Raw genomic sequence first — 115,343 nt, 5'->3', positions numbered from 1 at the left:
AAAAAGCCTACAATAATCCAGTGATTTAGAGTAAACTCCCGATCTCCACGATTTGATCTGATTTCTTCTCTCTGTAATCTGCGTAAAGCAGCACGCCATTGAAAAGACTTTCGAACATTAATTGTTTAGTGTTGAGTTTACCTTAATGTGTTAGAATTACTGTAGGCAGCTTTTTGTGGAAAAATTTATTTTCCAACTTCATTCAACGTCTGATTAATTTTGGCTAATCTTTCGTTGGTAGAATTTATATTTCTTTCGTAGTTCATAGATACCACTTCTGCATTGGTTCCCAATTTAAGGGCACACATTGCCAAAGCATCCTGTTTATCTCTTACATCGAAATTCTGTTCAAAATCTTTAATCATATTTTCAATCTGCTTCCCCACTTTGCGCAAAGTTTCTTCCTCTGCTGCGGGTACATTCAGCGGATATACTCTTCCTGCAATGTTGATGGTTATTCTTCTTACCTCCATTATAGTCCACTGTTTTGAAGCTGTGCAATACAAAAGTCTACTTCTTTTACCAATCTGTTGATATGGCTTTTCATGAGTCTGTTGTGTTCAGGATTTCCTGATATTGCTGAATACAATTTTATATTTTTCTGTTCTTCTGCTAATACCTGATTTTTCTTTCGCTCTTCATCGTACTTCATCTTCAGCTCTTCATGCTCTTTATTTAATTCTGATAACTTTTCAGAAAGATTTTGATGACTTTTATGAAGATTCAAAATCTTTTTTTCCAGTTCAGAAAAATTGTTTTCTAATTCTTGAAGCATTTCAGGTTTCTAAATATTCTAACTAAAAGCAAAAATATGAAAATAAAAAGACCCACAAAAATAAAAGTCTCTATATTTTGACTAAAAACAAAAAGGAGATGCCAAAGCATCTCCTTTCTACATTAATTTTTTATTATATTATTCAAATTTCAATACAAACATTACGGCTCTTGTCTGTAAAGTAGAAACTGCTGCAGACCAGTAAGGCGGCGTAGTTGCATTATCAGCAACCATTTCGTTGTTCATAAAGAACGTTCCTCTGATGGCAGGAGTCAATTTAAATTTATTGAAATAAAACTGGATTCCCATCTCTGCAGAATACGCAAAATTGTGCGTTGTAGATCTGAAAACCTGTTGTTGATTATCATCTGCCGAATCCGAATTTGACTGTAAGTTTACAATATAATTCACACCAGCTGCAATATAAGGTCTTGAATTGTACCATCTTTCACCATGAAGTTCCAATAAAACAGGAACGTCAACCAAAGTTGATTTAATTTCTCTTACTCTATCTTTTTCAGTTAAGGCAATAGGAGTAAATGGAGGGTTCTGAGGATTCCCGTTTTGATAAATATCGTTTGATTGTGTATTAAAGATCAATTGTCTCTGTGCAAACTGCAAACCTGGTTCTACTCTTACGTCTAAATAATCATTTAGTCTGAATTTTGTGATAAGACCTGCACCAAAACTGTAACTCTCTTTTGAAGTAACAAGATTTGTGTTTCCGCTCATCCCATATCTTGGGTTAAGAACGATGCGGTAGTCTAGTCTATTTCCGTTTAAAAAGAATCCCCAGCTGAATTTCTGCTGGTCAAAATCTTCCAGCTTATCCATCCTGTTACGAGTTCTAAATTGCGCATCTGCAAAAGTTGCAATGCTAACTGATGCTAAAACCAGAGCTTTTAATAGAAATTTATTCATAGGTTATTTTGTTGCTTTATAAATTGTGGCTATACCTAAACTTAATTTTTTATATTCTACTTTTTTGAATCCTGTATCCAAAAGTATTTGTCTCATTTTTTCTCCAAACGGAAAAGCATTTACAGAATCCGGAAGATATGTGTAAGCTCTGTTGTCTTTTGAAACCAATCTTCCGATTGCCGGTAATATATTTTTGAAATAAAACATATAAAACGGTCCTAAAAAACCTTCCACTTTTGAAAACTCAAGAATATAAACGCTCTTGTTTTCTTTCACTACTCTTCTCAGCTCTGCCAAACCTTTTGTAAGGTTTTCAAAGTTCCTCACTCCAAATGCAACGGAAACAGCATCGAATCTATTGTCCTCGAAAGGTAAATTTTCTGCATCGCCTTTCTGCATAGAAATTTTGCCGTCTAATTTAAGTTTTTTTATTTTAATAACGCCAACATTTAACATTTGTTGCGATAAATCCAAACCAACCACTTTTGCATTGGTACCTTTTTCCACAGCAATTGCCAAATCTCCTGTTCCTGTAGCAACATCAAGTACTTCTTGCGGAGCATCTTCCTTCATCATACGAACAAGTTTGTTTCTCCATAAAACATCTATTTTCATAGACAAAGCATGGTTTAGCAAGTCGTATTTCGGCGCTATATTGTCGAACATATCCTCTACCTGGCTTTTTTTCGTAGCCTCAGAGTTGTAGGGAGTTACTTTATTGATATCGTTTGTCAAAACTTGTAATATTCTTTATAATAGTTAAGGTAATCTTGTTTTCTAAAGATCTTTGAGCGGGATTCTACTTTATCAATGTTCTTTATCAGCTTATCATAATCTTCATCTACATTATAATAAAAGTCTTCTGTATAAAGCTTATTGAATCGTTTAGCCCCCCCAAAATATGGTTTCCCGTCTATAATCGTTTTATCCAACGCCAAAAGTAATGAATCTTTTTTAAGATTGTACCCATAATATTGACGATTAACATAATAATCCTTATGCGCAATGTTAATTAGACCTCTGATCTTATTCACTTCAAAGGCAGAATCGTACAACAATTTCTTATTCTGATCAAAAACTTTAATCGAATTTTTCCCTTTTTTAAGGTTTACATTTACATATTGTCCGGCAGAAATTATCCCTTCAGAACCATTGTTGATTTTATAGTAATAGGTATAAGGAGTCGGGTTATCTACCAGATAATAATTTTTCTTGGCAAGAAAGAAGAAGTAAACTCCAAAAGCAAGTATAAAAACCACAGAGGCGATGAGTAACCCTTTTAAAGACGGATTGTTTTTCATAGATTGTAAAGCACAATTTTTGCAAATTTAATAATATTTTTAATTCTTTCTTATTAATATTAATTATTAACTTTGCATCTTTATAAAATCATTTAAACGAATGCCGAATACGATCATTATTGGTTCTGGATCTTACATTCCTAACAGAGTTATTGGTAGAGATTATTTTCTAAATTCTGAATTCTATACCGATGAAGGCGAAAAAATAGACAAGCCAACAGAAGAAATCATCTCAAAATTTGTAGAAATTACAGAAATTGAAAACAGAAGATATATTGAAGATGACACTTCAAATTCAAAAATCGGCTACGAAGCTGCGAAAGTTGCTCTTGAAGATGCAAAAGTTGACGGTGAAGATTTAGATTACATCATTTACGCAAGTAATTTCGGAGAAGTAGGAACCAATGGTGCTGCGAGTTTTATGCCGAATATGGCGGGACGAGTAAAAAATCATTTAGGCATCAAAAATAGAAAATGTATCACTTATGATATGATTTTCGGTTGTCCTGGTTGGGTTGAAGCGATGATTTTGGCAAACAATCTTATCAAAGCAGGTGTAGCAAAAACTATTTTGGTAGTTGGCTCAGAAACTTTGAGCCGCGTTACCGATCCTTACGACAGAAATAAAATGATTTTTGCTGACGGAGCCGGTGCAGTTGTCGTAACAGCAACTGATGAAGAAAATGTCGGAATTATTTCTCATAATACAATTTGCGACAACGGTCCTGAATTAGAATATCTAAGAAACGGCCCTTCTATCAATAAAGATTTTGACGATCAGAAACTGTACATCAGAATGATGGGTAGAAAAATATACGAATATGCTTTAAAAAATGTTCCTACAGCAATAAAAGAAACGATTGATAATGCAGGACTTTCCATTGAAGACATTGACAAAATCCTGATTCATCAAGCCAATGCGAAGATGGATTATGCGATGATAGAAAGACTTCATAAGCTTTACGATGTGAAAGATTACGATCACGCAATTTCACCAATGACGATTCAGGAGTTTGGCAATTCTTCTGTGGCAACTATTCCTACCATGTTTGATTTAATAATTAAAGGAAAAATGGATGGTCATTCGTTTAAAGATAAAGGGAACATTGTGATGACTTCGGTAGGTGCCGGAATGAACATCAATGCGATCGTTTATAAATTTCCTTAAGACTTAAATTAATTTAAAAAATATTAAAAAGCACAGAGGAATTTTCTTTGTGCTTTTTTAAAACTCCATTATGCAAAGAAATTTTTTATTTATAGCTGCCATCTTCTTGTTTCTTGAAGTCTATATTTATCAGGCAATCAGAACTCTAACTGATAATTCATGGATCAAACTCGGCTATTGCGTTTTGTCTTTGGCTGTTTACGGATTCTTCGCTTACGAAGTTTCCCATTTTCAAAGATCAGACAGAAGTACAATGAGAGCGCAAATCATGATTTCGTTGTTTTTGGTCTTCATATTACCTAAAATTTTCATTGTCATAGGTTTACTGTTTGAAGATTTTATAAGAATACCAACAGAATTTTATAGAAAATTTATTTTTCACGAAATTTCTATGATGCAAATTATAGCAATAATATCATACATCTTATTTTTAGCATTAGCACCACTTTCATTGTCAACCAAGGGAAAAATATCACTTGCTTTGTTGGTAATTGTTTCAATATATTATTACAAAGATTTCTTTATCAATGAACGACCATATTTACCAGAGAGAAGAAAATTTGTAAGCTTGGTTGGTTTAGGTCTTGGCGGTGTACTTTCAGCTTTATTCATTGACGGAATTACCTTTGGAAAATACCGTCATAAAGTAAGACAGGTAAAAGTAAAAATTAAAAATCTTCCAAATAGTTTCAAAGGATATAAAATCATTCAGATTTCAGATGTTCACAGCGGAAGTTTCTCTGATCCGAGTAAACTTGAACATGCAATTGATCTGATTAATGAACAAAACCCTGATTTAGTATTATTTACCGGAGATATGGTGAATAATGTTTCAGAAGAATTCAAACCTTTCATTCCTCTTTTTTCTAAAATTAAAGCAAAAGACGGCAAGTTTGCAGTTTTAGGAAACCATGATTACGGCGACTACGTAACATGGGATTCTCCAAATGCTAAAAAAGTAAATCTTGACACCTTGATAGAATACGAAAAACAGGCTGGTTTCGATATGTTGATGAACGAAAACCGTGTAATCGATAGAAACGGAGAAAAACTATACATTTTAGGCGTAGAAAACTGGGGACTAAAACCTTTCCCTCAATTCGGAAAAATCGACAAAGCATTAGAAAACGTGCCGCAAAATGCTGCAAAAATATTAATGAGCCACGATCCTACCCATTTTGATTATGTGGTTAAAAAACATCCTGCAGATATCAGTTTGACACTTTCCGGTCACACTCACGGAATGCAGTTTGGCTTAGATTTAAAAAATATCAAATGGTCACCTGTACAATATCGATATCCAAAATGGGCAGATTTGTATGAAAGCGAAGGAAAACTGCTTTATGTGAACCGTGGTTTCGGGGTTTTAGGTTATCCTGGAAGAGTTGGAGTTTTACCTGAGATTACGCTATTGGAGCTTTCTTAAACTCTAATCAACATTTCTGAATTAAAGATATTTTTTGAAAAATATTCCAATGAGTTCATGTGAATCAACCACATTTTCATTAGAATGCTTTAAAGATTCTCTAACTTTGGGAAATTCATCAATAAATTCAAGATTGTCAACTTCAGCAATTCCAAAATCATTTAATATCTTTCGAAATGACTCTTCGTCATTTCCCCAATATTTTATATACTTACTTTCATCAACAAAGATCTCAATCAAAATATCATCATCATTGTAAATCAGTCCAAAATTAATAAAAGCATCCTGTGTTATTTCAGTTTTATACTTTTCTAAAAATTCCAATACAATGCTTTTCTTTTTATAAAAGCCATATTTGAGATCAGAATCTATATGACCAAACAATACTGACACTTCTTCGGGAAGTGTTTTAGATAAAGCTAAAATAACATTCCACAGATTAGAATTATTAATATTTATTTCAGAATAAAAATTGAATCCTTGTAGATCTGCATCTTTATGATTGTTATAATTCAAAGTGTAACCTTGAACTATATTTGCAGTTTTACTTGCCTCAAATCTCTCTGCAACTGCAGAATTACTCATTGGAATTTCATCCTGATTTGGAAATCTTATAGTTTGTGGTAATTGCAAAGTTGGTTTCATAATCAAAATATATAATCCTTCATTCTTGAGGTTGCCATTTCTTTTTCATTAATCCAAACTAGGAAAGCTTCAAGCTTATCTTCCATCTTTTTCCCGCAGTTAAAGCTTCTGTGAAATGGAACTTTAAAGTTATATTTTTTTACATCGGTGAATTGCCAAACATCAAGATAAACCAAAACAAAATCATCGTTTTTTAAAGTCTCAAAAACCATATTCTGATAGTACTTCATTGGCAAAGCTTGAAACACAAAATCATTATAAGGAAGCTGACTGTAAGGTGATATACTTTCCGGAACAATACTGATTCCATTTTCTTCAGTAATCTCAGAATTCCTATTCAATCGTTTAAATGGAAACAAAATATCTGCATGATCAATATTCGAGATATAATTGAAGCCCATCATTTTCAAATCATTTTCGTCTATTTTAAATTCCTTTTGACGAATACCTTTGATCTGTTTTTCAAGAAATTCTTCTGTAATTTTTTTAGTTACTTCGATTTGTGAGGCAGAAGAATCTTTATTATAAAAAGCAATTTCATGCCCTTGAGCAGAAATTGCTTTTATCAGATTTTTAAGTTTTTCTATGATTGAAATTTCGATAAAAAAACTTGCTTTAACTTCATGAATATCTAAAATTCTCAGAACCGATTTTGTATTGGCATCAGTGATTTCCAACCTTTCATCATTAGAAATCTGAAACCCTTTTTGGGTTTCGGAGTCAATATTCACAATGTTGAAAGTCAATAAAACCATTTAAATTAAAATTTAGATAAATTACATAAACTGCTATTTATCAGTAGTTAAAACTATTTTCAATTAAAGTAAATTTAATATTCTAATTCTTATTTAATTTTACTTTTAAATTCTTGATCATATCTTTAGACATTTCAGAAATCCCATAATCATAAGAAAGATTCCAATCCTTTTTTGCAATAGAATCATCAATTGATGACGGCCACGAATCTGCAATTGCCTGTCTGAAATCCGGCTTATAATCGATCTCAAATTCCGGAATTTCTTTCTTGATTTCTGCTGCCAATTCTTTTGGCGTAAAAGACATTCCACCTAGATTGTAAGATGAACGAACCGTCAAACTTTCCTTCGGAGCTTCCATTAATTTCAATGTTGCGTTGATTGCATCATCCATATACAACATCGGCATCGCTGTGTCTTCAGATATAAAACTTGTGTATTTCCCCTCTTCTACTGCTTCGTAAAAAATCTCAACTGCATAATCTGTAGTTCCTCCACCTGCAGGAGTTTTCCACGAAATCAATCCGGGATATCTTATACTTCTTACATCAACTCCATATTTATCAAAATAATATTCACACCATTTTTCACCTGCCATTTTTGAAATTCCGTAAACCGTAGTCGGATTCAAAACAACATCCTGAGCAACATCATTTTTAGGAATTCCTTTCCCGAAAACAGCAATCGAACTAGGCCAGAAAATCTTTTTAAGCAAACCTTCCTTTGCCATTTCACAAAAATGAAGAAGTGGTTCAAGATTCAGTTTCCATGCAAAAACCGGTTGCTTTTCAGAAGTTCCCGACAACAATGAAGCCAAATGATAAACGGTTGTGATATCGTAATCTTTAATGACTTGTCTCACCAATTGCGTATTGGTAACATCCATTCTTTCATAATATCCTGCAGAAGTAAGGTCTTTTTGCCATCTGTCGAGTCCGGAAGCAACTACATTTTCAGCTCCGTGAATTTCTACAAGTCTGTTGGTAAGCTCTGTGCCTATCTGACCTAAAGCTCCTGTGATGAGAATTTTTTCCGTGAAGGATTCCATTTTTATATTTTATTAGATGAGTAAAAGCAAAAATAGAGATTTTGGCTACTATAAGAAAACAAAATTGTAAATTCGGATATAATTTTTGTCATCAAAAATTTAATTTTGAAATAAAAACAATTTAACATAACATTTTACACAACTAAAAACACAGATTAAAATGAAAAAGTTGTTATTAACAATCGCATTAGCTTCATCATTCATCAATGCTCAATATACCGACATCAATATTGTAAAAGAAGTCAAAGTCAAAAACAAAGGAGTTGTGGTTTCTGCACATCCTCTTGCAAGCGAAGCAGGTGCTAAAATTTTAAAAATGGGAGGAAATGCTTATGACGCAATTGTAGCCACACAATACGCTTTAGCAGTAGTTTATCCTCAAGCCGGAAACATCGGTGGTGGCGGATTTTTAGTCGGAGTTAAAAATAATGGAGAAAGATTCACAATCGATTATCGCGAAACGGCTCCCAAAAAAGCTTCAAGAGATATGTATCTGGACCAAAAAGGCAACGCAAATACAGATTTATCCCAAAACGGACGATTAGCAGTAGGAATTCCGGGAAGTGTGGCAGGATTTTTCGCTACTTTAAAATATTGTAAACTCCCTATGAATCAAATCATTCAGCCCGCAATTGATCTGGCTGAAAAAGGATTTGCCATTACCGAACAGGAAGCCGGATTATTAAATTCAAGCAAAGAATATTTTAAGAGATATAATAAAACGTCAAGTGCTTTTGTGAAAATTGAGGGTTGGAAATCCGGAGACATTTTGGTTCAGAAAGAATTGGCACAAACTTTAAAATTAATTCAAAAATCAGGTTTGAAAGGATTTTATGAAGGGAAAACTGCAGAACTTCTGGTTGCCGAAATGAAAAAGGGAAACGGAATCATCACTTTGGAAGATCTTAAAAATTATAAAGTTGCAGAAAGAAAAGCTCTGGAGTTTGATTATAAAGGAAACCAGATCGTATCAATGCCATTGCCATCAAGCGGCGGAATTCTTTTAGCTCAAATGCTAAAAATGTCAGGTTTTGAAAATTTAGAAAAATATCAGCAAAATTCAACTCAAGCCGTTCAGATTATGGTGGAAGCCGAAAGAAGAGCTTTCGCAGACAGAGCAGAATATATGGGAGATCCGGATTTCATTCAGGATAAAACTGCTTATTTGATTTCCGACGAATATTTGAAAAACAGATGGAAAAGTTTTAGTTTTAATAAAGCTACTCTAAGTTCAGAAGTCGGAAAAAAGATCAATCAACCAAAAGAATCAACAGAAACCACGCATATTTCAGTAATTGATAAAGAAGGAAATGCAGCTGCGGTAACAACTACTTTAAATGGTTTATACGGAAGTAAAGTTGTCGTTTCAGGAGCAGGATTTTTCCTAAACAACGAAATGGATGATTTCTCTGTAAAACCAGGTGTTCCCAATATGTTTGGAGCCGTTGGTGGAGAAGCCAATTCTATTCAACCGAATAAAAGAATGCTTTCCTCAATGACTCCGACCATCGTTTTAAAAAATGGAAAACCTTACATGATTGTCGGAACTCCGGGCGGAACTACGATTCCAACGTCAGTTTACCAGTCGATTGTAGATGTTGTTGATTTTAAACTGAATGCTAATATTTCTGTAAATTCTCCAAAATTCCATCACCAATGGTTACCTGAAATGGTTGCTTTTGAGAAAAATTTCCCAGAAACTACCATCAAAGATCTCGAAAAACTAGGTTATAAAGGCGAAAGATGGGGACAACTCGGAAGAACAGAAATGATTTTGATTGATGATAATGGAAATATTCATGCCGTTGCAGATGGTCGTGGCGATGATTCTGTGGCGGTAGAATAATTTTCTTTGTAACGAAAGAGTTACAAAACCTTCAAAATTTTAAAAAGCTTGAAGATTTATTGAAATAATATTTTTGCTTCCAAAATCAATATTTTCGGTTCCTAAAGTAATATTCTTGCTTCCTGAACCAATACTTTCGCATCATGAATAAATATTCTTGCACCCCAAAAGGATATTTTTGTCTCCAAAAACTATATTCTTGCAGCCCAAATCAATATTCTGACATGCGAAAAGAATATTTTTCTCATATCATCCATCCTATTTCCCAAGTAATTTTCTTACTTTTCAAATTATAAATACATAAGCTTTGAAAGCCAAAAAAATCTATCAGCAACTTTACTTTCAGGTTATTGTTGCGATCATTGCAGGAATTCTTTTAGGAAAATTTTATCCAGAACTAGGTGAGAAAATGAAACCTTTAGGTGACGGTTTCATCAAATTGGTGAAAATGATTATCGCGCCGGTGATTTTTATCACCCTGACTTTAGGAATTGCACACATGACCGACCTGAAAAAAGTAGGAAGAATTGCCGTCAAAGCAATGATTTACTTTTTCACGTTTTCCACACTGGCTTTAATCATAGGATTAATTGTGGGAAATCTTTTACATCCCGGTTCCGGATTAAATATTGATCCGGCAACACTTTCAGGCGATGTTTCACAATATCAACAAAAAGCTCATGATACGACATTGACTGGCTTTATGATGAATATTATTCCTGAAACTTTATTCAGTCCATTGGTGGGTGATAATATTCTTCAGGTACTTTTGGTAGCGATTTTAATGGGAATTGCATTGGTTTTAACAAAAGAAAAAAGCCAAAGAGTAACAGATTTCTTACAGGATTTGGCGACACCGATTTTCAAAATTGTGCATATGCTGATGAAACTGGCTCCGATTGGCGCATTTGGAGCGATGGCTTTTACCATAGGAAAATACGGATTGGGTTCTGTGTTAAATTTAATTTTTCTGGTAGGTACATTTTACATTACTTCTGCCCTGTTTGTTGTATTGGTTTTAGGAGCAGTTGCATGGTACAATGGTTTTAATATTTTTAAACTGATGTATTATCTGAAAGAAGAACTTCTTTTGGTTTTGGGAACAAGCTCATCAGAATCCGCACTTCCGGGGATCATGGAAAAGCTTGAAAAAGCAGGTTGCTCAAAGGCGATTGTAGGATTGGTGGTACCGACAGGATATTCTTTTAATCTTGACGGAACCAATATTTACATGACTTTAGCCTCACTTTTTATTGCGCAGGCTTTGAATATTGATCTTTCTATCGAAAAACAATTGATGCTTCTTCTGGTTGCCATGTTAAGTTCAAAAGGTGCTGCAGGAGTTACTGGAGCCGGATTTGTAACTTTAGCGGCAACTCTCGCTGTGGTTCCTGAAATTCCGATTGCGGGAATGACTTTGATTTTGGGAATAGATAAATTTATGAGTGAATGCCGCGCTTTGACCAATGTTATAGGGAATTCTGTAGCAACAGTAGTGGTTGCAAACTGGGAAAAACAGTTAGATAAAGGTCAGTTACAATATGCTTTAGATCATCCGAATGAGGTGGAGAAGAAGTTGGAAGTTTGATCTTTGTTTAATTCAAATTGTCATTCCACAGGAATCTCTGCAAAGTTTTTATTTACGATGTTTAGATTCCTACGGAATGACAAACTTCACGCAAAATGCTGTACAATCATCAGTAAAATAATTCTTGTAATAAAATTGATAAGTTTTCTAACGAAGAAGAAAATCCTAGCCCCGATTGAAGTGGAAATCCTTTTTTGAAAAAAAAGATTGCAACGGAAAGCGGGAAATAGCTCCTAAAAAAATCACATTAAATCAGAATCGTAAGACTCGCAGGCTGAACTTTAATGTGAATCGGTGATTTTATCTTGTTGAATTCACCATCGAGATGCCAATTTTTAGTATTGACTTTGAATTCGACTTCTGAAACCGGTAAATACGTGATATAATCGTCTTCTTTGAGTTTTTTGGTAAACATTCTGAAAGCAAAAAGCGGTGAATAGGTCAATGGAAATTTTTTAACCAAAACCATATCAACCAAACCGTCACTTTTACTCGCCATTGGAGCGATAAATGCGTTATTACCAAATTGACGGGTGTTTGCGATGTTAACCATCAGATATTTTCCGTTGTATTGTTGGTATTTTTCGTCTAAGAATTTCAGCTTAATGGGTTTATAATTAAAAAAGGTCTTTAGTGAAACTTTAATATAATTTTTAAATCCACGGTCGGTTTTTTCAAATTCTTTCACCACTTTTCCGTCAAATCCGGTTCCCGAAACATTGATGGATAATCTTCCGTTAACGGTGAAAGTGTCTATTTTTCTGGATTTTCTCTGATTTAGTTTCTCTAAAAGTTCATCTAAATTTTTACTGAATTGTGTTTCGTTTGAAAAACCATTACCCGAACCAGCAGGAAAGATAGCGAGAACTTTTTCGGTATTAATCAGATTTTTCGCCACTGTAGAAATTGTACCGTCGCCGCCAATCGCCACAAAAATATCTGTATCCGGAAAATGCTTCAGAATAAATTCATCAGTTCCCAAAATAGATTCTGAAATGTAGTATAAAGGATTACCTACTTTCTTCTTCAGCTCATTGAGAAATGGCTGATAATTCTTTTTTGCCGAAAAAGGATTGATGATAAAAGCTACTTTTTCCATTGCCACAAAAGTAAAAAATGCTTCCTGATTTGGAAGCATTAATATCAGTTAATTTTCATTCTTTCTTTAAATTTTGGAGTCAACGTTCCTTTCAGTTCTTCCCAAGAAACAGGAATTACAATGTTTCCAGCCGCAAAAGCTGCAATCTCGTAAGGACTGTAATGGAAATACAGGTTTTTTTCATCAAAATAGAAATTATCATTTGCCGGAATTGCTTCAAGTAAAAGCATATCTGAATTTTTTACCACTCCCTGAGAATCAGTGGTCCCACTTGGAATGTTGTTGATGTTTTTTAATAAAATCGCTTCTAATCTTGCTTTCGGCATTGTTGTAATATCTTTCAAAACAACTCTTTTCTTATTTTTCAAATCAAAAATCCGTTCAGCAAAGCCATAATTTTCATGTGCTCCACCTTCGTAAGAGGAGTACATATATTCAATCTGAAGAAAATCATTTGTATTTGATTTCAGTTTCATGAAAGATCCTGTATTCCAGGTTTGCTGATAGCTCACATCGGCAATCCAATCTTTATTTTTATCTTTTACAGATGCAAAATAGTCATTTTTATCTTTATCTAAAAAAGTCTGTAAACCTTGTTTTGAAAAGTCTGTAATTCCTTTTTTATCATAATAAATACTGTCTAAAAGTGCTTTGTCGTTGATGGTCGGAAAAACAAGCACTTTAGCTTCATACTTTAGGGAAAGTAAATTATTGATTTTTGTGGAATCATTTAATTTAACAGAATCTACTACAAATTTCTCCGGCGCTTTCACTTCTTTTTTTGTATTGATCTTGGCATTTTGAGAATCTGTTTTTTTACAGGCTACTATCGTAAAAATTGCAGATAGTGCCAGAACTGCGATTGTATTTTTCATAATTAATTATTTCGCTTACCAATACAAAAACCATTCAAAAGATGAATGGTTTTTAATTTATTTCGTTTGTAATTTTAACAAGTTATTTTTTAATCAGACTCATCACCTGATTTTCGCTGTCTGAGATTACTTTCCAAATTTGCTTGAATGCCGGGTAATATTCTTTCGGGTAATCTGCACTTGCAATTTCAAATTTGGCAACCGTAAGAATCTTATTATCTTTCTTTTCTACGATATAAGAATAGCTTATTTCTTTATCTTCTGTTACGATTTTTTTACTTTTCGGTAAATCTGCAACTTCATAACCTTCAGGAATTTCTATTTCTACAATTTTTGTTTTACTGATCGGCGAAATAAAATCAATCATGTATTTTCTTTCTTCCTGCTGATCAAAATCGTTGCTTGTCTGATGCAAAAATAATAGAGGATTGATGATTTTTCTTTTTCCAAGATCATCCATCAAATTACTAGAAGCAAAGTTCATTGTAGATCTGAATTCTCCGGTATCTAAAACTCTTGAACTGATATTTGAAAAGTCGACAGAAAAACTTTCTTTATACTGTTTTGTATATTTATCCGGGTTTTCGTCAAAATTTTCCTTTGCATTTAAGGCCAGCAAACCTTCATCCTGATCTTGATATTGTCCCGTTACAGTGCCATCAGGATTTATTTTCGCTTTTGTTGTGTGCGTAGAATAACTGGTTTTGATGTTATTCAATGAAATTACTTCCGCTTTTTCGTCTCTTAGCAAAAGTCCGTTACTATTCCATACTCTGCCGGGAAGAATACCTTCTTTTGATTGTTTGGAAGTTGCATCAAAAAGATAAATATTTTTATCAATTTCGACTGCTGCGATTACGTAATTAAAATTTCCGATGTTTGGGAATGTAAGGTTTACGTATCCGTTTTTTACCGTAGAGATCAAAATTGGAAAGGCTTTTAGTTTTTCAGCTCTCAACATATTGATCAGCATCAGATTAAGATCGCCGGTATTTCCTGTTTTCGTTTTTGCCAATTCTTTAATACCATTTTCTGTGTAGAAACCGTACGTTTGATTCCAGGTGTAAGAATTTTTAACAAAATCAAAAATAGAATTAGCTTTCCTCAATTCATCTTTTTCTTCAGAAATACTTTTGGGAATCAAGTCTTTTACCAATTTTTCTCTTTTGTATTGCAAACCAAATTCTTCATTTTCCCAAAGGCTTTTTCTAATATCTTCCCAAGTAGATGTGTACGTCTTCAGACCATTATTGAAAAACGTTGAATGCAACTCCGCACGAATTTTGGTTCTGTAATTGTCACTATTTTTTACATATTTTTCTTCTTTAAAAGCTTTTACATTTTCGTAGGCAAATCTGTATGTTTTAGAATCTGCTCCGTATAAAAACTCTTCGCCCACCTTTTGATGTTTTGGTTTTAAACTTCCTGTAAAATCAATATGATAAGACATATTGGTAGGTGCGTCTAATACATATTCAGAATACATTGATGGAGTATCCAATTCCATATAAATCACAGGTATTTCATATAAAAATGGCGAAATAATTTCATATTGATACTCAATCACCGAACCGTTCCTGATATTGGGAAACGCGAATTTGTTTACGGTCGTATATTTATTCTCCTTCGATTTAAATTTTGAACTTTTATCAACTTTGGTTTCCTCTATTTTATCATTTTCAAGATTGTAAACATAAGCTTTTATAGAATTGAGTGTCTCTCGGCTTCCTGAAGTACTCTCACGCAATGGGATTTCGAGATTCAACCAATCTTCAGATTTATCTTTATCGTAAACCTTAACTCTGTACGCATATTTTTTAATCAATTGCCCGTTGTAAGGATCTACACGGTAATGTATAGAACGGTAAAGTATTTCTGCGGGAGCCTTTTCATCAATGTTTGACTTTGATTTTTTTAAATCTTCAATCATAAACTTAGGCATTTTGACGAACTCATGATTCTGTGCAAAAACACCCGAACTAACCAGACTTATAAAAACAACTAAGAGTATTTTTCTCATTTTTATGATTTTTTGGATATTAGGATTTTCGAATTATCGGCGTTCATTATTTTCTTTCTGAAATTGATATAATCGTTATATTTTTCTTTAGAGTAAATGCCTTTTTTAATATTTACATTTCTTTTAACGATAATTTTATCTTCCTTTTTCTCAAATGAAAGAAGATAAGTTCCGAAATCTGAAGTTAAAAGTCCGTTTGAAGGCATTTCTTCAACGGTGTAATTTGCTGGAATTTGGTATACAATTTCATACTCATCTTCGTACGAAAATCGGTTTTCGAAAGGCAGTTGACGGTTTTCATCAGTATGATAAAAACCTGTGGTATAAATCGGTACAGCCCTGAAAATAAAACTGTCGCCCATCATTTTAGAATAATTGGAAGCTTTAAAATTTAAATCAAAATCAATAGAAGCCACATCTTTATTGTTAATAAAATTATTCATCTCCACATTTTCAAAGTTCAGACTTGAAAATTTAGATTTTACCGCTTCATTTTTATCTTTTTGAGAAAGTGAAACGTAAGCCAAATTAAAATCATACTGGTTTCCGGTATAGGTAAATTTTCCCTTTCCTGAAATCGTTTTATCAGGATTGATCTGAATATTCAGCATTTGTTTCTCCTTACTTTGCTGAGAAGTGTAAGATGGAGTTTCCATAATATCAATTCCTGTGGATTTCACTGCCAAAACATTTCTGTCTGTTGTACTGTAACTCAAATGATTGAAAGCAATATCCTGCGAAGTATTTTCCAGCCAGATATTTCCTTTTTCTGTAGGAATGACCAAAATCACATGATTTCCAGCCATTTTAGGAAAATCTACATCAAAACTTATCGGTGAAGAATTGGAATTGATAATTGCATAATAAGATGGGATTTTTGCCTCGTCAAGAAGAGTTTTCATGTAATTTGAAAGTCCTTTACAATCACCATAACCTTTTTTCTGAACTTCATCCGGCATCATCGGTTGCCAACCGCCAATTCCCAAAGCAACAAAAATATATCTTGTTTTACTCTGCATATACTGAAAGATTTTTTTCACTTTATCTTCCGTACTTCCTGACAAATTTAAAGCTGCAATTTCAGATTTGATCTGAGGTGTAGAAACAGAGACGGGCGTCAAAAGATTGTTGTAGTACCACAGTCCGAAGTCTTTCCACGAAGTAATATTTCCTTTTTTGCCAACTAAACTAAATTGATCTAAAGAAAAACTCACTTTTGGTAAAATTTTCTGCGGATTAGGAACCAATTCTGCATTTTCTATTGCAGGAATATTCTGATAAGTATATGTTTTTTCATTTCCGTTATCCTGAAATTCGGCAGAGGCATATTTAAATGGTGAATCGTAAGTTTTTGATCGAAGATTGATTCCTGATTTATTGATAATTTTAAAACTACTTTTCTGAAGAGAAATATTGTAGGAATTAAATGGTACAAAATCAGGAATAAAAATGGTATTCTGATCTTTCTGATCATAGCTGAACTCAACTGTATAAGGAAAAGAGGTTGGCGTATAAGGCAAAACAAGCGCTCTGCTTTCCGAATAAAAAGTTCCTTGAGAATTGGCTGCCACATCAGAGAAATCACTTTTTGAGAAGCTTTTTATTTTAGTTCCTTTATCATCAAAAACCGTAACTTTTACATTCGAGACAACGTCTCCTTTTTCATAATAAATCTTTGGAACAGAATAGCTTACTGCATCTTTATTTAAAATCGTCACTACAGAAAGATTTCTGTAGACAATTTCGTCAATTTTATTGATCTCTACAATTGTACTCTCATTACGAATAACGACACTTGCATTTTTCTTCAGATTTTCACTGATTTCGGAGACCGGATAACTTTGCGAATAATACATTGATGCTAAAGAAAAAGCACCTAAGCAAAGAATTTTCATCATGGTTATTTAATTTCCCCAAAAATATAAAAATTCTTAATAAAATGTTAAATAATTATCATTAATATGAGAAATAAAAATATTAAAGTTCAAAAAAAAGACTCCATAAAAAATGGAGTCTTTAAAATATTATTTAGAAAGGATGATTAAACATCAATTTTCGCATATTTTGCATTCTTTTCAATGAATTCTCTTCTTGGCGGAACCTCATCACCCATCAACATTGAGAAAACTGAGTCTGCTTCTACAGCATTATCAATTGTAACCTGCTTCAGAATTCTGTGTTCAGGATTTAATGTAGTTTCCCAAAGTTGCTCAGGATTCATTTCCCCAAGACCTTTATAACGTTGAACCTCAACACCTTTTCCGTCTGGAGCCATTTCTAGAGTAAACTCTTCACGCTCTTTTTCGTTGTAAGCATATATTTTTTTGTTTCCTTTCTTTAATAAATACAAAGGAGGTTGAGCAATATAAATATATCCGTTCTCAATCATTTCTTTCATGAAACGGAAGAAGAAGGTAAGAATCAAAGTAGAAATGTGAGAACCATCAATATCGGCATCGGTCATGATTACAACTTTATGATATCTTAACTTCGCCATATTCAGAGCTTTACTGTCTTCTTCTGTACCTACAGAAACTCCTAAAGCTGTATAAATATTTTTGATTTCCTCGTTATCATAAACTTTATGAAGCATTGATTTCTCAACATTCAAAATTTTACCTCTCAACGGAAGGATTGCCTGAAAATGTCTGTCTCTACCCTGCTTTGCAGTTCCACCTGCCGAATCTCCCTCGACTAAGAATAATTCAGATTCTGCAGGATCTTTTGATGAACAGTCAGATAATTTTCCCGGTAAACCAGAACCTCCCATCGGAGATTTTCTCTGAACCATTTCACGGGCTTTTTTCGCAGCCTGTCTTGCTTTTGCAGCTAAAACAACCTTCTGAACGATTATTTTAGCCTCGTTTGGATTTTCTTCTAAGAAGTTGGTCAACATTTCACCAACGATCTTATCAACAGCACCGGAAACTTCAGAGTTACCTAATTTTGTCTTAGTCTGTCCTTCAAACTGAGGTTCCATTACTTTTACAGAAATCACAGCCGTCAAACCTTCGCGGAAATCGTCTCCGGTAATTTCAACTTTTTCTTTTGCCGGAATTCCTAAATCATCCGCATATTTTTTAAGTGTTCTCGTCAAAGCACGTCTGAAACCTGCTAAGTGAGTTCCACCTTCATGAGTATTAATATTATTTACATAAGAATGTAAGTTTTCACTGAAAGAAGTATTGTAACGCATCGCAACTTCAACAGGAATGTCATCTCTTTCACCTTCCATGAAAATTACGTTTTCCATAATCGCTTCACGGTTTCCGTCGATGAATTCTACAAACTCTCTCAAACCACCTTCAGAATGGAAAACTTCGAAAGCGAAAGATCCGTCTTCATTCGGTTCTCTCTCGTCAACCAAAGTGATTGTGATTCCTCTGTTAAGAAAAGAAAGCTCACGCATTCTTGCTGCAAGAGTATCATAATTATAAACCAATTCCTGGAAAATAGTACCATCCGGCTGGAAAAAAACTTCAGTTCCTCTGTCATCTGTTGTACCAATTTCAGCAACGTCTGCTAAAGCTTTTCCTTCAGAATATTTTTGTTGGTATAATTTACCGTCGCGGCTTACAGTTGCTACCAATAAAGTAGAAAGTGCATTCACACAAGAAACCCCAACACCGTGAAGACCACCGGAAACTTTGTAAGAATCTTTATCAAATTTTCCACCCGCTCCGATCTTGGTCATTACAACCTCCAAAGCAGATTTTTGCTCTTTCTCGTGGAAATCTACAGGAATACCTCTACCATTATCTTTTACAGAGATACTTTCTCCTTTATGAATTGTTACTAAAATTGTATCACAGTATCCTGCAAGAGCTTCGTCAATAGAGTTATCTACTACTTCATAAACCAAATGATGAAGACCTCTTACTCCTACATCACCAATGTACATAGATGGTCTTAGACGAACGTGCTCCATGCCTTCTAATGCCTGGATACTACTAGCTGTATATTGTTTTTGACTCATATTAAAATTGAAATATTTGCTTAATGCAAAGACCTACAAATATCGTGATTTTTTTCGACTTATCAAAGCTAAAAAGTATCAAAAATACGTTTGATTTCTTATTGCTGACAAGCTATTTTTTCAGATAAAAAACTATCAAAGTTAAGACGAAAATCCTGAAACTTCCGAATGTTTTAAATCATATTTCAGCTCAGAAATTTATCCTTAACTTTAAAGTGAAAAATAAATTTTATGGACGATTTCATTGCAGCACGCGCTCAAATGGCACTTTCACTTGGCTTTCATATTATCTTTGCCTGCGTTGGAATGGTAATGCCATTTTTGATGGCTTTTGCACACTGGAAATATCTGAAAACCGGAAACGAAATTTACAAAGGTCTCACAAAAGCCTGGAGTAAAGGAGTTGCGATTCTATTTGCAACAGGAGCTGTTTCGGGAACGATGCTTTCTTTTGAATTGGGACTACTTTGGCCAGGATTCATGAAACACGCAGGTCCCATTTTCGGAATGCCATTTTCTCTTGAAGGAACGGCATTTTTTATTGAAGCAATCGCCATCGGATTTTTCCTTTACGGTTGGGATAAATTTAATAAATGGTTTCATTGGTTTTGCGGATTTTTGGTCGGGTTAAGTGGTTTAGCTTCAGGAATTTTAGTTGTTGCAGCCAATGCGTGGATGAATTCACCTACGGGTTTTGATTATATCAATGGACAATACGTAAATATCGATCCTATTAAAGCGATGTTCAATGAAGCTTGGTTTCCACAAGCTTTGCATATGACAGTTGCTGCTTTTTGTGCGACAGGTTTTGCCGTTGCAGGAGTTCATGCATTTTTAATTATGAGAAAGAAAAATGTTGAATTTCATACTAAAGCTTTTAAAATCGCAGCAGCTTTTGCACTTGTAGGTGCTTTCGGGGCTCCATTGAGCGGTGATGTTGCCGCAAAATCTGTTGCAGAAAGACAACCAATAAAATTAGCAGCAATGGAAGCACATTTTGAAACTGAAAAAGGCGCAGCTTTCGTTATCGGCGGAGTTCCTGATGAAGAAAAAGGTGAAATTAATTATGCTTTAAAAATTCCAAAAGTTTTAAGTTTTCTGGCAACAAATGATTTTAATGCCGAAGTAACAGGTTTAAACGATTTTCCAAAAGACGAATGGCCTCCTGTTGCCGTTGTACATTACGCTTTCCAGATCATGATTTTTTTTGGAGTTGTGATGATTTGCATCGGAAGTCTTTATTTGTATTCTTTATTCTTTAAAAAAGACTGGCTGAATAAAAACTGGTTGTTAAAAACTTTTCTTTTCGCAACACCTTTCGGATATATTGCTTTGGAAGCAGGATGGACTGTCACAGAAGTCGGGCGACAACCCTGGATTATTTACGGAATTATGAGAACTGCCGATGCAGTCACGCCGATGCCGGGAATTCAATATTCATTTTACTTTTTCACGGCTATTTTTATTTCATTATCATTAATTATTATTTTCCTTTTAAAAAGACAAATACAAATGGTTCCAAGACTTTACGATCATACAGATCCTCAGTTTAACTCTAAAAACAAAAAATCATGATCTACGTTGTAATAGGTTTTCTATGGCTTTCGGTATGTCTGTACATGATTCTGGGCGGTGCAGATTTCGGAGCCGGAATTGTTGAATTGATGACCAAAGAAAAAAACAGAAAGTACACAGAAAAAATAATGTACGAATCGATTGCCCCAGTTTGGGAAGCCAATCACATGTGGCTGATTATTGCAATTGTGATTCTCTTTGTCGGTTTTCCTGAAATCTATACAACGATGTCTACTTACCTTCATATCCCTTTGGTTTTAATGCTTGTAGGAATTATCGCAAGAGGAACGGCATTTACTTTCAGACATTATGATGCGGTTGAAGATCGATGGCAAATTATTTATACACAAATTTTCTATTATGCAAGTTTAATTACTCCCTTTTTCTTAGGCTTGATTGCAGCAGCGACCGTCTCACAATCGATCAATCCTGATGCAGATAATTTTTTAGATCTTTATATTTTCAGTTGGCTAAACTGGTTCGGAGTTGCTGTAGGATTATTTACCGTATCACTTTGTGCATATCTTGCTTCAATTTTTTCATTAAGAGAAACAACCGATAGATTAGAATTGGGTTTGATGATTAAAAAATCACACCAAACAATGATTTTTGTAGTTGTAACGGGATTACTGGTCTTTTCTGCCGCTCATTTTTCTGATATTCCGTTAGCAAAATGGATTTTTTCAAAGCCTTTGGGAATTATGTCCATATCATTTGCAACTGTTTCTTTAGGTTTAATTTTAAGAGCGATGCACAAACGAAAATTACTTCCGGTAAGAGCATTGGCAGGCTTTCAAATCATAATGATTTTGGTTGCAGCAACTTATCAGCACAATCCAGATATTATCTTGTTAGGTAACGGCGAACATCTTTCTTTACTGAAACATATTGCGGCTCCGAAAACGATCACAGCATTGGGTTGGGCTTTGATTTTGGGTTCTTTATTTATCTTACCTTTTTTATTTTATTTAATGTTTTCGTTTACAAAAGCATCCAACAAAAAAATTTAAGCTACTTTTTTAATAAAACCAATTCTACCCTTCTATTTTTAACTCGGTCTGCTTCTGTAATTTCAGGATATATAACCGGGTTAAGATGTCCCAATCCATTGACCTTTATTCTTGTAGATTCTATGCCTTGTTTTAAAAGATATTCTTTAATGGCATTTGCTCTTGTCCACGATAAATTAAAAGTTCCTAAATCTGAATCTTCACCATCAAAATTATCATAATCACAACAAATGTGACCTTGCAATTCTACTTCTAATGAAGGATTTTCTTTTAAAATTTTCCATAATCTCATGAGATTTGAATTACCACTTGAGAGCCAGACATGACGACCACCAATAAAATTGACATCTGGTAAAGAAAAAGTATCTTTTACTTTCATTTGAGCCACTTTTGTACTCAAAAAGCTCGGTAACATTTTACGTGAAATTTTTTCTCCCTGAGCAAAATATTTTTCAATAAAAATATCGACTCTCCTGTTTTTGCTGCGTAGTTTCTCAGTACTGTTATCGTTGATTTGTTTTTCGACCCCTAAACCAACTGCACTTTTCAATTTTATATTGTTTCCGATTTTTGTTTTTAAATATTCATTGACATTATTTGCACGATTTTCTGACAATTTTTTATTGAGTTCAGCATTTCCTGAAAGATCACAATTTCCAAAAATTCTGAATGTAAGATTGCTTTTTAATTGAGATAAACTATCAAGTTTCGCTTTCGATTCCTGATTAAGTTCGTAACTATTATTTTTGAAATATAGTGAAGTCATCATTTGTGAATTCACCATTATAGAAAAGAAAATTAAGATCAAAATTGCTTTCATCGTACTTGTTTGTTAGTAAACGTGAAATTGTGAAAAATAATTTATAATTTGTTATAAATATGACCTGTAATTTTGAAATTTAAAATTCTATTTCTCTAATTTTACTGTTTAGTTATTAATATTTAAAACAAAATGATGAAGGCAAAATACTATTTATTAATTATCACTTTACTGATTTCTGTTTCTTATTCTTCTCAAAATATAGATAACCATTACAAACAAATTGAAGGAATCTGGAAAGGTAATTTTGAAGAAAAAAGTAAAAAATATGTTGTTAGTTTAAACGTTTCAAATAGCCCTAGATTTAAAGACTCGTATAATTTCACTTTAACAAACTTCACAAATGACAGATTTTATGTGACAAAAAGTAAAATAATGGAAAGCACAGAAAAAACATTTACCATTGTTGTTGAGGAAGCAGGACTTTCTTCTTGTGAAAATTGCAAATTTACCAAAGGTACAATTACTATAAAAACTCTTGACAATAACACTATAGAACTTTCTGTAACTTCTGTTGGACCAAGTTATTGGCGAACATATGATGTAGAACAAGGAATGACTGATATTTCCAATTTAATATTAATTAGAGATCATTCAACTAAATAAAATTTAATTTTTAATCCCTTTTTTAGAAATTACTTGATTTGATTCTGTATTTATTTTGATGAAATAAATCCCCTTTTGCAAATTTGATGTGTCAATATTTTTTGTAGTATTATCTTTTAAAACCAATCTTCCCGATTCATCATAGATCTCAGTAGACTTTATTTTTTCATCAGTTTTCAGATTCAATTCATCTTTGAAGGGGTTGCTAAAATTTATTGAATCTTCATTTTTCATAACTGTATTTATTGATAATGTAGACTGATTAAAAATATATCTTGAAATTTTATTTCCATAGAAAATGTACAAATAATTATCTTTAATTAATGTGTGAAAAGTATCCGCTGAATTTATTTCTTGTAATATATGATGAACATTTCCATTAATTGAAATTTGATTTCCAGATTGATCATATCCCCTAAATGCTATTTTTGTTGGATTAGCAGTTCCATTTAAGTCGTATGAAGCAGAAAGTAAGAAAATATAATTACCGTATAAAAGCGGTTTATTTTCTGCACTGCTATAATTATCCCCATTAAATACATATGAATCAGCATAATCAATCTTACCATTAATTCCAAAATTATTATCCAAATTACCGGTAGAATTGGTTTTTGTTAATTGACCGCTATCTCCATTTTTATAATTATGAATAAAAGATGTATTATTTTGAGGAACAGACGAACTTCCCCAATGTGCCAGAGAAGTATTAAAAGTATTTAAAGATTGTGAATAACCGTTTTGACCATACAAAGTATCTAAATTTCCCGTATTGTAGTTGATTTTTCTTATGTAGCGCTGTTCACCTGAAGCAATTACAACTTCGTATAAAAATTCATTATCATAATAAATAAGATCTCCAAAACTAGTATTAGTATTTTCCAAAGGTGAAATAAGTGCTTGAACTCCGTTATTTCCAAAAGCGGGATCAGGTAAACCTGTAGGATAATATTTGCTGATACTTTGTTGATTTCTTGAAATTATTTTTCCATCAGGTAACACAATTTTATAATGATGATAAGGTGTAGTCAGTGCCGAATTAATATTTCCAAATCCAGCATCTGCTTGTCCGTTAGAAAGATATTTTTCTCCAGAATTCAAATAAAACTTATTGAAGTCTGAATAAAAACTATCTGACTCATAATTGGAGGATAGGATACTAATTTCTCCACTGGTTCCAAACGTAAAGTCTGGTGTTCCATTATTATTAAGTCTGAAAAATTTCCTCCCGATAAAACTATTGGAGCTATTGTAGATCGGTTGATTTAAAAACAATTTATCCCCTTGAAATGTTGGTGTATTGTAAGGAAAAAGCTGTGACATCGAATTGGTCATTGTACCAATTTCTGCAACTCCACTATTTCCGAAACTTAAATCTTTTGTAAGAGTGATCTGCGCGGAAGAATACGCAAAATGCAGTGCGAGAACTGCCGTCATTATTTTTTTCATTAAATGTGTTTTTTATTGCGGTAAATTTAATAAATATTATCACACCACAATGAAAAAAGCGAACTTTTAGTTCGCTTTTTTATTTTTATTTGATTCTAAGTGGTTTTAAACCAGCTTCATCAAAACATTTTCATCAATCTTCTCCACCTTCACCAAATTATGTTTCGTCAAAGTTTTAGAAGCTTTATCCCATTTTTTACCTGACAACTGACTTCTTTCTTTTACTTCAGCTAAAGAAAATTCTTCTTCACGGGAGTTTAAAATCTCAAGAATCACTTTTTCGTCTTCTCCCAATTCTACCTGAGGAACGGTTTTTTCCGGTTTCATTTGTGGGAAGAATAATACTTCCTGAATAGATGCATTATTCGTTAAGAACATAATCAATCTGTCCATTCCGATTCCCATTCCTGAAGTTGGTGGCATTCCGTATTCCAGAGCTCGCAGGAAATCTTCGTCAATGAACTGTCCTGCTTCATCATCTCCTTTTTCAGCTAATTTTAACTGATCCTCAAAACGCTCTCTCTGGTCAATCGGGTCATTTAATTCTGAATATGCATTGGCTATTTCTTTACCGCAAACCATCAGTTCAAAACGCTCGGTAAGACCTTCCTGACTTCTGTGTTTCTTGGTTAAAGGCGACATCTCAACAGGATAATCGGTAATAAAAGTCGGCTGAATAAAGTTTCCTTCACATTTTTCACCAAAAATTTCGTCGATTAATTTCCCTTTACCCATCGTTTCGTTTACTTCGATTCCGATAGATTTGGCAAAATCAAACAATTCCTGTTCAGTTTTTCCGGTAATGTCGAAGCCTGTATATTTTTGGATTGCTTCCGTCATTGAAACTCGTGCATAAGGTGCTTTGAAGTCAATTTCCTGATCACCAAATTGAGCTTTCGTCGTTCCATTTACAGCAATTGCACAATGTTCTATCATTTTTTCGGTGAAATCCATCATCCAGTAATAGTCTTTGTAAGCAACATAGATTTCCATTACTGTAAATTCCGGGTTGTGCGTTCTGTCCATTCCTTCATTTCTGAAGTTTTTCGAGAATTCGTATACTCCATCAAAACCACCAACGATCAGTCTTTTAAGATACAGTTCGTTAGCAATTCTCATATATAAAGGAATATCCAAAGCATTGTGATGCGTGATGAACGGTCTTGCGGCTGCTCCACCAGGAATAGCCTGTAAAACCGGAGTTTCTACCTCAATATAACCTGCATCATTGAAAAACTGACGCATTGCCGTATACATTTTTGTTCTCTTCACGAAAGTTTCCTTTACCTGAGGATTTACAATTAAATCTACATAACGCTGTCTGTATCTTAATTCCGGATCGTTGAAAGCATCGTGTACTACTCCATTTTCATCAGTTTTTGCCTGAGGAAGTGGTCTTAAAGTTTTCGTTAAAAGCGTAAAGTTTTTTACCAAAACCGTCATTTCTCCAACCTGAGTTGTGAAAAGTTCTCCTTCGATACCGATGATATCGCCGATGTCTAAAAGGTGTTTGTAAACATCGTTGTATAAAGTTTTGTCTTCTCCTGTACAGATCTCGTCTTTGTTGAAGTACACCTGAATTTTTCCTTTAGAATCCTGCAATTCAGCAAAAGAAGCCTTCCCCTGAATACGGCGAGACATCAATCTGCCCGCAATCTTCACCTGTTTACTCTCAGAAAAATCCTGTTTTATAGATTCTGTAGTATCTGTAACCGTGTATTCTTCTGCCGGGAATGCGTTGATTCCCATTTCAACAAGCTTAGTCAGCTTTTCTCTTCTAATGATTTCCTGTTCTGATAATTGCATTATAATTCAATTTTTTCGAATTGCAAAAATAGTGAATTTTAAACGTTTATGAAACTGGAATTTTATTTAAACCATAAAGTGACAAAAGTTTTTTATTTTACTTAAAGTTGATTAGGATTTTCAACTTTAAATTTTGATGAACACTTAAATCTTTTTAAACCACCCCGTCAAAATTCTTTCGAATTTTCGCCATCTCTCCAAAGGTATAGAATTTTGACAATGAATCACTTGCAGCCCGACTTGAACGGAGCTCTTTTTTTGGCGTTGACTGAACGTAGTCGCAGGCAATGACAGAAAAAAGCGGGAGTGGAAGGCGGATTAAGCTGCCCAAATAAAAAAATTAGAACTCACTATTCCTTTTTTCTTTATTAACAAAAGTCCACGCTAAAATTCTGCTTACTTTCTGACCTTGAGCCATATCAATCGTTTTTACTTCCAAAGCGTGAACCTTTTTAAGAAGTGAATTTAATTTAAACAAATTTTCCTTTTTTGAAACCAAACACGTAAACCATAGAATTTGAGTCGAATATAAAGCACTTTCCTGAATCATTTTAGAGAGAAAAGCCAGTTCACCACCTTCGCACCACAGTTCAGATTGTTGTCCGCTGAAATTGAGATTGGGTTTTTGAACTTTCGAATTTTTAAGATTTTTTGTCTTTCTAAGATTACCTTTCATCGCAGATTCTTCAGAATCATGAAATGGCGGATTGCACATGGAAAAAGTAAATTTATCTTCAGAGTTGAAAATATTTTTAAAGATAAAATTTGAATCCGGCTGGAATTTCAACTGAATATTTTCTGCTATTTCAGGATTTTCATCTAAAATCTTCTGAGCATTACCTAAAGATTTTTGATTGATATCTGTTCCTATCATTTTCCAACCATAAGACTGATGAGCAATCAACGGATACACTAAATTGGCTCCGGTTCCAATATCTAGACCTTTTACAGATAAACCTTTCGGGACTTCTTTAGAATTTCCTGCCAGTAAATCAGCAATGTAATGAATATAATCTGCACGTCCCGGAATTGGTGGACAAAGATTTCCATCGGGAATATCCCAGTTTTTCACCTGATAATAATGTTGTAATAAAGCTTTATTAAGCAATTTCACCGCTTTTGGAATGCTAAAATTGATGGTTAAATTCCCATAAGCATTGTTGAAAACATAATGTTTCAGTTCCGGCACACAGGAAATCAGTTGTTCAAAATCATAAGAATTTCGGTGTAAATTTCTTGTGTGCAGTCCTGATTTTTCGGTGGTCATGAATTATTTTTTCTGACTTAAAATATATTCCACCATTTTTTTGGCATCTGCTTTCGACACTTGCGGATGAGGCTGCATCGGAACACTTCCCCAAACTCCACTTCCGCCTTCAATAATTTTTGAAGCCAAAATTTCGATATCCTTTTCAGAATATTTTGCTGCAATTTCTTTATAAGAAGGTCCGATCAAACGTTCATCTGCATTATGACACGCCATACAGTCAGATCCTTCTACTAAACTCTGTCCCGAAACATGAGTCGCGATAGGTGTAGAAGCATCTGATGAAGGTTGTATCTCTGAATTTTCTTTCTTTGAACAGGAAATAATAAGCAAACTTACCAGTCCCGTTAAAAACAGTTTTTTCATTATTTTTTTGATGCCGTAGAATCTGTAGACGGTGACGGAGCAGGAATTGCAGTTGCCGGAGCAGTTTCAGTTTTTGCTGTTGAATCAGCTGGTACAGTAGGAGCTGCAGGCTCTTCTAACATTGTGTTACTGTCTTGTAAAGATTTGTCTGTTTTTTTTGAACAGCTAACTGCGAATAAACTTCCGATCAATGCGATTGCTAATACTTTTTTCATATATAAATATTTATTTTTCTAATTATTAAAATGAAACCGAATCACGATTTCATCGCTTTTCAATTGCTGACAAAAATATAAAAATAAACTTTCAAATAAGAGAATTCAAGCCTTTTTTAAATCATAATTAAATTTTCTCCGATTTTTGTTTTTGATATAAAAAAATTATCTACATTTGTCATATGTTAGATACAAGCAACAATTTTTGGTGGTGGCAATCAAACTCTTCGTCGGGTCTGAAGCTATTGTCTTGTTGCTAAATACAACAGGAATATTATAGAACATATATAGACTTTGACGATTGCGTTGAAGTCTTTTTTTTGTCAATTATTTAAAAAAATCGAAATGTTTAGCAACAAAATTCACATAAAAACCACATCCAGAAAGTCATTGGGCGATCTTCAGACACCGATGAATATATATCTTCAGATCCGCGACAAGTTCAGAGACACTATCTTACTCGAAAGTTCGGACATCAAAAGCACTGATAACAATTTCTCATTTATTGCCATCAATGCCATTGCCGGAATTGAGATTAGGAATCATCACGAATTTGAAATAAAATTTCCAAATGAAAATCCGGAGAAAAGAACTTTAGAAGATATCAAAGTGACAGATTTGCTTAATGATTTTTCAAAAGTCTTTGTTTGTGAAAAAACCAATGAGAAAATAGAAGAAACCGCTCAGAGTCTTTTTGGCTACACAAGTTTTGATGCCGTTCCGCTTTTTGAGAAAATTGATTTTAAACCACAAAGTGAAGAAGTTGAAATCCCGATTCTCCGTTATAGATTGTATCAGTACGTCATTGCAATCAATCATTACAATGACGAAATGCATTTGATAGAAAATGAAATTGAAGGCGTAAAATCTGAAGCCTACACGTTGGAAAATTTAATTAAAAATAAAAATTCCGTCGTTTTTCCTTTTGAAAAAATTGATGAAGAAACATCAAATCTTAGTGACGAAGAGTATCTTGAATTGGTCAAGCTTGCCCAAAAACATTGTATGAGAGGTGATGTTTTCCAGCTTGTTTTAAGCAGAAGATTTGAACAGAAATTTAAAGGTGATGAATTCAATGTTTACCGTGCTTTGAGAAATATCAATCCTTCACCTTATCTTTTCTTTTTCGATTACGGGAATTATAAATTATTTGGTTCAAGTCCTGAAAGTCAACTGATTATTAAAAACAACAAAGCAATCATTCATCCCATTGCAGGAACATTTAAAAGAACCAACGATTTTGAAACCGATCTGCTTTCCGCTGAAGCGTTAAAAAAAGATCCCAAAGAAAATGCCGAACACACCATGTTGGTAGATTTAGCAAGAAACGATCTCGGAAAACTTGGAAAAAATGTTACTGTTACAAAACTGAAAGAAATTCAGCTCTTTTCTCACGTAATTCATATGGTAAGTGAAGTGACTGCAGATTTGGAAGAGAATACAAATCCGTTTGAAATTGTTTCCGCAACTTTTCCACAGGGAACTTTGAGCGGAGCACCAAAATATAAAGCGCTTGAACTGATCAATGAATACGAAAAAGATTCGAGAGGTTATTACGGTGGCTGCATCGGGATGATTGGTTTAAACGGAGATTGCAATCAGGCGATTATGATCAGAACTTTTTTAAGCAAAAACAATACTTTGTTTTATCAGGCCGGAGCTGGTTTGGTGGCAAAATCAATCCCTCAAAATGAGTTGGAAGAAGTTAATAATAAACTGAATGCATTGAAAAAAGCAGTTGAGAAAGCAGAGAAATTGGTTGCTAATTAATTATTAAAGAAAATAAAATGACAAATACTATAAAACCATCAACTAAAGTTCTTGTCTTCGACAACTACGACAGTTTCACATATAACTTAGTTCAGATGATCGAAAAAATCACCAATGAGAAAGTTGATGTTTATCGAAACGATGAAATTTCACTCGAAGAAATAGAAAAATACGACAAAATAATCCTTTCTCCGGGTCCCGGAATTCCTGAAGAAGCCGGAATTTTATTGGATTTAATTAAAAAATATGCTCCAACGAAAAGCATTCTTGGAGTTTGCCTTGGTCAACAGGCAATTGCAGAGGCTTTTGGTGGAAATCTGATCAATCTTTCAGAGATTTTTCATGGTGTGGCGACAACTTCAAAAACGATAAAAGAAGATGTAAAGCTTTTCAAAAATTTACCCGAAGAAATTGAAGTTGGAAGATATCACAGTTGGGCGGTGAATAATGAAAACTTTCCTGACGAATTAGAAATTACCGCAATCGACAACGACGGAATGATCATGGCTTTGCAACATAAAACCTACGATGTCCACGGAGTTCAGTTTCATCCTGAAAGTATTTTGACACCCGAAGGAGAAGTGATTATCAGAAATTTTCTTTTGAATTAATTTTAAATTTTCGAACTCATGAAAGAAATCTTAGAATATCTATTCACTCATCACACTTTGTCAAAATCTGAGGCAAAAGCGATTATGATTGAGATTGCTCAAAATAAATTCAATACAGCAGAAGTTACAGCATTTATCACTGTTTTTCTGATGCGAAATATCACTCTCAACGAACTTGAAGGTTTCCGACAGGCTTTGCTCCAAATGGCGGTTCCTGTAAACATCGATGCTAGCGATGCTTTGGATATTGTCGGAACAGGCGGTGACGGGAAAAACACCATCAATATTTCTACTTTAGCAAGTTTTGTCATTGCAGGATCCGGACAAAAAGTGACCAAACACGGTAATTACGGTGCATCAACGATTACAGGCTCTTCAAATGTTTTGGAAGAACTTGGTTATCAGTTTCATAATGATTCAGAAAGTCTGAATAAAGATTTAGAAAAAGCAAACATCTGTTTTTTGCATGCACCCTATTTTCATCCCGCTTTGCAATCAGTGGGAGCTTTACGAAGATCATTAGGTTTACGTACTTTTTTCAATTTACTAGGACCTTTGGTGAATCCTGCAAAACCACAATTTTCGGTGATCGGAGTTTACAATTTAGAAATCGCAAGGATTTATCAATATCTACTTCAAAAAGACAATCGAGAGTTCACAATCGTTCATGGATTAGATGGTTATGACGAAATAAGTTTAACGAGCGACAGCAAAATCATCACTAAAAACAGCGAAGAAATTTACTCCACGAAAGATTTAGGTTTTAATACGTTAGATCCTAAAAGTATCATTGCCGGAGAAACTCCTTACGAATCTGCAAAAATTTTCAGAAATATTTTAGAAGGAAACGGAACGTTTGAGCAAAATGCGGTGGTTCTTGCCAATGCTGCAGTTGCACTCCATCATACCAACAAATTTGGAAATTACGAAGATTGTCTTCTTCTTGCTCAGGAAAGTCTGGTAAGCGGAAAAGCATTGAGAAGTTTGAATAATTTAATTCATTAATTTTTTTTATGGCGACAATTTGACTTCATCGAAAGTCAATTAAATATATTTTTTAGGGCGACAAATTCCGTCTTCCGTTCCCGCTTTTTACAACAATGGCTTCGGCTCCGCTCAGCCATCGTTGTAAAAGAGCTCCACTCAAGCCGGGTCGCAATGTGTAAGAATTAGAAACCTATTACCGGAAATGAATATTTTAGATATAATTATAGAGAGAAAAAGACAGGAAATTAAAGAATCAAAATCTAAAATTACCTTACAGCAATTGAAAGATTCAGAATTTTTCAACAGAAATACTTTATCATTAAAAGAAACATTACAATCAAAATCCGGAATTATTGCCGAGTTTAAAAGACAGTCTCCGTCAAAGGGAATAATTAATGATACGGTTTCTCCTATAGAAGTTGTTTCTGCTTATGAAAACTTCGGAGCGAGTGCGGTTTCCATTTTAACTGATAAAGATTTTTTTGGAGGAAATTTTAATGATATTTTAAAAGTAAGAAGAGAAATCAATATTCCGATTCTTCGAAAAGATTTTATGATTGATGAATATCAATTTTACGAAGCAAAAAGTATCGGAGCAGATGTTATTTTGCTGATCGCTGTTTGTCTTTCAACTTCTCAGGTTCTTGAGTTCACAGAATTATCCCATCAATTGGGTCTTGAAGTTTTATTGGAAATTCATACAGAAGAAGAACTTCAACATATCAACAAAAACATTGATTTTGTAGGCATCAACAATAGAAATTTAAAAGATTTCAAAGTTGATTTACAACATTCTGTCAATCTGAAAAATCAGCTTCCAAAAAACGTTTTATCAATTGCAGAAAGCGGAATTTATAATACTGAAGATTTTAATTACCTAAAAGAAAAAGGCTTTGACGGTTTTTTGATGGGAGAATATTTTATGAAAAGTGAAAATCCTGCTAAAGCTTTTGAAGAATTTATAAATAAAATATCATGAAACTCAAAGTTTGCGGCTTAACAAAATTGGATCAGATTCATGAATTGATTTCTATGAATGTGAATTTTCTGGGCTTTATTTTTTATGAAAAATCACCAAGATATGTTTTGGATCATTTAAATTTAGAACAAATTTCAAAAATAAATCATTCTGGAAAAGTCGGTGTTTTTGTGAATGAAAATTTAGATCAAATAATAGAAATTGCAGAAAAGGCAAATCTGAATTTCATCCAGCTTCATGGAGATGAAAATGAAAATTTCATTGTAAGATTAAGACAAAATTTAAGTGAAAATATAAAAATTATAAAAGTAATCAGACTTGGAAACCAATCTTCCGATGAACTGCAAAAAACCATCAACAGACAACGATCAACCAACAATCATTTACTTTTCGACACAGATTCAAAAGCTTTCGGTGGCACAGGAAAAACCTTCGATTGGAATATTTTAAACAAAATTGAAATCCCAATTCCTTATTTTTTAAGCGGCGGAGTTTCTTTGGAAAATATCGAAAACATTGAACTATTAAATAAAAAACCTTTTGCATTAGACATCAATTCAAAATTTGAAACCGAACCGGGAAATAAGGATGTTGAGAAAATAAAAAAACTTATCAACCTTGTCAAGGTTTAAAACCTTGACAAGGCTTAAAAAAATACTACTTATGAGCTATAAAAACCCAGACCAAAACGGCTATTACGGAGAATTCGGTGGTGCATTCATCCCAGAAATGTTATATCCAAATGTTGAAGAACTTCAAAATAATTATTTAAAAATCATTGAATCCGAAGAATTTCAAAATGAATATCAGGATTTATTAAAAAATTATGTCGGTCGTGCTACTCCACTTTATTTTGCGAAAAATTTAAGTGAAAAATACAATACCAAGATTTATCTGAAAAGAGAAGACCTCAATCACACCGGAGCACATAAAATCAACAATGCTCTGGGTCAGGTTTTATTGGCGAGACGTCTTGGAAAGCAAAGAATTATCGCTGAAACAGGAGCCGGACAACATGGCGTTGCAACTGCCACAGCTTGCGCATTATTGGGTTTGGAATGCATCGTGTACATGGGCGAAGTCGACATTGCAAGACAGGCTCCGAATGTTGGGAGAATGAAAATGTTGGGAGCAACGGTTATTCCTGCGACTTCAGGATCAAAAACTTTGAAAGATGCAGTAAATGAAGCTTTACGAGATTGGATTAACAACTCTACCACAACACATTATGTGATTGGAAGCGTTGTTGGACCACATCCATTTCCTGATTTGGTGGCGAGATTTCAAAGTTTAATTTCAAAAGAAATTAAAGAACAGCTTCACGAACAAATCGGAAGAGAAAATCCTGATTACATAATTGCCTGTGTCGGTGGCGGAAGTAATGCTGCAGGAACTTTCTATCATTTTGTAGATGAAGAAAATGTAAAAATCATTGCTGCTGAAGCAGGAGGTTTTGGAGTTGAATCTGGAAAATCTGCTGCGACTACTTTTCTGGGAACTTTAGGCGTTCTTCACGGAAGTAAAAGTCTGGTGATGCAGACAGATGACGGACAGGTTATTGAGCCCCATTCTATTTCTGCAGGTTTGGATTATCCCGGAATCGGGCCTTTTCATGCGCATTTGTTTAAAGAAAACCGTGCAGAATTTTTCAGTATCAATGATGATGAAGCGTTGGAATCTGCGTTTGAACTGACGAAACTGGAAGGAATTATTCCCGCTTTGGAAAGTGCTCATGCTTTGTCAGTTTTAAATAAGAAAAAGTTTAACGAAAATGATATTGTTGTCATCTGTTTAAGCGGCCGCGGTGATAAGGATATGGAAACGTATTTGAAGAATCTGTAAAATTATTTTGGCGGTAAATTCCGTCTTCCACTCCCGCTTTTTTTGTTGGCTTCGGCTTCGCTCAGCCAACAAAAAAGAGCTCCGTTCAAGCCGGATCGCAAATTTGTTATAAAAACAAACCTTTGTCATTCAACAAAATCTCTCAATCAATTAATTTTTAAAATGAAAAAACTCAATATATATTTCACAGCAGGAATTCCACAATTGGAAGATACTGCTGAAATCATACAACTCATTCAGGATTCCGGAGCCGATATGATGGAAATCGGTATGCCTTATTCCGATCCTGTCGCAGACGGACCAGTTATTCAAAAAGCACATGAATTGGCTTTGAAAAATGGAATGACCATTGAAAAACTTTTTTCTCAATTGAAATCCATTAAAAACGAAATTAAAATTCCGATTATTTTAATGGGATATATTAATCCGGTATTAAGTTTCGGATTTGAAAATTTCTGCAGAGAATGTTCAGAAAGTGGAATTTCAGGTTTAATTATTCCAGATCTTCCACCCATCGAATTCGAAAAAAATTATCATAAAATTTTAGAAACATACAATTTGAATTTTACTTTCCTGATCACCCCTGAAACTTCCGTTGACAGAATTTTATATCTGGATTCTCTAAGTTCAGGCTTTTTGTATGCGGTAAGTTCATCTTCCACAACGGGAAGTGAGAATACAGTTTTGAAAAATGAGGATTATCTGTCAAGAATCGCTTCTCTTCCCTTAAAAAATCCAGTAATGATAGGCTTTGGAATTAAGTCTAAAGAAGATTTTGAAAATGTCACAGAAAAAGCAGACGGCGGAATCATAGGAACTGCCTTCGTCAATATTCTGCTGAACGATAAAGATTGGAAGATAAATGCCATAGATTTTATTCATTCAATAAAAAATTAAAAATCACTAAATTTGTCTGTTAATAAAAGGCATGAACACACATCAAAATAAAGTCGTAGCATTTGAAGATCTGGGCGTAAAAGATTATCAGTCTTCCTGGGATTATCAGGAAAGTCTGATGAAGGAAATCATCGATACCAAAATCAAAAACCGCGACTTGCCCGCTGAAGAACGTCTTACAACTTCCAACCATTTTCTTTTGGTGGAGCATCCTCACGTTTACACTTTGGGAAAAAGCGGTCATGAAGAAAATATGCTTGCCGGAATTGATAAATTAAAGGAAATCGAAGCTACCTTCGTCAAAGTAAATCGTGGCGGAGACATTACCTATCATGGTTTCGGACAGATTGTGGGTTACCCGATTTTAGATCTTGAAAATTTCTTTACCGATATTCATTTATACATGCGAAATCTCGAAGAAGTAATTATCAGAACGATGGCTGAATTTGGTTTAAAAGGTGAACGTTCACCGGGAGAAACCGGAGTTTGGCTGGATGTCGGAAAACCTTATGCCAGAAAAATCTGTGCAATGGGTGTAAAAGCTTCCCGTTGGGTGACTTTGCATGGTTTTGCGTTTAATGTCAATACAGATATGCGTTATTTTGAATACATTATTCCATGCGGAATTAAAGATAAACAGGTGACTTCTTTAAAAAGAGAATTGGAAAGAGAATTGACAGTTGAAGAAGTTGAAGATATTAAGTTGAAGATGAGAAAGCATTTTGCGGATGTTTTTGGAGCGGAACTGGTTGGGAATACTTAGAATTTGTTTAATTATATTGATCTGTTTCTTTTGAGGCAGATTTTTTTTTCAAAATATTTTATCAAGTAGTATTGAAATGATTTTATCTAATAAATTAGTACTCAAAAATGTTATTTATTGATTTCTCTATGACCATAAAAATAGCTATAAATAGTTATTTTTTATGATTCGTCTATGATATAATTTTATTGTAAAAATAAACCATATCATGGAATCAGAACAATTGAAATTTCTTAAAGAACAAATTGACAGAAGAATAACACGTATAAATAGCAGTAGATTATATTACAGGAGAGTTGCTTTTTGGACTTATTTAAGTATAACAATTTTAGCAGCAATGTCAACAATTGTTTTAGGACTAAATTTCGAAATAATAAAAGATATACTTAGAATTATTGCATTAGTAATTTCAGGCTGTATCACAGTAATAAGTGCTTATAATACTTTTTTCGACAACAAGGGAATGTGGATAGCTTATAATGATGCCTTGAATGAAATTTATAAATTAAAATTTGCAATTGAATTTAGAGAAAAACAAGATTATGAAATTGATCAGATTACAATCGAGCAATTTAAATTACAATATCAAAATATTCTTGATGAATTAAATGACGTCTGGACAAGATCTAAATCTATATAATAAATATTAGATACCTTAGATCTCATCTAAAACACATTTCCTAAAATTAAATTGCACACAATTTAATTGTTCACTACCTTTGCTTTGTTAATTTGATAAGATAATTATTCTAATCAAAGATTTTAAACAAATAAAAAAATAACAAAACAATGTCGTTAATAGAAGATTTAAACTGGAGACATGCCGTAAAAGCGTATGACTCAACAAAAAAAGTATCACAAGAAGATTTAAATAAAATTTTAGAAGCTGCGAGATTAGCTCCTACTTCATCAGGATTACAACCTTTCCGTGTTATAGTAGTAGAAAATCAGGAATTAAAAGAGAAAATGGTGAGTGGTGCATTTAATCCTGAAGTGATGAGAGATTCTTCTCACGTTTTGGTTTTTGCAGCGTGGGACAGCTATTCAAATGAGAAAATTGATAAAGTATACGATCATCATACGGACGTGAGAGATTTACCACAGGGACGTTTCAGCAGTTATACCGATATGATCAAAGATCTGTACAACGCTCAAACTCCCGAACAGCATTTTGCTCACACAGCAAGACAAACGTATATCGCTTTAAGTTTGGCAATGGCTCAGGCGGCTGAATTGAAAATCGATTCTACCCCTGCAGAAGGTTTTAATAATCAAGTTGTTGACGAAATTCTTGGTCTTAAAGAATTAGGTTTAAAAAGTGTTACGCTTTTATATCTTGGCTATAGAGATACCGAAAATGACTGGCTATCCAACATGAAAAAAGTAAGAATTCCGATGGAGGAATTTATCATCAGAAAATAGTATTTTCGCCTCAAATTCATCTCTGAATTATGGAAAATCACGACACACCCAAATTAGGAAATCAGCTATGCTTTCCGTTTTACGTTATCGCAAAGGAAATGACCGGACTTTACCGTCCGTTTCTTGACGAATTGGGCATTACCTATTCGCAATATCTTGTGATGATGATACTTTGGGAAAAAGACGGATTAACCGTAAATCAAATCGGTGAAAAACTGTATCTCGACAGCGGAACTTTAACACCTCTTCTCAAAAGATTGGAATCTAAAGGTTTTATCATCAGAAAAAGAAAAAAAGAAGATGAAAGAGTGGTAGAAGTTTTTCTGGATGATGCAGGAAGAAATTTACAAGAAAAAGCTTGTGAAATTCCGCGGAAAATGCAGGAAAAACTGAATCTTTCGACTGAAGATCTTTTGGAATTGAAAGAAACCGTTCAGAAAATTTTAAATAAAATTCAAAAATAAATGAAAACATTATATACAACCAACGTTACCGCAAAAGGCGGAAGAAACGGACAGGTAAAAAGCGATAACGGAGTTTTGGATCTTGAAGTGAGAATGCCAAAAGGATTAGGCGGAGCCAATGACGACTTCACCAATCCTGAAATGCTTTTCGCAGCAGGATATGCCGCTTGCTTTGACAGCGCATTGAATTTGATCATCAGCAAATCTAAAATTGAAACTGGAGAAACTTCGGTAGCTGCAAAAGTGAGCATCGGACAGAATGAAGACGGTGGTTTTGGTTTGGCTGCAGAATTGGATGTGAATATTCCTGGAGTTTCTCTTGAAGAAGCTCAGGAACTAACAGAGAAAGCTCATCAGATTTGTCCCTATTCTAATGCGACAAGAAATAATATTGAGGTGAAACTTTCGGTGACGAATAACTAAGATTTTTTTCTTTAATTATATGAATCTGCTTCCTTTGGAGGTGGATTTTTTTGTTTGCAGTTTTGACAATTAAATTAGTATTTTTATAAAAAACATTTATGAAGCTATACATTCAAATTCTAGTTATTTTTTCAGTAATTAATTGTAAACCGAAAGATAATTTTGAGAGAGTAAGAATTCAAAATACATCTATAGAACTTGAACAAATTAAATTTTCAGACATTTCGAATATTGAAAATAAAAATAATGGAATTGAATACACAAAACCATTCAATATTGCACTTTCGAAAGAATATTTTCCGGAAATTGAAAAGTATCAGTTTGAACAACCAAAGATTTATCGTAGAGACACCACTAATTTAAATACTGAAATTTCATATTTTTTCACTAAGAACGACAGTATTGTTCGCTTGATTGAATATAGCTGGAATCAAGATGATTTAAAAGAACATTTTATTGATAATCTTTACCAGTCAAATAAAGATATGATTTCAAAAAGCTTATCTCAAAAAGGTATTGAGAAAAGTGAAAAAATTGATTATTGGTGGCAAAAGATTGTAAGATGGGATAATGACTCAACTCACATTTATAGTTTCATCTTTGGAATTGATGAAGGTCAAAGAACAAGAATAATTGTAAGATTCAAATAACTAAAATTTATTAAAATTATTTTGATGGATTTCTATCTGAAAATGATGTAGAAAAACTTTACCTCTTCACCGAATCACTCTTCTTATAAGCATCTACTTCTATATACTCATCATTCAGTTCCTTTTCTTTTTTATCTGAAATTAAAATTCCAAAGAGATGGTCGATTTCGTGCTGGAAAATCACTGCCGTAAATCCTTCAACAATTTCTGAATATTTTTGTCCTTTTAAATCTACATATTGCAGCTGAATCACTTTGCTTCTGTAAAACTGTCCACGGAATTCTGGAATCGACAGATCACCTTCCGGACCGAGATTCTGTAGTTCAGATTTCCAGGTGATGACAGGATTGATGAAATATTCTAATGGCTCTCCCGTTTTATCAAAACGCTGAACCCAGATTACTTTTCTGTTGATTCCTACTTGTGGTGCGGCGATTCCTACTCCACCGTCGGTTGATAACAGAGATTCTTTCATTCTTAAAACCAATGTTGCGGTATTCGGATCAGTCGGATCAATTTCTTTTGACTGATCTAATAAGGTAGTTTGCTGATGAGAATCTGTGGTTTGAAAAATGGGTAATGCGGTTTTTGCATCACCTTGATTGATTATAGAAACTTCTGCTGACGTCAGTTTTTGTGCATTAATGAAACTGATGATAAATATGAGGAGTAAAGAGAGTTTTTTCATTGTTTTGGGAATGTTTAACAAATATAATGATGTTTATATGTTTTGGCTAAAGCCAACTGAATTTATTTTCATTAAAAAACGGGCTAAAGCCCGTTCCTATTGATTTATTATTGATCTGTTGTTTTTTATTACTCACACAGATTTTGCTGATTGAGCAGATTTTTCAGGATTTTTTTCAGTAAAAACATCTGTGAAAATCTGTGAAATCTGCGGGAATAAAATTAATACGTTTTCGTCATATCCGCAGGAATAATCAGATTAAAATTTGTCGGGATATACTCTTTTGCAGGGATTTTTAGTTCAGGATCTTCAGATTCGAAAACGGAGATGACTGCCATTTTCAGGTTCGGATTTTTCTGTTTGATGTACCAGTAAATTCCGCCAAATTCTTTGGTGTGGAAATTTCCGTTGTAGTGGATGAATGTTTTTCCGGATTCAAAATTTTTCAGGATAGATTCTGCCATTGTCGCATCTTTTATTGCCTGTGCAGAAATGAAATTCATCACCTTTGTACCTTCTGCATGTTCTCCCATCATGGTTTTCATTTCGGGATAACCGGGAGTGTCTAAGGTTACTTTGATGGGAAGTTGAGCAATGTATGTTTTTTCCTTTTCGCTTAATTTATTCAATGATTCCAGACCTTCTTTTGCGGTTTGAGACGCGTGCTTTCTCGGAATGTTAGTGGCTATGAACTTCAGTTTTTTATCTTTTGCAAAATCAACCAAAGGTTTGTAATCTGTTGTATAATTATTCCAGAGACGGGCTGAATCTTTCAACATTTTAGCATCAAATTTCCCGCTTAAATAATTATCCAGCTGGGATTGATTATCTCTTTCAAACATTTCGGCTCCCAAAATGATCTGTCCGTTTTTCTTTGCAAATAATGCTTCGGTGATTTTCAGCTGCAGCCAGTGATTGATCGAGCTGTTGTGGTTTTCACCAATAAAAACTATATCATAACCAGCAAGTTCTTTTACTAATTTATCGGTTTTTATTTCTTTACCCTTTTGAGTATAAAACTGAAAAGCTTTCAGGTTTTGTGCATTTGAAAAACAAAAAGCCATCATCAAAATCGCTGCGAATATATTTTTCATTATTATTTTTTATTGTTTTAATTTACTAAAAATTTTTAACACTCATTTCAGCTGGTCATCCATTTATTTAGAACGGCTTTCTGTTTATTTCAGACAATGCCTTGTTGACCCGAGCCAAGGTCTATTTGATTTTGTCCAAAGCCTAGTTGACTTTAGACTAAGACTATTTGATTTTGACCGGAGCCTGTTTTACTTCAGCCAATGTCTAGTTGATTCCGTCCTAAGCTTATTCGATTTTATCCAAAGCTTAGTTGACTTTTGACTAAACCTTCTTGATTCAGGACTAAGGTTATTCCATTTTTGATCTGGCTTTATTTATTTTTGTAAAAGCCTATTCTATTATGATATTATTAAAAAAGCCGCCTTGAAAAAACAAAACGGCCTTTAACAAATCAATTATCAATTATTTTTCTAAATCTGCTACAAGGTCTTTCCATTCTTGCAATTCAGGGATTCCCGGTTTTCTTTTTCCGAAAAACTGAACGATGAAATCACCTTCTTTGTTGAATACTTCGATAGCAGTTACTTCACCGTCTTCAGTCGGTTTTTTCACGATCCAAGCTTCAGCGATTTTGGTAACATCTAAGTGTAAGTTGAAATCAGGATCCATCACGTTGAACCATTGCTGATGCCACATTGTTTTTTTCACCTCACCTGTATGAATCTGAATAATTCCTCTGTTCCCCACGAAAATCATGATCGGAAGATTTTTTTCAGAAGCATCTTCAAGAACGTTAACTACTTTAGAAGTATCGATCTTTTTAGCATATCCTTCAGGAGCCAGTCTCAAAGCCTGAGTTCTTGAAACTCCGAATTTTCTGGTCATCATAAAGAAATCGTGAGTATCTTTCAATTCAGTCCAAGCTTTTTTAAAACCTTCAGCATCAATTTCTGAATCGTCCTTTTCCGGAGCTTTGGGAGCTGCTGTTTCGAACTCAAAAGTTTCAGCTTGATTTTCAGCTTTAAACTGAGCCACGATAGGATCGAAAGCTTCAACGTTGCTGTCTTTCGTCAAATATATTTTGTGAAGCGCCAAACCGTCTTTTCCGAAGAACTGAAGGCTTTTTCTGTCACCTTCGACTACTGCAAAAGCAAATTTCCAGTGATTCATAAAGATTCTCAGGTCAATATCTTCACCTACGAAAAGCTGTGCGTGAGGACTGCTGAAATCACCATTCAGATAAGTTCCTTTTCTCTCGTGTACACACTCATCGTTTCTGGTAAGTGCCATTACTTTTCCTAATTTTTCAACTTCTGTTAAGATGTTGGCAAATTCAGGTTTCAGAACGGTAACTTCTTCACCTACGTTAGTTAATAATAATTCTGCTTCGCTTACACCTAACTGTTCTGCGGCATTTCTTATTCTCAAATGTGGATTTTCTGCTTTCAGAGCTTCCCATTTTTCTTTCAGTTCGTTAACTAATGTGCTCATTATTTTATTTTTTTATGGTTAAAACTGTGTAAATTCTTTTGATTAATTCGTCTCCGGTTTTGCTTTTTATTTCTTCTTCCTTTTCGGAGATTTTCATTCTTTTAAAATGACTTTTTGAAATCAATTCTTCCATCTCGTCATTATTGTAAAGCTTAAAATTGTATTCTGTGAAAGGCAATTTTTCCATAAAATCACGCTGTCCGAATGTGAGAACGAAGGTTCCGGTATCTTTCAAAACCCTGTAAATTTCATTTAAATATTCAACAGGTTCTTTCCAGAAATAAACGGTGTTGACTGTAAATATTTTATCAAAAACCTCATCTTCGAAAGGAAATTTTTCGCCTTCATACAACACAAAATCTGCCTGATCTTTAAAATCTGAATTTAATTTTTGAGCTTCATTGTGCATGGTTTCGGAAATATCAATGCCTGTGTATTTTAAATCTTTAGCAATCTTTAAAAAACTTTTCAGATGACCGGCGTTTCCGTGACCGATCTCGAGAATGTATTCGTTGTCTTCTATCAACAAAGCATGAATACTTTCGAGCGTCATCCCGATATTGGTGGCATTCATCATTTCGCCAATTTCGATACCTTTTTCACCTTGCGGATTGGCAAGATTTTCGGCTAATATTTTAAGTTGATCTTTTTCCATATTTATCCAAAAATAATCATCGGGTTATTGGTGATCGGATGGTCACAAATCGTGCAGGGAAAATTGTATGCTTCACTGATATTTTCAGCAGTGAAAACCTCTTGCGGAGTTCCGTAAGCAGCTACTTTTCCAGATTTCATCAGCAAAATTTTGTCTGCATACTGAGCAGCAAGGTTGAGATCATGAAGAACTACAACCGCAGAATTTTCTTTTTTTGTGAAATTCTTAATGATTTCTAAAGCTTTGTATTGATGTTTTACATCCAGATTGTTCAGAGGCTCATCTAAAAAAAGCAATTTTTGAGTGATTTCGTTCTGCAACTGTGCCAAAACTCTTGACAAATGCACGCGTTGTTTTTCGCCACCCGACAATGTATTGTATTCTCTGTCTTTCAGGTGATAAACATCAGTCTCAAACATCATTTCGTTTGTTGCCTGCAGATCTTCGGCTTTTGGCTGAGCATCAAAATAAGGATAACGCCCCATCATCACAATATCTTTCACTTCAAGAGGAATATCATTGGAGTTATGCTGTGAAAATTTCGCTTTATGTTTGGAAATTTCAGTCATTTTCCAGTCGCTGATATTTTTATCTTTAAATAAAATCTGCTGCCTGGTTTTCACTTCATTTGCCAAAATACTTAGCAGACTTGATTTTCCCGCTCCATTAGGACCAACGATGGCTAAAAATTCGCCAAAGCCAAGTGTGACATCCACTTCGTTAAGGATGAAAAATTCTTTATGCCTGTAATTGATTTGCTGTGCCTTGATCATTACATTGACTTTTTAAATTTCATTAAAATTGCAATAAAAATAGGTGCACCCATCATCGCAGTAAGAATCCCGATCGGGAGCTCCGAAGGCTCTACTATACTTCTGCTGAATGTATCGGCGGTCAATAATAATATACTTCCACAAATTGCTGATAATGGTAAGATGAAAGCATAATTTGATTTAAACAAAAGTCTTAATATATAAGGAACAATCAACCCTACAAAACCGATGGTTCCGGAAAATGCTACGCAGGATCCTACCATTAATGCAGTAATGATGATGATTTGTTTCTTTAGCTTTTCGACATTGATTCCTAAATGCTGTGCATCTCTTTCACCCAACATCATTGCATTCAAAGCCTTTCCTTTCGGCATTAAAATACTAAATGAAAAAACGAGTACAATGGCTAAAATAGCATTCTTAGTCCATGTTGCAGCAGCAAGACTACCCATATTCCAGAAAGTGAGATCTCTTAGTTGATCGTCTTTTGATATATAAATAAGAAAGCCTACTAAAGAAAAACCGATTGCAGAAATCGCAACTCCCGTCAACAGCATCATGACTACATTGGTTTTTCCACCACTTGTGGAAATTCTGTACACCAAAAGCATAGCGAGAAGTGATCCTATAAATGCAGCGATGCCTACCAATGAAAACTGTACCGCCTCAGGAAGAAACTCTCTGAAATGTCTTCCTAAAACAATTGTGATGGCAGCCATTAAAGTTGCTCCTGATGTAAGACCAATCAAATCTCCCGTTGCCAAAGGATTTTTGAATAATCCCTGTAAACTCGTTCCTGAAACTGATAGCATACTGCCAATAAGAATGGCCATTACAATTCTGGAAGCTCTTACCTCCCAGACAATGTATTTGTCACTTAATGAAACATCAGTATCTCCCTGAATTACTTTTCCTAAAACCTCAAATGCCGATTTACCCGCGAAGTCGTAAACCCCAGTATTAAGCGACCACACTGCTATCAAAAAAAGCAGTATGGTACTTAATATAATGTAAAAGTATAATTTACTTTGTGTTTTCAACTAAAAGTTTGTTTAATGCAACTGCAGCCTCACCTAATCTTGGTCCGAAACCTGAAACCAGGCCACCATCCATAGCAATAATCTTCTTGTTTTTACCTGCGTTGGTCTGAGAAACTCCCGGCATTTTAAGAGCGCCTTCATTTCCTCCTGAACCTTCTAAACCGCTTGTGAAAAAGAACAATACATCAGGATTTGCTTTCACCACCGCTTCCGGAGTTAAAGGTTTGAAATCTTCAAAATCATTGATTGCATTTTCACCTCCTGCAAGACCGATCAATGCTGCCATTGGCGTATTTTTACCTGAAACCATCATCATATTTCCTCTTGCATAGATGAACAGAACTTTTGGTTTTTTAGCAATAGGCTGAACCTGCTTTAAATCAGCATCAATTTTATCGTTTAATTTCTGATAATCAGCATTTCCGACAGCTTTTGCAACATCAGCAATTAATTTTTTAGTTCCGGCAACTGTATATTCCTGCTTGAAAGTTTCAGTTTTGATTCCTGAAGCTTTGATTTTACCCATCAGTTCAGGATTGATATCTTTGTCAGAAGCTAAAATCAAAGTTGGAGATACTGCCATAATAGGCTCTATTGTAATTGATCTTACATGACCTAAATTTTCAGCAGAAGTTTTTAAAGATTCAGGATAAGTACTTGTAACGTCTGTTGCAACGATTTCTTTTTCGTGACCTAGAGCGCTTACAATTTCTGTAATTCCTCCGTTGAGAGTAACGATTTTATTATTGGTTTTCGGAGTTTCAGAAGAAACTTCGGTTTTATTTTCAGTTGGTTTTGAAGTTTCTTTTTTACAAGAATATACTGCTGCAAGTACAGAAACTGCAAGAATGAATTTTTTCATTTTTATTAATTATTATTTGATTTATTAAAGCGGTTTGTATTCAAATTGAGGTCTTCCTCTCTCTCCTGCGGTGTTGGTCAATCTTGTAAATCTCAGTTTAAAATAGAAACCTTCGGCATCTTTTACAACATAAAAACGGTCACCATACACTTCAAGACCATTCGTTCCAACAGGATTTCTCCAGTTTGCACCAATGATTCTCTGATCATTGTGAATAAATTTAGACTGATCAATATCTGAAGTTTTGAAATTGGTAAAGGCTTCAACTCCCGAAGATGTTGACGGAACGATAATTTCGTAAGCTGCTGCTCCACCTACATTATTGATTGTCACAAAATCAGCATAGATATAACTTCCGGCTCCTGTAATTGTGTTTGTGAAAACAGTAAAACAGATGTCCCATTTCTTTTTTTCAGGTTGAATAAATAATTCTTTGTTGTTTTTTAAGCTCACAAAATTGTAGTTATATGCAGCATTTTTATTGATGCTTAATTCTTTATGAGTTGTAGAACTTAGTTCTGCATATTTTACTTTATATCCTGTTGCTGTTCTTGCAATCTGGACTTTCATCCAGCCTCTGCTGTCACCACCAGTTGCCACTGAACCTGTAGGAACTGTCCCTGTGTAAATTTCTTTACCCATGTTGACAAGATAGACTGCATTATCGGATTCGTTTGCTTTGATTTCTTCAATTGCAGTATATCCTGCAGGAAAATCACCATTTACATCATCGATATATGCAACGTTGGCAGGATTAAAATCGGCAACCTGCACCTGATTTTTCAATGTGGCAACGCTTGCTTCAGTCACAGCATCAATGTTTGTAGCATTAGCAATTTTACCTGCTGCCATCATAATTGATGAATTTAAAACTACTTTAAACTCATTTCCTGAATATAAAGCAAGATCCCAGTCTGTTCTTTTGGTAAGAACTTCAGTATCTGTTCCCAAGTCAAACCAAACCTGGTTGGGCTGTGTTGCTCCTCCAACATTCGGATCAACTCTTGCTCCGTCTGATGGTGCCACTGTTACAGGATCTTCGTTGTCATTAATACACGACTGAGAAATGAATGAAGCGCCTACTAATAAGCAAAATAGTATTTTTTTCATTTTTTAATTTATTTAAAAATTATAATTTAATCTGGCAAAATAGCTTCTGCCATAGAATAAGTTCTGTTGATCTCTTGCTCCATTGTGGCCGTCTCCAGCTTGTACTGTATTTCTGATGCTTGTAACATCAAAAATGTTTTTGATTCCTAAACTAACCTCGAAATGGTTTTTAAAAAAAGGCTGACTTACTGTAAAATTCAGCATATTGAAATCACCAATTTCACCCAATACATATTGTCCCGGATCTTGCGGATCCTGAGCATTGGTTCTTAAAGTATATTTTCTCTGTTCACCTGTATATTTGTAATAAAGAGCGAACAAAGTTTTGATATTTGGTAAGGTATAATTAGCAGCTAAATTAGCTTCAGCATAATAATTAAAATCATTAGGAGAAGAAATATTTCCGGAGTTCAGAGACTGTGAAATTCCCATCACTGAAACTCCTGCATTGAACGACAAATCTCCTTTTCTTACATTGAAACCTCCTCCAAATAATAAAGATTTATAATTATCAACATTCAGATACGTAATTTGAAGAGGACTGTTGTTGATCACAACATCTTCGATTCTGTCCTGAACATCAAGATACATTGCCGATGCGCTGAAATTTAACTTCCAATCGCTTGACAAAGTGGTTGCATAATCCCAAAATACACTCGCTGAATATCCTTTTTCCGGTTTCAGATTTTCATTTCCTCTGATATCGTGATTATTGTCTACAACATAAGTATATAACTCATCATAAGTCGGGAATCTGTTTGCAGTTCCGAAAACAGTACGGATATCTGATTTTTCTGATGTCCTGAATCTGAAAGTTGTGGAATAATTATACTGAGAATCAAACTTGTCACTCAAGGCTAATCTTACACCGGGACGTAATGAAAACCAATCGACAACATTCCATTCTGCTGATAAGAAATTTGCATAATTAAAGATTGATCTCTCAATGTTTCTCCCGTTATTATTGCTTTCAAAAGTAGTAGCGTCGGCAAAACCTTTTGTTCTGTCTAATTCGTAACCAAGCTGGAAATTGATTTTTTCACTGTTTAAAAAGTTACTGAACATTCCTCTTGAATATAAGACATCAGATTTATAGAAAGTCTTTTCAGAGTCTCTTGATAATTCTCTTCTGTTGGGAACATCGTAAAGATAATTCTGAGATTTTCTTTCCTGACTTTGGTATGAAAAATCACCGTTGTAATTGATTCTTCCTAATTTAGTCTGAATATTAAACTGGTGAATCCATCTTTCTGTATTGTAGTCGATATCATCTGAAGTGTAGGTTCTGTTTCCACCACCTAGATAATCTTCGACAACTAGAGGATTGTAATAGTTTATTTTTTCTGTGAGGTAATTTAATTTATAAAAGAAGCTTGTGTGACCTTTTCCGTATCTGATGGTCCCGTTGGTGGTTAACATATCTTTTGGCTGCCATTCGTAACCGCGGTTTCCATCGTTATTTTCACTGAAGTATTTGTACCCGTTCAGAATACCTTTATATCCCTGAAAATCATTATGATTAATATCTGCAGTTATAGACCAGTTATCATTAATTTTATAACCAAGATTTAAAGACTGAATGTGACGACCGTTTCCTTTTTTGAACCAGTCGTAATCTTTCCCAACCGATTCTTCTTGTAAAGACGCAATTGCTGTAAATTTCTTCCCGTAGTTTTTCTTTGTAATGATATTGATAACTCCTGCAACTGCATTGTTCCCGTATTCAACCCCCATAGAACCTTTTACGACTTCAATTCTTTCAATATTATTGACGTTGATTTTGGTAAGATCTACCAGATTTCCCATACCTTCGTCACTTACGACAGGAATATTATCGATAAGGATTTTGGTGTATTCACCACTCAATCCCATGATACTTGCATTTGAATTTCCAGAACCTCTGCTTGGTTCTATTAAAATGTTAAGATTTTGATTTAGAACTTCTGCAACGTTGGTTACAGCCATATTTTTAATTTGCTGTGCATCAATTACTTCAACCTTATAAATTGATTTATTAATTGACTGTTGCATAAATTGTCCTGTGATGACAACTTCTTCTATTTTTTTCTGATTTAGAGAATCTTTTTCCTGTGCATTGATCCAAAAAATGGCTGATAATGACACGATTGAAAGCAATTTCTTCTTCATAAACTCAAAATTTTCGACAAATATAGTGCTTTATTTAGAATAATTAAAAATAATTGAAATTTTATCATATGATTTTTAGCAAGAACATAATGATAACAAAATATCGATGATGATAACTCCCATCTGAAAGTTTTTATTCTGCATCATTATAGTCTATTATTTATTTAAAATAAAAAAACAGAACAAAAATCATTGTTTTATTTAGAACAATTAAAAACAAATGTTTAATTTTGTGGCATAATTAAATAATAGAAAAATGAAATTAAAATTACTTTTTGGAGCTCTTATGTTGTCAGCAGTTACTGCAAATGCTCAGATGGCTACACTTAATGAAAACTTTAACAGTTTTACAGCAGGTAATACAACCTTTCCTCAGAACGGATGGTCAGCAATAGTTGCTCCTATGACCGGAGCGATGCCTCCTGTATCTCCCAGAATGCTTGTGGTAGGTGACGCAGATAAAACTATACAATCATATGCCGGTAATAATGCAGTAACACCATCGTATTTGATAGCACCACAAATTGTAGCTCCTACAGGAGATAAAACTTTATCTTTTGCTACTACATTAGTATCTCCATCGCCTGGTCCGGGTACACTTCAAATTGGATTGGCGTCTAACCCTGCAGATATGTCAACATTTGTTCCTGTCGGAAGTGCTATAAATGTAACAACCATAGGTGCAGTTCAAAATATTAGTGTAAATATTCCCGCTTCAAATTCATCATACATTGTTTTTAAATTTACCCCTTCATCTACTCACGTAGCAATACAGATTGATAATGTGGTATACAATTCTGCTACTTTGGGAACGTCTGATTTATTTTCTTTAAAAGACAACTTAAAATTTGCGGTAAATGAAGAAAATTCTGCGTTACAATTTGTTGGAAAAGTACAACCTAAAAACGTTGAAATTTATTCTGCTGCAGGACAAAAAGTGGCTTCAGGAAAAGTTGAGAACAGTAATTTTAATATCACTACACTTCAAACCGGAGTTTATTATCTTCTTATAGAAACTACAGATGGTAACACTGTAAAATCTAAATTTATCAAAAAATAATTCAGTTATTTTAAATAATTCTAAAGCTGACTACAAATTGTAGTCAGCTTTTTTATTTCATATCAAGCTACATATCAATTCATTATTAATTAAATTTAATATAAAAATCATTAAGACAAGATAAATATCATGTTTTTATTTAGACTGATTAAAAATAATTACTTAGTTTTGTAGAATAATTCTAAATAATAAATTAAGTTATGAAAACAAAATTACTCTTTGCTTCTTTACTTGCTTTGACGGTACAACAAACTGTATTGTCGCAAACTGATGCAAACGGATATACTTCGGTAAATTTAACAACAGGAGCAAATTATCAAAATCGTGTATTTTTTGATTTTAGCGCAAATAATATTGTTTCACAACCTGCAAATACTTGGGATGTTGCTTTCTACAGAAATTCATCAATGAGTTTCGGAACAAGAATCAATGATGCTCAAAATATAGAAGTTTATGAAGCTTCAAATGTGGCAACCAATTGGGATAATATCAGTGTTTCAAATATCGCTTCTTGGGGAGCTCCACTTTATAATCCGGATGTAACAACAACCCTTCAGGACGGTGCTTTCGAGCAAGGATCTGCACCTTACGGATGGGGATCGTACAATGTTGGAAATCATCATATTGAAGGAAATGTAATTTTTGTTTTAAAATATTTATCTACCGGAGCTTACGTTAAATTCATGATTCAGGATTATTTTGGAGGTTACACCTTCAAATATTCTAAATGGAATGCTACATCTTCTACCTGGGAAGCAACCCAAACTAAAACAATTGCAAACGGAACAGACGATGCATTTTTTAATTATTTTTCTTTCACAACAGGAGATAAAGTTGCTAATCTAGAACCGCCAAAAGCAGATTGGGATCTTATGTTCACAAGATATTGGAATGATTATCCATATATTGATCAGCAAGGAAACCCGCAAACAATGAAATACAGATTATCAGGAGTTATCCAAAGTCCAAACGTAACTATTGCAAAGGTACAGCCTGAAACTCAGGATACTTCAGCTGCAACTTTACCTGCGACTACAGCATTTTCTGGTAATATCACAACAATTGGTCACACCTGGAAGCCAACAACAGGAGTTTACAACGATGTAGTTTATTACGTGAAGCAAGGAAGCACTTATTACAGAATGTATTTCACACAAAATGGTGGAGCTGGTTCGGGTAATATGTATTTTAAATATAAAAATATCACTTCAGTCTTGGATGTAAGTGAGGTTAGCAAAAAAGCATCTTTCGGTATCTATCCAAATCCTACGACTTCAGACAAAAAGGTTACGGTTTTATATGATGTAAAAGAAAAAGCAAACAATAAAGGTGATGTAGAAATTTATGACCTTACCGGAAAAAAAGTGCATCAATCTAAATTGACTAACCAAGCAGGTTTCTACAAACAAGATTTGAATTTATCTCACCTTCCATCCGGAAACTACATTGTAAAAATTACTTTCGGCGGACAGACAGAAACAAAAAAACTTATCGTAAAATAAGAAAAGTGAATCGTGAATCAGGATTCTGCTGTCAAAGGTGAAATTTAAAATTCACCGCAAAGCAAATTCACATTTTACCATTAACACCAAAAAAATTAATACTTTCTATTTTTTCTATAAAAAGGCAGTTTCAAAGATGATGAAACTGCCTTTTGCATTTTGTGGCGTTAAAGTTTTATTGAAATTAATACACTTTAAATCCTTTATAAACCTGTATGCTGCTTGTCATAATTTTTGAAGCATCTCTCCTGAAATTCAACAAATGATCTGTACCATTATGATGATTGTGATGTTCTGTACTTTCCCAAAGTTCCATCAGGAAAAAAGTTCCTTTCTGCTCGTTATCTTCTATCAGGTCATACTGAAGACATCCCTCCTCTTTTCTTGTTTCTCTCACCAAAGTCTGGAAAAGTTCTACCGCTTCCATCAGATAACTTTCGTTAAACTTGAAAAGTGCTACAATGTGTAAATTCATGCTTTATTTTTAGGCTGTAAATGTAAAATAATTTTAGCATCCTACTCATCAGGAAATCCTAAAATTTCCATAAAAAATAAACTACGATTGATTTAAAAGACAGCTTTGTATATAGTGATCAGACTCATCATGATAACCAAAATACCAATGACCAGAAACATTTTCTTCACAGGAAGTTTAGCAGTGAGCATTGCAGAAAACGGAGCCGTAATAATCCCGCCAATCAGAAGTCCGAGAATAATATTCCAGTGCTGAATTCCAAGTGTAAAAAAAAATGTTACTGCAGCAGTAATTGTCAAGATAAATTTAGCAACGGTAGAACTTCCTACTGCAAATCTTGGTGTAAAAGCATTTTTGATCAGTGTTCCGGTTACTAAAGGTCCCCATCCTCCACCTGCAAAAGAATCGATAAAACCTCCAATTACTCCTAATCTCGTAAGATTTGTTTTCTTTTTTAAAGCTTTATTCTGTTTTGGCTTAAAAGCATTCGATAAAATCTGAATTCCCAGATATAAAGTATAAAAAGCGATAACAGATTTGGTAATTTTAGAATAATATTCTCCAAGATATGTTAGACTTAAAGCTCCAATCACAGCACCAATAATTGCCGGAATTGCCAATCTTTTAACCAGACTTTTGCTTACATTTTTTAATTTGATATGACTGATACTTCCTGCTGCTGTTGTAAAACTTTCTGCCGAATGTATACTTGCACTCACTATGTGCGGCGGAATATTCAGGAACAAGAGTGTTGTCGTACAAATAACGCCATATCCCATTCCCATAGAGCCGGCAACCAATTCTGCCAAAACACCAACCAACAACATCCAATAAAAAATATGATTGTCTTTTGAAAGTAAAACCTGAAGTTCATCAAGATAACCAAACTGATATAACAAAATTACAGCAACCGCCAAAAGAGCGACTGTGATAAAAAGTACATTCAGTCTTATCTGAACTTTTCTTGAGATAACCATGTTATAAAATCATTGCATTTCTGGTGTAAGAATTGCAAATATCAAATAAAATAACTATCCTACCAAATAAGTAGACTTGTAAATTAAAATAAATGAAATAGATTAGTCGATCAGATCTAGTAAAGTTTTTTTGTCCAAAATTTTCAGGGAAGCGTCTCTTACTTCTATCAAAACATCGTGCAAACCGCAGTGATCTTCGTTGCAATCGTCACATTTTTCATAAAAATTTAAACTCACGCAAGGAAGCATTGCAATCGGACCATTGACGAGACGAATAATTTTAGAAAGTGTTACTTTTTCTGGAAGATCTTTTAAGAAATATCCTCCTCCTTTTCCCTTTTTACTGTCGAGAACATCAGATTTTTTTAGCTGTAGTAAAATATTTTCAAGAAACTTTAAAGGAATTTTTTTGTGTTCGGCAATTTCGGAAATAAGAACAGGACCTTCATTTCTCTTTTCTACAAGATATGAAAGTGCCTTAAACGCATATTGAGATTTTTTTGACAGCATTACAACAAAAATAGTAAAAAAAGTTGGATGCCCGAAGATTGAAGTTTTAAGCACGAAACATAAGTAAATTTTACTTTAAATAACTCTTTCAAATAGTAACTCAATTTTCACTTCACTCTTCTCTTCTTCTGGCTTCCAGCCAAAAATCTTATCTTTGTTTTATGTTCAGTAAACAGGAAGCACAACAGTTAAAAAAAGAATTTTGGACGGCTTTTGGAAAGTCATTTCCGAGAAAATGGATTTTGTACGATACGAAAGTCAAAGATTTTTCTTTTAAATTTAATGCTGAAAACAAAAAAGCAGAAGTTTCATTAGATATAGAAATGAGAGATGAAGTTTACAGAGATGCCTATTATAATAAGATTTGGTCACTTGAAGATATTCTGAAAGATTATATTGGTGAATTTCATAAAGAAGAATTCTACACCTTGGAGAACGGCAAAATCATCAGCAGAATCTGGGTAGAAAAAGACGGAGTTTCTGTTTTTAATAAAAATACATGGCAACAAATTTTCGAGTTTTTTGTGGAAAAAATGGATGGCTTTGAAAGATTTTATTATGAATATGAGGATTTTATAAAAGATGTTTAAAGATTATGATTCTTGAAATCTTATTTGAAATATTGTTCGAATTAATCTTTTTTAAACTTCCTGTTTTTATTTACAGGAAACTAAAGCTCCTTTTCATCAAGAGAAATAAAATCAAAAAAACTAAATTATCGTTAAATAACAATGACCTCCACTTTTTACCAAATGACAAATTTTAAAATAAAGACTCTCCTTAACTTGCCCTCATGAAAGAACTTTTTGATTTTATGCTGAGATTTGGAAACCTCAACCAGCAACAAATGGATTTTATTGCAAGCAAAGCAACAGAACTGACGATTCCAAAGGAAGAATATTTTTCTGAAGCAGGAAAGATTGCAAAGCAAATCGGATTTGTTGTAGACGGAATTCTTCGCGTTTGCTACTACAATAATAAAAGTGAAGAAATCACAAAGTATTTTATCGAAGAAAATAATCTGGTTGTAGATCTAGAAAGTTTTGACAATCAAATTTGTTCAAGTGCTTATGTACAAGCTGTAACAGATTGTAAAATGATGGTTTTTCAAAGGAAAGAGTGGCTAGAACTTTTACAGACCATTGTTGGATTTGATGCTATTGTTCATAAAATCATTTCAAGGGCATTGATGCAGAAAGTAGAAAGAAGAAGTCCGCTTGTTACTGAAGATGCAACTACAAGATATTTGAAGTTTCTGGAAATATATCCTACTGCGGTCAATCGTATACCGCTTTCGTATGTTGCTTCCTATTTGGGAGTTACACAATCTTCATTAAGCAGAATTAGGAAAAATATTAAATTAGATTGAAATTAAGACTTCAAATTTTCAGACTTTTTGACTCCTCAAAATATTTTTAAAATAAATTCTCTTTTTGCCAAATGGCAAATGTCATCCTGATTTATTGACGGAATTTTACACCATCAATTAAAATAAAAAAATGACAACAGCATTAATAACAGGAGCCAACAGAAGCATTGGTCTTGAAACCGTAAAACAACTTTCACAAAAAGGATTATTCGTTTATTTGGGAAGTCGTGATCTTGCCAAAGGTGAAGCAATCGTAAAAGAATTAAACGAAAAAGGATTTCAAAATATCAAAGCGATTGAAATCGATGTTACCAATCCCGAATCAATTTCGGCTGCAAAAACTATTGTAGAAAAAGAACAGGGGAAACTTGATATTCTCATCAACAACGCAGGAATTTTAGGCGTAAATCCTCAAACTGCTACAGAAACTGCAGTCGATGATATTAAAGAGGTTTTTGAAACCAATTTCTTTGGAGTGATCAATGTTACTCAGGCTTTTTTAGATTTACTTAAAAAATCTGACAGCCCGAGAATCAGCAATATTACTTCAGGATTAGGTTCTTTGACATTACACAGCGATCCAAACTGGAAATATTATCAGGTAAAAGCAGCCGCTTACGGTCCGTCAAAATCAGCTTTGAATGCTTACACAATTGTTTTAGCGTATGAACTGAAAGATTTACCTTTCAAAGTTAATGTAATTGATCCCGGTTATACAGCTACAGATTTTAATCATCACAGCGGTCCCGGTTCTGTGGAAAGTGCAGCCTCGTTTATCATCAAACATACTTTGACAGACGAAAACGCACCGACAGGACAGTTCTATAGCAACGACATTGAGGATGAAACAGGAATAAGTCCTTGGTAGAAAAACATTTTAAATCAGATTTAAAGAGAGACTTTCGGGTTTCTCTTTTTTGTTTTCCGTAATATTGTTAGATTTGGTTATCATTTCTGAATCAAAATATGACCAACGACATCTATTACAAAAACATCAAACCAGACGAGTCGATTTCTGATTTTGTGGAAAGTTTTTGGGTGTTGCACAATCATTCTGAAAATAATAAAGAAACAATCGGATTACCCGACGGACGCATTGATTTATTTTTGGTGAAATCAGACAGTGAACCTTTTAGAATTGTACTTCTCGGATTGGGAACGCAGCATCATGAGGAAGGTGTTATTCCTGCCAAAAGTCTAAGATTTGCGATCAGTTTTAAGCTACTTGCGGTGGAATATATATTTCATGAAACCATTTCCGATATTGTAGATAAAGGAAAAATATTACCCTATGATTTCTGGAATTTTGAACCTGAAGACCTTAATAATTTTGAAAGTTTTTGCGAAAAAGCGTCAGCGAAAATAAAATCTCTGCTCATCAAAGAAATTGATCCCCGAAAAAAGAAATTATTTGATCTTATCTATGATACTCATGGTGCTGTTACGGTAAAAGAACTTTCCGAAAAAGTGGGTTGGAGCAGCCGACAGATCAACCGCTATTTTAATCAGCAATTTGGGATTTCATTAAAATCATTTTGCAGCATTTTACGTTTTAGAGCCTCACTGGAACATATTGCTCAGGGGAAACTCTTTCCGGAACTTAATTTTGCAGACCAAACCCATTTCATCAAAGAAATAAAAAAGTTCTCCGGAGCGGTACCTAAAGAATTATTTAAAAATAAAAACGACCGATTTATACTATTATCCTCTTTTAAGACAGAATAAATTTGCGTCATTCAAAACAATAAAGAATATGCAAATCAATCATAAAAAAATCGCAATTATCGGCGGTGGTCCAGGTGGACTGACTTTAGCCAGACTTTTACAGCTTAAAGGAGCCAATGTAAAAGTGTATGAAAGAGATATGAACAAAGATGCACGAGTGCAAGGCGCACCACTCGACATGCACGAAGAATCGGGACTGGCCGCTTTAATTAAAGCTAATTTACTCACCGAATTTAAAAATAATTTCATGCCGGGTGCAGATAAAACACTCATCTTAAACGATCAGGCAGAGATCTTTTTTAGTGATCACGAAAATAATATTAAGGAAGATTTCGGGAACGAACATTTTCGTCCGGAGATCGATCGTGGCGTATTAAGAAAAATATTATTAGATTCTTTAGAGCCAGAAACTGTAGTCTGGAACAGTCATTTTATTTCTATGGAACCACAAAATGAAAGTTGGCTGCTACATTTCAAAGATGGTTTGTCGATGTACGCAGATCTTGTCATCGGTTCCGATGGTGCCAATTCAAAAATTCGTCCTTACCTGACAGATATTAAACCTTTTTATTCTGGAATAACAATGTTGGAAGGTAATGTTTATGATTCAGAAAAATCAGTTCCGAAAATGCACTCATTGATCAACGGAGGAAAAATCATGGCTTTTGGAAACGAAAAAAATATTCTGATGGGACAGAAAGGCGGTGGTGATCTCGGATTTTATGTAAGTTTTAAAACCCATGAAAACTGGGCAAAAGAAAGCGGAATTGATTTCTCAGATCGCACAGATGTTCTCAATTGGTTTAAAAAAGAATATCCGGAATGGAGCAATATCTGGGATGAATTGTTTGAAAAAGCAGCTACTCCATTTATTCCGCGTCCTATTTATTGTTCGCCTTTAGATCAAAGCTGGAAAACAATTTCGAACCTTACCATTATTGGTGACGCAGCTCATGTAATGCCGCCATTTGCAGGAGAAGGCGCAAACATGGCGATGCTTGATGCGCTTGAACTAAGTGAGAGTCTGACTTCTGATGAATATAGTTCTTTGGAGGAAGCTATTTTAAATTATGAATTGAAGATGCGTAAGAGAGCAGCAAGTGCAGCGAAAGATTCACTTGAAAATGGCGAGAAAATGCATTCTGCTGATTCATTGAATACGATGTTGGAATTTTTTAATGGTACTTATTAAATTTAAATTTTATGGTCTAAATAAAAAAGACATCCGCAAAAATGCAGATGTCTTTTCAAATATTTTGAGAAAAATTATTTTTGAGCAGCTTTCACATCGATAGCGATTTCGATATCCTTGCTGATCATCCATTCTGCAGGATCTGCTTCAGAAGTTCCGAATTTAATTCCCCAATCTGCACGGTTTACTGTAAATTTAGCAGCAACATTTGCAGATTTGTCTACTACATCTACTTTTGCAGGGAAAGTAACATTCATTGTTTTACCCATCAAAGTCAGGTTTCCGCTTACAGTTTTGTTGGCTCCGGCTACAGCGTCTGTTGCTGGTGCTGCCAAATCTTCAACTTTAGTAATTTTGAAATCAGCAGTCGGGAATTTTTCAACGTTGAAGAAATCTTCATTCTTCAAGTGACCTTCAAGATCTGTATATTTTTTATCTTTTTCTGTAACAGATGCAGGATCTACTTTGATTGATTTCATATCAATTACAAATTCTCCAGAAGCCAATTGATTATCAGCAACAGATAATTCACCTGAAGTTACCGCTAAAGTTCCCCAACGTGGAGCCATACCTCCCTTGTGGAAAGCTTTCCAGTTTACTTTAGATGCTGCAACATCAACTGCAAAAACATCACCTTTCTTTTCAGCTACAGTTTGTTCTTGACCTGCCGTTGCAGTTTCTGTTTTTTTATCTCCACAAGATGCAAGTAAAAGACCCATACCTGCTAAAGCGATTACACTGATTTTCTTCATTTTTTTTAAAATTTAATATTAATATTGATTAAGTATTGTTTTAATAAACAGCAAAATTGCTTGTTTATTATTTTAATTATGCAAACCTCGGAAAAATTTATGATTTGAATCATTAACATAGGGTAAGAAAATGAAAAAATGTAGATCTTTGGATTTTTGTAGTTTTCAATCTGGGTGAAGTTCACTTTTAAAAATTATTGTGCTCTGTATTTAATTGAAAAAGCATAATTTTATTGGCAGTAATTTTTCTTTTTAGAGTGACTTGATAAATGTTTTATTATATTTGAAGGGGTTAGTAAAAATAAATTTATTAATCTGTCATAATAATTTTGTATTCGATATCAATGATTTATATGAAGTTATCAATTTTCGTCTTTTTCTGTTTTCTTTTCTACCTAGATTTTATTCTCAGGAAGTTGTAAAAGCCCAATTGATTGATTATACTAAAAATAAAATTCCAGCTTACTGCGGATATTCTGAGCAATATGGTTTGTTGAAATTATTAATGCTTGAAGACAGCGAAGAACTAAAATCGGGCGATACAATTTTTATTTTTCACCCATGTCCCAGAGAATTAATGCAAAAATATGTTGGAGAATACACAAATAATAGTATTTACAAATTAAATCTTGGTGAAAAGGTTGATAAAAGTGAATTCCAAAGTATAAAATCTCTAAGCTATACCCGATATATGAATAAAACAAACAATAATTTATATCAAGGCTGGCTTGAAAATAATTTTAATTTAAAACAAAAGTAATATTTGAAAATTCTGATAAGAATTGTATATAATGAAAAATCTAATTTTTATTCTGGCAATGTTATTTTCACTTCTCTCTTACTCACAAAGTCACGAGATGATTTCTAACAACAATATTGTTGATGAAAATTTTGTTTCTGATTATCGAATTATCAATGTTTTCAAAGATATTCCTGGTAAAGAAGATTTGCTCCTTTATGTTGAAAAAACTAATGATACTATTTTTTCGATCTATGTTTTAAATAATTCAACGGACAGCATTGCTATTTTTAGACAAGATTGGAAATTACAACTAATTCAGGAAGCAAAAGATCAGTCAGGAACTTGCAAACCGATTGAGTTTTGGCAAAGTTCAACTTGCGGAAACAGCTATTACTTACAGAATATTAAAAGTAGTGAAATCATTAAAACAAATTCAAAGGCTTATCAGGGAAATTTCCAGACTGATGTAAGATTTAAACTGAAAAATAATGGAAAAATATACTATTCCAATTCAATACAAGGAAATATTGATCTTTCTCAATTCAAATTATCAGAGACAATAAAGCAAAATAGATCTTACACATTCGTAAAAAGATTTGCAGGAGACAAAATTGCTGAACGTGCAATCTTTTTAGATCCCAAAGCTGACGAGGAATTTTCCGCAGCCTACAAAAAACATATGGAAGCATTGAAGTCAAAAATCAAAAAAAGAAACGAACAAAGTTCTACAGTTAAAGAATAATCAAATGAAACATTTCTTTTCTGTTCTTAAATATCATCAAAACCTAAACTAATAAAAATGAAAAATCTCTGGTTACTAATTTTCTTTCCCATTGTAAGCTTTTCACAAAACAAAAACGCTGCAATCATAAAAATACATGAAGGAGTTGCACTTCATGATGAAGGAAAATACGCCGATGCAATCACAAAATACAATGAAGCTCTTACGCTCGACAAAAATAACCTTCAGGCACTATCAGAAAAAGCAATGACTTTGGATGCTTCTAAACAGTATGATGAAGCGATCGAGGTCAGCAAATTTGCCATTAGTTCGCATCCTTCAGATGACTTAAAAACAGTATATTTAGCTTATGCCAATTCTTTAGATCATCAGAAAAAAGCAGATTTAGCATTGAAAATATATGATGAAGGTTTAAAGAAATATCCGAATTATTATCAACTGTATTTCAATAAAGGAATTACTTTGATCAATTTAAAACAAACTGAAAAAGCTTTAGAATGTTTCCAAAAGTCTGCAAAGCTTAATCCTGATCACGCAAGTTCTTTTAACGCTTTGGCTGCTCTGAACAGAGACAAGAGAATTCCATCTATCATGGCATCTTCAAGATATTTGATTCTGGATAATAAATCGGCTCGCGCGAAAGCGAATTTAGCTTCTATTATTGATCTGATGAGCGAGGGAGTTTCACAGAAAGATGACAAATCAATAAATCTGACAATAGATCCCGAAACATTAGATAAGGCAGTCAGTAAAAAGAAATCTCAAAATAACTTCTCATCAGTTGACCTGATTCTCTCAATGGCAACCGCTGCAGTTGAATTTGATGATAAAAGTAAGGACAAAACTGAGGTGCAAAAATTCATAGAGAAATTTGAAAGTATCTGTGCTGGATTGAACGAAACCCAAAAAGGACAAAAAGGATTTTACTGGGAGTTTTTTGCACCTTATTTTATAGAAATGAAATTAAAAAATCAAATTGAGCCATTCGCATACATTATTTTTCTGCCAAAGCAAAGCGCTGATGTTACTAATTATCATGAAGTTAATTCTCAGAAAATTAAAGACTTCTATGATTGGTCTGATAATTTTGTATGGAAATAATCTTGCTATGTTTACGTTGATTTATGAAATTATTGGTCTTAAAATCCTGATTAAAGAATAATGAAAAAAATATTATTACTCTCTGTTGTTTTGTGGATAAATCTTGTATCAGCTCAGAACACTATACTCTGGACAATAAAGAAAGACGGAAATCCCCACATTTCCTATCTTCTGGGAACCTATCATCAGATGGGAAATTCTTATGTTGATTCACTTAAAACCGTTACAAGAGCATTGAAATCGTCTGAAATAGCAATATTTGAAAATACTGACATCGGTGACGGACTGGCAAAATATTTAAATTCAAGGAAAGAAGATTTCACTTACAAGGAAAAATTAGACAAAAAACATTTGGCCTATTTAGGAGAAATTTCAGAAAAATGGAAAGTTCCCATCTCAAAATTATCAGCCTCAGAATTACTTTTAAAAATTCAGCAGACTTATCTTGAAACACAGTGTGGCACGGTAAAAAAGACTGATTCTGTCAAAACTTTTGATAATTATCTAATTAAAATGGCAAAACTCAATTCTGTTGAGTTGCTGGGTTTGGAAAGCAATGATCTGATGACTTCTTACATCAATCAGCAAGATCACGCAGATTGGAAAGATGTAAAAAAAGACATTTATCTTTGGCTTGATAATATCAAAATGATTCGTGACACCAATATTCACTGCGGAATGGCAGAAGTTTACAAAAAACAAAAATTAGATTATCACTTAGATTCTGAATGTACAGAAAGCGTAATGATAAGCTCCAGAAGTGCAATCTGGCTTCCCGTTATTGAAAAGAATATTGTAGAAAAGAATAGTTTTATCGCAGTCGGCTATGCGCATCTTACTGGAAAATGTGGATTGATTTCTAAGTTGAGGCTGGCTGGTTATAAAGTTGAACCGGTATATGATTTAGGGAAATAATTAGATAAAACATCAAAATGAAACAGTCACAAAAAGGAGAATTCTACGGGCAAACCAATAAAACCATCAATCTTGAAGGAATTACTCTGACCGACACTGTTTACACCCACGACAAAGTAGATTGGCACTATCACAAAAATGCTTATTTCACATTTATTCTGCAGGGAAATGTGATTGAAGGAAACAAAAAGGAAATCTACAATTGCTCTGCAGGTGATCTTTTATTTCACAATTGGCAGGAACCGCACTACAACATCAAACCTGAAGGATTTACAAGAGGTTTTCATATCGAAATCGAGGAAGAATGGTTTAATGAATTGGATTTTAAATCCACAGATTTACAAGGTAGCATTAAGATTACGACTCCCGATCTGAGATTTTTAATGTACAAAATTTTCAAAGAAACAAAAGCGGATGATAGCTCTACTCTACTTTCTATCCAGACTTTACTGTTAGAAACTTTGTCAAAAATGCTTCGGAATCAGCAAAACGAATCTCATAAAAAACCAAACTGGGTTTCCGAATTAAATCTCATTCTGAATGACCAATTTTCAGATCAATTGAGTTTAGACTATTTATCGAAAACATTGCATATTCATCCTGTTCACTTATCAAGAGATTTTTCAAAATATTTCAATTCGGGTTTGGGAGAATATATCAGAAAAATAAAGGTTCAAAAATCATTGCAGCTCATCTCTCAAAAAAAATTAGATTTAACACGTATTGCTTTTGAGTGTGGGTTTTCGGACCAAAGTCATTTTACAAGATGTTTTAAAGATATTACTGGGATTACACCTTCTCAATACAAGAAAATTCTTTTCGGATAATATATTTCGAATGTTAATTCTGTTCTATTTTTAAAGCGAACTTTAATCATAGTTTTACGGTTAAATATTTGAATTAATTATGAAAAAGATATTCACTGTCATTTTTATTAATCTGTTTGGCTTAATAATTTTTGGACAGACAAAAGATTTAGTAAAAACCGACAGAATCACCACAACTTTGCACAAAACAAATGTTGGAAAAGTTACTTTTATGAATGGCAATATTCCACTCGATCAATATCAAGAACCTGATTTTCTGAAATCTTTTCCGCTGACTTATAAATCTTATCTCAATATTCGGGTTTTTATGGATAATTCGATTACCAATTATCTTCATTTTTTGGCTCCTGAATTATCTGCTGAACAGTTATTAGAAAAAGGAAATTTACAGTTCGCATTTTATGTAGATGGAAAATTTATTTACAAAGAAAACATCAGTCCGGGATGCTGGTTTGGAAATTCCAACGAAGTGAAAAATACACTGACAACATTCAGAATTCCTTTGACCAGTACAAAAAGTGAGAATTTGTGGGCATTGCATCTTTGGGAAAGATTCCAACTCAACGGCGGCGAAAAAGCTTTGAAAGAAGGTAAACATCAACTTAAAATCGAAATCAGACCTTATATTAAAATCGATGAGAATGATGAATCAAAAGTCGGAAATATAATTGCTCAAGGTCAAGTTGAGCTTGTTGTGAAAACTCCAAAAGCAACTGCTGAGCAAATTGAAATTCAATCTATAAAAACTGATAGTGATTGGGAAATTTCAGATTTTAAATTGGATAAAAAGAAGATTGAAGAATTAAATAAAGAAATTGCAATTTATAATCTGAAAGAAATCACGAGTCTAGTTGTAATTAAAAATGAAAAACTCTTGCTTGAAGAATATTTTAACGGAGCCGACAGAAATACTTTACACGATCCACGGTCTGCAGGAAAATCATTCGCTTCAACATTGATGGGAATTGCCATTAAAGATGATTATATTAAAGATGAAAATCAAACTCTGGATCAGTTTTATAATCTAAAATCATTCGAAAATTATGATATTAAAAAAGATCAGGTTAAAATAAAAGATCTGTTGACAATGTCTTCTGCCTTCAATGGTTCTGACGCGCACAGTGAATCTCCAGGCAACGAAGAAAATATGTATCCGACTGACAATTGGGTGAAATTTACGCTTGATCTGCCAATAGATCAATCAAAAACCAATGGCGGAAAATGGGATTATTTCACTGCTGGTACAATCGTTTTAGGGGATATTATTGACAAAAATGTTCCTAACGGATTGGAAAAATATGCAGATGAAAAACTTTTCAAACCTTTAAATATTACAAAATATCAGTGGCAATATACTCCGCAAAATATAGCAAATACAGCGGGAAGTCTGCAGATGAGATCTTTGGATTATGCAAAATATGCCCAACTCTATAAAAATAATGGCGTTTGGAATGGAAAACAAATACTCCCCAAGGAATGGATTCAAAAAACTTTCACTCATCAGATTCAAATTCCTGATAGAAATAACGAATTTTACAGTTATCTGTTCTGGAACAAATCTTTTGAATACAAAGGAAAAAACTACGAAACCTATTACTGTTCAGGAAATGGCGGAAATCAGTTCGTCATCTTTAAAGATCTTCCGATTGTAATCATTATTACTTCCAAAGCTTACAACAAACCTTATGGACATGCGCAAGCAGAGAAGATTGTGAAAGATTTTATTTTGCCAGCAATTTTGAACTAAAAATGCGTTTTTTCGCATCTCATTTAGAATTTATTATATCTGCAAATTTGTATCTTTGATTAAAATATCAAGATGGATTTACAAACCCGAAAGCTAAATTTGATAACCTATCTTGCTCAACTTCAAGACGAAAGCTTATTTGAGAAAATAGAGAATTATATTCTGACTAACTTTAAAAAAGAAGATCATTCTGAATTTGTACCATTTACTGCTGAAACTTTAGTTGAACGTACAGAAAAATCAGAAGAAGATTTTAAAAATGGAAATTTTAAAACGCAAGAAGATTTAGAAAATCAATCTGCAAATTGGTAAACATATAATTTAAGCATAAAAACAAAAAAGAGAAACCTAATTAAGTTTCTCTTTTTCTATTTCTATTTCTATCCAAATTTTTTCTTTCTTAACCAGAAGAACAAACCTCCTAAAAGCCCGATAATTGCTAAAGGAAGCAATAAATTAAACCATTGCCAATTTGTTTTTTCTTCGCTGATTCTGTGACGGTCGAGAAGACGTTCTTCGATGTTTCTGTTTCTTAATTCCATTAGGTTGCTGTCGTCGAGAAGATAATCTAAAGCATTTCTAAGGAACTGCTCGTTACCAAATTGTTCATCCGTCAAACGGTCAACTCCGAGAGGTAAAGGTTCTCCTTTATGGGTTTTATTTCTTCCGACATCACCGTCTGCAATGACAATCATTTTGTTTTCCGGACTCGTTGCTTTAAATCCGGGATAAGATTGTCTTTCAATTCTTGATGCATAAGCTGAAGAGAATTTACCTTCCAATGCAACTGCAAAAATCTTTGGCGTGCTTGGTTTTTCCATTTGTCCGAGACTGTCGACACTTGCAATTTCGCTTAGTTCAACATAATTCGGAACCTGCTTTAATAAAGTTCTTTCGCTTGATTCAAAAAGAACATTTGTTTTAAATTTCTTTCCGCCCAAAGTATCGATAGAAGTTGGAAATTCCAATTTCACAGGGTTGATATTTTTGGTAATCGGATTGTTGTTTTCAGCGATTCCCAACGGAAAATATGGCCACGGAAGACTTGTGTATTGAGGGTTCCCTCCTACTTCACCAGTCACTAATTTCAACAAAGCAAATTTCTTTACATCCTTTACTAAAGCCGGATTTATTCTCAAACCGTAATTAAAAAAGAAATCGGTCATGTTGATATCAACCGGGAATGGCATTACTTTTTTAGATCTTGTCAATGTATCCATTTCGGCATTCACGGCATCGATCATCCAAAGCGTTTTTCCTCCATTCATGATGTATTGATCCAAAATCACTTTTTCGCCGTCCGTAAAAGCTTTTCTAGGTTTCGCAATGACTAGAGCGCTCATTTGTCTTAATAATGGTAAATCTGCCAAAGTCAGTTCGACATTATTTTTTGGAATGATCGGACCGGCATCATAACTTTCCAGAGCCAAATTCATGAATCCTTGAAATTCTTCAGGTCTCAACTCATCCTGATTTACTAAAACTCCGACTTTTTTTCTTTTATTGGTTGCAACCGCTTTAATGTTTGAAACTAGATTGTATTCTAAATTTTCAATTGATTTTCTTAACTGATCATCTGCATTAATATTTGCCTGCTGCACAACCAAAGGAATCGAAGCACCACTTCGTCCCTGTTTTACCACTGCATAAGGAAACAGATAAATTTGTGTAATCTTCCCGTCTTTGTTATCAGGAAGTACTGAAGGCTGCATTCCCATTGCCATTAACGTGTCCTGAGACATTTTTGTTTTGATGGGATCAATGAATTTAAAATCTATTTTAGGATTGATCTTTCTAAATTCTTCGAGCATAAATCTGGTCTCGCTCTGCAATTGTTTAAAGCTTGCCGGGAAATCACCTTCCAAATAAACATCCACCGTTACTGGTTTTTTGATCGATTCTAAAACTTTGATCGTACTTTCTGAAAGTGTGTATCTTTTTTCTTTGGTCAAATCCAACCGAATTCCTGAAAACATCAAAATGATGCTTAAAGGTAAAATTACAAACAGTAAAATTCCGAACGGAGATTTTAAGGATATCTTCTTCATGTTTTTACTTCTTTTTATTGATAAAATGGTTGGACAATGCTAATGTAAGACCGATGACAAATACAAAATAAGCGACATCTTTAAAATCAATCAAACCTCTGGTAAAGCCTAAGAAATGTTGGTAAAAACCAATATTTTGAAGGATAAAATCTGCTCCACCCAACAATTTGTAACTTGCAAGCTGCTCAATTCCGAAATACATGATGAAACACATGAAAACGCCCAACAGATAAGCCATGATCTGATTTTGGGAGAGCGAAGAAGCTAAAATTCCTACTCCGGCAAAAGCTGCAATCAGGATAATTAATCCGAAATAACTTCCGAATGTCATTCCCAAGTCGATATTTCCTTCCGGAACGCCTAAAACGTAAATAGTATATAAATAAATCAGCGAAGGAATCAGACATAAAATGCCGACAACCCAAACTGAGAGAAATTTACCAAAAACCAATTCAGAAATTTTTAAGGGTTGAGAAAATAGCCAATTTAATGTTCCGGTCTGTTGTTCTTCGGCAAAAGTTTTCATCGATAATGCCGGAATGATAAACATCAATAACCACGGAACCAAAACAAAATAACTTTGTAAAGAAGCCAACCCGATGTCGAAAATATTAGACTCGTTCTCGAAAAAAAACAAAAACAATGTCATTATCAGACTGAAAGCCGCAATGATCACCCATGCGCTCCAGTTCCCGAAATAACTCCAAAGTTCTTTTTTAAAAATTGCAATCATGTTTTTTAGTTATGAGTTATAGATTATTAGTTATGAGCAATGATTGAACTTATAATTCATCATTCCTAACTAATAACTTTATTTATTTTTCTTATTCTTATTCACCAATTTCACCGTCATCATGATCAAAAATACCAGAACGAAAAATCCGGTAATTAATTGCCACCAATATTCGATAACGGAAGATTTTAAAATTACTGTAAACACGACCAGAAATAAGATGAAAGTAGCGATTTCGTTTGCCTGTCTTAATTTTATGTTGGCTGTTTCTAAAGTATTTCCGTTGAGTTTGGTCAATTCTTTTACTTTTTTCCAGCACCAGTAATGATAAATTGCCAATCCGATGAGGAAAGTTAATTTTAAATGAAACCATGGTGTTTTCATCAATCCGAAATTCAAGAAGATCATGATAATTCCACAAACTGCCATTATAATTCCTGCAGGAACGGTGATGATATTCCATAATCTGCGCGCCATAAAAGTGTATTGTTCTCTAAGGATTTTCTTTTTTTCTTCCTCAAAAGCATCGGTATCTTTATAGTACACAAAAATTCTCACGAGGTAAAAAATTCCCGCAAAATAACTGACCATAAAAATAATATGCAACGCTTTGATGATGGTGTACAGCATCGTAAAAATTTGTGTGCAAAGATAGTTTATTTCAGAAAAAAAGTGAATTTTATATCAGAAAATGATGTTTAAAGAACAATAATTGAATGATTCTAAAATTTAAAAATAAGTTTCATATCAATATTGAAATTAAAACCAAGATTTGAACCTTCATGGTTCATCTGATAGTCAAAAGGTAAACCATCTACCGGGGGATTACCGGGCATTTTATCAATCATATTTTTGTAAGAAATATTTCTCTGCCTTATTCCAAAACCAATTTTCGGCATAAAACCAAACCAAGATGTTTCTTTATGCAGTAAAATGCTATAGTTGATATTGAGTCCGTATTTTTCTCTTTTATAATCTGCTGAAGTGAAAAAATAATAATCATCATTTCTGTCATAATAATTCCCTGAAACGCCTTTTCCGACATGATTTAAATAAAATACTTCTGCAGAAACCAAATGTTTTAGCCTTGATTGTGGAGCTAAACTGTAAAAAACTTCAGGTCTAATCTCGAAAATTCTATTTTTACCTTCAAAATTTCCAATATTAATGGGAGTTAAACCGTCTGCGCCATAGGCGACTTCAGCACCAATCCACCATCTTTCTGATAACTTTCGAATATAACCAACGTTATATCGCTGATCACGCAAAGGTGCAAAAGCACTTACCGTTATTATAGATTTATAATCTTCAGACTGCGCAGAAAACGGAATCGATAAAGCAAAAATAAAGATAAGAAGTAGAAATTTTTTCATAGAATATTTTCAATAAATTGATCTGCTAAAAATAACATAATTCTGTATTTGGGAAAAAATTATTTAACCTTAAGAAAAAAATTATTTCTTAAAAGAAATACTGTCTATTTTCTTACCATCAGCATATTTTTTTTTATACTTTAACTTTCCGGTCTCATCATAATATTTCCAATCGCCAAAGTAATACCAATGTCTTTCAGCATCTGAAATATCTAATTTCGACTGACCTCTTTCCATGATTTTTCCGTTTGGATGATACAGCTTTGTTGTGGTAACGTTTTTTCTGATTTTATCTTTTTGATAAAGTTTATCTTCAAAAGTGGTTTTCCAAACTCCTACTTTTTCGCCTTTTTTATATTTCCCTAAGGCAATTAAAGTTCCTTGATCGGAAGAATATTCTTCTTTCCATTTGCCGTGTCGTTTTTGTGTTTTATCTGGAAATCTTATGTATTGGTTCATTTCCTTTGTCTTACATGAAGTAAAAATGAAAATCGAGATCAAGGTAATTACAATATTTTTCATCATAAAAAAACAGAATTTCTGTAAATATAGAAATTCTGTTTCTGTTCTACAAATGTAGAATTACTCTTTATAAATTTATTCCACAGCGGTGATGATTGATTTATCAACTTTTAAAGTGACTTTTTTTGCTCCCAAATTGATATAATATTTCTCCAATTTGTTCAGATGATCTTCACTTGTTTCTCTACCCTCTACGTGAAGACTGTAATCACTCCAAATGCGAATCAGAAATAAATCTTTAACCAACACTCTGTAGTTTGATTGCTCAAAGGTCGTTGCGAGATATGATTTGAGATCATCTTTATTTTCAAATTGACTGACAACAACGCCACCGTCGCTTCCCTTGGGATTGTCATAAATAAAACTGTAGATTTTCCTGATCAGAGACGAATTTTCTCTATAATCGAGTTTGGAAATAATTTCGGGATTCTCTGTCACAAAAGGATTCTGAGCAATCCTGATATTTTTCATTTCCTGATTTATTTTTGCAGGCTTCATTCCTTGCAATTCAACATTTTTAAGTTCAAAATCCAATATATTTTGTGAAAATATACTTTGGAAACTTAGAAAATAAAAGAGAAGCAGTAATTTTTTCATGAGCAGAAAATTAAATCAGTTATATTTTCTAAGAAATTACTCCCAATTCTTTTCCAACCTTTTCAAAACCAGCAATTGCTTTATCTAAATGTTCTCTTGTATGAGCTGCAGAAAGTTGCACTCTGATTCTCGCTTTTTCTTTAGGAACAACCGGATAGAAGAATCCGATCACATAAATTCCTTCATCCATTAACTTTTCAGCCATTTTCTGGGCTAATTTTGCATCGTACAACATTACAGGAACAATCGCAGCATCACCTTCAGGAATATCAAAACCTTTAGACTTCATTTCTTTTCTAAAATATTCTGCATTTTCCATCACCTTATCTCTAAGCGAAGTATCGTCAGAAATCATCTCTAAAACTTTTAAAGCTGCACCAACAATTCCAGGAGCCAGAGAATTTGAAAATAAGTATGGACGAGAACGCTGTCTCAACATATCGATGATTTCTTTTTTACCTGAAGTAAATCCGCCTAAAGCACCTCCCAAAGCTTTCCCAAGCGTTGAAGTAATGATGTCTACTCTACCCATCACTTCGTTGGCTTCGTGAGTTCCACGACCTGTTTTACCGATAAAACCTGTTGCGTGAGAATCATCAACCATTACCAAAGCGTCGTATTTGTCTGCCAAGTCGCAAACACCTTTTAAGTCGGCAACAATTCCGTCCATTGAGAAAACTCCGTCTGTAACGATGATTTTAAATCTGTGATTTTTCTCCGAAGCCGCAATCAACTGAGCTTCAAGATCTGCCATATTGTTATTTTTATAACGGTATCTTGCCGCTTTACAAAGACGAACTCCATCAATGATCGAAGCGTGATTCAATTCGTCAGAAATAATTGCATCTTCATCAGTAAATAATGGTTCGAAAACTCCACCGTTTGCATCAAAACAAGCTGCATATAAAATTGTGTCTTCAAGACCTAAAAACTGAGCAATTTTTTCTTCCAACTGCTTATGAATATCCTGAGTCCCGCAGATAAAACGTACCGAAGACATCCCATAACCATGAGATTCTATCATATCCTGAGAAGCTTTCATCACTTCAGGATTGTTTGAAAGTCCAAGATAATTGTTTGCACAAAAGTTCAGCAATTTTTTACCGTTGGCTTCAATTTCAGCGCTTTGCTGCGATGTGATGATTCTTTCTTTTTTAAAAAGACCGTCGTTTTCGATATTTTTAAGTTCGTTCTGTAGATTTTCAAGATACTTTTCAGAGATCATTATAATAATATTTTAGGTTTGCTAATTTAACAAAAACGCATTAAACTATTCGCTTTTCCTATTTATTATTGTAAAATTTGATGCTGATAGAATTTTTTAATCAAATAGTCTACTAATTTTATAGGATAATAATTATATTTGAATCTTTAAAATTTTAAAGTATGAAATTATCTCAGATTATCCGGGCAAAAAATATAGATGCTGATGACTTTTTGCAACATCATATGAAGGTCTCTAAACCAATTATTTTAAAAGATTTTATACAATCGGACAGTCCTGCGTTTCAAAAATGGAATTATGAATACTTTAAAGAAATTGCCGGAGAAACCAAAGTCAGCGTTTATGGCAGCGAAATTGAATCCATCGACCGTGTTGCCAGCAAACCGGTTGGTGAAACAACATTTGCAGAATACCTTGATTTAATTACAACCAAAATTACCGAACATCGATTATTTTTATTCAATCTTCTAAGTTTAAAACCTGATCTTAAAAATGATATCCATTATAAAGATGTGACGAAAGGAAAAATTTTAAGGTGGCTGCCTTTTATGTTTTTTGGCGGACAAGGCTCTATCACCAGAAATCACATTGATATTGATATGTCACACGTTTTCCTGTCACAGTTTCAGGGAGTGAAAAGAATCTGGCTTTTTCCGTGGGAACAGTCTGATTTGATGTACAAATTGCCGTACAATTTCCATAGTTTGGCGAATCTTCAGGAACCTGATTATGAAAAACATCCTGCTTTGAAACATTTAAATGGTTACGAAGCAGTTATTCATCCTGGAGAAACGCTTTACATTCCATCCGGTTGGTGGCATTATATCCAGTATGAGACGGAAGGCTATTCTGTATCTGTAAGAGCTTTACCGTCTAGTGCGCTTGAAAAATGGAGGGGTTTTAAAAACCTGGTAATCATCAGACATTTTGATAATGCAATGAGAAAAATTTTTAAAGAAAAATGGTTTAATTACAAAGTAAAAATTGCTGAAAAACGCGCAAAGAGAGCAATGAGAAAATTAAAAGTATAAAAAGAAAGCCTTCAAAACTGAAGGCTCTCTTTTATAAATTTATTTAGTTCTAAAAGTTTATTCTTTTACAAATTTAAAATTGGTATGTTCGATAGTAATGACGTAAACTCCTTTAGACAAAGAAGAAATATCAATTTTTTTATCCGTATTTCCTTTTTTAACCAATCTTCCATCGGCTGTAAAAATCGAATAATCCGTAACTTTTTTCAAACCTGAAACAAATAATTCATCTTTTGCAGGATTTGGATAAATAGCAAACTGATCAAATTTAATTTCTGAAATGCTCAATGTATTATCCAGCGCTACAGTCGAGTTTTTTTCTAAAATCTGATATTCATAATTAAATTCAACACTCGCAACCGGAAATGTTACCGTTTCTGTAAAATATTGATTATTAAAAGTATTATTTAAAGCAAAATAAGCAGTCTGTCCTCCTGTTCCGTTAACTTTGATTGGCAAAGGCATATCAAAGAAACTCACAGAAGCATGACTTTGAGTTTGTGCAGCTTTGAAAGTTACTGTACTTCCCGTCTGTTTCCATCGAATATCATAAGTTGGATAACCTTGGCCGTAAATCCAGTCTGCAAAAAAACCTGTAAAATCTTTCCCTGTTGATTGTAGCAATGAGGCGTTTAAATCAGAAGTTTTCACGTAATTGTAGGCCAAATTTGGTCTTGCATGATAATCTTTCAATGCCTGATAAAATACGGTTTCACCTAAGATCCATTTGATCATTCTGACTACATATCCACCTTTTGCATAGGTCAATCTGCCATCAAAAATAGTTCCTATACTGCCTAAATTGGCATCTGCAACATATACACTTCCACCTGGCTGACTCGTTATGGCATTCTTCTGATCAAGTAAATAGCTTAAAAACTGTGCATTAGTAAGTAGCAATTTTTCATTGGCAACATGCTCTCCAAAAGTTGCGAAACCTTCATTCAACCATATATCATTCCACAGGCCGCAAGTAACTTTGTCACCAAACCATTGATGGGCAAGTTCGTGAGCCACCAATTGTTTGCTCCATGCGCCCATAGAAGACATCGTTTGATGCTCCATTCCGCCACCTGCAGTGAATTCCATGTGACCATATTTTTCGTTTCGGAAAGGATAAGGTCCGAAAAAAGTTTCAAAAGTACCCATAACGGTTTTTGTCCATTCAATATTGGCCATACTTGTTGAATTGGCAGCTGTTGCGGGATAGAGATAATTTACAAATGGAAAAGGCGGACTTCCCATTGTATCGTTCAATTTAACAAAATTGGTAATTGAAAGTGCGACCAAATAAGCTGCTGTAGGATATTGAGTTCTCCAGAATGTCAATTTTTGTCCGCTTCCTAAAGTTGTTTCACTCATCAATCTTCCGTTGGAAGCTACACTGTATTGTGACGGAGTTGTAACTTTGATATCAAACCTGTCAATTTTATCGTTTAAACTTTGTTTTGTAGGAAACCAATCTTGCGCGCCGTAAGGTTCGTTTAAAGTAGAAAGAACAGCCGTTCCACTTTGTGTATTGGTAAAAAACGCATTGTTATTGGTAGGAGGAGCTCCATTATACTGTATCGTTAATGAATCTAAAACGTTAGCAGGAAGAGCAGATGTAAAATCTATCTTGACTTCTTTTGTTGCTAATTGCTGAAAAACTAAAGGTTGACCGTGGAAAGTAACCTGTGAGACTGTCAGCTGATTCGTTAAATCAAAATAAATACTGCTCATTGCCTGAGTCGGCTTAAAATGAGAAGTTACCGAACCTGAAATCTGAGCTACAGAAGGATTTATAGAAACATCCATTCTTTGGTATTGTAAATCATAGTTTAAGGTATTCGGATTGGTATTGCCGATATTCATTTTAGCGGCATAAGATTTCATTTCCTTTGCCATCAATCCTTTCATCTCAAGATTTTCCTGAGCGAAAACGGTTTGAGATAGTAAAACACTTAAAATAAAAAGGTAAAATTTTTTCATATCTATTAAATCTACGATTGTCTAAATGAAATGGTTTTTAATTAAATATAAATCAAATTCATTATCAATAATTTAGAGTTTAAAGATAAAAAAAACCTTTCAATCTGAGATTAAAAGGTTTATGATATGATTTAAATATTTTTTTAAAGATCTAAAGCCGGCTGAAGAATTTTTTCAATTCTGTTTTTCACCATATCTACAGATCCTGAATAATTATTAACTAAAATAGAAAAAACTAAGGTTCTTCCTGTATTTGTTTTCATATAACCTGTCAAAGCTTTTACTTTATTCAGTGTTCCTGTTTTAGCGAAAATCTGTCCGTTTCCTGTTCCAATAAACATTCTTTTCAGAGTTCCGGACTGTCCACCGATCGGTAGAGAATCAAAATATGTTTTGTAATATTTCTGATTCATCAAAGAAGTCAAAAACTTTACCTGAGAAATTGGCGTTACGTGGTTGCTTCTGGACAAACCGCTTCCATCCATATAATTTAAACCTTCCACATCAAAAGCTACATCTTTTAAATGCTCATTCACCACGATTCTTCCCGATTCTGAAGTCTGGTCACCCATTTTCTGGAAACCGACTGTTTTCAGCAAAGCTTCCGCCAAACCATTATCACTACGCTGATTAGTATAATAAATAATATCTGACAACGTTGGAGATTTGTAAGCAGAAACCAATTTTCTAACTTCCGGAGCCGCATCTGTCGTTCTAGGAGTTACTTTTCCGGTAACACCTACTCCACTTTTTACCAAAGTTGCTTTAAAAGTGTTGGCTAAAAATGCAGGTGCATCAGGAAGTTTAGTGGTTAAAATTCCTTCACCATCATACTTTTCAGCATAAACCATCTGATTGGCATAAGGAGAAACGTAGAAATATTTTTTGTCTGAAGCTAAATTGTTTCCTTTTTTAACGATCAGCTTTTCGTTTGCAGGATTGATCTCACGAGTTGTACCAACCGGCAAATAGTAATTATTGTTTTCTAGCCACACAACATTTTCCGGAAGTCTCGAAATGTTACCTTTGAAAAGCGCTGTCTGAATAATAATATCACCATTTACCTTTTTGATGCCCTCACGAGACATTCCACTCACGAAGTCTGAAACGATTTCTTTGTAAGACCAAGCTCCCGCTTTATTGGTTCCCAAAGATGGGTCACCACTTCCTACAATATAAAGATTGCCGTTCAAAACTCCATTTTCGTCGATTTCTCCGGAATATTCGAGCTGTGTCATCCAACGGTAATTTTCTCCCAACAGATGCAAAGCAGTTTCTGTGGTCAATAATTTCGTAGTGGAAGCAGGAACAAGCGGAGCATTTTCGTTGTACGAAGAGATTACTTTCTTCGTTTTCGGATCATAGATTACAAATCCCCAAGTTGCATTTTTCAGCACGGGATCTGCCATCATTGTGTTTAGGTTTACATCTACAAGTTCTTTGGGAGACAAAAAAGCTTTTTCAATAGCTGCTGCGGGAGAAGGTAAGTTTAATCCGCTTTTTTGACTTTCGAAATTAGGAGAATAAAGAACTGTAGATACGGTAGATTGAGCAAGGAAAAAACCAGTGGCCAAAACCGTAATACCTGAAATATACTTTCTGTAATTTATCATCAATTTTTCTTTTTGTTATACTTTGGATGGCATAAAATATGATAAGTTAAACCATTTGCTTTCATCCAAACACATAATAAACGATCAAATGTAGATATTATTGTTAGAATGCAGTCTATAAAAGTATAATAAAACCACATAAAGTTTGTTAAAAATTGTTAAAAATCCACAAAAACCTCTTTTTTAATACTTTGATACGCAGTGATTTCGTCAAATTCTTTCAAACTTAATAATACAAGATTTTTAAATTTCTCATAGTTTTTACCTCTTGGAAGCTTCAGTAAGATCTGAAACTGATATAGATTATTCAGTCTTGCAATCTGAGCTCTTTCAGGACCGAGAATACAGTCTTCAGGCAAATATTTTCTTAAAATTGAACCTAAAAACTGGGAAGCACGGTTAACTTTATCGTCTTTAATGTGCTTCAATTCAATCATAATCAATTTGGTGAAAGGCGGATAATGAAATTTTTGTCGTTCTGTGAGAAAATATTTATAAATTTTTGTGACATTATTCATCTTAATCAACTGAAAAACAGAATGATCAGGATTATAAGTCTGAATTAAAATTTTACCGTTTCCGGAAACTCTTCCCGCTCTTCCGGAAACTTGGGTAATTAATTGATAAGCTCGTTCCTCTGCTCTGAAATCCTGAACATACAACATAGAATCAGCCTTGGGAATTGCTACCAACTCAATATGGTCAAAATCTAAACCCTTAGAAATCATTTGTGTACCAACAACAATATCGGTTTCACGATCTTCAATTTTCTCGTATAATTTCTCGTAAGCAAATTTCTTCCGCATCGAATCAACATCCATTCTATCGACTTCGTTTTCAGGGAAAATTTTTGAAATTTCTTCATGAATTTGCTCGACACCGACTCCTCTTTCATTTAAATTTTCAGAATGACATTTCGGACAGGTTTTTGGTTTCGAAGCTCTCTGACCACAATAATGACATTTCATTTCGTTGGCAGCTTTATGATAAGTCAGAACAACATCACAGTTTGAGCAGTAATTGACGTAACCACAGGTCTCACACTCTATGACACTTGCATAACCGCGACGGTTGTGAAGAATGATCGTCTGATTTTTTTCGTCTAAAGTTTTCTTAATTTCATCAATCAACTGCAAAGAAAAATTCCCGGAAACTTTTTTGGAATCCTGCGCTTCTTTAAAGTTAATCAGTTCAAATTCAGGCAATTTCACACTCCCGAATCTTTCATTCAGGAAAACATATTGTAATTTTTCTTTTCTGGCTAAATAATAACTCTCAACAGAAGGCGTCGCAGATCCCAAAATAACTCTTGCATCATAGAAACCTGCCAAAACCAAAGCTGCATCTTTTGCATTGAAAAAAGGTGAAACTTCTCTCGGTCTGTAAGCAGAATCATGCTCTTCGTCAACAATGATCAGTCCTAAATTCTGATAGGGCAGAAATAAAGCGTTTCTCGTGGCAATGAGAATTTTAATATCATTATTTTTAATTCTTCTCCAGACCTCAACTTTTTCAAAATCAGTGAGTTTCTGATGATAGAAACCAAGCTGTCGACCGTATTTTTTTTCTAATCTTTGAGTGATCTGTTTCGTTAAAGAAATTTCCGGAAGTAAAAACAAAACATTTTTACCTTCATTGATACATTCTTCAATTTTCTCTAAATAAATATGTGTTTTTCCGGATGATGTGACACCATGAAGAAGAACATTTTTCTTTTCTTCAAACGCTTCGTCAACTTCGATTCTTGCCTCTTTCTGTGCTTCTGAAAGTTCTTCTATTTCTTCAATTTCGCCTTCGTAGCTTTCGATTCTGTCTTTCTGAAGGTAATATTCTTCCACCAAATTTTTATCGGCCAAAGCTTTAAAATGAGAACTTCCAAAATATCCGTCCTCAAAGAGTTCTGACTTTCTAATGTGTAAATCAGGATTTTCGGTTTGTTTTTCTATAATATTTAAGAACAGTTCTTTCTGCTTTTTGGCTCTGTTAAGTTGCAAAAGAATTTCTGTTAGATTCTGATTTACCAAAACCTCATCTTTCACTTTTACATACGCAACTTCCTTGGCTTTGTATTTTTCAGCAACTTTTTCATCAATTTCAATATATTGTAAATCTATAAGAGAATTGATGGTTTTGATGATTTCTTTTTTGGGGATAAATGCTTCAATATCAGTCAAATTAATTAACTGGCGAACTTCCAAAGCCTGAATAAGATACATCTCGTTGACATCCAGGTTTTCAAATTCAATGACTGCATTTGGTTTTAGCTTTAAATACGTCTCACTTTCCAGTTTTAAAGAAGACGGAAAAGCAAAACGGTAAATTTCACCCAGATTGCAGAGATAATAGTTTGAAAGCCAGTTCCAAAAGTTGATCTGTTGTGAAGGGACAATCGGATAATCATCTAAAATACTGATGACTTCTTTTGCAATAAAATCTTCCGGTGCCAAATCGTGCAGCTCAAAAACAATTCCGGTATAAATTTTTTTTCCGCCAAAAGGTACGAGAACACGCATTCCTTCCTGAATTTTTGAATCCAGTTCTTCCGGAACTTTGTAGGTGAAAGTTCCTTTTAAATTGAGGGGTAAAATTATTTGAGCGTATTGCAAAGGGAAAATTAAAATGTAAAATTAATTGTTTCTAAAGAGAATTGCAATTTTTTTGTCGTTGATTCTGATCTTGTCTGATAACCAAATCACTAATGAATTTACGGATTCATTGTTTCCCAAAGACTCATTGACTCGATTTTTTTTACAGGCTTTGAAAGCTTTATTCTTTTTGAAGTTTTTGGCAGCAGATCAAAAAAGTTGTCAGAAAAATGGGTGTCGCCCATTAAATAAACATTTTTTGCCAGAACATCGGTGGAGATTTCAATTTCTGTAGAAGATATTTTTTTTATTTGAATATTGGGTTTGGTCAGTTTTAAATCTTTTGGTTTTGCGAAGAAATGAAGATTTTCTGCAATGATTTTTTTATTGATATCTCTTAAAATCAATTTTAAAAAGACTTCATTTTTATTGGAATTTTTTATTAAATTTTTAACTTCTATATGATCAATCTTTGCTATTCCCTCCAATGTATTTCCATTCTGAACCGTAGTTAAATCATTTAAAATTTTCCCCTTAAAATCAACAATCTGAATTTCTACTTTTATATCGTCAAACTTTTTTAATTCATCATTAATGGCGTAAAAGTTCAAAAAACCATCTATTTCTTCCGTTAAAATCACCTGATTTTCATAACTTCTTTTCACTTGATAATGCAGTGCTTTCCAGTTTCCCAGATAATCAATCGATGACCATGAAATCACCGGCCAGCAATCGTTTAACTGCCAATATAAAGTTCCCATGTTATAAGGTTTAGCGCGGCGGTGGGCTTCTATGGCAATCTTCATTCCACGGGCCTGAAGCAGTTGTGAAACGTAATTGTATTTTACAAAATCTTTTGGAACCACGTAATCCCGCTTCATGTATTCATTAATGATATGAAAACCACGGGCATTTTTTTCGTGCGCCTTGATGGTTGAATTTTCTAAACTTAAATCAGGTTTTCCTGAAAACATAGATTTCACCGCTTCCAGACTTGGCATTCCCTGAAAACCGTACTCTGAGGCAAATCTCGGGACTTTTTCGTTGTAAATTTCAAACGGAAATTCGCCCCACCAAACGCCCCAGTAATGAGAATCGCCTTCGGTTAAACTTTCTTTGTGTCCCCAACCGATTGATGGCGAAGTCGGCCAGTAGATATTTTTTTCTGAAGTTAAATTTTCCTTCAAAGCATTTGGAATAACCTCATGAAAAACTTTTTTATAATCTTTCCAGACCTGAAGAGAATCTTCTTTTGAATATTTGAACTGTTTCTGATAACCCCAGTTGACGATCGCTTCGTCAATTTCATTATTCCCACACCACAAAGCGATGGACGGATGATTTTGAAGCCGGTTGACCTGATCTTTGACTTCCTCTTTTACATTATTTAAAAAATCTTCATCTGAAGGATAAAAACTTCCGGCAAACATAAAATCCTGCCACACGAGAATTCCGTTTTCGTCACAGGCCTTGTAGAATTCATCATCTTCATAAATTCCGCCACCCCAAATACGAATCATATTCATGTTGGCATCTTTGCAGTCTTTGATGAGTTTTTGATATTTTTCTTTCGTAATTCTCGGTGTGAAACTATCAGACGGAATCCAGTTGGTTCCCTTTGCATACATCGGTTTTCCATTGACTTTAAAATAAAAAGATTTTCCTTTTTCGTCTTTTTCCTGAATTAATTCAATGGTTCTTAATCCAATTGTCTCATCTTTTTGATCAATAATTTGAGCATCCTTTTTTAACGCAAATTTTAAAACATAAGTCATTGCTTTTCCCCATCCGTTCGGTTGCCAGAAATGTGGATTTTCAATTTTAAATGGAACTGAAATTTTGTTTAAACCTTTTTTCAGAAAAATATCATGATTTGCTATATCTGTTGTAAAACTATATTTACCTTCATTCTCTGCAAAAATTTCTGCATGAATTATTAAATCTGCCTTTTGCTTTATTAAAGATTTCTGTTCTATTTTTACATTTTCAAGTTTTGCATGATTCCAGAAATTCAATTTGACAACTTTCCAGATTCCGGCAGTAACCAATCTCGGCCCCCAATCCCAACCAAACTGATATTGCGCTTTTCTGACAAAACTTCGCGGCGATTCCGGCATGGTGAACGGAACTTTTTCGGCTAATTCTTTTCCGACATTGACAGAAGATTTAAATTTTATCTGCAACGTATTATCTCCAACTTTCAAATCATTTTTTACGGGAATTTTCCATGTTCTGAACATGTTGTCTGTCTTTTTCAGCAGTTTTCCATTTAAATAAATTTCAGAAAAAGTATCCAATCCATGAAAAACCAAATCGGCATTTTGATTTTCTAATTCTTTATCTGAAACTTTAAAAACCGTCTGATAATCCCAGTCTTCATTTTCAACCCACTGCACTTTTTTTTCATTCTCATCTTTATACGGATCGGAAATTATTTTATGATCCATCAAATCTAAATGAACGGTTCCCGGAACTGTGGCGGTCAGCCATTTATTATCTTTTGCATTCCTAAACTGCCATTTTTCTGACGAAAGATTTCGCTCTGAAAACTGGGCGCTGATAAATGTTTGAATGAAAAATAAAGCAAAAAATATGGCTTTGTTCATTTATAGTTTATTTACAATTCTGTGTATTCCGTCTTTGATTAAAGGTGTATTAAAGTTAATAAGAAGTCCTAGTTTGATGTTTGTTAATTTTAAATAAGTCAAAATCTGCGAATAGGAAATGGGATTAATTTCTAATACAGATTTAACTTCTATAATTACTTTATCTTCAACAATCAAATCAACTCTGTAAGCGTTTTCAATTATCTCACTTTTATATTTTAGTGGAAGTACCACCTGACTTTTGACCTCAAAACCAAGTTCTCTTAACTCATAAGCTAAAGCAACTTCGTAAGCGCTTTCAAGCAGACCAACTCCCAAAGTCTTATGCACTTCCAGTGCAGCACCAATAATTTTATAGGACAATTCGTTTTCTGTCATTTGTGTTTATGTTTGTTTAACTTTTATCTTGTACTTTATTAACGCAAAGATTATCTTTCTCTATGAAGATTTAAGTGGCAAAGAGTAGCAAACAAGTTGCTTAAGCTTGAAAATATCTGTGCTCTATAAGATTTTCATAGATTAATTCTTTTCGTAAATTCAAAAAATATTTTTTATCGTGAATTTATTCTCAAGCTTAGACGGCTTGTCCGTCATTCTTTGCTTCTTAAAATATGCAGATTTAATAATAAACTTTGCGTTTAATCATAATTTAAAATCTACAAATTAACTTTCAATTTCTTAATCTCCTCAGCATTGGCAAAAGATTCATACGGCAACACGGCTGAAGAATGAAAATATCTCCCGTCCGTGACGTTTTTCAGTTCTGAAATATTATTCGAACGGACGCCACCACCGATTAAGATTTTAATATCATCGCCACAGTTTTCAATAAGTTTTTTTAAATTTTCCTTTCCTTCCATGGCAGAATTTTCTCCGCCGGAAGTGAGGATTTCTTTGAACCCTAATTCAATCAGTTTTTCTGCAGATTCGAAAATATTTTTGGTTCGGTCAATGGCTCGGTGAAAAACGCAGGGTTTGCCATTGGCAAGATCAACCAAAAGTCTGTTTTTCTCATAATCAATTTCCTGATTTTCATCTAAAATTCCAAAAACAAAACCATCAGCCTTCGCTTTTGAAAATTCAATAATATCTCTCTGCATCCGCATAAATTCTGAGTCGCTGTACATAAAACCTCCGCCAACAGGGCGAATCATTACGTGGATGGGTTTTGAATATTTATCTTTTAAGTATCTTAATTCTTCAAGGTCGGGTGTAATGCCTCCGGAATTGATGTCAGCGCAGAATTCAATTCTATCGGCAACGGAATTTAAGGCTATTTCAGCGGATGTGATATCGAAAGTGGCTATTTCTAAAAACATAGGTTGATTTGAGATTTGATGTTTGAAATTTGAGATTCAGGATTCGGGATTCGGGTTTATGATCAGAATCTTTCACCTGGCTCTTTTTACTTTTTACTTGGCTCTTTCCTTACTTTAAAGCAAATTCCGGTTTCTCCAGACGGTTTCCTTTCTGGTCGTGAACGGCAAAATTAAATCCGTCCTGAATGCAGTATGAACCGTATTCCCCTTTTTTATTAATAGCAATAAAGCCCACCTGAATATCTTTTAAATTTTTATTTCTTCGCTGAGTAATTTTCACAATCCTTTCAACCGCTTCTTTACAGGCTTGTTGCGGATTTCTTCCCTGTCGCATCAGTTCTACAACAATATGAGTTCCAACTGTTCTGATGACTTCTTCACCATGACCGGTTGCCGTTGCAGCACCAACTTCATTATCGACGAACAAACCAGCACCGATAATCGGCGAATCGCCTACTCTGCCATGCATTTTAAAAGCCATTCCGCTCGTGGTGCAGGCTCCGGAAAGATTTCCCTGAGCATCCAATGCGATCATTCCAATCGTGTCGTGATTTTCTATGTTGACGATGGGTTTGTATTTACTGTCTTTCAGCCATTCTTTCCACTCTTTTTCGGATTCTGCTGTGAGAATATTTTCTTTTTTAAAACCTTGTGAAATGGCAAACTGAAACGCACCATCACCTACCAACATCACGTGAGGTGTCTTTTCCATTACCATTCTCGCTACAGAAATCGGGTTTTTAATATTTTCCAGACACGCCACCGAACCGATGTTGTAATTTTCATCCATAATGCACGCATCAAGCGTTACTCTTCCGTCTCTGTCGGGGCGTCCACCGTAGCCGACGCTTCTTTCGTTCGGGTCATTTTCAACCAAACGAACACCTTTTTCCACTGCATCCAACGCTCTTCCGCCTTTTCCTAAAATCTTCCAAGCTTCTTCGTTGGCTTTCAAACCAAAATCCCATGTCGAAAGGACGATCGGTTTATTGAGCAACAAATTTTCATTTTCAGGAACTTTTTTTGCAATTAAATCCATTGGATTGAGCAGCAATGCGGATGATAATATTCCTGTAGTTTTTAAAAATTTTCTTCGTGAATTCATAGGTTGAGGCTAAGGCTAAGGTTTAGGTTTAGGTTAATCTTGAATATTAAATTTTAAATATTGAATCTTGAATTATTTCGCTCCGATTTCATCGACGAAAAGCCATGCTCTTGAATCTGCTCCTGGATTTCCTGCGGGAATAATTCCTGCGTTTTCTATTTTAATTTTAATAAATTTTGCCTGTTGATTTCCGACCTTCAGATTGATTTTACCTTTTGCAGAAAGAATTTCTTCTTTTCCGATTTCTTTAATGGTTTTGAAAGTTTTGCCGTCATCAGAAATGGAAACCGTCGCAGATTTTGCCAGATGAATCCAGCTTCCTTTGTTGTCTAATGTATTAAAATAAACTTCTGAGAAATTTATTTTTTCTCCCAAATCAATCGTTGCAACCACATTTTGTCCCTGAAAACCAAGCCATGTTTTTCCCAACTGCTTTACGTTACCGATAATTCCGTCAACTAATGTAAATGCACCGCCAAAAGAATAGTTTTCGCTCGGCTGATTTTCCAAAGTGATTTTTTTTCCGGTCGTTTTTGAGGTAAAAAAATTCTGAGAAGAAACAGCAGATTTTAATTCACCATTTTCAAAATAAGCAGATTTCACCGTCATCGCTTTTGAAACGGGAATCGGATTCTCGTAGGTGGAAGAATTTGCTTTTGGCTCACTTCCATCTGTCGTAAATTTAATTCCGCTTGGATTTTGTGAAGTTGAAAGTTCGTAAGAAACACCTTTGCTATCAGGAATTACCTTTCCTGAAATGTTGTACATACTTTTTGCATAGTTGATATTCATTTTATCTAAAATTTTAAAATGCTCCACCACCCTGTTTTCAAATTCCTTATAATTATCTTGTTTTGAAGTTCCCCAACCGACTTCGGAAAGTGCAAATAATCTTGGAAAAATCATGTACTGAACCTGTTTGAAATCCAGAATATATTCCGTCCATAAATTTGCCTGAACTCCCAGAATATATTTCGATTGCTCCGCATTCAATTCGGCAGGAATAGGACTGTACGAATACACTTTATCCAAAGGTGTAAAACCTCCGAATGCGTTAGGTTCAGTTTGCGGATCGCCCTGATAATGGTCAAAATAGCAATATGCACCCGGCGTCATCACGGCAAAATGATTTGTTTTTGCGGCTTCAATTCCACCTTTAATACCTGTCCAGCTCATTACTGCAGCATTTGGTGCCAATCCACCTTCCAGAATTTCATCCCAGCCGATAATTTTCCGGCCTTTTGAGTTCACATACTTTTCAATTCTCTGAATGAAATAACTTTGCAGTCCGTGCTCGTCTTTCAGATTATTTTTCTTGATTAATGCCTGACAGTGCGCACATTCCTTCCATCTTGTTTTCGGACATTCGTCACCACCGATGTGAATGTATTGCGAAGGAAAAAGCTGAATCACCTCATCCAAAACATTTTCCAAAAAAGTAAACGTTTCGTCTTTCGGACAGAAAACATCATCAAAAACGCCCCATTTTGTCGCTGATTCAAAAGGTCCTTTTGTACAAGCCAGTTCAGGATACGCAGAAAGTGCGGCAAGAGCGTGGCCTGGCATTTCAATTTCAGGAACGACCGTAATGTGTCTTTCCTGAGCGTATTGTACGACATCTTTAATTTGCTCCTGAGTATAAAAATAGGGTCCGTAAGGTTTTCCGTCAAAAGTATCATCAACGTAAGCTCCAATCATGGATTCTTTACGTTTTGAACCAATTTGTGTAAGTTTCGGATATTTTTTAATCTCAATTCTCCATCCCTGATCGTCGGTTAAATGCCAGTGAAATGTATTGAGTTTATACATTGCCAGATAATCGATGTACTGTTTCACTTCTTCTACGGTGAAAAAATGACGGCAAACGTCGAGATGCATTCCTCGCCATGCGAATTTAGGTTCATCTTCGATTTTTAATGTAGGAATTCTTCCGTTTTTCTGCGTTTCAAATAACTGAATTAAAGTTTGAAGTGCTAAAAAGTAACCTTGATCTGTGTAGGATTTTATATGAATCTGTTTGGAAGAAATTTCAATCGAATACGCCTCGTTATTGGGTTTTGATTGATTTTCTAGTTTGGAATACAACAAATGCGCATCCTGATTTTTTGCGTTTCTGTATTTAACTTTTAATTTATTTTTTAAATATTCTGTCTCTTTAACAGGAAGATTATTACTTAAATTAAATGATGCCGGAATAACAAATTCTCCTTTTAGAAACTCAACTTTTTGGGGATAAGGAATTAAATTCAGTTTTGTTTGAGAAAAAAAACACATTGAAATCAATAAAGAAAAGGCCAAAAGAATACGCTGCATCTGGTTGAATTTAGATTTTAGCGAATATAATTCTTTTCTGAAAAATTCAGTCTATCATTTAACTATTTCAGCTTTGAAACATCTAATTTTGTATAAAATTAAATGATGAAAAAAACTTTTCTTTTGGCAGCCGGATTATTGTTTTCGGTTTCTGCACAGGCACAGATTTTAGATATAATTAAATCTACGGTTAAAAACCAGACAGGCGTTGATTTAAACAATCCTAAAACCAGCACAACCACTTCACCTGCAACAACTCAGCAAACTCCAACAAAAAATACTTCTTCAGTCAATTTGGGAAGTCTGACTTCAACTCAAATCTCATCTGGTTTAAAGGAAGCTTTAAATCTGGGTGTAACTGAAGGTGTGAAAAAACTCGCTGTACAGGATGGTTTCCTTAAAAATGAAGCAGTAAAAATTTTAATGCCCGAAAAATTAAGAGTGATTGATACCAAACTCCGCGCATTCGGATTGGGAAGTTTAGCGGATCAGGGTGTAAAATTACTGAACAGAGCTGCCGAAGATGCAGTGACTGAATCAGCTCCGATTTTCACGAAAGCCATCACGTCGATGACGATTACTGATGCCAAAAATATCTTGTTGGGAGGCGACAATTCTGCAACCAATTATTTACAGAGTAAAACCCAAACTCAATTATTCACCGCTTTTCAGCCAAAAGTAAAAGCTTCATTAGGAAAAGTAGGCGCCGATAAAGTCTGGAATAATTTGATTTCTAAATACAATACATTGACAGGAAATGCTGTTTCTACGGATCTGAACGAATATGTTACCAACGAAACCATCAATGGCGTTTTCAAAATGGTTGCAGAAAAAGAAAGCGGCATCAGAAATAATTCTGTGATGAGAACGACAAGTATTCTGCAGAAGGTTTTTGGGGCGCAGGATGGGAGGTAAATTTCTTTTTTCCTTGATGAAAAAAGAAACAAAAAAATCAAGACTTAAAACTTTTTGACGCTACAAATTGAGCCAGCGCTGAAAAGTTTAAACTTTTGCGGATTTACAGGTAGTTTTTAAAACATATTTTTTGCCGCACTTCGAACATAAAACTTTTCTCAGTGGCCTTATTCTTTCAATTTGCTTAACGCTAAAAGTTTTCAGGTCGTAAGATAAAAAACGTTTTCAACAAAAAACCTTGTCGGTGTGACAAGGTTTTCGTTTTGTTTAGAATTGCATTTCAGGAATTTCGCCTTCAATGATTAAATCTGCTTCTGTTGATTTGATGATGTGTTCTACGGAAACTCCGGGAGCTCTTTCAACGAGCTTGAATCCGGCTGGAGTTACATCTAAAACCGCCAATTCGGTAACCACTTTTTTCACGCAGTTAATTCCTGTTAGAGGTAGTGTACATTTTTTCAGGATTTTGCTTTCTCCGGCTTTGTTGACGTGCATCATCGCGACGATAATGTTTTCCGCTGAAGCTACGAGATCCATCGCACCGCCCATTCCTTTCACCATTTTTCCGGGAATTTTCCAGTTGGCAATGTCGCCGTTTTCTGAAACTTCCATAGCTCCAAGAATAGTCAAATCTACTTTCTGGCTTCTGATCATCCCAAAACTGAATGCGGAATCGAAAAATGAACCGCCTTCCAAAATAGTAATGGTCTGCTTTCCGGCATTGATCACGTCTGCATCTTCCTCGCCCTCAAAAGGAAATGGCCCCATTCCCAAAACTCCGTTTTCACTCTGGAATTCTACCGAAAGATTGTCAGGAACGTAATTTGCCACTAAAGTTGGGATTCCGATTCCTAAGTTTACATAATATCCGTCTTTTACTTCTCTGGCAATACGTTTTGCTATATCTTCTTTACTTAACATATAATTTAATTTGAAAATTTGTTGATGTAGCCAATTCAAAATTGACTATCATCTTTTTTTAACGCAAAGGACGCAAAGATCTTTTTTAAATTTCCACTCTGTTTTTAAGTTCGCAAAGGCGTTTCACTCAACAAAGATCACAAGAGATATTTATTCCTTTTTGTAGATAATTTTTAATCTTTTTTTCTAACAGTTCTCTGCTCAATTCTTTTTTCGAATTTTTCTCCCTGGAAAATTCTTTGAATCATAATTCCCGGAATATGAATCTGATTGGGATCTAATTCTCCCGGAGCAACTAATTCTTCTACTTCAGCTATGGTAATTTTCCCTGCTCCTGCCATTGGATGGTTGAAATTTCTTGCCGATCCTTTGAAAATTAAATTTCCTGCGTGATCTCCTTTCCAGGCTTTTACAATAGAATAATCTGCGTCGTAAGCGTGTTCTAAAATATGAGGTTTTCCATTGAAATCTTTTACCTCTTTCCCCTGCGCAACCTCAGTTCCAAAACCTGCAGGTGTGTAAAAAGCAGGAATTCCGGCTTGTGCGGCTCTGCATTTTTCGGCAAGCGTTCCTTGTGGAGTCAACTCAACATCCAATTCTCCTGAAAGCATTTGTCTTTCGAATTCTGCATTTTCTCCAACGTAAGAAGATATCATTTTTTTGATCTGCTTTTTCTGCAACAATAATCCTAAACCAAAATCATCAACTCCGGCGTTGTTTGAAATGCAGGTAAGATCTTTTACATCACTTTCTACCAAAGCATTGATTGAATTTTCAGGAATTCCGCAAAGACCGAAACCGCCTAACATCAAGGTCATTCCGTCTTTTATTCCTTTTATCGCTTCAGTGGCATTTTTTACTCTTTTATCTATCATTGTACTGCTTAAAATTTGTGGTCTGAAATTACAATTTTTTTGGGAATTTTATCAATTTTGTAATCTTTTGATTTGAAAGGCTGTATTTTGCGTGAGGGATGGAAGCGGCATCCTTTTTGGGTTGGAGAGTGTCAGAGTTGGAGAGTTTTTTGGGATCTGTTTGTTTTATGTTTGAAATAAAATCAAGATTCTTGAAAATTGTTTTGTAAAGTGTTGGCTAACAGAAAAATTTATTTTATTTTTGCAATCTGTTATTCAACCTCTGACGAAGTCCGTGTAAGTTGCTTAGCGTAACACATTTTATTTTATTAATAATGGATTTATTAAAGTACGTACAAGACAAGTACATTACAAAAAAAGAATTCCCTGAATTCAAAGCTGGTGATACAATCACTGTGTATTACGAGATTAAGGAGGGTCAAAAAACTAGAACTCAGTTCTTCAAAGGAACTGTAATCCAATTGAGAGGAACAGGTTCTACAAAGACTTTTACAATCAGAAAAATGAGTGGTGATGTAGGTGTAGAGAGAGTTTTCCCTATCAACATGCCTGCTCTTCAAAAAATCGAAGTTGACAGAAGAGGTAAAGTTAGAAGATCTAGAATTTACTACTTCAGAGACCTTAGAGGTAAAAAAGCGAGAATTAAAGACGCTGCTTACAAGAAGAAATAATTCAGACAACAACACATACGAAGAGAGACTGCTAAATTTAGCAGTCTCTTTTTATTTTGGGGGAATTATTAATTGATGTAGAACGAGATTCGTGTTTTTAAACCACCTCGTCTAAATTTTCTTTAAAAATTTATCCAACCCTCCAAAGGAGGGGAATTTTCATTACTTCATTTTCAAGTTTATTCTCAATTTTGCAAACTTTCAGCATCCTGCTTACTGCTTCTATTCTACTTAATAAAGTCATACAAAGCATTCCAGAATTTATCATAGACTTCGATGTGAGGAAGATGTCCTACGTTTTCAAGTTCGACAAGTTTTGAACCTGCAATTTGTTGTTGTGTTTTCTTGCCTAATTCCTGATATTGCCCCATAGTTGGCTGGATTTCTTTTGGAGCACGTTCTTTTCCGATGGCTGTTCTGTCTCGTGTTCCGATAATTAATAAGGTTGGCGTTTTAATGTTTTTAAATTCATAAACGACAGGCTGATTGAAGATGATATCACTCGTTAATTCCAGGCGACTTGCGGATAATCTTTATGCAAAGTCCAACCTGCTATTAAGTCAAGCCACGGTTGATATTCTGCTTTCCATTTGTTATCGTAATAAAATTTAAGCTGATAATTTTTATAGCTTTCTGCGGTGTTTTTTAATTCTGACTGATAAGCTTCATCAACAGTTTGATATTTTGCTAAAGCTTTATAGTCTTCCAATCCGATCGGATTTTCAAGAATTAATTTTTCAACGGTTTCGGGATACATTAAAGTGAATCTTGTTGCAACCATTCCGCCCATTGAATGTCCTAAAACAATCAGTTTATCCATTTTTAAATCATCTAAAATTGCTTTGGTGTTACTTGCTAACTGTGCGAATGAAAACTGATAACTTTGAGGCTTCGAAGATTTGCCAAAGCCAATCTGGTCTGGAATTATCACCCTAAAACCTTTATCTGCTAAATCTTTTGCCGTTTTTCCCCAATATGCTCCGTTAAAATTTTTACCGTGGAGAAGCATGATGGTTTTCCCATTCGATGTTTTGGGCTTCACATCCATGTAAGCCATTTTTAGATTTTGCTTTTGAGAGTTGAAATCTTTAAAATGAACTTCAAAAGGATATTGATAGTTTGAGAGTGTTGCATCTAGAGGTTTTATCTGTGAAAAAGCGATCGTTGAAGTGATCGTAAGTGATATTCCAGTGATAATATTTTTAAAATTTGGCATGAAAAATTGATTTTAGATATAAATTTAAAAAAACCACTTCAAAAGAAACGGTTTTCATTGTTATTTATAATTTAATTATAAGTTTTAGAACAATTGTTTGTCTAGAAACCTTTCTTTTTTTGAAGGTAGGTTCATTAAAACAATTGCGAATAGAATTAAAACAATTCCAATCCACTGAATGAGGATTACTTTTTCGCTTAATAAAACATAAGCCATCGTCACAGAAACCGGAAGTTCTAGAGATGAAATAATGCTTCCTAAACCCAAACCTGTATTTGGAAAACCGAGATTAAATAAAATTGGTGGAATGATGGTTCCGAAGAGTGCTAAAATAAATCCGTAAGTCCAAAATATTGAATAATCAAATGGACGGATATGCTGTGTGTTTTCCGTAAAATTCAGATAAAAAGATCTTAGTCCTTCAAAATGAAGAGGGCCAATTTGAGCAAAAAAGAGAAATAAAAGTACGATAACAGACCCTCCTGAAAGCATGATGATACTTTTTCTGAGCACAGGTAAATTGGTTGCTAAAGTATTGGAAGTGAACATCGTCATTGTAAATGAAGCTGCCGCCAATAATCCCCAAAAAATGCCGTGCCAATCAATTTTCACTTCAAGATTAATGAGATTTGTAGCCAAAACAGTTCCCAATAATACAATGCAAACAGAAATCACTTTTTTGAGATTCGGTAACTTTTTAGTTAAAAAACTTTCGACCACAACACTAAACCAGACCGACTGCATCAAAAGTACGATCGCAATCGAAACATTAATGTATTGTACTGATATATAATAAAATAAACTTGTACATCCCAAAGATGTTCCGGCCAACATCAACATTTTAAATTCTTTTGAACTCGGTGAAGACAATGCTTTTTTGGAGGTAATTGTCTGGATAAAATTTAAGATTAACAATCCTATAAATCCCATGACAAACTGTGCTGTTGTCACCTCCGATGTCGTAAAACCTTCTTTGTAAGACATCTTTACAAACGTCGCCAACATCCCGTAAATACTTGCTCCAATCCCAACAAAAATCACCCCTTTTAAAATATTCTTCTTCTCCATAACCATTTTTACAGCCGGCAAATTTACGACATAAAAATTTATTAAGGTCAGATTGTATATTAAATAAAATCACCTTTGAAATTCTAAAGTGATTTTATTTAATATTTTAAAGCGTTATTTTTTTATAATAATTTTTGAAGTAATGTCAATTCCCAGACCTTGCAATTTCACTACATAAACCCCGTTTTCAAAATCTTTTGTGGAAACCGGAATTCTCGAATCCGGCGAAGATCTGTCTTCTGATAAAACCATTTTTCCCGACATATCATAAACCTGAAGGTAAACTTTACCTATTGTAAAATCCTTTAAATAAATGAAAAATTCATCTTTGGCAGGATTAGGATAAATTGCGATCTGGCTTCTATCAATTGGGATATTTGAATTTCCATCAGTGCAGTCTTTTGGAATTGAAAAATCTTCGACTTGGTCACTAATATCCATTTTGTTGCCCGCCGAAGCATTTAGACCTAATCCTCTTTTAGCAAAAGTCTTCCAGATCATGCATCTGTTTTCACCTTTAGTTGTCAACATTTCTGCGGATAAAATTGCATTACGCCCATCTATAAATGTTGGATTACAGGCTTGTAATTTCAAAGCGTCGGTTACGAGTTGTAGTACTCGTGAACTTCCATTAGTTGTATTCGCAGTCACATCAGAAGAATATCCGTATTTTTCTGCATATTGCCAATGCAAATCCCAAAGCATTGTTGCCCAGACAAATCCGATTCTGTGTACATCGGGAACAATTTCAGAATCTTCTTCGATTTCCATCCCATTGGTTCTGCCATAAGTGTAATTATTTACAGAAAAATCAGGTGAATATTTTACCGGTCTTAGTCCTGCACCATTAATTGATTGTCCGCTTGCATAAGTTCCTACGCTTCTCGGAACGTTTGCGTTATCAGTTGGACTATTCGTAAGCATTAATGCAAAAAAATCTGACCAACCTTCACCCATTTGTTCTTTGCTTGCCGATTTTAAAAGACAAGTATAACCGTTTCCGGTGAGTCTGTTTGAAATTCCGTGACCATATTCGTGGGTTATGATACCGTTGTCAAAACTTCCGTCGGGAGTAACTGCTGTTGCTGGATCACTTTTCAATGTTACATTTACAGTAACTCCGTTATTCAATTGATTCTTAATAAATTCACCTTCATTATTCGTTATCAAAACTGACGGAATTGTAATAGTAGTATCTGTTCCGCCCATTGATGAAGGGAAATTTGCAGCAGCAGCATTATTATAAATGATTGCGGCAATTGCTCCGGCATTTTGTGCATTTTTTACTTTTAGAGCAAATGTACATTGAGAACTTCCTCCTCTTTCCATAAGACCTATTTTTCCTGACAACGATCCTGATGGTAATGCTGTACAACCGTTGATAACAGATGCTAAAACTATATCTCCGGTAACTCCAGTTCCGTTAAGTGGTGGTCCAAACTGAGCCGGACTTGCCTGAGGAATGCGTGGAATCGCTGATATAGGAGCATTATAGAAAAAATATCTGTTTGCGGTTGACCAAAGATACATTTGCATTACAGGTCTGTTTCCATCGGAGGGTGTTGTGAAATTGGCATTATTTAATTCTCCTGAATCCTGACCTTCTGCGATAACATAGTCATTTCCTACTCCACCTTTTCCAAAATTATTCTGTTGAAAATTTCTTGCAGATTCTGTAAATCCAAAGTGATAAAAAATATCATGGACTCTGTTATTAATATAAAATAAATTGGTGATCGAAGCACTTTGGTTAAATGAAGGAGTTCCATTGATTGAAAATGGAAAATTAAAATTTCTACTTACACCGCCATCCGGAGAAAATCCGGGCTGGTTTGTATTTGATGTATCTGCATAAGCAAAAACATTATTTCCTCTGGTAATTGTGTAATGATTTGCACCATCAGAATGCCATCCTTCCGGAGATGCAGTTAAATTCCAGGGGTTTGTAAGCAAAGATCTGTTCCCGAATGTAGGAGCTTCGATCGGCAACGGAAAAACATTATAAGATGCATTATCTGGCGCAAGTAAATTCAATGATTTAAATTCGTTTTTTGAAGATTCATTAAAATATTCATCTGAATGATCGTGACTATAAGCTCCCGGATGAAAACTACATGATAGATTGAGATTGTCTTTATTTAAAATTTCTCCTGTATCTGCATCAACTAAAATATTCCATGAATTGGTAGATTGTGGTTCATGAAGGAAAAATTGATAGGCTAGTTTTAAATCTGAATTTACTTCAACAAAGACTAATTTTTGTTTTGCAAATTTTTTATGGTTTGGCTCTGGAGAAGAATTTTCAAGAATAATATAGTTCGATATATCATTTTTATTTAAAACTATGGCAATTTTTTGAAGTGCATTTTCTTTACTTAATATTGGGATATTTGATGTTGAATTCTTGTAATTTTTGATGAATGAATCAGAAAAGTATGCAATTTTATCCTCTTTAATAAGAGCAGTTCCGACTGCATTATAAATAGGAAATCCATTATATTTTTGTTGAATTTTAATGACTTCTCCATCGAATGATTTTGAGAAGTCTATATTATCAATGTCAAAATCTATTAAATCTGCTTTTTTAAAATCCTGAATATGTTTTGTCTGGAAATAATTTGTTATTAATCTTTTCTGATTTTGAGAAAACATTAAGTATGGAAGTAAAACAAAAAACGCACAAATAATTTTAATGCTTTTTGTTTCTATATTATTAATAAGATAGCAATTCATAACTTTAGTTATTAATGTTTAATAAAAATATGAACATTTTGTGAAATCGCATCAAATATTTTAAATAAATACATTTTAGTAAATCAAAAATCAATCTGATTTCTATAAAGAATTATTTTGGAAATTCATTTAAAATAAAAAAGGCTGTTTCAATCATGAAACAGCCTTTTTTAAATTTATAAATTATCCTACTTATTGATAATCACTTTTGATGTCGTATTAATTCCAAGACCACTTACTTTTACAAGATAAGTTCCATTCACAAGATTACCTGTAGAGATCGCTTTTTTAGAATCCGGCGAAATTTTATTTTCTGTAGAAACTAATTTCCCTGACATATCGTAGATTTCAACATTTACTTTTCCTAAAGTATTCTTCGGGAAATTAATGAAGAACTCATTTTTCGCCGGGTTAGGATAAATTGAAATCGCATTATCTTTAATTGATGACGCTTCGTTTGTAGAAAGCATACAATCAGCAGGAACAGTATAATCTTCTGACTGGTCAGTAATACTTGTTTTAAGTCCTGCAGATGCATTTAGACCTAATCCTCTTTTAGCGAAAGCTCTCCAGATCATACATCTGTCTGCGCCTCCAGTTGTATTTAGTTCAGCAGCTAAAATTGCGTTTCTTCCATCAACAAAAGTTGGATTACATGCTTGTATTTTTAATGCATCAGTAACTAACTGCAAAACTCGCGAACTACCACTTGTCGTACTTGTAGTGACGTCAGAAGAATAACCGTACTTCGCAACATATTCCCAATTAAGATCCCAAAGCATTGTTGCCCAGATAAAACCTATTGAATGTACATCCGGAACTATTGCAGAGCCATTATTGTATTGCAATCCGTTTGTATTTGCATATGTGAAGCCGTTGATTGAGAAATTCGGTGAGTATTTTGCCGGTCTTATTCCACCACCTGTTGTTGCCTGTCCATTTGCGTAAGTTCCCATCCCTCTAGCTATAGAAGCGTTATCATTTGGTTTGTTAGTAAGCATTAATGCAAAAAAATCTGACCATCCTTCTCCCATTTGCTCTTTACTTTGTGAAGATTGTAAACAAGAAACGCCATTACCTGTTAATCTGGTAGAAATACCGTGTCCATATTCGTGAGTAACAATACCGTTGTCAAAACTTCCATCCGGAGTTATCATGGTAGCAGGATCATCTTTTAAAGTTACATTTACTACTGTATTTGTAGCAAGTTGACTTTTAATATATTCACCTTCAGCATTTCCTATTAACACCGACGGAATTGTAATTGTAGTATCTGTTCCACCCATTACAGCAGGGAAATTTGTAGCAGCAGCATTGTTGTAAACAATGGCAGCAACCGCACCTGCATTTTGAGCATTCTTAACTTTTACACTAAAAGTACAACTTGTAGATCCTCCTCTTTCAATTAGCCCGATTTTTCCGGTTAATGATCCTGCAGTTAAGGCTGTACATCCTGTTATGACGTTTGCTAACTGAACATTTGCCGTAACGCCGTTTGCAGTAAGTGCAGGTCCAAACTCTGCAGTTCCAATTACCGGTTCTCTTGAAACCGCTGTAGATGGAGAGTTGTAGAAGAAATTTCTATTGACCGGTGACCATAAATACATCTGCATATATGGCTTGTTACCATCAGATGGAGTTCCAAAATTGGCATTATTAATACCACCACCGTCCATTCCTTCTGCCTCTACATAATCATTTCCCAGACCACCATTTCCGAAATTATTCTGTTGAAAATTTTTGGCAGATTCTGTAAAACCGAATTTATAGAAAACGTCGTGAATTCTGTTATTCAGATAAAATAAATTGGTGATAGATGCGTCCATATTATTATAAGGATCACCCGTTAAGATGAAAGGAAAATTAAAATTTCTTGTTGCACCTCCATCCGGTGAATATCCGGGAGCATCTATATCTGCTGTATCTTCATACGCATATACATTATTCCCTCTTGTAATCGTATAATGATTGGTTCCATCAGAATGCCAACCTTGAGGTGATGAAGCCGGTAACCACGGATTTGTGATAATAGATCTTGAGCCGAAAGTGGGAGCTTCTAAAGGTAATACAAAAACGTTATATGAAGAATTATCCGGAAGCAGATAAGATGACATTTTGCTTATATTATTATTTACCGGTCCAATAAAATTTTCGTTTGAATGATCATGGCCATATGCACCGGGATGAAAATTACATGATAAATTCAGGTTTTCTTTTCTTATAATTTCTCCGGAGTTTGCATCAATCAGAATATTCCAAAGATTTGGAGATTTGGGTTCACGTAAAGAAAATTCGTAGGCAAATTTCAACATACCTTGATCTTCTACATATACTAATCTTTGTTTTGCATATTTTTTATGATCAGGCGTTTTTGCCGAAAAATCTAAAATAACAAAATCGGCAATTTCAACTTTTTTTAATTCGTCCGAAATTTTCTTTAAAGCAAGAGATGAATTAACTACTGCAGTATTGTTTGCAGATTGTGCATAATCTCTTACAAAATTATCTGTGTAATATACTATCTTACTGTCTTTTATAAGGGCTGTTCCACTAGAATTATAAACAGGATATCCTTTGTAAGTTTGCTGAAATTTAACAATATCTCCTTTTAAGGAAGTTGAATTATCAACATTATCAATTACAAAAGCCGTCAGATCAGATTTTTTATAATCACGTAATTGTTTTGTCTTTATGTAATCATTAATAAGTTTCTGATTTTCTTGAGAAAATAAATTTGAAGCAGGCAATGTGGTAAATATTGCGAATAAAATCGGAAGAGCTACTTTTTTCATTTAAATTATTAAAAGTGCAAAATTATGAAATTATTACATTCAAAATTAAATTATTTTAAAAAATCATTAAAAATAACAACATCTACAAATCAATAACACAATTGTCCCATATTTGTGAAATTAAAATTTCAACAAATATCCTTTAAAATACATTTAACATTCTGTTAATATAAAATTTTTTACACATTTTATAAACAAAAAAAGCCACTCTTACGAGTGGCTTCATATTTTAAAAATGATCAGAGTTTATTTACCTCCTTCCATTTTCTTTTTTAATTCAGCTAATACGTCAATATCACCTAAAGTTGATCTTTCTTCGTTGTTAGAAGAAGATGAAGTGTTATTGTTGTTATTAGATCTGTTGTTAGATGCTTCTCTTGCATTCTTTTTCTCTTCGTCTCTGAAGATACCTGTGTGAGAAACTACTACTCTTTTGAATTCTTTGTTGAATTCAATCACTTTGAATTGAGCATCTTCACCTTTTTTGATTTTAGATCCGTCTTCCTTCTCTAATAATCTTGATGGGCAGAAAGCTTCTACTTCAGCATCTTCGAATTGTACAGAAGCACCTTTATCGTGCACTTCTACAGCTTTACCAGCGTGTACAGTTCCTTCAGCATATTTAGTTTCAAATTTATCCCATGGGTTTTCTGTCAATTGCTTGTGACCTAGAGATAATCTTCTAGCCTGGATGTCTAGTTCAAGAACTACAACATTCAATTTATCACCTACTGCACAGAATTCTGATGGATGCTTGATTTTCTTAGTCCAAGAAAGGTCTGAGATATAGATTAATCCGTCGATACCTTCTTCCAATTCTACGAATACACCGAAGTTTGTAAAGTTTCTTACAGTTCCAACGTGCTCAGAACCTACCGGATATTTAGCTTCGATATTTTCCCAAGGATCTTTAGATAACTGTTTCATACCTAAAGAGATTTTTCTGTCTTCTCTGTCTAAAGTAAGTACTTCAGCTTCCACTTCGTCACCTACTTTTACAAAATCTCCTGCGCTTCTCAAGTGAGTAGACCAAGACATTTCAGAAACGTGAATTAATCCTTCTACACCTGGAGCAATCTCTACGAATGCACCATAATCAGCAAGAACCACTACTTTTCCTTTTACTTTATCACCCACTTTCATATCAGCAGAAAGAGCATCCCAAGGATGAGCTTCTAATTGCTTCATACCCAACTGGATTCTTGTTTTCTCGTCATCAAAGTCAAGGATAACCACTTTCACAGTTTGTCCGTCTTCCAAGATCTCAGATGGATGGTTCACTCTAGACCAAGAAAGGTCTGTAATGTGGATCAATCCGTCTACACCACCAAGATCTACGAATACACCGTAAGAAGTAATATTCTTAACAGTACCTTCAAGAACCTGACCTTTTTCAAGCTGTGCGATGATTTCTTTTTTCTGACCTTCGATATCTGCTTCGATCAATGCTTTGTGAGATACTACTACGTTTTTGAACTCAGGGTTGATTTTCACAACTTTGAACTCCATAGTTTTACCTACGAACTGATCGTAATCTTTAATTGGCTTAACGTCGATTTGAGAACCTGGTAAGAATGCTTCGATACCGTGAACGTCAACGATCATACCTCCTTTAGTTCTAGATTTTACAAAACCGTTAACGATTTCTCCAGTTTCGTGAAGTTCGTTTACTCTATCCCAAGCTTTAAGCGTTCTAGCTTTTCTGTGAGATAACTGTAACTGACCAGTCTTGTCTTCTCTTCTGTCAACCATTACCTCAACATCATCACCAACTTTTAGGCCTGGGTTGTAACGGAATTCGTTAAGAGAAATAACACCTTCAGATTTGAAATCGATGTCTACGATAGCTTCTTTGTCAGTCAATCTTACAACTTTACCTACGATTACATCGTTGTCGTTTAAGCTGCTAAGAGATCCGTTATAGATTTCTTCAAGATCGCTTTTTTCTTTTCTCGCATCTGCATCAAGACCTGATTCGAAAGAATCCCAATCAAATTGTTCTGGTGCTACGTTTTGGTTAAGAATAACCTCTGCTGAATTTGTCTCTTTTGACATTTTCTAATAAAATTTGTATTCCAATTCTTACAGACCTCGGCTTTGCTGTGAATCCTGAAAAATATGGAAGTTGTTAATTGTTAATGTTTTACTTCGCCGAAAGTACGTTCACAAAAGTGAGTGCAAAAGTACGAAAAAAATTAATTATGGCAATGCTTTTATATTATTATTACATACTTTAAACCGCTGTTTTAAATCATTAAAATAAAAAACGGATGCTTTTATACATCCGTTGTTAAAAAAACACATATAACGATGAGAATTCATAATTAGTTTAAAGACTCAACTACTGTAGTACTTAATGAAATTTTAGACATAAAATTGCTCATATTGTCACAAATAGGATTTCCTGCATTTGAGCTCTGAGCAACTCCTCCGTAAAATATTTTCTGTGTCGAAGAGTTGCTTGTAGAAGCAATATTTCTTGCCATTACTTTAATAGTATGATTTCCGATTGCAAGATTATTAACAACTCCGTTTAAAACAAATTTATGCCAAGAACACGTTGCATCTTCGCTATTTCTGTGATATTTTCTTACTACTACAAGAATATCATCTACAAATATTCCTATTGCATATTCAAAATACTCATTAGAAGATTTATCTAATTGCGCCATACCTTCAACTGTAAAAGCCAATGAATTTTTTGCACGGGTAAATGTTTTGCTATCAGTGATTCCTAAAGAAGTCCATCCTGTAGTACCACCTCCCAAATTTATCGCTCCCGGATTAAATCCTGTAATGGAAATATTCCCAGCTGAAGAAACTGAACTTGTATTAACGATATCGAAATGTTCCTGCACCTGTTCTTTGGTAAGTAAGGCATTCCATTTTAGATTATCATAATAGGCGACTGTTTGCGGTAAAGTTGCTGTTGAATTGGTATTAAAAACAATATTTCCGTTTTGAGGATTGGGTATTGTAATAATATCTGTATTTGAATTTAAGGCTATTCGTGGATATAATACTCCCTTCGTGTCTGAATCTAATTTCAATATCGCACTATTGTCTACAACCGGAACAGCTTTGTCTGTCATAACTACTTGTGACAAAACTACGGTTGGAATACACAATAAAATAAAAAAGCTGTGTAATTTTTTCATAATTAATAAGGTAATGGCTGGTTAATTAATACAATCGCACTTATTCTTGCTTCATCATTTGAAATATTAGTACAACTCGAAGCTTTTTGACCGTAACTCATCGTTGTACTTGTAGTACTTGATCTATTCATTACCCCCAATTTTACAGTATGATTGCCTACTGTAAGATTATTAACAATTCCTGTGATCGTAAATTCTTGAAATGCACATGTATTATCGATATTCATTGAGGCGGATTTTGAAGATATAAGTTTATCATCAATAAAAATTCCTAAACCATAAGTAACACTTGCAGAAGATGAAGAAGAATTATTGAGTTGCAACATTCCTGTGAAAGTCACTACTGCGTTGTTTGTTACCCTGTCAATTGTAAAATTAAATGGTGTAGGATCTGTAATTTCTACCCAAGGTGAACCAATAGAAATTCCATTCACAAATGAGCCAACAGAAGTTGCATCTGCAGGATAATTATTTGTCGAAACTCCGGTATTATAAATCTTTGAAGCATATTTTGTAATACCAAGCAATAAATTAATATTGGCAGTATTAAAATAAAATGCCCATTTTGTACCGTCCCAATAATACAAACCTGTTCCACCCGAAAAACTTGCATTCGTATTATAAACTAAAAGTGAAACAGTAGGAGTTGTAGCCATAAAACTATAATCCGATATATTATTTTGGTTCAATGAAACTTTAGGAATCATAATTCCTTTACTACTAGATACAAGATCCAAAATTGCAGACGAATTCGGATTAGCTGTTCCTATCCCTACCGAGCCGCTTTGAGCGTCAAAATTAGTTCCCAACAAAATTAGAAGGAACAATAAATATATATTTCTCATTACTTTGTGTTTTTATGACTTTTCGGTTAATTTTATAAACATATTGATCGTTGCCATATCATTATTCACAGAATTTGCATTGGCTGTTCCGCCAAATTTCCATTCTGTTGCGTTAGAATATTGATTAGCTCTCATAGTAACATATGTCTTGATTGTATGATTCCCTACCGTAAGATTTTTAAATAATGTATTGATTGAGAAAAAGTCGTATTGATAAGACCTTCCGTAATTTGCCGAATAATTGCGCACTCCCGCAAGTTTACCATCCACAAAAATTCCTACCGCATATGTATAAACCGCTAAAGAATTCAGATTGGTATTATTTGCCTGTACCATTCCTTCGGTGATAACAAAAACACTATTGTTTGTTTGAGTAATGGTAATATCTTTGGAAAGACCGGGAACTTCTGTCCAAACTGTTCCGGGAGTCGAATTTTCAGTGTAATTCAATGGACCTGAAATGCTATTTAAAGTAAGTACAGAAGAATTGGATGTACTATAAGAAATCGTTAAACCCAAAACAGAATAAATATTTTTGGTATCCACGAGTTCTTTCCATTTTGTACCATCCCAAAAATTAAATCCTTGTTTTCCGGATGCATTATTGTAAGCCAACAATCCAAGACTTGGACTTGTAACCGGAGCCGCTAAATTTAGATTTGAAATATTTAAACTTGGAAGAAGAATGCCTTTATTAGGAGAAGTAATTTTTAGAAGTAAATCATTTTCTACAGTTGTAGTACCTATCCCTATTTGGGCTTTCGTTTCTGAAATAAATAGCAGACAAGATGCTGCTATCAAAAAGAGATTCTTTTTCATCATTTTATTTGTAATTGTGTTTAATAATAATTTTTCAATTATCTTACACAAATATAAGAACAAATATTTGATTAAAAAAAGTTAAATCGTTAAAATATAATCAATTACATTTAAAACATGATAAAAATAACTGCTAATTTGTGAATTAAATTTCTATAAAAGATTGTTTTAATCAGTATTCAAAACACTTTTAACATTACTTATTTGATAATCATAAATATATAAAACGTACTATTTTTTTTTGGAAATTAAATATAAAATATCTTATTCAAAAGTTTTTGAAGAGCCATCGAGTAAAAGATTAAGCTCTATAAGTTCCTCATCTGTCAAATCTCGCCACTTTCCTAGAGGAAGATCAAGTTTGATATTCATAATTCTTATACGTTTCAGTTTTTTCACTTCATAGCCAAGGAATTCACACATTCTTCTGATCTGTCTATTTAAACCCTGAGTCAAAACAATACGGAAAGTCATATCATCTATTCTCTCCACTTCACACTTTTTAGTAACAGTATCAAGAATAGGAACACCATTTCGCATTTTTTCGAGAAATTTAGTATTAAGCGGTTTGTCAACTCTTACCAGATATTCTTTTTCATGGTTATTCTTTCCTCGAAGGATTTTATTAACGATATCACCGTCATTCGTCAACAAAATCAAACCTTCACTCGGTTTATCTAATCGTCCGATAGGAAAAATTCTTTTCGGATGGTTTATGTATTCTATAATATTATCAATCTCACGCTTTGTATCTGTAGTACAAACAATTCCTACAGGTTTATTGAAAGCAATATAAATAGGTTTATCTTCAGATTCACGGACGGGTTTTCCGTCAACTTCCACCACGTCTTCATCAGATACTTTTGTTCCCAATTCGGGTACTTTTCCGTTAATTGTGATTCTTCCCTCTTCTAAAAGTTTGTCTGCGGCTCGTCTTGAGCAGAAACCTACTTCCGAGAGATATTTATTGATACGTGTTTTTTCCATTAGTCTATTCCTTCTACTGTGTAATTTTTATTACTGAAAATCGTGATTCCGTAACTTAATCCTATAAATAATGTGTTTGAGCGTGATGCTTGTAAAGTTTCAAAAACCAAACCTCCTTCCTGGCTTAGTCTTTTTGAATACGCCACTTGAAGTCCTAATTTTAATCCCCAAAATTCAGAATTTGAAATGACTGACTTATTGATCTGCTTTCCATAAGTAACATCAATAAAAAAAGCTTCGTCACCCGGATTAAAAACAAATTTTGGCTGAATCAACCAGTACATCATGTGAAAATTCGGATCTATATAACTATACTTCAAGCCTGTCCCGATTGCAAAGTTAGGAAGAAAATTGTAACCTCCAACTGCAGAAATGCCATAAGTAAAATCATTCGGAAGATATGGCGAAACATAATCTTGATAATACTGAGAATCTTGATTTTGATTTCTCTTACTTTGATTTTTCACGTTGTAACCTATGTTTAAAGTAGGATTAAAATAGAAATCCATTTTCGGTTTCTTCGATTGATCGACCTGTGAAAATGATTGTAGTGAAATCAATAAAAATGATAAAATCAATAAATTTCTCATCATAAATTTTCAAATCTGTATTCGTTTTCTAAAAAATCTGAAGTTGCATCATCTACGTTGTAATCCCCGATTTTTGTTCTTCTTAATTGTGTTAAATATGCACCAACTCCTAATTCCTGACCAATATCGTGAGCTAAACTTCTAATGTAAGTTCCTTTTGAACAACCTACCATAAAGCTTACTATCGGAAAATTGATTTCTACATTTTTAATATAATTGATAGTAGTTTTTCTTGATTTCATCTCAACCTCCTGTCCTGCTCTCGCCATATCATAAGCTCTTTTTCCATCAATTTTAATGGCAGAGAAAATAGGTGGAGTCTGTTCGATTTCACCTAAAAATTTATCTAGAGCTTCTTTTACGTTTCCTTCAGTGATATGTGAAATATCCTGTTGAAGAATTTCAGGTTTTTCTGTGTCATAAGATTCTGTCTGTACTCCAATTTTTATCTCTGTCCAATATTCCTTTGGAGCGTCCTGTATTTCAGGAATTTTTTTCGTGAATTTTCCTGTGCAGACAATCAAAAGACCAGTTGCTCTAGGATCTAAAGTTCCTGCATGACCTATTTTAAATTTCTTCGGAAGACCAAACTCGCTTTTGAGTTTGTATTTCATTTTATTGACCGCCTGAAAGGAAGTCCAGTCCAGAGGTTTGTCTAAAAGAAAAACATGCCCTTCGAGAAGTTGTTCTGCTGTCATAAAGTTGATAAGTAATTGGTAATGAGTAATATTTTGTTTACGTTGAATCTCTCGCAGCCCGACTTGAACGGAGCTCTTTTTGCAGGAACGAAGTGTAGGAAAAAAAGCGGGAGTGGAAGGCGGAAAAGCTGCCCTAAAAGTTATTTAAACCAATAAAAATAAACCAACAAAGCAATTCCGACAATAATTCTGTACCATCCCCAAGGTTTGAAACCATATTTATTCAGAACACCAATGAATGCTTTGATTGCGATAAGTGCTATGATAAATGCAACAATATTCCCCACAATAAATATCATGATGTGATCTTGAGATTCAAGAATCATCTCGTATCCTTTCATCGGATTTGCAGTTTCTTTACCCCAGGTTTTCACAAAAACTGAATAAACAGTCACCGCCAACATGGTAGGAACAGCTAAGAAAAATGAAAATTCTGCTGCTGCTTTTCTTGTTAAACCCTGTGTCATTCCACCAATTATAGAAGCTGCACTTCTACTCGTTCCGGGCATCATCGCAAGACATTGCCAAAACCCTATAATGACCGCTTTTTTTATAGACAATTCTTTTTCGTCATGAATAACAGGATTTTTAAACCACTTATCTGCAAATAGAAGAACAACACCGCCCAAAACCAAAACAGATGAAATAGCAATTTGATTTCCTAAAACGGCCTCAATTTTATCGTCAAAAATATATCCTAAAACCAAAGCCGGAATTACTGCAAAACCCAATTTGAAATAAAACTGAAGATTTTTCAGGTCAAAAAACTTTTTCCAGTAAGCAACTACAACTGAAAGAATTGCCCCAAACTGTATGGAAACCTGAAACATTTTTAGAAATTCTGTTTCTTCCAAGCCCATCAAGTTCGCTGTGAAACCCATATGAGCTGTTGATGAAATCGGTAGATATTCTGTAAGACCTTCTATGATTGCAATGATGATTGCTTTGATTAAATCCATAATTAGCAGCTGGCTTTTGGCAAATTGCTTGAGCCTATTTTTTAATTTAAACAAAAAGTCAATTGTTAAACAACCGACTTTTCTTTATCTGAACCATCTTGTCTGGTTCATATACTTTTTACTTAGTTCTTTTTATTTCTTCCTTTTCAGAATTGCGTAAATTTCAATCACAAAACCGATCACAATCAACAAGGGTGCGATTCTGATTCTTCTGATTGAAAATATACCATCGTTCCAGGAATTTGGATCTAATTTACCGTCAATTGTATTCGCATCCGGTCCCATCATTAAAAGGAAACCTACAACGATGCAAGCTAAACCGATAAGCATCCATTTGTAGTTTTCTTTTCCGAAATAGAAAGCTGATCTTTCTGAAACTTCTGTTTCCGTCCCAAAATCTGACGCGGAAAATTTATGTGTTTTTTTGCCCATTTTTTTAAGAATAATATAAGTCGTCAACATTTGATCTCAGGAATCTCCATGTTGCAACGATTGTACTTAATATTGTGATGAAAATACCTACTCCGAAAATTAAAAGAACTAACCAGAAATATTGATTGGTATCTTGTACAAATGGAGTTTTTATAGTGGTTGTAAAGTAATACCAAAGTCCAGACAATGCCAATAAAGCTAGAACTGCACCCAACAAACCAAGAATTAAAGCTTCTTTGATAAAAGGTGTCAAGATAAATCGTCTTTTTGCACCAACAAGCTGCATGGTTTTGATGATAAATCTTTTTGAGAAAACTTTTAATCTTATCGAATTGTTAATTAAAACAATCGCCAAAACTAAAAACAAAACGCAAAATGCCAAAATCCATTTTAGAATTTTATTTAATTTATCGTAAATTTTCTGAGAATCAGAATCGTTTTTCACATCTACGATTCCGGGAACTGATTTGATCTGAGACAAAACTGCACCGATTTTGGTTGAGTCTGTATATTCAGGTTTTAAGGCAATTTCTACAGAAGCCGGAAAGATATCGTCTTCAAAAAGTGCTTCACTGTTGACACCCAAACTTTTTTTAGCTTCAGCCGAAGCCTGTTTTTTAGAGATATAAGTTGTACGTTTTACAGATTCCAGTTTTTGAATTTGCTGAACTGCATCCGCTTCCTGCTTTACAATTCTGGCAGAATCTTTTACGTCATAATTTTCGTCAAAGTACGCGTTTACAACAAGTTGCTCTTTCAGATAATCAGAATATTTCTGTGCATTGATCAAAATCAAGCCCATTAATCCCAATAAAAATAACACAAGGGCAATACTTATTACAACAGTAATATTGCTAGACCGAAGCCTTTTCTTATTAAACTCTTCTACAGATTTCGCCATTAATATTAAAATTTTTGGCTAAAATAGAAAAATTCTACCGAAATTTGGAACGAATAAGAGAAAATCATTGTTAACGAAATCATAAATAAACTTTGAGTGTAAGAGCAAAAAAACATCTGGGTCAACACTTTTTGACGGATGAAAACATCGCAAAAAATATTGTAGAAGTCTTAAGCTACGAAAACTACAACAACGTCATGGAAGTAGGACCAGGAATGGGCGTGCTTACCAAATATCTTTTGGATAAAGACCAGACTATTTATCTGGCTGAAATTGACACAGAATCTATTGATTATCTTAAAAAAAACTATGCTAAAGCTACAGAAGAAACCTTCGTAGGAGATTTTTTGAAGCAGGATTTTAATTTTATTAATGGCGAACAGATCGCAATCATCGGAAATTTCCCTTACAATATTTCGTCTCAGATTTTATTTAAAATTATTGATTATTATCAAATTGTTCCTGAAATGGTTGGAATGTTCCAAAAGGAAGTTGCAGAAAGAACTGCTGCTGTTCCGAGAACCAAAGACTATGGAATTCTCTCCGTTTTGGTACAGGCATATTATGATGTGACATATTTGTTTACGGTTCATGAAAATGTATTCAATCCGCCACCGAAAGTAAAATCCGGTGTAATAAGACTGACCAGGAACCCTAAAGAAGGTCTTGTAGGAAATGAAGTTCTTTTTAAGCAAATTGTAAAAGCAGGTTTTGGACAGAGAAGAAAAAAATTATCCAACTCATGGAAGGTTATGAACATTCCAGAAGCCTTAAAAACTCACGAATTTATGGATAAAAGAGCTGAAGAATTAAGTGTAGAGGATTTTATTCACTTCACCAAACTCTGGAAAGAAAATATATAATTTTTTTTGAATTATTAATAAACAAAATAGCCTTTCAAATTTGAAAGGCTATTTTTATTGATATCTGTTTTAAGATTATTCTCTGTTTTTCAACATGATCCATCCGGATCTGTTCATTTGTACTTTAGACTTCTTGTATTCGAAGTTAAATTTGTACCAATAAGTTGCTGTCGGTAATCTTTTTCCTGCAATGGTTCCGTCCCAGATTGGTCTCTCTTTTGAGAATCTGAAAATTTCAACACCATATCTGTCATAGATTGATCCTGTGAAATTATTAAAGTCTTTTAAGTTGGTAAGATCCAATACATCGTTTACACCATCCTGATTCGGAGTAATGACATTGTTGATTGCTAATGTAAAGAACTCAACTGTCCCCACACAAGTGGTACCTTTTATTCTAACGAGAATATTATAAGTCGTATTGTCTGTAAGATTTGTAAAGATATTAGAATCTTGCCAATGAACTCCTCCGTCAATAGAGTATTCTAAAGTCCCGTAAATATTATTGATGGAAGGATTGGTAGCGATTGCCGTTAAAGTATTATTTTCATAGCTAATATTTGTAAAGAACGGCGATGATGCACCAAGTACTTTCACAGTAAATAATTCTTGGCAAATACCATTATTGATTGTTACTGTATAAATTCCTAATTGTGTTGCTGTGATTGTTTGCGTTGTTGCTCCTGTACTCCATACATATGTATAATTTGTTCCTGCTCCTGCATCTAAAACGATACTATCGCCAATACACATTTCAACATCCATCAAAGGAGAAGTGATTGCCGGAACGACTTCTACTGTAATTTTTGCAGGTAAAAGAGATTTACATCCTTTTGCTCCAATTGCATATACAGTAAATGTTGTAGTCTGATAAACAGGAATAGTTTGAGTATTACCATTTCCGGTAAAATTATCCCAAAGATAAGTTACACCACCTGTAGCAGTAAGTGTCACAGATTCTCCCGGACAAACTCTGATTCTGGTAGAAGTTACTTCTGCAATGGGAGTAACTTCTCTAATCAATGTTAACTTAATAGTTTTACTACAGAAACCTCCATCAGAAACTACTACATACAGAATCTGACCATCGGTTCCGTTATAATTTGCCGGAGTTTGAATAAAATTACCATTTTGAGCGGCCGCATCTGCCTGAGTTGTATAAAATCTGAAAACGGCATTCGGTGTAGGACTAATTAATGGTTTGGCATTATTCAAATCGAATGTTGTAATATCAGGAGTACTACATAAACGGAATGACGCATCCTGAGCTAAAGGCGTTGTTCCTCCATTTATCTTAATTGTTGCAGTTCCCGGACAAGGATTTCCCGGAACGGTAACTTCAATCGTATAATTTCCAGGTTGTACTGCAGTAATAACATTGGTTGTAGCTCCCGGAATAGCAGTTCCGTTAAAATACCACTGATATAATAAATTAGGATCACTTACTGATGCTGTAATGACTTGCGGTACATTATCACAAACATTTATTTCCTCAGGTAACTGAGCTCCCGAAGGATCTAATAATTCTACACCGATATTGAAAGAACCACCTTCTAAAAATACTGCAGAATCATAGCTTCTGTCAATTGCATCAGCCAAAACCATTTTAAAGTGGTAAGATTGTCCCGGTACAACTGTAGCTGTTGCAGTCAAAGGAACTGTTCTACCATTAAAATTGGTTTCTATATTTGTAGTATTATATCCTCCAAAAAATGTGGCATTCACAGCTGCGCAACCCATATTTCCTCCTGCAAAATTATTAGCCGGATGAATATTTGTTACACTTACCGGACCAGAACCCGGAGCCGGCAATACAGCCATATTTACATAAGGTCCACCTGCTGTAGGTCTCAACAACAAAGCAAATGCATCAGAAAAGCTACATGGGAAAGAACCTGTATATTCTTCAGAAGCAAATAAATAATTAAATTTCACTTGTGATGATGTCGGCACGAAATCAAATTCTAAAATGACCGCATCTGATAAAGTAGCGGATGGGCTTGTAGCCGTAACTAAATCCGGATCGCTACCAGTCCCTACATTGAAGCCAACGCTGATATTTGTATTAACATCAATATAAGAATTTCCAGCGTCACTGGCTCTTCCAGTCATTAATATAATACCATCTGTAAATGGGAAGTTTGTTGTTCCTTTATGGAAATATCCCCATGATCTGTTGGCGTTAGTTGCTGGTAAATTTGGACTCACCTGAACGTTAGTTACAGTAGGTGTAACACAAGAATTTGTTCCTGATGATATTAATATATCTTTCACTAACTGGGTAGGAGTATAAGCTGTCGGAGCATAACCAGCGGCATTAACATCAATAAACTGACCTGCTTTTTTGTCTAAATTTGGATTTGGTTTACCAACAACTCTTGGATAAATAGTTTGTGAAAAAAGAAAATTTGAATTGAGTAAAAATAACGAAAACAATAGTAGATATCTCTTCATAATAATTTTGTTTCAACAAATTTAGCATTTTTTTAAATAAATAATACCAATAAGTGCCATATTTTAAAATAATTGGGAAATCTTGAAAAATTTCGTGCGTTTCTTGTTTAAAATTAAAAAGGTCTCCAATTAGGAGACCTTGATATCTAGTTTCTGTTTTTAAGTAGAATCCAACCGGACTTTAATTCAAGTTTTTTACTGGCCGGATTTTCCCATTGAACTCTATACCAATATGTTGCGGTTGGAATATTGATTCCTTTCAAAGAACCGTCCCATCTCAAATTAGATTTATCAGCTTTAAATAATTCTGCTCCGTATCTGTCAAAAATTGATGCTGCAAAATTCTTGTAATTGCTAATGCCTGTAAAATCAATGTAATCATTCAGACCATCACTGTTTGGAGTAATTGCATTGCTTATTACAAACGTAAAGAATTGTAATGTATTACCACATTTTGCATCTTTTACTTTTACAGAGATACTATAATTGGTATTGTCTAAAACATTATAGAAAATGTTGGATGACTGCCACGTATTACCTCCGTCAATTGAATATTCCAAAACCCCACCTGTAGGATTTGTTGCAGAAATTGTCAATACATTATTTTCAAATACCACATTTGTAAACTGAGGAAGATCAGGATTGATCAGTTGCGCAGTAAATAGTTTTGTACAAGTCCCGTTACTGATCGTTACAGAGTAAGATCCCGGAATATTGGTTGTGATCGTCTGTGTAGTTGCACCGTTACTCCATAAATAAGTATAGTTTGGTCCTGCTCCTGCGTCTAAGACTCCGTTATCTCCTGCACAGGCGTAAACATCTTTTAATGTAGAAACAATTGCGGGAACAACTTCAATAGTAATGGTTGCTGGAGTATTCGATACACAACCATTTCCACCTAATGCAAACACTGAATAGGTTGTAGTAACAGAAGGAGTTACCACTTGCGTATTTCCGTTTCCGGGAAGACCAACCCAGTTATAAGTAAATCCTCCACTTGCAGTCAATGTCACAGATTCACCTGCGCAAATTTTACTTTTTGAAGCGGCAACAATAGCTGTTGGCGGTCCCACAACAATTGTGATAAATGCAGGATTTGCAGAAACGCAACCATTTGCTCCTACAGCAAGCACAGAATACGTTGTGTTTGTAGTTGGAGAAACGACTTGCGTAGGACCATTTCCTGTCAGTCCGTTGCCCCAGTTATAAGTTGCTCCACCCGATGCTGTTAAAGTCACAGATTCTCCAGGACAGATTTGCTGGAATGTAGAAGTTAAATTGGCAACTGGTAAAACTTTATCCTGAATAACTGTAACCGTCGCGGTGAATGTACAGGTTAAGTTTGCTGGCTGTGTTATATTTGTAACTGTTAACGTATATGTTCCTGCAGCATTTACGACAGGACTTAAAGTATTTCCTCCTGAAACAATATTTCCTCCTGTAGTCGTCCACGCAATTGTAGAACCTGCAGGAATTACAGAAGCTGAAGCATTCAAAGTTACCTGAGCTGTTGTACAGGTAATGGTTTGGGGCGTAGCAATCGTTAATGTCGTTGCAGCAGTTGTCAATAATTGTAGATTTACAACATACTTACATCCTCCATTGCTTACTAAAACATAAATAGTCTGATTTCCCGGACTTTGAAATGTTGTAGGAGCTGTAATGTTGCTCGTATTTCCTGCAATTGCATCTAACTGATTAACATAATATGTAAATGTGATACCTGATGTAGCCGTAGTTATCTGACTTTGAGCAGAGGTAAGATCATAAGTGATATTCCCTTGTTGATAACATTTTAAAAGGCTTGCATTCTGAGCAGTAAAAGGCTGAGAAACTTGGATAGTAATGGTTGCTGGAGATGTTGAAACACATCCGTTTGTACCTACAGCTGTTACAGAATAAGTAGTCGTTGCTGTAGGAGATACGGTTTGAGTGGCTCCGTTTCCTGTAAGAGTTGCCCAATTGTAAGTTGCTCCTCCCGTTGCAGTTAAGGTTACAGATTCACCTGAGCAAATTATCAGTTTGCTTGCAGTAAGTCCCGTTGCTGGTGGTGCGCTGTCTCCTATTACGGTAACACTTGCTGTTCCGGTACAGGTAACATTTCCAGCGAAAGTATTAGAAATTGTTAATATATAAGTTCCTGCCGCATTTACAACTGGATTTAATGTTGTACCTCCTGAAACTATATTTCCTCCTGTAGTCGTCCATGCAAAAGTAGATCCTGCAGGATAAACTGAAGTTGATGCATTTAATGTAACCTGAGTATTGGTACACGTCAAGGCAGTTGGTGTTGCTATTGTAGGAGTGATTTCTGCCGCTTTTACCAATTGTAATTGTGCGACTTTAGAGCAAAATCCGCTTTTTACTAGAACATAAACTGTTTGATTTCCTGCACTTGAAAAAGTTGTTGGACTAGCAATTGTGCTTGTATTTCCTGCATTGGCATCTGACTGATTGACATAATATGAAAATGTCACACCCGGAGTTGTACTTATTGAGGTTTGAGCAGATGTTAAATTAAAAATTGCATTTCCAGGAGTATAACAACTCGTCAAAGTTGCATTTTGTACTGTCGGTGATGTTCCGCCAACAATAGTTATGCTGGCTTTACCCGGACAAGAATTACCCGGAATCAGCACCTCAACAGAATAAACACCTGGTTGTGTTGCTGTGTAAGAAGCATTAGTCGCTCCAGGTATAGCAGTGGTTCCTAAAAACCATTGGTATGTTGCATTTGGAATCTGAGCGGATGCAGTAAAGGTTTGAGGTGCATTATCACAAACATTGATAGAAGCCGGAAGCTGAACTCCTGTCGGCCCTAAAATCTGAACACCAATATCGAATGAACCCGCTTCTAAGAAAACACCTGAATCATATGTTGAATCATTGTAATCTGCCAATACCATTTTAAAATGATAAGTCTGACCAGGTATAACTGTCGCTTTAGCAGTTAAAGGCACAGTTCTTCCATTAAAATTAGTTTCGATTGCAGAATTATTATACCCTCCGAAATAAGAAGCATTTAATGCCCCGCAACTCAATGGATTACCATTAGATTCGGTTGACGGACGAATATTCTTAGTACTTACAGGTCCTGCCCCACCTGGTAATACGGCTAAGTTGGTATATGGATCTCCAACTTTTCTTAATAATAAAGCAAAACCATCTACAAACTGACAAGGGAAACCGTCCTGATATTCTTCTGAAGCAAATAAATATCTGAATGTAACTTCAGTTGAAGTTGGTACAAAATCAAATTCTATATATGTAGCATCCTTTAGATTATTATTTGGAAGACCTAAAGCTGCTGCAAGATCTGCATCTCCTTGAGTAACGACACCATCACCCAATTGCCCTGCAATAAAAGCATTTCCTGCTTTTCTTGCCTGACCGGTTGTTAAAACAATCCCTTTTGCAAAAGGAAAATTGGTAGTGCCTTTATTAAAAAATCCCCATGTTCTCGTAACATCACCAGTAGAAAGATTCGGAGAGACCGCCACATTAGTTACATTGGCTGTAGAACAAGTAGATCCGCCAGAAATTAACACATCCTTTACCAATTGCGTTATACTGTATGATGACTCAGGATAATTAGTTGTATTTACATCTATAAAAGCGCCCGCTTTCATTGTTTGAGAAGAAGCTTTCTGCACACTTTTACCTCTTTCTCTAGTCTGAGAAAATGTAAAATTTCCAATAAGAACTAAAAACAGAGCTAAAAATAAACTTCCTGCACTTTTATTTAACATTTTGTATTATTTTTAACAAAAATACTATTTTTTTTGATTTAAATTTAATTCAGAAATATTTATATTATTATTAACACAAATTGTGGAATGATAAATATGAAATTTCATCATAATACCTAGAAACAAAAAAGACCGATCAATTATCGGTCTTTTTCAATATGTTATAAAAATTTATTCAAAATTCTTAAGTAAAATCCATCCTGTTTTCACAGTAAGTTTTTTCGTTGCAGGATCTTCAAATGTTACCTGATACCAATAAGATGATGTCGGTAACTTTTTACCCTGGAAGAAACCATCCCAATAAGGTCTTATTTTTTCAGCTTTAAAAACTGCTTTACCGTATCTGTCTGAAATTACTGCCTGGAAATCTTTAAGATCACTGATTCCTCTGAAATCAATCATATCATTTACATTATCACCATTCGGAGTAATTACGTTTTTCATCACAAATGTGAAGTATTCCAAGAAACCTACACAGCTTGTATTTTTCACTTTAACTCGGATAGAAACCAATGTATTGTTCGGAACATTTGTAAAGGTGTTTGAAGACTGCCAAGTAACACCGTTATCATTAGAATACTCTAATTGTCCGTTACTTGGATTGCTTGCCGTTACTACCATCGTTCCGCTTTCATTATAATCAACTTTTATAATCTGAGGAATAATTGCCAGATAAACCTGAGTTGTAAAGACCTTAGAACAAACACCATTACTGATCGTTACAGAATATAATCCCGGTACTTCTGCAGCAACTGTTTGTGCCGTTTCACCGTTGTTCCATTGGTAAGAATAATTTGGTCCGGCTCCTGCATCCAAAGTGATTCTGTCACCTAAACATATAAATCCTCCTGAAAGATTTGAAGTAATTGCAGGAACAACTTCTACAACAACTGAAGCCGGCTGTAAAGATTTACAACCTTGAGCACCGATTGCATAAACTGTATAAGTCGTATTCTGTGTCGGAGAAAGCGTACGAACTGCACCGCTTCCTGAGAAATCACTCCATTGATAAGTTACACCGCCTGAAGCTGTTAAAGTTATAGATTCTCCAGAACAAATTCTTAGTTTAGTTGAAGTAAGAGCCGCTATTGGTGTAGCTTCTTTTCTTAAAGTTAATGTTGCCACTTTAGAACAGAAAGCTCCGTTTGAAACATTTACATAAAGAATCTGCCCGTCGTTTCCGTTAAATGCAGCGATATTGGTAATATTGGTATTATTTCCAGCTACCGCATCAGCTTGTGCCAAATAAAATTTAAAAATAGCTCCAGTTGTTGTGCTGATTAATGGTTTTGCTGTATTTAAATCAAAAGTTATTACACTCGGCGTAGTACAAAGTTTTAAAGTGGCATTTTGTACAACTGGACTTGTACCACCAATAATGGTTACTTTTGCCTCTGCAGGACAATTTTGACCAGGTAAAATGATCTTCACTGTATAAATTCCCGGACTTACAGCGGTGTAAGTTGCGCTTGTAGCACCCGGAATAGCAACGCCGTCTTTATACCACTGAAAAGTCATTCCCGGAGTTGTAGCTACAAGAGCAGTCAAAGCTTGCGGTGTATTATCACATACATTCAGAGTTTCAGGTACAGGGTTCCCCGCACTGTCAACAATACTGATTCCAATATCAAAAGAGCCTGCTTCTAAGAAAACTGCAGAATCGTGAGATCCGTCATTATCATCGGCCATTACCATTTTAATATGATAAGATTGTCCGGGAATTACAGTTGCCATAGCTGTTAATGGCACTGTTCTTCCATAAAGATTGGTTTGATTTACAGGTGATAAAGTTTCATAATACTGAGCGTTGATTGGACCACAACTAAAACTCGCAGGTACAATATTGGTGGCAGTTA

Annotated in this window: 103 protein-coding genes and 1 pseudogene (1 of these 104 cut by a window edge); 38 read left to right on the top strand and 66 right to left on the bottom strand. The window is 34.3% G+C overall.

What is annotated here, in order from left to right:
* Positions 1 to 185 precede the first annotated feature (185 nt).
* The 5 genes from NZ698_RS02450 to NZ698_RS02430 form a co-directional block, all read right to left on the bottom strand.
* Positions 186 to 473: a cell division protein ZapA gene (locus NZ698_RS02450; RefSeq protein ID WP_263001509.1), complete on the bottom strand. Its 288-nt coding sequence runs from the start codon at positions 471 to 473 to the stop codon at positions 186 to 188.
* Entirely contained in the window at positions 473 to 775 is a 303-nt protein-coding gene (locus tag NZ698_RS02445; protein ID WP_263001508.1) for a hypothetical protein, read from the bottom strand. The genes NZ698_RS02450 and NZ698_RS02445 overlap by 1 nt, the downstream gene beginning before the upstream one ends.
* 138 nt (positions 776 to 913) lie before the next feature.
* A complete protein-coding gene (gene porT, locus NZ698_RS02440; protein ID WP_263001506.1) occupies positions 914 to 1,696 on the bottom strand; it encodes a type IX secretion/gliding motility protein PorT/SprT in 783 nt (260 codons plus the stop codon).
* Positions 1,697 to 1,699: 3 nt separating this feature from the next.
* Entirely contained in the window at positions 1,700 to 2,431 is a 732-nt protein-coding gene (gene ubiE, locus NZ698_RS02435) for a bifunctional demethylmenaquinone methyltransferase/2-methoxy-6-polyprenyl-1,4-benzoquinol methylase UbiE (protein ID WP_047442839.1), read from the bottom strand.
* On the bottom strand, positions 2,428 to 2,997 hold the full coding sequence (locus tag NZ698_RS02430; protein WP_263001504.1) for a hypothetical protein: 570 nt from the start codon (positions 2,995 to 2,997) through the stop codon (positions 2,428 to 2,430). The genes ubiE and NZ698_RS02430 overlap by 4 nt, the downstream gene beginning before the upstream one ends.
* 100 nt (positions 2,998 to 3,097) lie before the next feature.
* On the opposite strand from NZ698_RS02430, the gene NZ698_RS02425 reads away from it, so the two are divergent.
* The gene (locus NZ698_RS02425; RefSeq protein ID WP_263001502.1) at positions 3,098 to 4,165 is read left to right on the top strand and encodes a 3-oxoacyl-ACP synthase III family protein; all 1,068 of its coding nucleotides are present in this window, start codon (positions 3,098 to 3,100) and stop codon (positions 4,163 to 4,165) included.
* Between the two features lie 70 nt (positions 4,166 to 4,235).
* Positions 4,236 to 5,591, top strand: coding sequence for a metallophosphoesterase (locus NZ698_RS02420; RefSeq protein WP_263001500.1), 1,356 nt, complete (start codon positions 4,236 to 4,238; stop codon positions 5,589 to 5,591).
* 21 nt (positions 5,592 to 5,612) lie between these two features.
* Here NZ698_RS02420 and NZ698_RS02415 read toward each other — a convergent pair whose 3' ends face one another.
* The 3 genes from NZ698_RS02415 to NZ698_RS02405 form a co-directional block, all read right to left on the bottom strand.
* Entirely contained in the window at positions 5,613 to 6,236 is a 624-nt protein-coding gene (locus NZ698_RS02415) for a hypothetical protein (RefSeq protein ID WP_263001498.1), read from the bottom strand.
* A gap of 2 nt (positions 6,237 to 6,238) precedes the next feature.
* Positions 6,239 to 6,991: a polysaccharide deacetylase family protein gene (locus NZ698_RS02410; RefSeq protein WP_263001496.1), complete on the bottom strand. Its 753-nt coding sequence runs from the start codon at positions 6,989 to 6,991 to the stop codon at positions 6,239 to 6,241.
* 82 nt (positions 6,992 to 7,073) lie between these two features.
* Complete coding sequence (locus NZ698_RS02405; protein ID WP_263001494.1) at positions 7,074 to 8,039, bottom strand: NAD-dependent epimerase/dehydratase family protein; 966 nt, start codon at positions 8,037 to 8,039, stop codon at positions 7,074 to 7,076.
* A gap of 160 nt (positions 8,040 to 8,199) precedes the next feature.
* On the opposite strand from NZ698_RS02405, the gene ggt reads away from it, so the two are divergent.
* On the top strand, positions 8,200 to 9,885 hold the full coding sequence (gene ggt / locus NZ698_RS02400) for a gamma-glutamyltransferase (RefSeq protein WP_263001492.1): 1,686 nt from the start codon (positions 8,200 to 8,202) through the stop codon (positions 9,883 to 9,885).
* A gap of 307 nt (positions 9,886 to 10,192) precedes the next feature.
* Complete coding sequence (locus NZ698_RS02395) at positions 10,193 to 11,473, top strand: dicarboxylate/amino acid:cation symporter (protein WP_263001490.1); 1,281 nt, start codon at positions 10,193 to 10,195, stop codon at positions 11,471 to 11,473.
* Positions 11,474 to 11,720: 247 nt separating this feature from the next.
* Here the strand turns inward: NZ698_RS02395 and NZ698_RS02390 are convergent, their stop codons facing one another.
* From NZ698_RS02390 to gyrB, 5 genes are all read right to left on the bottom strand, one after another.
* A complete protein-coding gene (locus NZ698_RS02390; protein WP_438265545.1) occupies positions 11,721 to 12,611 on the bottom strand; it encodes a diacylglycerol/lipid kinase family protein in 891 nt (296 codons plus the stop codon).
* A gap of 5 nt (positions 12,612 to 12,616) precedes the next feature.
* Positions 12,617 to 13,447, bottom strand: a complete 831-nt coding sequence (locus tag NZ698_RS02385; RefSeq protein WP_263001488.1) for an RsiV family protein — start codon at positions 13,445 to 13,447, stop codon at positions 12,617 to 12,619.
* Between the two features lie 82 nt (positions 13,448 to 13,529).
* The gene (locus NZ698_RS02380) at positions 13,530 to 15,467 is read right to left on the bottom strand and encodes a DUF3858 domain-containing protein (RefSeq protein ID WP_263001486.1); all 1,938 of its coding nucleotides are present in this window, start codon (positions 15,465 to 15,467) and stop codon (positions 13,530 to 13,532) included.
* A gap of 2 nt (positions 15,468 to 15,469) precedes the next feature.
* Positions 15,470 to 17,362, bottom strand: coding sequence for a DUF3858 domain-containing protein (locus NZ698_RS02375; protein ID WP_263001484.1), 1,893 nt, complete (start codon positions 17,360 to 17,362; stop codon positions 15,470 to 15,472).
* Between the two features lie 146 nt (positions 17,363 to 17,508).
* Positions 17,509 to 19,443, bottom strand: a complete 1,935-nt coding sequence (gene gyrB, locus NZ698_RS02370; RefSeq protein WP_263001482.1) for a DNA topoisomerase (ATP-hydrolyzing) subunit B — start codon at positions 19,441 to 19,443, stop codon at positions 17,509 to 17,511.
* 231 nt (positions 19,444 to 19,674) lie between these two features.
* Between gyrB and NZ698_RS02365 the strand changes: the two genes are divergently transcribed.
* Positions 19,675 to 21,018: a cytochrome ubiquinol oxidase subunit I gene (locus tag NZ698_RS02365; protein WP_263001480.1), complete on the top strand. Its 1,344-nt coding sequence runs from the start codon at positions 19,675 to 19,677 to the stop codon at positions 21,016 to 21,018.
* Positions 21,015 to 22,028 (top strand): cytochrome d ubiquinol oxidase subunit II, encoded by a 1,014-nt coding sequence (locus tag NZ698_RS02360; RefSeq protein ID WP_263001478.1) that lies wholly within the window; start codon positions 21,015 to 21,017, stop codon positions 22,026 to 22,028. The genes NZ698_RS02365 and NZ698_RS02360 overlap by 4 nt, the downstream gene beginning before the upstream one ends.
* Position 22,029: 1 nt before the next feature.
* Here the strand turns inward: NZ698_RS02360 and NZ698_RS02355 are convergent, their stop codons facing one another.
* Positions 22,030 to 22,848, bottom strand: a complete 819-nt coding sequence (locus NZ698_RS02355; RefSeq protein ID WP_263001476.1) for an OmpA family protein — start codon at positions 22,846 to 22,848, stop codon at positions 22,030 to 22,032.
* 135 nt (positions 22,849 to 22,983) lie between these two features.
* On the opposite strand from NZ698_RS02355, the gene NZ698_RS02350 reads away from it, so the two are divergent.
* Positions 22,984 to 23,454: a hypothetical protein gene (locus NZ698_RS02350; RefSeq protein ID WP_263001475.1), complete on the top strand. Its 471-nt coding sequence runs from the start codon at positions 22,984 to 22,986 to the stop codon at positions 23,452 to 23,454.
* A gap of 3 nt (positions 23,455 to 23,457) precedes the next feature.
* Here NZ698_RS02350 and NZ698_RS02345 read toward each other — a convergent pair whose 3' ends face one another.
* The 5 genes from NZ698_RS02345 to NZ698_RS02325 all read right to left on the bottom strand — a co-directional run bounded on the left by NZ698_RS02345 (position 23,458) and on the right by NZ698_RS02325 (position 28,554).
* Positions 23,458 to 24,900 carry a T9SS type A sorting domain-containing protein gene (locus tag NZ698_RS02345; RefSeq protein ID WP_263001474.1) on the bottom strand — a complete coding sequence of 481 codons (1,443 nt, stop codon included), beginning with the start codon at positions 24,898 to 24,900 and terminating at the stop codon, positions 23,458 to 23,460.
* A 105-nt stretch (positions 24,901 to 25,005) separates the two neighbouring features.
* The gene (gene lysS, locus NZ698_RS02340) at positions 25,006 to 26,706 is read right to left on the bottom strand and encodes a lysine--tRNA ligase (RefSeq protein ID WP_263001472.1); all 1,701 of its coding nucleotides are present in this window, start codon (positions 26,704 to 26,706) and stop codon (positions 25,006 to 25,008) included.
* 340 nt (positions 26,707 to 27,046) lie between these two features.
* Positions 27,047 to 27,973 carry a 23S rRNA (adenine(1618)-N(6))-methyltransferase RlmF gene (gene rlmF, locus NZ698_RS02335; RefSeq protein WP_263001470.1) on the bottom strand — a complete coding sequence of 309 codons (927 nt, stop codon included), beginning with the start codon at positions 27,971 to 27,973 and terminating at the stop codon, positions 27,047 to 27,049.
* A 3-nt stretch (positions 27,974 to 27,976) separates the two neighbouring features.
* On the bottom strand, positions 27,977 to 28,339 hold the full coding sequence (locus NZ698_RS02330; RefSeq protein WP_263001468.1) for a c-type cytochrome: 363 nt from the start codon (positions 28,337 to 28,339) through the stop codon (positions 27,977 to 27,979).
* Positions 28,339 to 28,554 (bottom strand): hypothetical protein, encoded by a 216-nt coding sequence (locus NZ698_RS02325; protein ID WP_263001466.1) that lies wholly within the window; start codon positions 28,552 to 28,554, stop codon positions 28,339 to 28,341. The genes NZ698_RS02330 and NZ698_RS02325 overlap by 1 nt, the downstream gene beginning before the upstream one ends.
* Positions 28,555 to 28,899: 345 nt before the next feature.
* Here NZ698_RS02325 and NZ698_RS02320 point away from each other — a divergent pair, with 345 nt between their 5' ends.
* From NZ698_RS02320 to NZ698_RS02260, 13 genes are all read left to right on the top strand, one after another.
* Positions 28,900 to 30,324 (top strand): anthranilate synthase component I family protein, encoded by a 1,425-nt coding sequence (locus NZ698_RS02320; protein WP_263001464.1) that lies wholly within the window; start codon positions 28,900 to 28,902, stop codon positions 30,322 to 30,324.
* 17 nt (positions 30,325 to 30,341) lie between these two features.
* The gene (locus NZ698_RS02315) at positions 30,342 to 30,935 is read left to right on the top strand and encodes an anthranilate synthase component II (RefSeq protein ID WP_263001462.1); all 594 of its coding nucleotides are present in this window, start codon (positions 30,342 to 30,344) and stop codon (positions 30,933 to 30,935) included.
* A gap of 18 nt (positions 30,936 to 30,953) precedes the next feature.
* Positions 30,954 to 31,940 (top strand): anthranilate phosphoribosyltransferase, encoded by a 987-nt coding sequence (gene trpD, locus NZ698_RS02310; protein WP_263001460.1) that lies wholly within the window; start codon positions 30,954 to 30,956, stop codon positions 31,938 to 31,940.
* A 184-nt stretch (positions 31,941 to 32,124) separates the two neighbouring features.
* Entirely contained in the window at positions 32,125 to 32,901 is a 777-nt protein-coding gene (gene trpC, locus NZ698_RS02305) for an indole-3-glycerol phosphate synthase TrpC (protein ID WP_263001458.1), read from the top strand.
* Entirely contained in the window at positions 32,898 to 33,533 is a 636-nt protein-coding gene (locus NZ698_RS02300; RefSeq protein ID WP_263001456.1) for a phosphoribosylanthranilate isomerase, read from the top strand. The genes trpC and NZ698_RS02300 overlap by 4 nt, the downstream gene beginning before the upstream one ends.
* A gap of 31 nt (positions 33,534 to 33,564) precedes the next feature.
* Positions 33,565 to 34,743, top strand: a complete 1,179-nt coding sequence (trpB, locus tag NZ698_RS02295; RefSeq protein WP_263001455.1) for a tryptophan synthase subunit beta — start codon at positions 33,565 to 33,567, stop codon at positions 34,741 to 34,743.
* A 162-nt stretch (positions 34,744 to 34,905) separates the two neighbouring features.
* Positions 34,906 to 35,640 (top strand): tryptophan synthase subunit alpha, encoded by a 735-nt coding sequence (gene trpA / locus NZ698_RS02290; RefSeq protein ID WP_263001453.1) that lies wholly within the window; start codon positions 34,906 to 34,908, stop codon positions 35,638 to 35,640.
* A 31-nt stretch (positions 35,641 to 35,671) separates the two neighbouring features.
* Positions 35,672 to 36,403, top strand: a complete 732-nt coding sequence (gene lipB / locus NZ698_RS02285) for a lipoyl(octanoyl) transferase LipB (RefSeq protein WP_263001452.1) — start codon at positions 35,672 to 35,674, stop codon at positions 36,401 to 36,403.
* 208 nt (positions 36,404 to 36,611) lie between these two features.
* On the top strand, positions 36,612 to 37,043 hold the full coding sequence (locus tag NZ698_RS02280; RefSeq protein WP_263001450.1) for an SLATT domain-containing protein: 432 nt from the start codon (positions 36,612 to 36,614) through the stop codon (positions 37,041 to 37,043).
* A 149-nt stretch (positions 37,044 to 37,192) separates the two neighbouring features.
* Complete coding sequence (locus NZ698_RS02275) at positions 37,193 to 37,825, top strand: NAD(P)H-dependent oxidoreductase (RefSeq protein ID WP_263001448.1); 633 nt, start codon at positions 37,193 to 37,195, stop codon at positions 37,823 to 37,825.
* A gap of 29 nt (positions 37,826 to 37,854) precedes the next feature.
* Positions 37,855 to 38,289, top strand: a complete 435-nt coding sequence (locus NZ698_RS02270; RefSeq protein ID WP_263001446.1) for a MarR family winged helix-turn-helix transcriptional regulator — start codon at positions 37,855 to 37,857, stop codon at positions 38,287 to 38,289.
* A complete protein-coding gene (locus NZ698_RS02265) occupies positions 38,290 to 38,712 on the top strand; it encodes an organic hydroperoxide resistance protein (protein WP_263001444.1) in 423 nt (140 codons plus the stop codon).
* A 98-nt stretch (positions 38,713 to 38,810) separates the two neighbouring features.
* Entirely contained in the window at positions 38,811 to 39,362 is a 552-nt protein-coding gene (locus NZ698_RS02260) for a hypothetical protein (RefSeq protein ID WP_263001442.1), read from the top strand.
* A 58-nt stretch (positions 39,363 to 39,420) separates the two neighbouring features.
* Here NZ698_RS02260 and NZ698_RS02255 read toward each other — a convergent pair whose 3' ends face one another.
* From NZ698_RS02255 to NZ698_RS02215, 9 genes are all read right to left on the bottom strand, one after another.
* Positions 39,421 to 40,050, bottom strand: a complete 630-nt coding sequence (locus tag NZ698_RS02255; RefSeq protein WP_263001440.1) for a peptide deformylase — start codon at positions 40,048 to 40,050, stop codon at positions 39,421 to 39,423.
* Positions 40,051 to 40,271: 221 nt separating this feature from the next.
* Entirely contained in the window at positions 40,272 to 41,144 is an 873-nt protein-coding gene (locus NZ698_RS02250; RefSeq protein WP_263001438.1) for a ChaN family lipoprotein, read from the bottom strand.
* 403 nt (positions 41,145 to 41,547) lie between these two features.
* A complete protein-coding gene (locus tag NZ698_RS02245; protein WP_263001436.1) occupies positions 41,548 to 42,576 on the bottom strand; it encodes a hemin-degrading factor in 1,029 nt (342 codons plus the stop codon).
* 4 nt (positions 42,577 to 42,580) lie between these two features.
* A complete protein-coding gene (locus NZ698_RS02240; protein WP_263001434.1) occupies positions 42,581 to 43,231 on the bottom strand; it encodes a class I SAM-dependent methyltransferase in 651 nt (216 codons plus the stop codon).
* Positions 43,232 to 43,233: 2 nt separating this feature from the next.
* Complete coding sequence (locus NZ698_RS02235; RefSeq protein ID WP_263001432.1) at positions 43,234 to 44,004, bottom strand: heme ABC transporter ATP-binding protein; 771 nt, start codon at positions 44,002 to 44,004, stop codon at positions 43,234 to 43,236.
* A complete protein-coding gene (locus NZ698_RS02230) occupies positions 44,004 to 45,044 on the bottom strand; it encodes a FecCD family ABC transporter permease (RefSeq protein WP_263001430.1) in 1,041 nt (346 codons plus the stop codon). Before NZ698_RS02230 ends, NZ698_RS02235 begins: the two co-directional genes overlap by 1 nt.
* Complete coding sequence (locus tag NZ698_RS02225; protein ID WP_263001428.1) at positions 45,028 to 45,906, bottom strand: heme/hemin ABC transporter substrate-binding protein; 879 nt, start codon at positions 45,904 to 45,906, stop codon at positions 45,028 to 45,030. The genes NZ698_RS02230 and NZ698_RS02225 overlap by 17 nt, the downstream gene beginning before the upstream one ends.
* 24 nt (positions 45,907 to 45,930) lie before the next feature.
* The gene (locus NZ698_RS02220; RefSeq protein ID WP_263001426.1) at positions 45,931 to 47,016 is read right to left on the bottom strand and encodes an HmuY family protein; all 1,086 of its coding nucleotides are present in this window, start codon (positions 47,014 to 47,016) and stop codon (positions 45,931 to 45,933) included.
* A gap of 12 nt (positions 47,017 to 47,028) precedes the next feature.
* Complete coding sequence (locus NZ698_RS02215) at positions 47,029 to 49,164, bottom strand: TonB-dependent receptor plug domain-containing protein (RefSeq protein ID WP_263001424.1); 2,136 nt, start codon at positions 49,162 to 49,164, stop codon at positions 47,029 to 47,031.
* 256 nt (positions 49,165 to 49,420) lie between these two features.
* On the opposite strand from NZ698_RS02215, the gene NZ698_RS02210 reads away from it, so the two are divergent.
* Complete coding sequence (locus NZ698_RS02210) at positions 49,421 to 50,224, top strand: T9SS-dependent choice-of-anchor J family protein (protein WP_263001422.1); 804 nt, start codon at positions 49,421 to 49,423, stop codon at positions 50,222 to 50,224.
* A gap of 200 nt (positions 50,225 to 50,424) precedes the next feature.
* Complete coding sequence (locus NZ698_RS02205; protein WP_263001420.1) at positions 50,425 to 51,726, top strand: T9SS type A sorting domain-containing protein; 1,302 nt, start codon at positions 50,425 to 50,427, stop codon at positions 51,724 to 51,726.
* 184 nt (positions 51,727 to 51,910) lie between these two features.
* Here the strand turns inward: NZ698_RS02205 and NZ698_RS02200 are convergent, their stop codons facing one another.
* The 3 genes from NZ698_RS02200 to NZ698_RS02190 all read right to left on the bottom strand — a co-directional run bounded on the left by NZ698_RS02200 (position 51,911) and on the right by NZ698_RS02190 (position 53,688).
* Positions 51,911 to 52,201 carry a putative quinol monooxygenase gene (locus NZ698_RS02200; RefSeq protein WP_263001418.1) on the bottom strand — a complete coding sequence of 97 codons (291 nt, stop codon included), beginning with the start codon at positions 52,199 to 52,201 and terminating at the stop codon, positions 51,911 to 51,913.
* Between the two features lie 92 nt (positions 52,202 to 52,293).
* A complete protein-coding gene (locus NZ698_RS02195) occupies positions 52,294 to 53,178 on the bottom strand; it encodes a sulfite exporter TauE/SafE family protein (protein WP_263001416.1) in 885 nt (294 codons plus the stop codon).
* A gap of 102 nt (positions 53,179 to 53,280) precedes the next feature.
* The gene (locus tag NZ698_RS02190; protein WP_263002587.1) at positions 53,281 to 53,688 is read right to left on the bottom strand and encodes an RrF2 family transcriptional regulator; all 408 of its coding nucleotides are present in this window, start codon (positions 53,686 to 53,688) and stop codon (positions 53,281 to 53,283) included.
* 161 nt (positions 53,689 to 53,849) lie between these two features.
* On the opposite strand from NZ698_RS02190, the gene NZ698_RS02185 reads away from it, so the two are divergent.
* The 5 genes from NZ698_RS02185 (at position 53,850) to NZ698_RS02165 (ending at position 57,974) form a co-directional block, all read left to right on the top strand.
* A complete protein-coding gene (locus NZ698_RS02185) occupies positions 53,850 to 54,278 on the top strand; it encodes a DUF4268 domain-containing protein (RefSeq protein ID WP_263001414.1) in 429 nt (142 codons plus the stop codon).
* Between the two features lie 203 nt (positions 54,279 to 54,481).
* Entirely contained in the window at positions 54,482 to 55,057 is a 576-nt protein-coding gene (locus tag NZ698_RS02180; protein WP_263001412.1) for a Crp/Fnr family transcriptional regulator, read from the top strand.
* 130 nt (positions 55,058 to 55,187) lie between these two features.
* Positions 55,188 to 55,925, top strand: a complete 738-nt coding sequence (locus NZ698_RS02175) for an SDR family oxidoreductase (protein ID WP_263001410.1) — start codon at positions 55,188 to 55,190, stop codon at positions 55,923 to 55,925.
* A 98-nt stretch (positions 55,926 to 56,023) separates the two neighbouring features.
* Entirely contained in the window at positions 56,024 to 56,782 is a 759-nt protein-coding gene (locus NZ698_RS02170) for a helix-turn-helix domain-containing protein (protein WP_263001408.1), read from the top strand.
* Positions 56,783 to 56,810: 28 nt separating this feature from the next.
* On the top strand, positions 56,811 to 57,974 hold the full coding sequence (locus NZ698_RS02165) for an FAD-dependent oxidoreductase (RefSeq protein ID WP_263001406.1): 1,164 nt from the start codon (positions 56,811 to 56,813) through the stop codon (positions 57,972 to 57,974).
* A gap of 74 nt (positions 57,975 to 58,048) precedes the next feature.
* On the opposite strand, the gene NZ698_RS02160 is transcribed toward NZ698_RS02165, so the two are convergent.
* Entirely contained in the window at positions 58,049 to 58,726 is a 678-nt protein-coding gene (locus tag NZ698_RS02160) for a YceI family protein (protein WP_263001404.1), read from the bottom strand.
* A 283-nt stretch (positions 58,727 to 59,009) separates the two neighbouring features.
* Here NZ698_RS02160 and NZ698_RS02155 point away from each other — a divergent pair, with 283 nt between their 5' ends.
* The 7 genes from NZ698_RS02155 to NZ698_RS02125 all read left to right on the top strand — a co-directional run bounded on the left by NZ698_RS02155 (position 59,010) and on the right by NZ698_RS02125 (position 65,112).
* Entirely contained in the window at positions 59,010 to 59,486 is a 477-nt protein-coding gene (locus tag NZ698_RS02155; protein ID WP_263001402.1) for a type 2 periplasmic-binding domain-containing protein, read from the top strand.
* A 31-nt stretch (positions 59,487 to 59,517) separates the two neighbouring features.
* Entirely contained in the window at positions 59,518 to 60,210 is a 693-nt protein-coding gene (locus NZ698_RS02150; RefSeq protein ID WP_263001400.1) for a hypothetical protein, read from the top strand.
* Between the two features lie 57 nt (positions 60,211 to 60,267).
* The gene (locus tag NZ698_RS02145) at positions 60,268 to 61,311 is read left to right on the top strand and encodes a tetratricopeptide repeat protein (RefSeq protein WP_263001398.1); all 1,044 of its coding nucleotides are present in this window, start codon (positions 60,268 to 60,270) and stop codon (positions 61,309 to 61,311) included.
* Positions 61,312 to 61,371: 60 nt separating this feature from the next.
* Positions 61,372 to 62,226 (top strand): TraB/GumN family protein, encoded by an 855-nt coding sequence (locus NZ698_RS02140; RefSeq protein ID WP_263001396.1) that lies wholly within the window; start codon positions 61,372 to 61,374, stop codon positions 62,224 to 62,226.
* A 17-nt stretch (positions 62,227 to 62,243) separates the two neighbouring features.
* Positions 62,244 to 63,053: a helix-turn-helix domain-containing protein gene (locus NZ698_RS02135; RefSeq protein ID WP_263001394.1), complete on the top strand. Its 810-nt coding sequence runs from the start codon at positions 62,244 to 62,246 to the stop codon at positions 63,051 to 63,053.
* Between the two features lie 79 nt (positions 63,054 to 63,132).
* Positions 63,133 to 64,800, top strand: coding sequence for a serine hydrolase domain-containing protein (locus NZ698_RS02130; protein ID WP_263001392.1), 1,668 nt, complete (start codon positions 63,133 to 63,135; stop codon positions 64,798 to 64,800).
* A gap of 72 nt (positions 64,801 to 64,872) precedes the next feature.
* A complete protein-coding gene (locus tag NZ698_RS02125) occupies positions 64,873 to 65,112 on the top strand; it encodes a hypothetical protein (RefSeq protein WP_263001391.1) in 240 nt (79 codons plus the stop codon).
* 68 nt (positions 65,113 to 65,180) lie between these two features.
* Here NZ698_RS02125 and gldG read toward each other — a convergent pair whose 3' ends face one another.
* The 7 genes from gldG to kbl all read right to left on the bottom strand — a co-directional run bounded on the left by gldG (position 65,181) and on the right by kbl (position 71,298).
* Positions 65,181 to 66,848, bottom strand: a complete 1,668-nt coding sequence (gldG, locus tag NZ698_RS02120; RefSeq protein WP_263001390.1) for a gliding motility-associated ABC transporter substrate-binding protein GldG — start codon at positions 66,846 to 66,848, stop codon at positions 65,181 to 65,183.
* Positions 66,849 to 66,852: 4 nt separating this feature from the next.
* A complete protein-coding gene (locus NZ698_RS02115; protein WP_263001388.1) occupies positions 66,853 to 67,581 on the bottom strand; it encodes an ABC transporter permease subunit in 729 nt (242 codons plus the stop codon).
* Positions 67,582 to 67,659: 78 nt separating this feature from the next.
* Positions 67,660 to 68,211, bottom strand: a complete 552-nt coding sequence (locus NZ698_RS02110; protein ID WP_263001387.1) for a CopD family protein — start codon at positions 68,209 to 68,211, stop codon at positions 67,660 to 67,662.
* A 92-nt stretch (positions 68,212 to 68,303) separates the two neighbouring features.
* The gene (locus NZ698_RS02105; RefSeq protein WP_263001385.1) at positions 68,304 to 68,954 is read right to left on the bottom strand and encodes a hypothetical protein; all 651 of its coding nucleotides are present in this window, start codon (positions 68,952 to 68,954) and stop codon (positions 68,304 to 68,306) included.
* 81 nt (positions 68,955 to 69,035) lie between these two features.
* Positions 69,036 to 69,413 (bottom strand): toxin-antitoxin system YwqK family antitoxin, encoded by a 378-nt coding sequence (locus tag NZ698_RS02100; RefSeq protein WP_263001383.1) that lies wholly within the window; start codon positions 69,411 to 69,413, stop codon positions 69,036 to 69,038.
* A 138-nt stretch (positions 69,414 to 69,551) separates the two neighbouring features.
* Positions 69,552 to 70,073 (bottom strand): hypothetical protein, encoded by a 522-nt coding sequence (locus tag NZ698_RS02095; protein ID WP_263001381.1) that lies wholly within the window; start codon positions 70,071 to 70,073, stop codon positions 69,552 to 69,554.
* 28 nt (positions 70,074 to 70,101) lie between these two features.
* Positions 70,102 to 71,298 carry a glycine C-acetyltransferase gene (gene kbl, locus NZ698_RS02090; protein ID WP_263001379.1) on the bottom strand — a complete coding sequence of 399 codons (1,197 nt, stop codon included), beginning with the start codon at positions 71,296 to 71,298 and terminating at the stop codon, positions 70,102 to 70,104.
* Positions 71,299 to 71,459: 161 nt separating this feature from the next.
* Between kbl and NZ698_RS02085 the strand changes: the two genes are divergently transcribed.
* Entirely contained in the window at positions 71,460 to 72,329 is an 870-nt protein-coding gene (locus tag NZ698_RS02085) for a cupin-like domain-containing protein (protein WP_263001377.1), read from the top strand.
* Positions 72,330 to 72,386: 57 nt separating this feature from the next.
* Here NZ698_RS02085 and NZ698_RS02080 read toward each other — a convergent pair whose 3' ends face one another.
* The 8 genes from NZ698_RS02080 to NZ698_RS02045 all read right to left on the bottom strand — a co-directional run bounded on the left by NZ698_RS02080 (position 72,387) and on the right by NZ698_RS02045 (position 85,841).
* The gene (locus NZ698_RS02080; RefSeq protein ID WP_263001375.1) at positions 72,387 to 74,300 is read right to left on the bottom strand and encodes a M1 family metallopeptidase; all 1,914 of its coding nucleotides are present in this window, start codon (positions 74,298 to 74,300) and stop codon (positions 72,387 to 72,389) included.
* Between the two features lie 143 nt (positions 74,301 to 74,443).
* A complete protein-coding gene (gene dacB / locus NZ698_RS02075; protein WP_263001373.1) occupies positions 74,444 to 75,913 on the bottom strand; it encodes a D-alanyl-D-alanine carboxypeptidase/D-alanyl-D-alanine endopeptidase in 1,470 nt (489 codons plus the stop codon).
* A 158-nt stretch (positions 75,914 to 76,071) separates the two neighbouring features.
* Positions 76,072 to 78,519 (bottom strand): replication restart helicase PriA, encoded by a 2,448-nt coding sequence (gene priA, locus NZ698_RS02070; RefSeq protein ID WP_263001371.1) that lies wholly within the window; start codon positions 78,517 to 78,519, stop codon positions 76,072 to 76,074.
* A 98-nt stretch (positions 78,520 to 78,617) separates the two neighbouring features.
* Entirely contained in the window at positions 78,618 to 81,104 is a 2,487-nt protein-coding gene (locus NZ698_RS02065) for a beta-mannosidase (protein ID WP_263001369.1), read from the bottom strand.
* Positions 81,105 to 81,482: a GxxExxY protein gene (locus tag NZ698_RS02060; RefSeq protein ID WP_263001367.1), complete on the bottom strand. Its 378-nt coding sequence runs from the start codon at positions 81,480 to 81,482 to the stop codon at positions 81,105 to 81,107.
* Between the two features lie 278 nt (positions 81,483 to 81,760).
* The gene (locus NZ698_RS02055; protein ID WP_263001366.1) at positions 81,761 to 82,423 is read right to left on the bottom strand and encodes a copper homeostasis protein CutC; all 663 of its coding nucleotides are present in this window, start codon (positions 82,421 to 82,423) and stop codon (positions 81,761 to 81,763) included.
* A gap of 109 nt (positions 82,424 to 82,532) precedes the next feature.
* The gene (locus NZ698_RS02050) at positions 82,533 to 83,528 is read right to left on the bottom strand and encodes an isoaspartyl peptidase/L-asparaginase family protein (protein ID WP_263001364.1); all 996 of its coding nucleotides are present in this window, start codon (positions 83,526 to 83,528) and stop codon (positions 82,533 to 82,535) included.
* A 72-nt stretch (positions 83,529 to 83,600) separates the two neighbouring features.
* Positions 83,601 to 85,841, bottom strand: a complete 2,241-nt coding sequence (locus tag NZ698_RS02045) for a glycoside hydrolase family 20 protein (RefSeq protein ID WP_263001362.1) — start codon at positions 85,839 to 85,841, stop codon at positions 83,601 to 83,603.
* 105 nt (positions 85,842 to 85,946) lie between these two features.
* On the opposite strand from NZ698_RS02045, the gene NZ698_RS02040 reads away from it, so the two are divergent.
* The gene (locus tag NZ698_RS02040; RefSeq protein WP_263001360.1) at positions 85,947 to 86,756 is read left to right on the top strand and encodes a DUF4197 domain-containing protein; all 810 of its coding nucleotides are present in this window, start codon (positions 85,947 to 85,949) and stop codon (positions 86,754 to 86,756) included.
* 267 nt (positions 86,757 to 87,023) lie between these two features.
* Here the strand turns inward: NZ698_RS02040 and NZ698_RS02035 are convergent, their stop codons facing one another.
* Positions 87,024 to 87,677, bottom strand: a complete 654-nt coding sequence (locus NZ698_RS02035; RefSeq protein WP_263001358.1) for a CoA transferase subunit B — start codon at positions 87,675 to 87,677, stop codon at positions 87,024 to 87,026.
* Positions 87,678 to 87,850: 173 nt separating this feature from the next.
* On the bottom strand, positions 87,851 to 88,552 hold the full coding sequence (locus tag NZ698_RS02030; RefSeq protein WP_263001356.1) for a CoA transferase subunit A: 702 nt from the start codon (positions 88,550 to 88,552) through the stop codon (positions 87,851 to 87,853).
* Positions 88,553 to 88,866: 314 nt separating this feature from the next.
* Between NZ698_RS02030 and rplS the strand changes: the two genes are divergently transcribed.
* On the top strand, positions 88,867 to 89,223 hold the full coding sequence (gene rplS / locus NZ698_RS02025) for a 50S ribosomal protein L19 (protein WP_007846341.1): 357 nt from the start codon (positions 88,867 to 88,869) through the stop codon (positions 89,221 to 89,223).
* Positions 89,224 to 89,450: 227 nt separating this feature from the next.
* Here the strand turns inward: rplS and NZ698_RS02020 are convergent.
* From NZ698_RS02020 to NZ698_RS01955, 14 genes and pseudogenes are all read right to left on the bottom strand, one after another.
* Positions 89,451 to 90,439, bottom strand: a pseudogene (locus NZ698_RS02020) (alpha/beta fold hydrolase).
* An 84-nt stretch (positions 90,440 to 90,523) separates the two neighbouring features.
* Complete coding sequence (locus NZ698_RS02015) at positions 90,524 to 91,507, bottom strand: EamA family transporter (RefSeq protein ID WP_263001354.1); 984 nt, start codon at positions 91,505 to 91,507, stop codon at positions 90,524 to 90,526.
* 114 nt (positions 91,508 to 91,621) lie between these two features.
* Positions 91,622 to 94,240 carry a T9SS-dependent M36 family metallopeptidase gene (locus NZ698_RS02010; protein ID WP_263001353.1) on the bottom strand — a complete coding sequence of 873 codons (2,619 nt, stop codon included), beginning with the start codon at positions 94,238 to 94,240 and terminating at the stop codon, positions 91,622 to 91,624.
* 188 nt (positions 94,241 to 94,428) lie between these two features.
* A complete protein-coding gene (locus NZ698_RS02005; RefSeq protein ID WP_263001351.1) occupies positions 94,429 to 97,032 on the bottom strand; it encodes a T9SS-dependent M36 family metallopeptidase in 2,604 nt (867 codons plus the stop codon).
* Positions 97,033 to 97,278: 246 nt separating this feature from the next.
* Positions 97,279 to 99,087, bottom strand: a complete 1,809-nt coding sequence (gene rpsA / locus NZ698_RS02000; RefSeq protein ID WP_263001349.1) for a 30S ribosomal protein S1 — start codon at positions 99,085 to 99,087, stop codon at positions 97,279 to 97,281.
* Between the two features lie 269 nt (positions 99,088 to 99,356).
* Positions 99,357 to 100,190: a phage tail-like protein gene (locus tag NZ698_RS01995; RefSeq protein WP_263001348.1), complete on the bottom strand. Its 834-nt coding sequence runs from the start codon at positions 100,188 to 100,190 to the stop codon at positions 99,357 to 99,359.
* Positions 100,191 to 100,192: 2 nt separating this feature from the next.
* Entirely contained in the window at positions 100,193 to 101,035 is an 843-nt protein-coding gene (locus NZ698_RS01990) for a phage tail-like protein (RefSeq protein ID WP_263001346.1), read from the bottom strand.
* A gap of 12 nt (positions 101,036 to 101,047) precedes the next feature.
* Positions 101,048 to 101,854: a phage tail-like protein gene (locus tag NZ698_RS01985; RefSeq protein ID WP_263001344.1), complete on the bottom strand. Its 807-nt coding sequence runs from the start codon at positions 101,852 to 101,854 to the stop codon at positions 101,048 to 101,050.
* Between the two features lie 264 nt (positions 101,855 to 102,118).
* Positions 102,119 to 102,841 carry a 23S rRNA pseudouridine(2604) synthase RluF gene (gene rluF / locus NZ698_RS01980; protein ID WP_263001342.1) on the bottom strand — a complete coding sequence of 241 codons (723 nt, stop codon included), beginning with the start codon at positions 102,839 to 102,841 and terminating at the stop codon, positions 102,119 to 102,121.
* Positions 102,841 to 103,434 (bottom strand): hypothetical protein, encoded by a 594-nt coding sequence (locus tag NZ698_RS01975; RefSeq protein ID WP_263001340.1) that lies wholly within the window; start codon positions 103,432 to 103,434, stop codon positions 102,841 to 102,843. The genes rluF and NZ698_RS01975 overlap by 1 nt, the downstream gene beginning before the upstream one ends.
* Positions 103,431 to 104,129, bottom strand: a complete 699-nt coding sequence (truB, locus tag NZ698_RS01970; protein ID WP_263001338.1) for a tRNA pseudouridine(55) synthase TruB — start codon at positions 104,127 to 104,129, stop codon at positions 103,431 to 103,433. Before truB ends, NZ698_RS01975 begins: the two co-directional genes overlap by 4 nt.
* 140 nt (positions 104,130 to 104,269) lie before the next feature.
* Positions 104,270 to 105,088: an undecaprenyl-diphosphate phosphatase gene (locus tag NZ698_RS01965; RefSeq protein WP_263001336.1), complete on the bottom strand. Its 819-nt coding sequence runs from the start codon at positions 105,086 to 105,088 to the stop codon at positions 104,270 to 104,272.
* A gap of 132 nt (positions 105,089 to 105,220) precedes the next feature.
* On the bottom strand, positions 105,221 to 105,520 hold the full coding sequence (locus tag NZ698_RS01960; protein ID WP_263001334.1) for a DUF3098 domain-containing protein: 300 nt from the start codon (positions 105,518 to 105,520) through the stop codon (positions 105,221 to 105,223).
* A gap of 4 nt (positions 105,521 to 105,524) precedes the next feature.
* Complete coding sequence (locus NZ698_RS01955) at positions 105,525 to 106,421, bottom strand: cell division protein FtsX (protein ID WP_263001332.1); 897 nt, start codon at positions 106,419 to 106,421, stop codon at positions 105,525 to 105,527.
* Between the two features lie 92 nt (positions 106,422 to 106,513).
* Between NZ698_RS01955 and rsmA the strand changes: the two genes are divergently transcribed.
* Complete coding sequence (gene rsmA / locus NZ698_RS01950; RefSeq protein ID WP_263001330.1) at positions 106,514 to 107,284, top strand: 16S rRNA (adenine(1518)-N(6)/adenine(1519)-N(6))-dimethyltransferase RsmA; 771 nt, start codon at positions 106,514 to 106,516, stop codon at positions 107,282 to 107,284.
* A gap of 75 nt (positions 107,285 to 107,359) precedes the next feature.
* On the opposite strand, the gene NZ698_RS01945 is transcribed toward rsmA, so the two are convergent.
* From NZ698_RS01945 to NZ698_RS01935, 3 genes are all read right to left on the bottom strand, one after another.
* Positions 107,360 to 109,738, bottom strand: coding sequence for a choice-of-anchor L domain-containing protein (locus NZ698_RS01945; RefSeq protein WP_263001328.1), 2,379 nt, complete (start codon positions 109,736 to 109,738; stop codon positions 107,360 to 107,362).
* A 146-nt stretch (positions 109,739 to 109,884) separates the two neighbouring features.
* Positions 109,885 to 113,487, bottom strand: coding sequence for a choice-of-anchor L domain-containing protein (locus NZ698_RS01940; RefSeq protein ID WP_263001326.1), 3,603 nt, complete (start codon positions 113,485 to 113,487; stop codon positions 109,885 to 109,887).
* 171 nt (positions 113,488 to 113,658) lie between these two features.
* On the bottom strand, positions 113,659 to 115,343 hold the 3' portion of the coding sequence (locus NZ698_RS01935) for a choice-of-anchor L domain-containing protein (RefSeq protein ID WP_263001324.1). 682 nt of this gene lie beyond the right edge of the window; only the last 1,685 of its 2,367 coding nucleotides appear in the window; its start codon lies off the right edge, out of view; its stop codon occupies positions 113,659 to 113,661.

The organism is Chryseobacterium edaphi, assembly GCF_025628985.1.
GTDB lineage: Bacteria > Bacteroidota > Bacteroidia > Flavobacteriales > Weeksellaceae > Chryseobacterium > Chryseobacterium edaphi.
Note: the sequence above shows the minus strand (reverse complement) of the source record. Positions and strands in the feature narration are given on the sequence as shown.

Excerpts from the sequence above, each read along its gene's own strand:
- NZ698_RS01955 (WP_263001332.1), bottom strand. The coding sequence starts at position 106,421 with ATGGCGAAATCTGTAGAAGAGTTTAATAAGAAAAGGCTTCGGTCTAGC.
- NZ698_RS02080 (WP_263001375.1), bottom strand. The coding sequence starts at position 74,300 with ATGAAAAAATTTTACCTTTTTATTTTAAGTGTTTTACTATCTCAAACC.
- trpB (WP_263001455.1), top strand. The coding sequence starts at position 33,565 with ATGAGCTATAAAAACCCAGACCAAAACGGCTATTACGGAGAATTCGGT.
- NZ698_RS02415 (WP_263001498.1), bottom strand. The coding sequence starts at position 6,236 with ATGAAACCAACTTTGCAATTACCACAAACTATAAGATTTCCAAATCAG.
- NZ698_RS02360 (WP_263001478.1), top strand. The coding sequence starts at position 21,015 with ATGATCTACGTTGTAATAGGTTTTCTATGGCTTTCGGTATGTCTGTAC.
- NZ698_RS02060 (WP_263001367.1), bottom strand. The coding sequence starts at position 81,482 with ATGACAGAAAACGAATTGTCCTATAAAATTATTGGTGCTGCACTGGAA.
- NZ698_RS02005 (WP_263001351.1), bottom strand. The coding sequence starts at position 97,032 with ATGAAAAAAGTAGCTCTTCCGATTTTATTCGCAATATTTACCACATTG.
- rlmF (WP_263001470.1), bottom strand. The coding sequence starts at position 27,973 with ATGACCACCGAAAAATCAGGACTGCACACAAGAAATTTACACCGAAAT.
- trpA (WP_263001453.1), top strand. The coding sequence starts at position 34,906 with ATGAAAAAACTCAATATATATTTCACAGCAGGAATTCCACAATTGGAA.
- NZ698_RS01940 (WP_263001326.1), bottom strand. The coding sequence starts at position 113,487 with ATGTTAAATAAAAGTGCAGGAAGTTTATTTTTAGCTCTGTTTTTAGTT.
- NZ698_RS02115 (WP_263001388.1), bottom strand. The coding sequence starts at position 67,581 with ATGATTGCAATTTTTAAAAAAGAACTTTGGAGTTATTTCGGGAACTGG.
- trpC (WP_263001458.1), top strand. The coding sequence starts at position 32,125 with ATGAATATTTTAGATATAATTATAGAGAGAAAAAGACAGGAAATTAAA.
- NZ698_RS02270 (WP_263001446.1), top strand. The coding sequence starts at position 37,855 with ATGGAAAATCACGACACACCCAAATTAGGAAATCAGCTATGCTTTCCG.
- NZ698_RS02190 (WP_263002587.1), bottom strand. The coding sequence starts at position 53,688 with ATGCTGTCAAAAAAATCTCAATATGCGTTTAAGGCACTTTCATATCTT.
- NZ698_RS02160 (WP_263001404.1), bottom strand. The coding sequence starts at position 58,726 with ATGAAGAAAATCAGTGTAATCGCTTTAGCAGGTATGGGTCTTTTACTT.
- lipB (WP_263001452.1), top strand. The coding sequence starts at position 35,672 with ATGAACACACATCAAAATAAAGTCGTAGCATTTGAAGATCTGGGCGTA.
- NZ698_RS02205 (WP_263001420.1), top strand. The coding sequence starts at position 50,425 with ATGAAAACAAAATTACTCTTTGCTTCTTTACTTGCTTTGACGGTACAA.
- NZ698_RS02385 (WP_263001488.1), bottom strand. The coding sequence starts at position 13,447 with ATGAAAAATACAATCGCAGTTCTGGCACTATCTGCAATTTTTACGATA.
- NZ698_RS02425 (WP_263001502.1), top strand. The coding sequence starts at position 3,098 with ATGCCGAATACGATCATTATTGGTTCTGGATCTTACATTCCTAACAGA.
- NZ698_RS02145 (WP_263001398.1), top strand. The coding sequence starts at position 60,268 with ATGAAAAATCTCTGGTTACTAATTTTCTTTCCCATTGTAAGCTTTTCA.
- NZ698_RS02010 (WP_263001353.1), bottom strand. The coding sequence starts at position 94,240 with ATGAATTGCTATCTTATTAATAATATAGAAACAAAAAGCATTAAAATT.
- NZ698_RS02445 (WP_263001508.1), bottom strand. The coding sequence starts at position 775 with ATGCTTCAAGAATTAGAAAACAATTTTTCTGAACTGGAAAAAAAGATT.
- NZ698_RS02240 (WP_263001434.1), bottom strand. The coding sequence starts at position 43,231 with ATGGAAAAAGATCAACTTAAAATATTAGCCGAAAATCTTGCCAATCCG.
- NZ698_RS02410 (WP_263001496.1), bottom strand. The coding sequence starts at position 6,991 with ATGGTTTTATTGACTTTCAACATTGTGAATATTGACTCCGAAACCCAA.
- NZ698_RS02110 (WP_263001387.1), bottom strand. The coding sequence starts at position 68,211 with ATGCTGTACACCATCATCAAAGCGTTGCATATTATTTTTATGGTCAGT.
- NZ698_RS02300 (WP_263001456.1), top strand. The coding sequence starts at position 32,898 with ATGAAACTCAAAGTTTGCGGCTTAACAAAATTGGATCAGATTCATGAA.
- NZ698_RS02235 (WP_263001432.1), bottom strand. The coding sequence starts at position 44,004 with ATGATCAAGGCACAGCAAATCAATTACAGGCATAAAGAATTTTTCATC.
- NZ698_RS01995 (WP_263001348.1), bottom strand. The coding sequence starts at position 100,190 with ATGAAAAAATTACACAGCTTTTTTATTTTATTGTGTATTCCAACCGTA.
- rluF (WP_263001342.1), bottom strand. The coding sequence starts at position 102,841 with ATGGAAAAAACACGTATCAATAAATATCTCTCGGAAGTAGGTTTCTGC.
- NZ698_RS02215 (WP_263001424.1), bottom strand. The coding sequence starts at position 49,164 with ATGAAGAAGAAATTGCTTTCAATCGTGTCATTATCAGCCATTTTTTGG.
- NZ698_RS02355 (WP_263001476.1), bottom strand. The coding sequence starts at position 22,848 with ATGAAAGCAATTTTGATCTTAATTTTCTTTTCTATAATGGTGAATTCA.
- NZ698_RS02135 (WP_263001394.1), top strand. The coding sequence starts at position 62,244 with ATGAAACAGTCACAAAAAGGAGAATTCTACGGGCAAACCAATAAAACC.
- kbl (WP_263001379.1), bottom strand. The coding sequence starts at position 71,298 with ATGATCTCTGAAAAGTATCTTGAAAATCTACAGAACGAACTTAAAAAT.
- NZ698_RS02315 (WP_263001462.1), top strand. The coding sequence starts at position 30,342 with ATGACAAATACTATAAAACCATCAACTAAAGTTCTTGTCTTCGACAAC.
- NZ698_RS02255 (WP_263001440.1), bottom strand. The coding sequence starts at position 40,050 with ATGAAAAAACTCTCTTTACTCCTCATATTTATCATCAGTTTCATTAAT.
- NZ698_RS02450 (WP_263001509.1), bottom strand. The coding sequence starts at position 473 with ATGGAGGTAAGAAGAATAACCATCAACATTGCAGGAAGAGTATATCCG.
- NZ698_RS02050 (WP_263001364.1), bottom strand. The coding sequence starts at position 83,528 with ATGAATTCACGAAGAAAATTTTTAAAAACTACAGGAATATTATCATCC.
- rplS (WP_007846341.1), top strand. The coding sequence starts at position 88,867 with ATGGATTTATTAAAGTACGTACAAGACAAGTACATTACAAAAAAAGAA.
- NZ698_RS02130 (WP_263001392.1), top strand. The coding sequence starts at position 63,133 with ATGAAAAAGATATTCACTGTCATTTTTATTAATCTGTTTGGCTTAATA.
- NZ698_RS02380 (WP_263001486.1), bottom strand. The coding sequence starts at position 15,467 with ATGAGAAAAATACTCTTAGTTGTTTTTATAAGTCTGGTTAGTTCGGGT.
- NZ698_RS02225 (WP_263001428.1), bottom strand. The coding sequence starts at position 45,906 with ATGAAAAAATTCATTCTTGCAGTTTCTGTACTTGCAGCAGTATATTCT.
- NZ698_RS02195 (WP_263001416.1), bottom strand. The coding sequence starts at position 53,178 with ATGGTTATCTCAAGAAAAGTTCAGATAAGACTGAATGTACTTTTTATC.
- NZ698_RS02390 (WP_438265545.1), bottom strand. The coding sequence starts at position 12,611 with ATGCTTCCAAATCAGGAAGCATTTTTTACTTTTGTGGCAATGGAAAAA.
- NZ698_RS02105 (WP_263001385.1), bottom strand. The coding sequence starts at position 68,954 with ATGAAAAAATTTCTACTTCTTATCTTTATTTTTGCTTTATCGATTCCG.
- NZ698_RS02175 (WP_263001410.1), top strand. The coding sequence starts at position 55,188 with ATGACAACAGCATTAATAACAGGAGCCAACAGAAGCATTGGTCTTGAA.
- NZ698_RS01985 (WP_263001344.1), bottom strand. The coding sequence starts at position 101,854 with ATGAAAAAGAATCTCTTTTTGATAGCAGCATCTTGTCTGCTATTTATT.
- NZ698_RS02430 (WP_263001504.1), bottom strand. The coding sequence starts at position 2,997 with ATGAAAAACAATCCGTCTTTAAAAGGGTTACTCATCGCCTCTGTGGTT.
- NZ698_RS02045 (WP_263001362.1), bottom strand. The coding sequence starts at position 85,841 with ATGCAGCGTATTCTTTTGGCCTTTTCTTTATTGATTTCAATGTGTTTT.
- NZ698_RS02260 (WP_263001442.1), top strand. The coding sequence starts at position 38,811 with ATGAAGCTATACATTCAAATTCTAGTTATTTTTTCAGTAATTAATTGT.
- NZ698_RS02035 (WP_263001358.1), bottom strand. The coding sequence starts at position 87,677 with ATGTTAAGTAAAGAAGATATAGCAAAACGTATTGCCAGAGAAGTAAAA.
- NZ698_RS02210 (WP_263001422.1), top strand. The coding sequence starts at position 49,421 with ATGAAATTAAAATTACTTTTTGGAGCTCTTATGTTGTCAGCAGTTACT.
- NZ698_RS02100 (WP_263001383.1), bottom strand. The coding sequence starts at position 69,413 with ATGAACCAATACATAAGATTTCCAGATAAAACACAAAAACGACACGGC.
- trpD (WP_263001460.1), top strand. The coding sequence starts at position 30,954 with ATGAAAGAAATCTTAGAATATCTATTCACTCATCACACTTTGTCAAAA.
- NZ698_RS01960 (WP_263001334.1), bottom strand. The coding sequence starts at position 105,520 with ATGGGCAAAAAAACACATAAATTTTCCGCGTCAGATTTTGGGACGGAA.
- NZ698_RS02200 (WP_263001418.1), bottom strand. The coding sequence starts at position 52,201 with ATGAATTTACACATTGTAGCACTTTTCAAGTTTAACGAAAGTTATCTG.
- NZ698_RS01965 (WP_263001336.1), bottom strand. The coding sequence starts at position 105,088 with ATGGATTTAATCAAAGCAATCATCATTGCAATCATAGAAGGTCTTACA.
- NZ698_RS02420 (WP_263001500.1), top strand. The coding sequence starts at position 4,236 with ATGCAAAGAAATTTTTTATTTATAGCTGCCATCTTCTTGTTTCTTGAA.
- NZ698_RS01945 (WP_263001328.1), bottom strand. The coding sequence starts at position 109,738 with ATGAAGAGATATCTACTATTGTTTTCGTTATTTTTACTCAATTCAAAT.
- NZ698_RS02350 (WP_263001475.1), top strand. The coding sequence starts at position 22,984 with ATGAAGGCAAAATACTATTTATTAATTATCACTTTACTGATTTCTGTT.
- NZ698_RS02330 (WP_263001468.1), bottom strand. The coding sequence starts at position 28,339 with ATGAAAAAACTGTTTTTAACGGGACTGGTAAGTTTGCTTATTATTTCC.
- NZ698_RS02125 (WP_263001391.1), top strand. The coding sequence starts at position 64,873 with ATGGATTTACAAACCCGAAAGCTAAATTTGATAACCTATCTTGCTCAA.
- gyrB (WP_263001482.1), bottom strand. The coding sequence starts at position 19,443 with ATGAGTCAAAAACAATATACAGCTAGTAGTATCCAGGCATTAGAAGGC.
- NZ698_RS01975 (WP_263001340.1), bottom strand. The coding sequence starts at position 103,434 with ATGATGAGAAATTTATTGATTTTATCATTTTTATTGATTTCACTACAA.
- rpsA (WP_263001349.1), bottom strand. The coding sequence starts at position 99,087 with ATGTCAAAAGAGACAAATTCAGCAGAGGTTATTCTTAACCAAAACGTA.
- NZ698_RS02015 (WP_263001354.1), bottom strand. The coding sequence starts at position 91,507 with ATGGAGAAGAAGAATATTTTAAAAGGGGTGATTTTTGTTGGGATTGGA.
- NZ698_RS02165 (WP_263001406.1), top strand. The coding sequence starts at position 56,811 with ATGCAAATCAATCATAAAAAAATCGCAATTATCGGCGGTGGTCCAGGT.
- NZ698_RS02365 (WP_263001480.1), top strand. The coding sequence starts at position 19,675 with ATGGACGATTTCATTGCAGCACGCGCTCAAATGGCACTTTCACTTGGC.
- NZ698_RS02265 (WP_263001444.1), top strand. The coding sequence starts at position 38,290 with ATGAAAACATTATATACAACCAACGTTACCGCAAAAGGCGGAAGAAAC.
- NZ698_RS02170 (WP_263001408.1), top strand. The coding sequence starts at position 56,024 with ATGACCAACGACATCTATTACAAAAACATCAAACCAGACGAGTCGATT.
- NZ698_RS02180 (WP_263001412.1), top strand. The coding sequence starts at position 54,482 with ATGAAAGAACTTTTTGATTTTATGCTGAGATTTGGAAACCTCAACCAG.
- lysS (WP_263001472.1), bottom strand. The coding sequence starts at position 26,706 with ATGCAATTATCAGAACAGGAAATCATTAGAAGAGAAAAGCTGACTAAG.
- NZ698_RS02245 (WP_263001436.1), bottom strand. The coding sequence starts at position 42,576 with ATGAGCACATTAGTTAACGAACTGAAAGAAAAATGGGAAGCTCTGAAA.
- NZ698_RS02055 (WP_263001366.1), bottom strand. The coding sequence starts at position 82,423 with ATGTTTTTAGAAATAGCCACTTTCGATATCACATCCGCTGAAATAGCC.
- NZ698_RS02325 (WP_263001466.1), bottom strand. The coding sequence starts at position 28,554 with ATGAAAAAAGTATTAGCAATCGCATTGATCGGAAGTTTATTCGCAGTT.
- NZ698_RS02140 (WP_263001396.1), top strand. The coding sequence starts at position 61,372 with ATGAAAAAAATATTATTACTCTCTGTTGTTTTGTGGATAAATCTTGTA.
- dacB (WP_263001373.1), bottom strand. The coding sequence starts at position 75,913 with ATGATAAATTACAGAAAGTATATTTCAGGTATTACGGTTTTGGCCACT.
- gldG (WP_263001390.1), bottom strand. The coding sequence starts at position 66,848 with ATGAAGAAGATATCCTTAAAATCTCCGTTCGGAATTTTACTGTTTGTA.
- NZ698_RS02345 (WP_263001474.1), bottom strand. The coding sequence starts at position 24,900 with ATGAAAAAAATAATGACGGCAGTTCTCGCACTGCATTTTGCGTATTCT.
- NZ698_RS02185 (WP_263001414.1), top strand. The coding sequence starts at position 53,850 with ATGTTCAGTAAACAGGAAGCACAACAGTTAAAAAAAGAATTTTGGACG.
- NZ698_RS02030 (WP_263001356.1), bottom strand. The coding sequence starts at position 88,552 with ATGATAGATAAAAGAGTAAAAAATGCCACTGAAGCGATAAAAGGAATA.
- NZ698_RS02095 (WP_263001381.1), bottom strand. The coding sequence starts at position 70,073 with ATGAAAAAATTACTGCTTCTCTTTTATTTTCTAAGTTTCCAAAGTATA.
- NZ698_RS02040 (WP_263001360.1), top strand. The coding sequence starts at position 85,947 with ATGAAAAAAACTTTTCTTTTGGCAGCCGGATTATTGTTTTCGGTTTCT.
- NZ698_RS02375 (WP_263001484.1), bottom strand. The coding sequence starts at position 17,362 with ATGAAAATTCTTTGCTTAGGTGCTTTTTCTTTAGCATCAATGTATTAT.
- NZ698_RS02150 (WP_263001400.1), top strand. The coding sequence starts at position 59,518 with ATGAAAAATCTAATTTTTATTCTGGCAATGTTATTTTCACTTCTCTCT.
- truB (WP_263001338.1), bottom strand. The coding sequence starts at position 104,129 with ATGACAGCAGAACAACTTCTCGAAGGGCATGTTTTTCTTTTAGACAAA.
- NZ698_RS02065 (WP_263001369.1), bottom strand. The coding sequence starts at position 81,104 with ATGAACAAAGCCATATTTTTTGCTTTATTTTTCATTCAAACATTTATC.
- NZ698_RS02320 (WP_263001464.1), top strand. The coding sequence starts at position 28,900 with ATGTTTAGCAACAAAATTCACATAAAAACCACATCCAGAAAGTCATTG.
- porT (WP_263001506.1), bottom strand. The coding sequence starts at position 1,696 with ATGAATAAATTTCTATTAAAAGCTCTGGTTTTAGCATCAGTTAGCATT.
- NZ698_RS01990 (WP_263001346.1), bottom strand. The coding sequence starts at position 101,035 with ATGAGAAATATATATTTATTGTTCCTTCTAATTTTGTTGGGAACTAAT.
- ggt (WP_263001492.1), top strand. The coding sequence starts at position 8,200 with ATGAAAAAGTTGTTATTAACAATCGCATTAGCTTCATCATTCATCAAT.
- NZ698_RS02275 (WP_263001448.1), top strand. The coding sequence starts at position 37,193 with ATGTCGTTAATAGAAGATTTAAACTGGAGACATGCCGTAAAAGCGTAT.
- NZ698_RS02405 (WP_263001494.1), bottom strand. The coding sequence starts at position 8,039 with ATGGAATCCTTCACGGAAAAAATTCTCATCACAGGAGCTTTAGGTCAG.
- NZ698_RS02250 (WP_263001438.1), bottom strand. The coding sequence starts at position 41,144 with ATGAAAAATATATTCGCAGCGATTTTGATGATGGCTTTTTGTTTTTCA.
- NZ698_RS02220 (WP_263001426.1), bottom strand. The coding sequence starts at position 47,016 with ATGAAAAAAATACTATTTTGCTTATTAGTAGGCGCTTCATTCATTTCT.
- NZ698_RS02085 (WP_263001377.1), top strand. The coding sequence starts at position 71,460 with ATGAAATTATCTCAGATTATCCGGGCAAAAAATATAGATGCTGATGAC.
- NZ698_RS02280 (WP_263001450.1), top strand. The coding sequence starts at position 36,612 with ATGGAATCAGAACAATTGAAATTTCTTAAAGAACAAATTGACAGAAGA.